This window comes from Streptomyces sp. NPDC110618, assembly GCF_055657065.1.
On record NZ_JBVKBN010000018.1, the window covers coordinates 1 to 109130 of the forward strand.

Below are 109130 nucleotides of genomic sequence, written 5' to 3' on the forward strand. Positions count from 1 at the left end.
GAGACGACACTCGGGCCCCCGGCCTGCCCAACTTCACCCCTCCGAACGAAAACGGTCCACCGACTCCGTCGGCGGACCGTCACGCAAGATCGAGGCTAATGGTCTTCGGGCGGGTGACAAGACGTCCCGGGTTGTTCCCTCGCGCAGGGAACTACCCTGGTCCGGTGCGTGACAAAACCCAAACGAATTCCGCCGCGCCCGGTGACCGACTGATCCGAGTCGGAGGGGTCGTGTTCATCGTCGGCGCCGTGGCCACTGTGGTCACGGTGGCCCCGCTGCTGCTCGGAACGAACCCGTTCCCGACCTACATGTTCGGGCTGAGCATGCTGATGGGCGTCGGTTTCCTGATCGCGGGCGCCGGGGTGTTCCAGTCGGTCTCGGCCGGGCGCCGTCAGGCGCGGGCGGGCGCGGGCCGGTAGGACGCCAGCCACTCGGGGAAGCGCGTGAGATCGGCGAGCACCACGTCGGCGCCGGCCGCGCGCAGGGCGTCGGCGTCGTACGGGCCGGTGGCCACGGCGACCGAGAGGGCACCGGCGGCACGGGCGCCGCGTATGTCGCCGAGGTGGTCGCCGACGTAGACCGAGGCGGCGTGCTCGCGCAGCGCCTCCGCCTTCCGCTCCGCCCACAGGTCGCCGATGATCGCGTCGGGCTCGATGCCGAGGTGGGCGAGGTGCAGCTCGGCGTTGGGCTCGTACTTCGCGGTGACCACGATCGCGCGGCCGCCGGCGGCCTGTACCGACTTGATCGCCTCGGCGGCGCCGGGCAGCGCGGGGGTGGCCGCGATGGCGAACTCCGGGTACATCGCCCGGTACTGCTCGGCGACCTCGGTGACCCGCTCCGCCGGGAACCAGTTGGCGAGCTCCTCCGCCAGCGGCGGCCCGAGCCGGGTGACCGCGAGGTCGGCGTCGATGTACGTCCCGGTGCGCTCGGCGAGCGCGGTGTAGGTGGCGTGGATGCCGGGGCGGGAGTCGATCAGGGTCATGTCGAGATCGAAGCCGACGGTCGGGGCGGACGCGGGCACGGGGTTCTCGGAGGAGGCCATATGGGCCATTGTGCCCGGTGGCGGGGCCCGGCCCCCCGTGACCTACTTCTGCCGCTGCGACCGCCAGACCAGGTAGAGCGCCGACGCGACGGCGGCGCCGCGCACCACCCAGGGCCAGGTCTCCCCGATGGCGTCGCTCATGTGCCCCTCGGCGATGGGCTCGCCCCAGCGGCCCTCGGTACGGCCCCACAGCCACACGATCCCGGCGGTGACCGCGAGCCCCGGGAGCACCATGACGGCGCCCTTCTTCTCGGCCTCGGTGAGCCTGCGCGAGCCGTAGGCGAGCAGCCAGCCGACGGCAAGGACGACGAGGTTGCCGAGCACGGCACCGGCGACCAACGCGGCGGCGGCGAGCAGGAGAAGGGGGTTCTGCCAGCTCTTGCGCACGGGGAGGGCGAGCCCGAGGAGGCGACGCCGGGGGGCCTCCTCCTCCGCCGGTTCCTCCGCCTGCTCGACGACGGCCGGTGCCTTGTCCTCCTCGGGCTTGGCTGTGGGCGGCGGCCTGAGCAGCTCGGGAATCTCCACCCCCCCGACGAACCCCGGTACTTCATCGCCCACCCCGAAGGGCCCGGAATCCACCCGCCACCAGTCGGGCTGGAGGGAACTGTCACCCAGCTCGTGGGTACTGGCCAGATGGGGCGGCGAGGGAGCGTCGGCGGGGGCCTCCTCCGCGGGCCGGGGCCGGGGCACCATCCGCCGGGGCCGCTTCTCCACCCGGTCCGGCTGCGCGGGCACGGCGGCGGCCGGCGCCTGCGGCGCACCCGGGGTGCCCCCGGCGGCGGCGACGACCTCGTCCGGGCTGCCGAGCCGGTCGATGATCCGGCGTACGGCGGCGGGACTGTCGACGGGAACCTTCGCGCGGCGCCGGTCGATCTCGTTGCGCAGCTCCGACACCAGCCGCATCCGGGTCGCCGACGGCAACTGCCGCTGCTGCGCCACGTCTCCGACGCGGCTCAGATACTCAAAGACGACCTGGTCACTCTCAATACCCACCGAAGTCCCCTCCGGGGTGGCCCCAATTGAACCCCCGCGCCACGAAAATACCGCGCCCCGCCCCAAATCCACGTAGCCGCGGGCAGTCGTACCGCAGAGGCGGCGCCCTCCCAGACAGCGCCACCGCCGTATCCACCTAGCTGCGGGCAGTCGTGCCTCCCCCAGAGGGGGGACCCCCAGGCGGCACGGGTGGGCGCAGCGGCACCCCGTCGGCGCCGGGCTGCGCTTCCCACCCCCCGCCCAAGCCCGCACGGCGCCGCGCGGTGTGACCCACAGCAACCCCAGACCCCCACCCACCCGCTACCGTGGACCGGATGAGCGATCCGGCACCCTCGCCCAGGTCCCTCGCGGAAGCGCTCCGCGGGCGGGACGACGCCTCCCTGGCCGTACTCCTGCGCAGCCGCCCCGACCTCATCACCCCGGTGCCGACGGACCTCACGCAGCTCGCGACAAGGGCCGGCACCAGGGCCTCCGTCGTCCGCGCCCTGGAACGCCTCGACCGCTTCGCCCTCCAGACCGCCGAGGCCCTGGCCGTAGCCGCCGATCCCGCGTCGTACGACGAACTGCTCGCCCTCATGGCGGGCGACGAGGGCGACCCGGCCGTTGCGGGTGCCCTCCCCCGCGCCGTCGCCCTCCTGCGCGAGCAGGCCCTGGTCTGGGGCGCCGACGACCGCCTCCGCCTGGTCCGCACGGCACGCGAGCTGCTGACCCCCAGCCCCCAGCACCCCTCCCCCACCGGCCTGGGCCCGTCCGTACGGGAGGCGACGGCGGGCATGTCCCCGGGCCGTATCCAGGAGATCGTCACCACGGCGGGGCTGCCGTCCACCCATGACTCGGTCTCCGCCGTGGCCGCGCTCACCGGCCTGTTCACCGACCGCACCCGCATGGCCGCCCTGCTCGCCCAGGCCCCGCAGCCGTCGCTGGACGTCCTCACCCGCCTGGTCTGGGGCCCGCCCTACGGCCAGGTCACCGCCGACCCGGCCCCCCACCTGCGCTGGCTCCTCGACCGCGGCCTGCTGCTGCCGACGTCGCCGGGGACGGTCGTACTCCCCCGCGAAGTCGCCCTGCACCTGCGCGGCGGTCGCGCGCACCGCGTGACCGAGCCGCTGCCGCCCGCCGTGGAGGCCGCGGCGACGTACCGTCCACAGGTTGTGGACAGCACCGCGGCCGGGCAGGCGTTCACGGCGCTCGCGACCGTGGAGGAGCTGCTGAAGGACTGGGACGAGGGCGGCCCGGCGGTGCTGCGCGCGGGCGGGCTCAGCGTCCGTGACCTCAAGCGCACCGCCGTCGCCCTGGACGTGTCCGAGCCGGAGGCGGCGTTCTGGGTGGAACTCGCCTACACCGCCGGACTGCTCGCCTCCGACGGCGAGGCCGACGAGCGGTACGCCGCCACCCCCGCCTACGACGAGTGGCTGGAGGAGCCCCCGGCGCAGCGCTGGGCCCGGCTGGCGGAGGCGTGGCTTGCCGCCACCCGGGTCGCGGGCGTGGTCGGCGGCCGGGACGCCAAGGACCGCGCGCTGAACGCGCTCGGCCCCGGCCTGGACCGCTCCGCCGCGCCCGAGGTGCGGCACCGGGTGCTGGCGCTGCTCGCGGGCCTGCCGGAGGGCGCCGCCGCGAGTCCGGAGTCGGTGCTGGCCCGGCTGAGCTGGGAGCGTCCGCTGCGCGGGCAGAACAAGGACGAGGACCCGCGCAGGCAGCTCGCCGAGTGGACGCTGGCGGAGGCGGAACGGCTCGGTGTCACCGGACGCGGCGCCCTCTCCGCGCACGGCCGCGCCCTGCTCGGCCTGCCGGAGGCACCGGCCCACACCCCCGCCGCGGAGCCCACCGGCCCCGGCGACAAGCTCCCCGTCCACCACCACCGCCCCGCCCCCGTGGCCCCGCTCTCCGCGCCCGAGCAGGCCAGCGCGACGGCCGCGGCGGCCCGCCTGCTGACCCCGCTCCTCCCCGAGCCCCTGGACCACGTCCTGCTCCAGGCCGACCTCACCGCCGTCGCCCCCGGCCCGCTCCGGCGCCCCCTCGCCGAGATGCTCGGCATCCTCGCGGACGTGGAGTCGAAGGGCGGCGCGACGGTGTACCGGTTCACGCCGGGGTCGGTGCGCCGGGCCCTGGACGCCGGGCAGTCCGCCTCCGACGTGCACGCCTTCCTCGCCGCGCACTCCCGCACGCCGGTGCCGCAGCCGTTGGCGTACCTGATCGACGACGTGGCCCGTAAGCACGGGCATCTGCGGGTGGGCGCGGCCTCGGCGTACGTGCGCTGCGACGACGACGCGATGCTCAACGAGATCCTCGCCGACAAGCGCTCCGCCGGTCTGCGGCTGCGCCGCCTCGCGCCGACCGTGCTCGCCGCGCAGGCCGACCCGTCGACCCTGCTGGAGGGGCTGCGCGCGATGGGGTTCGCCCCGGCCGCCGAGTCCGCCGAGGGCGATGTGCTGATCACCCGCGCCCTCGCCCACCGCACCCCGCCGCGCACCGCGCCGGAGCCGGTCCCGGACGGCCCGCCGGTGCCGGACGCCACGCTCCTCTCGGCGGCGATCCGGGCGATCCGGGCGGGCGACATGGCCTCCACGACCCCGCGCAAGCAGGCCCCGCTCGCGGGCGGCGAGCTGCCCCGCACCGGTTCCGCCGAGACCCTCGCCACGATGCAGGCCGCCGTGCTGACCGGCGAGGCCCTGTGGATCGGCTACGTCAACGCCGAGGGCGCCGCCAGCCAGCGCGTCATCGCCCCGATCCGCGTCGAGGGCGGCTTCGTGACGGCGTACGACCACACCGCCGACGAGGTGCGTACGTACCCCCTGCACCGGATCACCGGGGTGGCGGAGCTGGCGGACGACTGAGCCCGTTCGTTCGCGAGTGCGGCACACTGGACGTTTGGACCAGTCCGGAGGGATGCGTACGTGAACGGACCGCTGATCGTCCAGTCCGACAAGACCCTGCTGTTGGAAGTCGACCACGAGCAGGCCGACGCGTGCCGTCGCGCCATCGCGCCGTTCGCCGAGCTGGAGCGGGCGCCGGAGCACATCCACACCTACCGGGTGACCCCGCTCGGACTGTGGAACGCGCGCGCCGCCGGTCATGACGCCGAGCAGGTCGTGGACGCGCTCGTGCAGTTCAGCAGGTACCCGGTGCCGCACGCGCTGCTCGTCGACGTCGCCGAGACCATGGACCGCTACGGCAGGCTGACGCTGAGCAAGCACCCCGCGCACGGGCTGGTGCTGACCACCACCGACCGTCCGGTGCTGGAGGAGGTGCTGCGCTCCAAGCGCATCGCGCCGCTGGTCGGCGCCCGGATCGACCCGGACACCGTGGTCGTCCACCCCTCCGAGCGCGGGCAGATCAAGCAGACGCTGCTGAAGCTGGGCTGGCCGGCCGAGGACCTCGCCGGGTACGTGGACGGCGAGGCGCATCCGATCGAGCTGGCGGAGGACGGCTGGGCGCTGCGGCCGTACCAGAAGCAGGCCGTGGAGAACTTCTGGCACGGTGGCAGCGGGGTCGTGGTGCTGCCCTGCGGCGCGGGCAAGACGCTGGTCGGGGCGGGGTCGATGGCGCAGGCCAAGTCGACGACACTGATCCTGGTCACGAACACGGTCTCGGCCCGGCAGTGGAAGCACGAACTGGTGAAGCGGACCTCGCTGACCGAGGACGAGATCGGCGAGTACAGCGGGACGAAGAAGGAGATCCGGCCCGTCACCATCGCCACGTACCAGGTGCTGACGACCCGGCGGAAGGGCGTCTACCCGCACCTGGAGCTGTTCGACTCCCGGGACTGGGGCCTGATCGTCTACGACGAGGTGCACCTGCTGCCCGCCCCGGTGTTCAAGTTCACCGCCGACCTCCAGGCACGGCGGCGGCTCGGCCTGACCGCGACGCTGGTGCGCGAGGACGGCCGCGAGTCGGACGTGTTCTCGCTGATCGGGCCGAAGCGGTTCGACGCGCCGTGGAAGGAGATCGAGGCGCAGGGGTACATCGCGCCCGCCGACTGCGTCGAGGTCCGGGTGAACCTCACCGACTCGGAGCGGCTCGCCTACGCGACCGCCGAGCAGGAGGAGAAGTACCGCTTCTGTGCCACGACCGCGACCAAGAGGAAGGTGACGGAGGCGCTGGTCCGGCGGTTCGCGGGGCAGCAGATCCTGGTGATCGGGCAGTACATCGACCAGCTCGACGAGCTGGGGGAGCATCTGAACGCCCCCGTGATCAAGGGCGAGACGTCCAACGCGCAGCGCGAGAAGCTCTTCGACGCCTTCCGGGAGGGCGAGATCAGCGTGCTGGTCGTCTCGAAGGTGGCCAACTTCTCCATCGACCTGCCGGAGGCGACGGTCGCCATCCAGGTCTCGGGTACCTTCGGCTCCCGCCAGGAGGAGGCCCAGCGCCTCGGCCGCGTCCTGCGCCCCAAGTCCGACGGCCACCAGGCGCACTTCTACTCGGTGGTCGCCCGCGACACCATCGACCAGGACTTCGCCGCCCACCGCCAGCGCTTCCTGGCGGAACAGGGCTACGCGTACCGGATCGTGGACGCGGACGAGATCCTGTCGGAGAGCTGATCCACAGGGGGATCCGTGCCTCACCAGCGTGTCTTCGAGGTGCTGTACACCGGATCATCGCGGAGTACATGGTCTCCCGCGGCCGACTGCTGCTGGTCATGCTGCGGATCTTCGACGACGCGGACATCCTGCTGCCGGAGGCCGACTGAGGCGCGCCCGCGGGAGCGGGCGTCACTTGCGGTGGACGCCTGCCTGTTCGGCGTATTCGCCGAGGACGATCACGTCGAGGGCGGCGCGGGCGAAGACCTTCACGGCTCGCAGGGCGTCGCCGAGGCGGTGGTGGTGGCTGCCGAGGACCGGCGTGGCACCGGTGGCCGGATGGGGGCCGTGGGCTGGGTTGATGGTTGCTGCGCTCATGTCTCCATGGTTGCTCGCCAGGGGTAAGGAGAGCATCGGTCCACCGGGCGAATCGGCGCGGGCCCGCCGTACATCTGTGGGGCGAGGGGTACCCCTCGGGGAGGAGGGGGGCGTCCCCTAGGGGATGACCCACGAGGGGGGCGGCGCCCGGGGCGGGCGCGGTGGCGACCGGGGCGCGTAATTCGTTGGCATCCGTCCTGCCCGCTCCCCTAGAATCTCCGCTCTTGCCCGCCTCCCTCCATGGAGTGCCGCCGTCCGGCCGGTACCGGACGGCATCTCGCCGCGCCCGTGTGCGCGCCCGTTCCCGTAGGTCCGACCGGAGGCACCCCCTTGTCCACGTCCGCCGACGACCCCCTTTCCCGTGAGCGCTCCCACCTCGCCGCCTCGCGCGCCGCACTGCGTGCCATGCGCGAGGACGTGGAGGCGCTGGACATCACCGACGTCACCGCGAACTGGGTCAACGCCGCCGTGCTGGCCCACCAGATCGACGAGCGGATCAAGGCGCTCGCCGATCTGAGCGACACCCCGCTGTTCTTCGGCCGCCTCGACTATCTGCACGCGCCGGGCGTGGAGCGGGCCGAGGGCGCGGAGGGCGAGCGCTTCTACATCGGCCGGCGCCATGTGCACGACGCGGACGGTGATCCGATGGTGATCGACTGGCGTGCGCCGGTGTCGCAGCCGTTCTACCGGGCGTCCAAGAAGGACCCGATGGACATCGGGCTGCGCCGCCGGTTCGGGTACACGGGCGGTGAGCTGACCGCGTACGAGGACGAGCATCTGTCCGACCCGGCGGAGACCGCGCGCACCAGCAAGCTGCTCCAGCAGGAGATCGAACGGCCGCGTGTGGGCCCGATGCGGGACATCGTCGCGACCATCCAACCCGAGCAGGACGAGATCGTACGGTCCGGGCTGGGCGGCACGGTGTGTGTGCAGGGCGGTCCGGGCACCGGGAAGACGGCGGTCGGTCTGCACCGGGTGGCGTATCTGCTGTACGCGCACCGCGAGCGGCTGGCCCGGACCGGGACGCTGGTGATCGGCCCGAACCGGTCCTTCCTGCACTACATCGAGCAAGTGCTGCCGGCGCTGGGCGAGTTGTCGGTGCGGCAGGCGACGGTGGACGACCTGGTGGCGCACGTGGAGGTGCGCGGCACCGACGACGCGGCGGCGGCGCTCGTGAAGGGCGACGCGCGGCTGGCGCAGGTGCTGCGGCGGGCGCTGTACGCGCACGTGACCATGCCGACGGAGGCCGTCGTGGTGGTGCGCGGGTCGCGCCGGTGGCGTGTTCCGTCGTACGAAGTGGAAGGCATCGTGCGGGAGTTGCTGGACCGGGACATCCGGTACGGCGCCGCCCGGGAGGCGCTGCCGCAGCGGATCGCGCACGCGGTGCTGGTGCAGATGGAGCGGTCGGGCGAGGCGCCGGACGACCGGGTGCAGGACGCGGTGGCGCGCAACGCGGCGGTGAAGGCGGCCGTGAAGACGATCTGGCCGGCCGTGGACCCGGCGAAGCTGGTGCTGCGGCTGCTGACGGACGCGGAGTTCCTGGCGGAGCACGCGGAGGGCGTGCTGAGCGAGGACGAGCGGAAGACGATCCTGTGGGCGCGGCCGGTGCGGTCGGTGAAGTCGGCGAAGTGGTCGGCGGCGGACGCGGTGCTGATCGACGAGGCGGCGGACCTGATCCAGCGCACGCACTCGCTCGGGCACGTGGTGCTGGACGAGGCGCAGGACCTGTCGCCGATGCAGTACCGGGCGGTGGGGCGGCGCTGTACGACGGGGTCGGCGACGGTGCTGGGCGATCTGGCGCAGGGCACCACGCCGTGGGCGACGCGGAGCTGGGCGGAGGCGCTGGCCCACCTCGGCAAGCCGGACGGGGCGGTGGAGGAGCTGACGGCGGGTTTCCGCGTCCCGACGGATGTGATCACGTATGCCTCGCGCCTGCTCCCGTACATCGCGCCGGGACTGACCCCGGTGGCCTCGGTCCGGGAGAACCCCGGGATGTTCGAGGTACGGCGGGTGTCGGGCCCGGCGGACGTGGTGCGCGCCTGCGAGGAGCTGCTGCGCAACGAGGGCTCGACGGGCCTGATCGCGGCGGACGCCAGGATTCCCGAGCTGGCGGCGGCCCTGGCCGAGGCGGGCCTCGGCCACCTCTCCCCCGGCGAGGAGACCACCGTCGGCACCCGCCTCACCCTGGTCCCGGCCTCGCTGGCCAAGGGCCTGGAGTACGACTACGTGGTCCTGGACGAACCCCGGGCGGTCGTCGACGGCGAACCCGACGAACGCACGGGCCTGCGGCGCCTGTACGTGACTCTGACCCGAGCGGTCTCGGGCCTGATCGTGACGCACAGCGCGCCGCTGCCGCGGCAACTGACGCAGTAGCGCCCCGCGCGGGGCCTGTTCGGCGGTTCCGGGTCACCGGTGTGCCGCTGATCGGCCCGGCCGCCGACCCGAATCCGCCGCACACCGGCCCGGCCGGCGCGTCGCGTGCGGGTCAGGCCGCGTCCACCGCCCGGCGCCACTCGGCCACCGCCGCCTCGGACACCGGCTCGGTCCAGCCGCCGGGGCGGGCGGCACCGCCGATGTGGAAGGCGGTGATACCGGCGGCGAGGAGATGGGGGACGTGGTCGAGGCGGAGGCCGCCACCCACCAAAACCTGCTGGTCGTAGCCGGGCTCGCCGTCGCGCGCGGCCTCGGCGAGGAGGGTGGCCAGGCCCTCGTCGACGCCGGTCGAGGCGCCCGCCGTGAGGTAGGTGTCGAGGCCGGGGAGCCCGTCGAGGGCCTTGCGCAGGGCATCGCGGTCGGCCGCGTTGTCGATGGCCCGGTGGAAGGTCCAGCGGCAGCCGCCGAGCTCCGCCACCACCCGCTCCACCGCGTCCAGGTCCACCGTGCCGTCCGCGTCGAGGAACCCGAGCACGAACTCCCGCGCACCGGTCTCCCGCATCTCCCGGGCGACCGCCACCAGCCGGTCGACGTCCCCCGCGGCGAACCCGTCCGCCAGGCGCAGCATCACGCGCACCGGGATGTCCACCGCCTCCAGGATCGCGGCGACGGTCGCGGGCGACGGGGTCAGTCCGTCGGCCGCCATCTCGGTGACCAGTTCGAGGCGGTCCGCGCCTCCGGCCTGGGCGGCGATCGCGTCCTCGGCGTCGAGGGCGATCACCTCCAGGACTGCACGCTTGCTCATGGGGCCCCTTCGTCGGCGACCAGAGGTCGACTACAGCTCGGCGGGTGTACAGGTCTAGTCCAATTCTGCTCCAAGACTACGCCTGCTACACCGCCCGATTCCGGCAGGTGCCCCGCACGCGACTTCCGCCGCCTGCTCAGCGGCCCAGGCCGGACAGCCCGTCACCCAGGACGCTCGCGCCCAGGAGAAGCAGCACGAGCACCGTGATCACCGTGCTGTTGGCGACCATGAACCGCCTGACGCCGTCCAGGAACGCCGCGGCGCGCCGCCCTCCGGCGAGATGCATACCGACGGCTCCCAGCACGGTGCAGGAGGCGATGAGTACGAATACGGCGATCGCCACGGCGAGGCCGCCGTCGTGGACGCCCGCCTCGACGATCGAGGCTGTGGCCGACGCCGTCAGGACGAGGTTCTTGGGGTTGGCGCCCGACAGCAGCGCGCCGAGGAGCAACGCCCGTCCGGCCGTGGCGTTGTCCAGCGACGCCATCCAGCGCGGTGGCTCCGCCTGCTCACCGGCGCGCGGGCGCTTCCACCACTTCCGCACCCCCAGGACGACGAGAGCTCCTCCCGCCAGCACCCGCCCCCAGTCCGCGATCGCCGACGAGGTGCTCTCGGGGGCGTCGGCCCCGCCGAAGAGCACCGCGACAAGCGTCGCCGCGGCCGCCAGCCCGGCGATCCACCCGGCCGCGAACAGCAGACCGTTACGGCGGCCCTGAGCGCCGGACAGGATCAGAACAATTCCAATGAGAGGGAAGGGGCTGAGCGCGACCGCCAACGCCGCCGGCAGCACGGCCCCTACCGCCTGGATGAGCACCCGATCTCCTCGGTTTCGACCGGAACATGGATCGACGCACGGCCGCACCGGGCTGCGCACGAGCCGTGCGTGATCAGGAATCGAACCCGATGTCCAGCCCGGACGAGTAGCCCGGACCGTCGCCTCCATCCGAAGGACGGCGCACTCCGGCGTCGGGCCGGACGCAAATGGCACGCCAGCGGTATCCGTCCTGCTCGGCCCCCTCGGCCGAGAAGGAGACGAGCTGACCCGCGGTCAGCTCCCGGAAGCCCTCGGCCTGGACGGCCGAGAAGTGCGCCCATACCGGGTCGGGCAGGGCATCGGAAGAGAGGACGCCCCACCCCTCTTCGCTGTGCCACGCGAGCACACGGCCGACAAACACGTCTTCAGGCCCGACGTCAGGCACGCTCCTGGCCCCCCTCCGCGCCATCGGCGCATCGCCGCTCAGCACGCAGTGCGATCAGCGGCACTTCGCCGAATTCCTGGCAAATCCAACAAAACACCCTGAAACACTACCTGCCCCGACCGATGGCCCGCCCAGCGGCGACAATGGCCCCATGGCCGACCTCGACGCCCTGCGCTCCCGTTTCGTCCACGCTCTCGACGCCGCCCGCGGGCCCGGGGATGGGCCCGATGCGGGGGTGTATGCCGAGCGGTTGCTGGAGCGGTGGCGGGAGCCGCAGCGGAAGTACCACACGGTGACGCATCTGGCCGACGTGCTGGACCGGGTCGACGTGCTGGAGGAATACGCCGACGATCCGGACGTGGTGCGGCTCGCCGCCTGGTTCCACGACGCGGTCTACCTGCCGGACCGGTCCGAGAACGAGGAGCGGTCCGCGCGGCTCGCCGAGCGGGCGCTGGCCGAGGCGGGACTGTCGGCGGAGAAGACCGCCGAGGTGGCCCGGCTGGTGCGGCTGACCGTGACGCACGACCCGGCCGACGACGACCGCGACGGCCAGGTGCTGTGCGACGCCGACCTCGCCGTGCTCGCGGCGCCGCCCACCGCGTACGCCGCGTACACGGCCGCCGTCCGCGAGGAGTACCACTTCGTGCCGAGCGACGCCTTCCGCGCCGGGCGGGCGGCGATTCTGCGTCAACTCCTGGAGCTGCCCCGGCTGTTCCGGACGCCGTACGGGGCCGAGAAGTGGGAGGCCACGGCCCGGTACAACCTGCGGGCGGAGCTGGAAATGCTGTCGCTGCCCTCCGCGCCGTCCGCTTAGTGTGCCCGTATGGGACACAGGGGCGGGGAACACGTGCGGCAGGCGGTGGCGGGCTCGGTGGCGCTGCTGGGGACGGCGGTGGACCGGGACTGGGCGGCGGTGCGCGCCGGGCGACTGGAGTGGAGCTGCCGGCGCACGGCCGAGCACATCGCCGACGACCTGATCGCGTACGCGGGGCGGCTGGCCGCGCGGGCGGACAGTTCCGTCCCCTTCGACCTCACCCTCGACGGCGACGCCGACAACGAGGACGTCCTGCGGGTCATCGAGGCCATGGGCGCCCTGCTGGTCGCCGCCGTGCGCACCGCCCCGCGCGCGGTGCGCGCCTACCACCCCTACCCGTTCCGCTCCGCCAACCGCGAGGGCTTCGCCGCGATGGGCGTCGCCGAGGTGCTGCTGCACACGCGGGACATCGCCGAGGGACTGGAACTGCCGTACGAACCGCCCGCCGCGCTGGCCGAGTACGTGCTCACCACGATCTTTCCGCAGGTCCAGCCGGGCCCCGCCCCGTGGCCCACCCTGCTGTGGGCCACCGGGCGCGGCGAGCTGCCCGGCCGGGCGCCGGTCACCGAGTGGCGCTGGCAGAACAACCTCGTCCTGCCCGCCGACCGGCTCACCCTCGAAGGCATCACGCCGGCGGCGGCCGCGGACCTCGCCGCGGGCGGCGACGGCGGTTTCGACTGGGTCGAGGGCGGCCCGTACGAGGGCACCCGGGAGGCCTCCGGGATGCTGGTCAAGGCGTACAAAGCGGGTGTGCACCGGCCGGAGTTCGGGGTGTTCGTGCTGGTCCGCCGGGAGGACGACCGCGCCGTGGGCGGCCTCGGCTTCCACGGCGCCCCGGACGAGGAGGGCCGGGTGGAGATCGGCTACGACCTCGCGGCACCGGCGCGCGGCAACGGCTACGCCACCGAGGCGCTCCAGGCGCTGTCCGCGTGGGCGCTGGCCAGGGACGACGTACGCACCCTGATGGCGACCGTGGAGCACGTCAACTGGCCCTCGCAGGCGGTCGTCAAGCGGGCCGGGTTCGTACGGGCCACGCTGGAGGAGGAGCGGGCGACGAGCGAGAGCCGGGAGTCGGACGAACCGCTCCATGTGTATCTGCGGTCCGCTTAGGCGCTGTTACCCGCTCTACGCGCTGTACTTGCGGCGCCTGAGTCCCGCCCCGCGCAACAGCCGGACGACCTCCCGGCTGCTGACCTCCACGGCGCCCGCGGCCACCGCGTCGGCGTAGCGGTGGGAGGGCAGGTCGTAGTGGTCCCGTTCGAAGGCGCGCCGGGGGACGCCCAGAGCGGCGGCGAAGGCGTGGAGTTCGGCGTAGGAGACGTCCGAGACCAGGTGGGACCACATGCGGCCGTGGCCGGGCCAGGTGGGAGGGTCGATGTACACCGTCACGAGGCCCGCCCCACGCGGCTCACGAGGAACCCGCCCCGCCCGTCGTGCTGCCCAGGTTGCCCACCGACGCCACCTTCACGCCCGCCTTGTGGCACACCCAGTGCGGATCGGGGCCCAGTTCCGGCTCCACGTCCAGCGCGTGCGGGTCGCCGGAGCCGCACACCGGGCACAGCGGCCAGCGGCCGTACCGCTCCAGCAGGGCGTCCTGCACGTCCTGGGCGATCAGACCGGCGACGAACCCGGCGCCCTCCGGCCACTGCTGCACCCACCAGCGCCGCTCCGTGACGGACTCCTCCACCAGCGACACCACGTCCGCCTCGGCGACCCGGCCCGCGACCAGATCGGCGAGGACCAGCGCACGCGCCGCGTGCAACGCCTGTTCCAAGTGGCTGACGAGGCGGCCGGAGGGGTTGCCGGAGGGGTTGCCGGAGGGATCCATGCCCCTATTGTGCGCACTCTTGACCGCGACACTGAAGCGAAAATATCTTTCAACAGTGACCCAGCGCGTGAAGGAAACTTTCGAGAAGCCCAGCGGTCCCCCGCCCGCGCCCGCCGCCCTCGCGGCGAAGGTGCGGACCCTGGCGCCGTCCATGACCCGCTCCATGCAGCGGGTCGCCGAGGCCGTCGCCGGTGACCCCGCGGGCTGCGCCGCGCTCACCGTCACCGGACTCGCGGAGCTGACCGGCACCAGCGAGGCCACCGTCGTACGCACCGCCCGGCTGCTCGGCTACCCCGGCTACCGCGATCTGCGCCTGGCCCTCGCCGGACTCGCCGCCCAGCAGCAGTCCGGCCGGGCGCCCGCCCTCACCACCGACATCGCGGTGGACGACCCCATCGCCGACGTCGTCGCCAAACTCGCCTACGACGAGCAGCAGACCCTCGCCGACACCGCCGCAGGGCTGGACACCGCCCAGCTCGGCGCCGCCGTCACCGCGCTCGCCAACGCCCGCCGGATCGATGTGTACGGCGTCGGCGCCTCCGCCCTGGTCGCCCAGGACCTCATGCAGAAGCTGCTGCGCATAGGCCTGATAGCCCACGCGCACAGCGACCCGCACCTCGCCGTCACCAACGCCGTGCAGTTGCGCGGCGGCGACGTGGCCGTGGCGTTCACCCACTCCGGCTCCACCGGGGACGTGATCGAACCGCTGCGGGTCGCCTTCGAGCACGGCGCGACCACGGTCGCCGTCACCGGACGGCCGGACGGTCCCATCGCCCAGTACGCCGACCACGTGCTGACCACCTCCACCGCCCGCGAGAGCGAGCTGCGCCCCGCGGCCATGTCCTCCCGCACCAGTCAACTACTCGTCGTGGACTGCCTGTTCATCGGTGTCGCGCAGCGGACCTACGAGGCCGCCGCGCCCGCCCTGTCGGCGTCCTACGAGGCCCTGGCCCACCGGCACCGCCGGTAGTTCCGACCGCCAGGACGCACCCGCACCCGGAAAGAGCCCATGACCTCCACGTCCGACCCCCGTCGGCTGCGCGCCGAGCTGGAGACGCTGACCACCGAGGCGTTCCGCCCCGACCGCGCCGACATCGACCGGCTGCCCACCCTCGAACTGGCCCGCCTGATGAACGGCGAGGACGCCTCCGTACCGGCCGCCGTCGCCGAGCGGCTGCCCGAGATCGCCGCCGCCATCGACGCCGTCGCCGCCCGCATGGCCCGCGGCGGACGCCTGATCTACGCCGGGGCCGGCACCGCCGGACGGCTCGGGGTGCTCGACGCCTCCGAGTGCCCGCCCACCTTCAACACCGAGCCCGGCCAGGTCGTCGGCCTGATCGCGGGCGGCCCGACGGCCATGGTGAGCCCGGTCGAGGGCGCCGAGGACTCCGAGGAGCTGGCCCGCGCCGACCTCGACGCGCTCACGCTCACCCCCCAGGACACGGTGGTCGGCGTCTCCGCCTCCGGCCGCACGCCCTACGCCATCGGCGCCGTCGAACACGCCCGCGCGCTGGGCGCACTGACGATCGGCCTGTCCTGCAACGCGGGCAGCGCGCTGGCGGCCGCCGCCGAGCACGGCATCGAGATCGTGGTGGGCCCCGAGTTCCTCACCGGCTCCACCCGGCTGAAGTCCGGCACGGCGCAGAAGCTGGTGCTCAACATGATCTCGACGATCACGATGATCCGGCTGGGCAAGACCTACGGGAACCTGATGGTCGACGTGCGCGCCTCCAACGACAAGCTGCGGGCCCGCTCCCGGCGGATCGTGGCGCTGGCCACCGGCGCGGACGACGAGGAGATCGAGCGGGCGCTGGCCGCCACGGACGGCGAGGTGAAGAACGCCATCCTGGCGATCGTCACCGGCCTGGACGGCCCTACGGCCGCCCGCCTTCTGGAGGAGTCCGGCGGCCATCTGCGCGCCGCGCTGGCGGCGGCGGGCGGCTGAACCGCACGCTCGGGGGGTGACCACCTCGTACAACACCGCCGCCGCCCTCCTCCCTCTGGTCGGCGGCCCCGCGAACATCACCTCCGTCGCCCACTGCATGACCCGGCTGCGGCTGGGCCTGGCCGACCGCTCCCTGGTGGACGAGGAGGCGCTGCGGGCGGTGCCCGGGGTGCTGGGGGTGGTCGAGGACGACACGTACCAGATCGTGCTGGGGCCGGGGGTGGTGGCGCGGGTGACGGCGGAGTTCGAGGCGCTGCTCACCTCCGCCGGTCAACTGGCCGCGAAGGGCGAGGCGTTGAAGGCGGAGGCCAAGTCCCGCAACGCGACCCCTGGCAAACTCCTGCTGCGCCGCCTGGCGAACATCTTCGTCCCGCTGATCCCGGCGCTGATCGGCTGCGGCATCCTCGCCGGGGTCAACGGCCTGCTGGTGAACCTGGGATGGCTGCCCGGCGTGACAGCGGCACTGTCCGTGCTCCCCGCCGCCTTCATGTCCCTGATCGCGGTGTTCGTCGGCCACAACACGGCCAAGGAGTTCGGCGGCACCCCCGTCCTGGGCGGCGCGGTCGCGGCGGTCGTGGTGTATCCCGGGGTCGCGAAGGTGACCGCGTTCGGGGTGACCCTCGCTCCCGGCCAGGGCGGAGTCCTGGGCGCCCTGGCGGCGGCGCTGCTCGGCACGTACGTGGAGAAGTGGTGCCGGGGCCGAGTACCGGGCGCGCTGGACGTCCTGCTCACCCCCACAGTGACGGTCCTCGTCGCGGGCCTCGGCACGCTCTACGGCCTCATGTACACGGCCGGCGAGATCTCCACCGCCATCGGCACGGCGGCGAACTGGCTGCTGTCCACCACGGGCGCCTTCGCGGGCCTGGTCCTCGGCGGCCTCTTCCTCCCCCTGGTCATGCTGGGCCTGCACCAGGCCCTGATCCCCATCCACACCACACTGATCGAACAACAGGGCCACACCGTCCTGCTGCCCATCCTGGCCATGGCAGGCGCAGGCCAGGTCGGCGCGGCCCTCGCGGTCTACGTCCGTCTCCACCACGACACCTCCCTGCGCACAACCATCAAGTCCGCCCTCCCGGCAGGCCTGTTGGGCGTCGGCGAACCCCTGATCTACGGCGTCTCCCTCCCCCTCGGCCGCCCCTTCCTCACGGCCTGCGTCGGCGGCGCCGCGGGCGGCGCCTTCATCGGCACCTTCGCCATGCTCGGCAACCACGTGGGCTCCACCGCCATCGGCCCCTCGGGCTGGGCCCTGTTCCCCCTGCTCTCCGGCGACGGCAACTGGACAACAACGGTCACGGTGTACGCGGGCGGCCTGATCACGGGGTACGTGGTGGGGTTCGGGGCGACGTATCTGTTCGGGGGGCTGCAGCGGGCGGCCGGGGAGCGCGGCTGACTGTCAGTGGTGCCTGCGAGGGTGTCGGTATGACTGCGGACACCCACGGCTGGACGGACGTGCCCTACCCCGACTGGGAGGACATCGAGGAGATACGGCGGCTCCTGGACGCCGGGGCCGATCCGGAGCGGTTGGCGTACGGGGGCGCGCGGCCCCTGCATCTGGCGGCGCTGTTCGGTTCGCCGGAGGTCGTCGCCGAGCTGGCGCGGCGGGTGTCCGACGTGGACGCGCTGGAGAACGGGACGACCGCGCTGTGGGAGGCGGTCGTGGGCGGGCGCACGGAGAACGCGCGTGTGCTGGTGGCCGCGGGCGCGGACCCCGAGTGGGCCGGGTTCGGCGGCTGGACCCCGGCCCGGCTGAGCCTCGCGGGGCCCGAACCGGACCTGTTCCCGGGGGCCGGGCCCGCTCTGACGGACGCCGAGCGTGCCGTCGCGGAGGAGGGCAGACGGCTCACCTCGGCTCTGGGGTCACCCTGCATCGAAGGCTACGGCCTGGCCTGCGTCGCCGGGATCGACGCCGAGGAGGCGATACGCCGCCTGGCGGTGACCCCGGCGGATCCGGAGTTCATCGCCGAACTGCTGGAGTGCTCCTGGGAGTTCGAGCTGGACGAGGTCCTGCCTTTCGTCGGCGTGACCGACGTGCCCGGCGGCTGCGTGGTCGCCCAGCCCTGGGGCTTCGCACCCCAGCGGCCGGTCGCCATGCGGCTGCTGTCCGAGGGCACGCTGGCCTACGGGCTGTACGCCAACCCGGCGAGCGGCAACCAGGGATGCGTCTACCGCAACGGCACTTGCGAGGGCTGGGACCTGCATCCGGGCGGTGGCCCCGACGCGGACGAAGCCCCGGAGCAGGTCCTCTTCTCGTACGTGTACACCCTCAAGGCCGTGCACTACTGCTTCGCCTACACCGGCCTGTGTCCGGTGGACGCCCGCTCGGTCACCGGTCGGCCGGACCACTGGGTGGAGCTGCCCGAGCGGGACTATTACGCGAGCTGAGGCTCAGGACTTGGCCGCTGTCCCGACCGGGGGCTCCGGGGCCGTGACCGGGGTCGGGGGGACGCCCTGGCGGGGGATGAAGGACGCGACCGCGAAGGCGAGCAGGGCGGCTCCGGCGCCGACGGCGAGGACGACCTTGAAGCCGTTCTCCGAGGGGAGGGCGTAGCCGCCGAAGTTCGTGGTCATCTGGGCCAGGATGACGCCCGCGATGGCGCTGGCCGTGGAGGTGCCGATGGAGCGCATCAGGGTGTTGAGGCTGTTCGCGGCGGCCGTCTCGGAGGCGGGCACCGCGCCCATGATGAGCGCGGGCATCGAGCCGTAGGTGAAGCCGATACCGGCTCCGATGACGCAGGACACCAGCACGAAGTGCCAGACCTCGGACATCAGCAGGATGTTCAGGCCGTACCCGGCGGCCACGATCAGGGCGCCGATCATGAGGGTGACCTTCGGGCCGCGGGCCCGGGAGACGGCGGCCGAGACCGGGGCCGTGGCCATCATGACCAGGCCGGAGGGGGCCATGACCAGGCCCGCGACCAGCATGGAGCGGCCGAGGCCGTAGCCGGTCTGCTCGGGGAGCTGGAGGAGCTGGGGCAGCACCAGGGACATCGCGAACATGGCGAAGCCGACGGCTATCGAGGCCAGGTTGGTGACCAGCACCTGGCGGCGGGCCGTGGTGCGCAGGTCGACCAGCGGCTGGGCCACCCGCAGCTCCCACCAGCCCCAGGCGGGGAGGATCAGCACCGTCGCGGCGAACAGGCCGAGCGTGGTGGCGCTGGTCCAGCCCCAGTCGGCGCCCTTGGAGATGGCCAGCAGCAGGCAGATCAGGCCGGCGGCCATGCCTACGGCTCCGAGCAGGTCGAAGCGGCTGCCCGTGCGCACCTTCGACTCCGGGACGAACAGCACCACCAGCACGGTGGCGGCGGCGCCGAGGACGGCCGAGGTCCAGAACAGGGTGTGCCAGTCGAAGTTGTCGGCGATCAGCGCGGCGGCCGGGAGGCCGAGGGCACCGCCGATACCGAGGGAGGCGCTCATCAGCGCGGTGGCCGAGGCCAGCCGCTCGGCGGGCAGGACGTCCCGCATGATGCTGATGCCGAGCGGGATCACACCGGAGGCCAGGCCCTGCAGCACGCGGCCGACGATCATCAAGACCAGTGACTCGCTGAGCGCGCACACCAGTGAGCCCGCGACCAGCAGCACGGCGCTGACCAGCAGCATCCGCCGCTTGCCGACCATGTCGCCGAGCCGCCCGACGACCGGCGTGGCCACGGCGGCGGCGAGCAGGGTGGCGGTCACCGCCCAGGCGGTGTCCGAGGCCGGGGCGTCGAGCAGCCTCGGCAGCTCGGGGACGATCGGAATGACCAGGGTCTGCATCAGCGAGACGACGATGCCTGCGAGGGCGAGCACCGCCACCACGGCATTCGACCGCGGCGGCGCGGGCGTGTCGGACATGAGAGGGCCTCCGTCGGCCGAGAAGGGGATGCACGGAAGAGCTTGACTCGGGCAACTTTAAGTCAGGTGACTGACTTACTCAAAAGCCAAAAGCAGGGGCCCGGGTCAGGACCGGGCCCCTGGTCGGTGTGGTGCGCCGCGGTCAGGTCAGCTTGGTCAGCGACGACGGGTCGTACGGGGCCAGCTCGGAGAGCCGGCCGGAGAGGACCTTCCGCGCCCAGTTCGGGTCCTGGAGCAGCGCCCTGCCGACCGCGACCAGGTCGAACTCGTCGCGCTCCAGCCGGTCCAGCAGGTTGTCGAGGGAGCCCACCTCGGCGCCCTCGCCCTGGAACGCCTTGAGGAAGTCGCCGTTCAGCCCGACCGAGCCGACGGTGATGGCGGGCCTGCCGGTCAGCTTCTTCGTCCAGCCCGCGAGGTTGAGGTCGGAGCCGTCGAACTCGGGGTGCCAGTAGCGGCGGGTGGAGGCGTGGAAGGCGTCCACCCCGGCCTCGGCGAGCGGCGTGAGGACGGCCTCCAGCTCCTCGGGGGTCTCGGCGAGCCGGGCGTCGTAGACCTCCTGCTTCCACTGGGAGTAGCGGAAGAGCACCGGGAAGTCGGGCGAGACGGAGGCGCGTACGGCGGCCACGATCTCGGCGGCGAACCTGGTGCGGGCGACCGGGTCGCCGCCGTAGGCGTCGGTGCGGCGGTTGGTACCCGCCCACAGGAACTGGTCGATCAGATAACCGTGCGCGCCGTGCAGCTCCACGCCGTCGAAGCCGATGCGCTCCGCGGCGGCGGCCGCCTCGGCGAACGCGGCGATGACGTCGTCCAGGTCCTGCCGGGTCATCGCCTTCCCGGTGGGCTCGTCGGCGCCGATGCGCAGCCCGGACGGGCCGACGGCGGGGGCCTCGGGGAACGGCGGCTGGCCCTGCTCGCGCACCATGCCGATGTGCCACAGCTGCGGGACGATCGTGCCGCCCGCCGCGTGCACCGCGTCGGCGACCTTCGTCCACCCGGCGAGCTGCTCCGCTCCGTGGAACCGGGGCACCCGGTCGCTCTGCCCGGCGGAGTCGTGTCCGACGTACGTGCCCTCGGTGACGATCAGGCCGACCCCGGCCGCGGCCCGGCGGGCGTAGTACGACACGACGTCCTCACCGGGGATGCCGCCCGGGGAGAACATGCGGGTCATCGGCGCCATCACGATGCGGTTGGGGACGGTCAGGCCGTTGATCGAGGTCGGGCGGGAGAGGATCTCGGCGGCGCGAGTGGCGGCCTCGGATGCGGTGACGGTCACGTGGGGGCTCCTTGGGGGGTACCGGAAGGTATGTGCGCGTGCATCAAATGCTCTTCAGCGTCAACCCGCCGGGCCCCGCGGCCCATTCCCCCTCTCCCCGGTCCCGGATGTGACCCCGGACACGCCCGAGGGCGGCACCCCCTGCGAACAGGGAGTGCCGCCCTCGGCAAGGACGTGGATCAACCAGGGGTTGGTCAGAAGTCCATGTCACCGCCCGGCATGCCGCCCGGAGCGGCCGCGGCGGCCTTCTCCGGCTTGTCGGCGATGACGGCCTCGGTGGTGAGGAACAGCGCGGCGATGGAGGCGGCGTTCTGCAGCGCGGAACGGGTCACCTTCGCCGGGTCGATGATGCCCTCGGCGATCATGTCGACGTACTCGCCGGTCGCGGCGTTCAGACCGTGGCCGACCTGCAGACCGCGGACCTTCTCCACGACGACGCCGCCCTCAAGACCACCGTTGACGGCGATCTGCTTCAGCGGGGCCTCCAGCGCGAGCTTCACGGCGTTGGCGCCGGTCGCCTCGTCACCCTCAAGCTCCAGCTTCTCGAAGACCTGCGAGGCCTGCAGCAGGGCCACGCCACCACCGGCGACGATGCCCTCCTCGACGGCGGCCTTGGCGTTGCGCACCGCGTCCTCGATGCGGTGCTTGCGCTCCTTGAGCTCCACCTCGGTGGCGGCACCGGCCTTGATGACGGCCACGCCGCCCGCGAGCTTGGCCAGGCGCTCCTGGAGCTTCTCGCGGTCGTAGTCGGAGTCGCTGTTCTCGATCTCGGCGCGGATCTGGTTGACCCGGCCCTGGACCTGCTCGGAGGAGCCGGCACCGTCGACGATGGTGGTCTCGTCCTTGGTGATGACGACCTTGCGGGCCTTGCCCAGGAGGTCGAGGGTCGTGTTCTCCAGCTTGAGACCGACCTCCTCGGAGATGACCTCGCCGCCGGTGAGGATGGCGATGTCGTTCAGCATCGCCTTGCGGCGGTCACCGAAGCCCGGGGCCTTGACGGCGACGGACTTGAAGGTGCCGCGGATCTTGTTGACGACCAGGGTCGACAGGGCCTCGCCCTCGACGTCCTCGGCGATGATCAGCAGCGGCTTGCCCGACTGCATGACCTTCTCCAGCAGCGGGAGCAGGTCCTTGACCGCGGAGATCTTGGAGTTGGCGATCAGGATGTACGGGTCGTCGAGGACGGCCTCCATACGCTCCATGTCGGTGGCGAAGTACGCCGAGATGTAGCCCTTGTCGAAGCGCATACCCTCGGTGAGCTCCAGCTCCAGACCGAAGGTCTGGGACTCCTCGACGGTGATGACGCCTTCCTTGCCGACCTTGTCCATGGCCTCGGCGATCAGCTCGCCGATCTGGGTGTCAGCGGCGGAGATGGAGGCCGTGGAAGCGATCTGCTCCTTGGTCTCGACATCCTTGGCCTGCTCCAGCAGGGCGGCGGAGACGGCCTCGACGGCCTTCTCGATACCGCGCTTCAGGGCCATGGGGTTGGCACCGGCGGCGACGTTGCGCAGACCCTCGCGGACCAGTGCCTGGGCGAGAACGGTCGCGGTGGTCGTACCGTCACCGGCGACGTCGTCCGTCTTCTTGGCGACTTCCTTGACCAGCTCGGCGCCGATCTTCTCGTACGGGTCCTCGAGCTCGATCTCCTTGGCGATGGAGACACCATCGTTGGTGATCGTGGGGGCGCCCCACTTCTTCTCGAGGACGACGTTGCGGCCCTTGGGGCCGAGCGTCACCTTCACGGCGTCCGCGAGCTGGTTCATGCCGCGCTCGAGGCCGCGCCGCGCCTCCTCGTCGAACGCGATGATCTTGGCCATGTGAAGTGGTCCCTCCAGGACTGGGGGTGATTCCTTCGGACCGCGCCCGCGCCCGCGACGGACGGCCTGCCTGCCTCGTGGTTCCTTGCCCCACCCGGCCTGCGGCCTCACCGACCCGGTCCTTCTTTGTCACTCTCACCTTCAGAGTGCTAACGCCAATGATTAGCACTCGACCCCTGCGAGTGCAAGCGGCTCCCAGGGATCGGGCGGGGTGCGCCGAGGGTGTTCCGGCAGCCCGGAGGGCACGCGGAAGGGCCCGCACCCAGGGGGTTGGGTCCCCTGGGCACGGGCCCTTCTGCAGAAGACTCGCTTGCGGTTCGTTGGTCGCGCGTTCAGGCAGTGACGCGAACCATGTCGGCCTGCGGGCCCTTCTGGCCCTGCGAGATCTCGAACTCGACCCGCTGGCCCTCTTCCAGGGTGCGGTAACCGTCCATCTGGATCGCGCTGTAGTGGACGAAAACATCCGCACCACCGTCGACCGCGATGAAGCCGTACCCCTTCTCCGCGTTGAACCACTTGACGGTGCCCTGAGCCATGCCTAACTCCCCTATTACTGGCCCTTGCACAGATCCACACTTCGCGGACCCGGGTCAGACCTCACCCCCCAGTCGTTGGGGGCGTGCGCCGGAACGCGTCGACCGCGGCTGAATGTATCTGTCCAACTGCCGTCTGCAACAGGTCAATCGGACGAGAATTCTGGACGCACCCGGTCCGGAATGTAGTAAGAATTCGCCCGAATTCAGGGCAAGTCGGGCCCCATAGAAGGCGCGAAAGGCGCAAAAGACACGCATACTTTGGCTACTTCTTGTCGCATGCCGAGTGCGCGTTCATATGCGTCCGGCATGCAAAGAGGAGCGCGTTCCCCAACTCTACCGCGCCTAACCATGCAGAATTGCCCCCTCCGTTTCTCTTACGGAGAGGGCAATTCGGTGAACTCTCTGTGACGCACCTTACCGACGGTAATGATCAGCCGCCGGCGACGGCCGGAATGATGGAGACCCCGGCGCCGTCGGGGGTCGCCGTCTCCAGGCCCTGCTCGAAGCGGACGTCGTCGTCGTTGACGTACACGTTGACGAAGCGGCGCAGCTTGCCCTGGTCGTCCAGGACGCGCGCGGCGATGCCGGTGTGGTTCTTCTCCAGGTCGGCGATGACCTCGGCGAGGGTCGCGCCCTCGGCCGTCACCTCGGCGGCGCCACCGGTGTAGGTGCGCAGGATCGTGGGGATGCGGACGTTGACGCTCATGATGCGAGGCCAGCCTCTCGGAAGGAGTCGAGGTTCGGGCGGATGGTCGCGGTCAGGCCGGTGCCGGCCACCGCGTCCAGGGTCTTCAGGCCGTCGCCGGTGTTGAGCACGACGGTCGTCTTGGTGGGGTCGAGGACGCCGTTCTCGATGAGCTTCTTGGTGACGCCGACCGTCACGCCGCCCGCGGTCTCGGCGAAGATGCCCTCGGTCCGGGCCAGGATCTTGATGGCGTCGACGACCTGCTCGTCGGTCACGTCCTCCACCGCGCCACCGGTGCGGCGGGCGATGTCCAGCACGTACGGGCCGTCCGCCGGGTTACCGATGGCCAGCGACTTGGCGATGGTGTTCGGCTTCTGCGGGCGGACCACGTCGTGGCCCGCCTTGAAGGCCACCGACACCGGCGAGCAGCCCTCGGCCTGCGCGCCGAAGATCTTGTACGGCCTGTCCTCGACCAGCCCGAGCTTGATCAGCTCCTGCAGACCCTTGTCGATCTTGGTCAGCTGGGAGCCGGAGGCGATCGGCACCACGATCTGGTCGGGCAGCCGCCAGCCGAGCTGCTCGCAGATCTCGTACGCGAGGGTCTTGGACCCTTCCGCGTAGTACGGCCGCAGGTTGACGTTGACGAAGCCCCAGCCCTCGCCGGCCGGGTCGCCGATCAGCTCGGAGCAGAAGCGGTTCACATCGTCGTAGTTGCCCTCGATGCCGACCAGCTCACCGCCGTAGACGGCGGCCATGACGACCTTGCCCTGCTCCAGGTCGTGCGGGATGAACACGCAGGAGCGGAGGCCGGCCCGGGCCGCGGCGGCGCCGACGGCGCCGGCCAGGTTGCCGGTGGAGGAGCAGGACAGGGTGGTGAAGCCGAAGGCGCGGGCGGCCTCCAGGGCCTGGGCGACGACGCGGTCCTTGAAGGAGTGCGTCGGGTTACCGGAGTCGTCCTTCACATACAAACCGCCGGTCACGCCGAGGGTACGGGCCAGGTTGTCGGCCTTGACGAGCTTGGTCCAGCCGGGGTTGAGGTTCGGCTTGTCGGCCACGTCCGCGGGGACGGGCAGCAGCGGCGCGTAGCGCCAGATGTTCGCGGGTCCCGCCTCGATGCGCTTGCGGAGCTCCTCGGTGTCGTAGGACGAGAAGTCGTAGGCGATCTCCAGCGGGCCGAAACACTCCTCGCACGCGAAGACCGGGCCGAGGGGGACGCGGTGACCGCATTCGCGGCAGCTCAGGGCGGCGGCGGGTCCGAGGTCGACGGGGGTAGTACCGGTGCTTGCGGCAGTCTGCACAGCCATGTGAGGCGAGGCCCTTTCTCCTCATCTTCCTCACGACGCATCTCGCCGTGAGACGGATTTGGCACCTTCCCTAGCCGGGAGCCTCGCGTGAACGAGAGCCGACTGGAGGGTTGCCGGGGCTTCATCGGGCCGTATCCCTCTGCCCCTCTGGATGAGCGGTATGAAGTTGTGAACGTCGGGCCATCCCGGACATGCGATGGTCATCCGCGTTGTTCAAGACTGTAACCGACGACCTGGACAGTTGAGATAGTCGTCCGAACCGCGAGACGAGCCCATCCACAAGCCGCATCCGCGGCCGGCCCGAAGGAGCCGCGCACTGTGCTGAACGAAGTCGAGCGCTGGCTGACCGAGCGCTCCTGGTCGGTGACCGATCGACCGCTCCATCAGATTCTGGCGGCCAAGCAGCGCACCGGCCAGACGGTCAGTGTCGTCCTGCCCGCGCTCAACGAGGAGGAGACGGTCGGCGACATCGTCGCCGTGATCCGGCACGACCTGATGCAGCAGGTGCCGCTGGTCGACGAGATCGTGGTCGTCGACTCCGGTTCGACCGACCGCACCTCCGAGGTCGCGGCGGCGGCCGGCGCGACGGTGGTGCACCGGGACGAGATCCTGCCGCGCATCCCGACCGTGCCCGGCAAGGGCGAGGTGCTGTGGCGGTCGCTGCTGGTCACCCGCGGTGACATCGTCTGCTTCATCGACGCGGACCTGAAGGAGTTCTCCTCGGACTTCGTCTCCGGCATCGTCGGCCCGCTGCTCACCGACCCCGGCGTCGACCTGGTCAAGGCGATGTACGACCGTCCGCTGGGCGGCGCCGCCGGGCAGGGCGGCCGGGTCACCGAGCTGATGGCACGCCCGCTGCTGAACATGCACTGGCCGCAGCTCGCGGGGTTCGTGCAGCCGCTGGGCGGGGAGTACGCGGCCCGGCGCACCCTGCTGGAGCAGCTGCCGTTCCCGGTCGGCTACGGCGTGGAGCTGGGCATGCTGGTGGACGCGCTGCACCTGGTGGGCCTGGACGCGCTGGCCCAGGTGGACGTCGGAGTGCGCAAGCACCGGCACCAGGACGGGCAGGCGCTCGGCCGGATGTCGGCGGCGATCTACCGCACGGCGCAGCTCCGGCTGGCGCGCGGGCATCTGGTGCGGCCCTCGCTGATCCAGTTCGAGCGCGGTGAGGACGGGTTCGAGCCGCGGACGTACTCGGTGGACACCGAGGAGCGGCCGCCGATGGTGGAGATCGCGGAGTACGCCTCGCGGAAGGTGGCGTGAACGCAGCGCGCCCGCCGCGCGGTGGCGGCGTGATACTCGTCCCGTCCGGCGGCTCGTACGTTTGAGCGTTTACGGCACGGGCTAGGTTGGAGCACATGGCTTCCACGCATGTGTCCCCCGCCCGAGGAGCCGCCCAGGTGCTGGTCGCGTCGAACCGCGGGCCGGTCTCCTACGCCGTCCAGGAGGACGGTTCGCTGCGCGCCAAACGGGGCGGCGGCGGGCTGGTCTCGGGTCTGTCGGCCATCGGGCCGGACGCGGGCGCGCTGTGGGTGTGCTCGGCGCTGTCCGACGGCGACCGGGAGGCGGTGGCCCGCGGTGTCGGCGAGGACGGCGTGCGGATGCTGCCGATCCCGGCTCAGGTGCACGCGGACGCGTACAACGGGGTCGCGAACTCGGTGCTGTGGTTCGTGCACCACATGCTGTACCAGACCCCGCTGGAGCCGGTCTTCGACGCCGATTTCTGGCGGCAGTGGGAGAACTACGGCCGCTACAACCGCGCCTTCGCCGAGGCGCTGGCCGACGAGGCGGCCGAGGGGGCGGCGGTCCTGGTGCAGGACTACCACCTGACGCTGGTGCCGGGCCTGCTCCGCAAGCTCCGGCCCGACCTGCGCATCGGCCACTTCTCGCACACGCCGTGGGCGCCGGTGGACTACTTCCGGCTGCTGCCCGACCGGGTGGCGACGGAGGTCCTGGAGGGCATGCTCGGCGCGGACCGGCTCGGCTTCCTCACCCAGCGCTGGGCGGACGCGTTCACGGCCTGCGCCACACAGCTGGCGGGCGGCCTCGGCGACACGGAGGTCGGCGTGCACGGCCTGGGCGCGGACGCGGAGTTCCTGCGGGCGCGGTCCCACGAGCCGGACGTCGAGGAGCGGATCGTGGCCCTGCGCGCGGAGATCGGCCCGGCGCCGTCCGGCGAACCGCGCCGCACGATCGTCCGGGTGGACCGCACGGAACTGTCGAAGAACATCGTCCGGGGCCTCCTGGCCTACCGCCAACTGCTCGCCGACCACCCCGAGTGGCACGAGCGCGTGGCGCACGTGGCCTTCGCCTACCCCTCCCGCCAGGACCTCGCGGTCTACCGCGACTACACGGCGGAGGTCCAGCGGGTGGCCGACGCGATCAACGCCGAGTACGGCACCCCGACCTGGACCCCGGTGGTCCTCCATGTGAAGGACGACTTCGCCCGCTCCCTGGCGGCCTACCGCATCGCCGACGTGGCCCTGGTCAACCCGGTCCGCGACGGCATGAACCTGGTCGCCAAGGAGGTCCCGATCGTCTCGGACGAGGGCAGCGCCCTGGTCCTGTCCCGCGAGGCGGGCGCGTACGAGGAGCTCGGCGAGGACGCCCTGGTGGTCAACCCGTACGACATCCTGGACACGGCGGAAGCCCTCCACACGGCCCTGGTCATGCCCCAGCACGAGCGCGTGGAACGCAGCAAGCGCCTGTCGGCGGCAGCCACGGCCCTGCCCCCAAAGCAGTGGTTCCTGGACCAGCTGCACGCACTGACGAACTGAGCCACCCGAGCCCTCGCCGGGCCGCGCATACGGCCCGAAGCCCCGCACGGGCCCTGGGCCCCGCCACGCCCACCGCGCCACGACGAGCACCCGTCCGCGGCCGGGGTCCCCCCTCCCGGGCCAGGGCCGGCAGTCCTACGCGCGCGGCGCCCACCCAGACAGGCGGCGCTACCCAACCCACATAGCTGCGGGCAGTCGTGCCGCTGGGGCGGCACGGGTGGGCTGCGGGTCCCCCCTCCTGGGGGAGGCACCCTGCGCGCGCGGGCAAGCGCACCCACCCCCACGGCGCCCCCGCACAGCCGTCGGCCCATGCCGCCGGTCGGCGCCGACGCCGCGGGGCGGTGTTGGCCCAAGGCACGGCGCCCTCAGGCCCCGCCCGCCAGACCGCGGCCCGGCGCGACGCCACCGCGTTGCCCGGTGAGGTCGTCGGCCCCGAAGCCTCCTGGGGCGGTAGCCGCTCGCCCCTACAGCGCCTCCGCCAGCGTCCGCAGCAACCCCGCCACCGCCTCCGGCCCCGGCACCACCAGGTCCGCCTTCTTCGCCAGGTCCGGGACCTCGTCGCTGCCGCTGCAGACCAGCAGGCCGGGGGTGCCCTCCGCGCGGAGTTCCTCCACCGCGGCGTAGGCCGGGAGGTCGCCCAGGTCGTCCCCGGCGTAGAGGACCGAACCGGCACCGGCCTCGCGGACGTAGTCGCGCAGGGCCACACCCTTGTCCATGCCCGGCGGGCGGAGTTCCAGGACCAGGCGGCCCGGTTCGACGATCAGGCCGTGGCGGGCGGCGAGGTCGCCCAGGGGCCCGCGCAGGGCTTCGAACGCGGCCTGCGGATCGGCGGCGCGCCGGGTGTGCACGGCGACCGCGCGGCCCTTCTCCTCGATCCAGGTGCCCTGCCAGGCGCCGACGCCGTCGAGGACCCCGGGCAGTTCGGCGCGGGCGGCGGCCACGCCGGGGTCGGGCGCGGGGGCGGTGACCGTACCGGTGACGGCGTCCCAGCGCTCGGCGCCGTAATGGCCGAGGACCACGAGGTGCGACAGGCCGGGAACGCCCGCGAACCCGCCGTAGCGGACCGCGACGCCCGCCGGGCGGCCGGTGACCACCACGACGGAGGCCACCTTCGGCGCGAGCGCGGCGAGCGCGGGCACCGCGTCGGGGTGGGCCCGGGCCTGTTCGGGGTCCGGCACGATCGGCGCGAGCGTCCCGTCGAAGTCGAGCGCGATCACCGCCCGCCCCGGATCGGCGAGAATCGCGTCGAGCCCGGCCCGCCCGGCGGGCGTCGCGGGCTCCGGCAAGGCGGTCGAATCCGTGTGGCTGCCCATACGGGGGACCCTATCCACCCAGCGCCGCGCGAATCATCGCTCGGCCCGCCGCGCCTCCCGCACCCGGCGCAGCCGGTTCACCGTCACCGGGTCGTGGGCCAGCGCGCGCGGGTCGTCCAGCAGCGCGTTGAGGAGCTGGTAGTAGCGCACCGGTGACAGGTCCAGTTCCTCGCGTATCGCTCGTTCCTTCGCGCCGGGGGTCGGGAAACCGCGGCGCTCCAGGGCCAGGACGGACTGTTCCCTCGGGTTCAGTGGTTCCTGGTTCATGAAGATGAACCGTATCCGGCGCCACTGACACCCGGGAGCGGCCCTACTCCGCCGTCTCCTCCTTCGACGCCTTCGCCTGGAGTTCACCCAGGACGGTGGCCGGGTCACCGCCGTAGGCGACCGCGCCGCCTATCTTCTTCTTGATCTCCGCGTTCACCGCCGCCCAGGACGTACGGCCCACCGGGTACAGCTCGGAGGTCGGCAGCGCCTCCAGGAACGGCTTGAGGTGCGCGTCCTCCTTCGCCTCGCTCATGACGTCCCAGACCGGTGTCGTCACCGGCAGCAGGTCGTACTGGCGGGAGAACTCCAGCACGTTCTCGTCCTCGTAGACGAAGTCCAGGAAGTCCCCGGCCTCCTCCGCGTGCCCGTTCTGCTTGAAGGCCATCATCCAGTCGGCGACGCCCATGGAGATCCGGGTCGGTCCGTCCTCGCCGGGCATCGGCACCATGCCGAACTTCACGCCCTTGGCCTGGGCGGCCTTCATCAGCGTGGGATGCCCGTTGAGCATGCCGACGTCGCCCTGGGTGAACGCCTCGAAGGCGTCCGCGCGGTTGAGCGACCGGGGCGCGACCGGCCCGACCAGGTCCTCGCCGACCAGCTCGGACTTCAGCCAGTCGAAGGTCTTGACGTTCTCCGGGTCGTCGATGCTGTAGATGCCCGCGTTGGTGTCGGTGTAGCCGCCCCCGCCGCTGAGCAGCCACTGCATGGTCTCGGCCTGCGCCTCCTCGGGCCCGAGCGGCAGCGCGTAGGGGAACTTCACCCCGTCCGCCTTCAGCGCCGCGGCGGCCGCCTTCAGCTCCGCCCAGGTCCTCGGCGGCTGGAGGCCGGCCTTGGCGAACAGGTCCTTGTTGTAGAAGAGCAGCCGGGTGGAGGAGGCGAACGGCATCCCGTACTGCTCCCCCTTCACCGCCCCGGCGGAGGCGAGCTGCGGCAGGAAGTTGGCCTGGGTGGTGATGGAGAGCAGTTCGCTGGCGGTGTACAGCTTGTCCGCCTTGGCGAAGTCGGCGTACGCGCCGATCTGCGCGAGGTCGGGCGCCTTGTCGGCGTCGACCATCTCCTTGACCTTGCGGTCGACGTCCGTCCAGGAGTACACGCTGACCTCGACCCGGACATCGGGGTGGTCCTTCTCGTACGCCTCGGCCAGCGACTGCCAGTACTTCTTCGAACTGTTCGCCGCGCTGTCGCCGTAGTCCGCGGCGACCAGCCTCAGCGTGACCGGGTCCGAGCCGCCGGTCACCCCGCAGCCGCCCAGGACCGCCGTCACGCCCAGCGCGGACAGCACCGCGACCATCCCTGTGCTACGACGCCGCATGTTCTACCTCAGCCCCAAACCAGCCCGTCGCGAAAAATTTCGAAGCAAACCATAAGGTCTACACCACGTAGTGGACTAGACCTCTCACAGGTACAAGGGTCACACTGTCCCCCGTGAGACATGTCATCGCCCTCGACGTGGGCGGCACCGGGATGAAAGCCGCCCTGGTCGGGGCGGACGGCGCGCTGCTGTACGAGGCGCGCCGCCCGACCGGGCGCGAGCGCGGCCCCGACGCGGTCGTCGCGAACATCCTCGACTTCGCCGCCGAACTGCGCGCCCACGGCGCCGAGACCCTCGGCGAGCCCCCCGCCGCGGCCGGCGTCGCCGTTCCCGGCATCGTCGACGAGGCGGCCGGTGTCGCCGCCTACGCCGCCAACCTGGGCTGGCGTGACGTCCCCCTGCGCCACCTGCTGACCTCCGTGCTCGGCGTCCCGGTCGCCCTCGGCCACGACGTGCGCACCGGCGGCCTCGCCGAGGGCCGGATCGGCGCGGGCAAGGGCGCGGACCGGTTCCTGTTCGTGGCGCTGGGCACCGGCATCGCGGGCGCGATCGGCGTGGACGGGCGGGTGGAGGCCGGGGCGCACGGCTTCGCGGGCGAGATCGGGCACATCGTCGTACGCCCCGGCGGCCCCGACTGCCCCTGCGGCCAGCGCGGCTGCCTGGAGCGGCTGGCCTCCGCCTCGGCGGTCTCCGAGGCGTGGGCGGCGGCCAGCGGCGACCCTGACGCGGACGCCGCGGACTGCGCGAAGGCCGTCGCGTCCGGCGACCCGAACGCCGTACGGGTCTGGCAGGAGGCCGTGGACGCGCTCGCCGACGGACTGGTCACGGCGCTCACCCTGCTGGACCCGCGCACACTGATCATCGGTGGCGGCCTCGCCGAGGCGGGGGAAACCTTGTTCACACCGCTGCGGGACGCCGTCCGGCGGCGGGTCACGTTCCAGAAGCTTCCGACGATCGTCCCGGCGGCCTTGGGGGACGCGGCGGGATGCCTCGGCGCCGGGCTACTGGCCTGGGATCTCCTCGACACTACCGACGGCACGGAGGTAACGACCTGATGGCAACTCCCCCAGGGGCGCGGAGCGGCGCCGAGACGCAACTCCGCACCGGAGCGCAGACGATCCTCAAGGGTGCCCGGGTGGCACTGCCCGGCGGGGTCGTCGACCACGGCGAGGTGGTCGTCGAGGGCGACCGGATCGCCTCGACCGCTCAGGAGAACGCCCAGGTCATCGATGTCACCGGCCACTATGTGGTGCCCGGCTTCGTCGACCTTCACAACCACGGCGGCGGCGGCGCGAGCTTCACCTCCGGCACCGTCGAGGACGTGCTGACGGGCATCGACACCCACCGCAGGCACGGCACGACCACCCTGGTCGCCTCCACCGTCACCGGCGACATGGACTTCCTCGCCCAGCGCGCCGGGCTGCTGTCGGAGCTGGCCGAGCAGGGCGACATCGCCGGCATCCACTTCGAGGGGCCGTTCATCTCCCCGTGCCGCAAGGGCGCGCACTCGGAGGAACTGCTGCGCGACCCCGACCCGGCGGAGGTGCGCAAGCTGATCGACGCCGCCCGCGGCCAGGCCCGTATGGTCACCCTCGCCACCGAACTCCCCGGCGGCGTGGACTCGGTACGGCTGCTCGCCGAGCACGGGGTCATCGCGGCGATCGGGCACACGGACGCGACGTACGAGCAGACCGTGGAGGCGATCGACGCGGGCGCGACCGTGGCGACGCACCTGTTCAACGCCATGCCCGCCCTCGGCCACCGGTCCCCCGGGCCGATCGCGGCGCTGCTGGAGGACGAGCGGATCACCGTCGAGCTGATCAACGACGGCACGCATCTGCACCCGGCCTCGCTCCAACTGGCGTTCCATCACGCGGGCGCCGACCGGGTCGCGTTCATCACCGACGCCATGGACGCGGCCGGCTTCGGCGACGGCCGCTACATGCTCGGCCCGCTGGAGGTCGAGGTCGCCGACGGCGTGGCCCGGCTGGTGGAGGGCGGCTCGATCGCGGGCTCCACCCTCACCCTGGACCGCGCCTTCAAGCGCGCGGTGACCCTGGACGGGCTCTCCGTCGAGGACGCGGTCACCGCCCTGTCCACCACCCCCGCCCGGCTGCTCGGCATGTCCGACTCGATCGGCACCCTGGAGCCCGGCAAGTACGCCGACCTGGTGGTCCTGGACGCCTCCTTCGACGTCAAGGGCGTACTGCGGCGGGGCGAGTGGGTGATCGCTCCCCAACTGGTCTGATCCGTCCGGCAGCAGACGTACGGCGGCCGTCCCGGGGCTGGGACGGCCGCCGTCTGTTTGGCATGATCAGGATCGGAAGAGTCAGCACCGCTTTTCGGGGGGAGGTCGGTCCGGGGTGATCCTCACGGTCACGCTGAACACCGCTCTCGACATCACCTATCGCGTACGGGCCCTCAAGCCGCACACCTCCCACCGGGTCACCGAGGTCCTCGAACGCCCCGGCGGCAAGGGCCTGAACGTGGCCCGGGTCCTGGCGGCCCTCGGCCACGAGGTGACGGCGACCGGATTCGCCGGCGGGTCCACGGGCGAGGTGGTCCGCGAACTGCTCGCCGCCACCGAGGGGTTGCACGACGCTCTCGTCCCGCTCGGCACCGGCGCCACGCGCCGCACCATAGCCGTGGTGGACGACGTGACCGGCGACACCACCCAGCTGAACGAACCGGGCCCGGCCGTCACCCCCGCCGAGTGGGCCGCCTTCCAGCGCCGCTACGACGACCTGCTGCCGTCCGCCGACGCGGTCGCCCTGTGCGGCAGCCTCCCACCGGGCGTCCCGGTGAACGCGTACGCGGGCCTGATCCGCACCGCCCGCGCTGCGGGTGTCCCGGTCCTGCTGGACACCAGCGGCGAACCCCTGCGCCGCGCGATCGCCGCCCGCCCCGACATCGTCAAGCCCAACGCCGACGAACTGGCCGAACTCACCGGCTCCCACGAGCCGTTGCGCGCCGTCCAGGACGCCCGCCGCCGGGGCGCCCACGCGGTGGTCGCCTCCCTGGGCGCCGAGGGCCTGCTGGCCCACACCCCGGAGGGCCGCTGGCGCGCCACTCCCCCGGCCTCCCTGCCCGGCAACCCGACGGGCGCGGGCGACGCGGCGGTGGCGGGCCTGCTGTCGGCCCTGGCCGAGAACCTGCCGTGGCCGGACCGCCTGTCCCGCGCGGCAGCCCTGTCGGCGGCGAGCGTCCTGTCCCCGGTGGCCGGGGAGTTCGACCGGGGGACGTACGAGGAACTGCGGGGGCGGGTGCGGGTGACGGGGGAGGTCAGCGCGGCCTGAGTCCGCGGCCTACTCCTTGACGTTGCCCGCCTTGATCCACATCTGGTCCAGCAGGACGTCGCACTTGTCGCCGTCCGCGCAGGACACGGTAAGCGTGTTGGTGCCCTTGTTGAGCGTCGGCCAGACGTAGGTGTCGGCCCAGCTCTTCTCGTAGTCGCCCTCGGGGGCGTGCGCGAAGTTGCCGAAGTTGACCTTGGATCCGAAGACCTTGCCGTTGACGGTGAGCGTCATCGACTGGTCCTTGCCGGGCACGCTGAAGCGCGTGAACAGCGTGTAGGGGCCGTCCTCGGGGATGTCGTCGACCGTCCAGGTGACCGAGGCGCCGGGCTGGTTGAGGCCCGTGACATACGTGCCCGCGTTGGCACCCTGCACGTCCGACGCCGTGGTCACACCGGGCGAAAGCCGCAGCGCCTTGGCGTCGATCTCCGGCAGGTCCTTCGGCTTCTCCTCCTTGCCCTCCTTGGAGGGAGCCGACTCCTTGGTCTCCTGCTGGGTCGGGGTGGAGCCGCCGCCGGCCTGGTTGTTGTCGTCGGGCTCGTCGTCGCCGCCCGCCATGGCCACCGCGATGCCGATGACGACCGCCGCGACGACCGCGATGGCGCCGATCAGCAGGCCCTTGGTGTTGGGGCCGCCGCCCCGGCCGCTGCCGCCGCTGTACGCCGGGGCCTGCTGGGTGGTCGGAGCGCCGCCGGGCAGGGTCTCCGGGGCCGCGTAGTGGGCGTTCGGCTGGCCGTAGGCGCCCTGCTGCTGCGGGACCTGACCGTACGCGGCCGTCGGCGCCGCCTGCTGGCCCTGCTGGCCGTACTGCCGCTGGCCGACCGAGCGCACCCGGTTGACCGAGTTCGGGTAGCCGTAGCCCCCGGACGGCGGCTGGGCCCCGTTGGCCTGCCCGTCGGCGTAGAGGTAGCCGAACGGGTCGTCGTCCTCGGGCGTATTGGCGCCGTTGTTGCCGGACGTCATCCCTAGGTCTCCTCACCAGGTGCGGGCGGATTCGGTACGTGTGACGAAGGGCGAGCCTACCCGCTCCAGCTGACCCAAACGGGTGACTCGGACCGCATCAGCTCGCTGACCTGGGGATCAACCCGCGCGTCTGTGCTGTTTGGGACGAGATCGTTTCTCTACGTACATGCGTTCGTCGGCGGACTTCAACACTTCGTCCGCCGTCATCCCGCAGTGCGCCCACCCGATGCCGAAGCTGGCGCCCACCCGCACGGCCCGGCCCTCGGCCCGGATCGGCTGGATGATCTCGTTGCGCAGCCGTACGGCGAGGTCCTGGGCGTCGGCCTTGCCGAGGCCGTCGGCGAGGATCACGAACTCGTCGCCGCCGAGCCGGGCCACGGTGTCGCCGTCGCGCACGCCCCGCGACAGCCGCCGGGCGACCTCGATGAGAACCGCGTCACCCGCGTTGTGCCCGAACCTGTCGTTGATCGACTTGAAGCCGTCGAGGTCGCAGAAGAGCACCGCGAGCCCCTTGGTGCCGTCGTCGCGGCCGCTCTCGGGGGCGACGGTGTGCACGTGGTGGTCGTAGCCGTCGAGGACGTCCGGGCCGGGGAAGTCGAAGCCGTGGGCGTTGACGTCGTAGCCGGGGTGGCCGTAGGCGGCGTCCAGGGATTCCAGCGCGCCGGCGTGCGCGGGGCGCTGGCAGAGCCGGGAGGAGAGCCGGGCGCGCAGCTCGGCGGAGTTCGGCAGGCCGGTCAGGGAGTCGTGGGAGGCGCGGTGGGCGAGCTGGAGCTCGCGGCGCTTGCGCTCCTCTATGTCCTCGACGTGGGTGAGCAGGAAGCGCGGCCCGTCGGCGGCGTCGGCGACCACGCTGTTGCGCAGGGACACCCAGACGTAGGTGCCGTCCCGGCGGGCGAGCCGCAGTTCCGCCCGGCCGCCCTCGGCGGAGGTCCGCAGCAGGGTGCCTATGTCCTCGGGGTGGACCAGGTCGGAGAAGGAGTAGCGGCGCATCGCGGAGGCCGGGCGGCCGAGCAGACGGCACAGGGCGTCGTTGGTACGCAGGATGCGGCCGTGCTGGTCGCCGCCCATCTCGGCGATGGCCATGCCCGAGGGGGCGTACTCGAAGGCCTGCCGGAAGCTCTCCTCGCTGGCCCGCAGGGCCTGCTGCTCGCGCTCAAGCCTGACCAGTGCCCGCTGCATATTCGCACGTAGACGCGCGTTGCTGATGGCGATGGCGGCCTGGAACGCGTACATCTGCAGGGCCTCTCGCCCCCAGGCGCCGGGCAGCCGGCCGTTGCGCGGGCGGTCCACGGAGAGCACGCCGATCAGCTCGCCGCTGCCGCCGCCGTGCACGCCGGGGGTGTACATCGGCGCGAAAAGGCGGTCGGAGGGGTGCCACTCGTCCTCGAAGCGGGGCGCGGGGCCGTCCGTGTACCACTGCGGGACGTCGTCGTCGTCGAGGACCCATCCCTCGGTGTGCGGGATGAAGACCAGGTCGCCCCAGCGCTCGCCCATGTTCAGCCGCCGCTCCCAGGACTCGCGGGAGCCGGTGCGGCCGGTGATCAGCGCCTCGGCCGCGGGGTTGCCGGCGAGGGCGGCCACGACCAGGTCGCCGTCCTGCCGGACCAGATTGACGCAGGCCAGCTCGTAGCCGAGGCCGGTGACCACGCCGTCGGCAACGGTCTGCAGTGTGTCCGCCAGGCTGCGCGCGGTGTTCATGTCGGCCATGACCTGGTGAAGTTGTCGCAGGGTCGCAAGACGGACGTACGGCTCCGACTCGGTCTCCATGCTCGCCCTCCCCCCGAGACCTCGCAGCGAATCAAGGGTTCTCATCGGCGTATCGTTGTGGCAGCTTCCCAGCCACTGAATCACAGCGCGCTGCCCACTCGGTACACAGGGTCAACAATTAATGGCTCTTGTGACTCAAGTCACAGCGAAAGATGAACAATTGAGTGGGATTTCTGTGTTTTCCCGGTGCGTTTACTGAACACAAAGTGTCCGTCCGGACCGAAGAGACCGTTGCCGTCGATGAGATCCTCCGCTGGTCCTAGGTCCCGTCTCGGCCCCCCGCCCGATGCGACGCCCGCGGAGCGCAGACTAGCGTCTCCAGCGTGCCGAAGACTCCCCCAGCCGCACTTCCCCCGATCACCGCGCCCGCCCTCGCCGGGCATGCTGAGGGGGTGAGCAACGACGAGTTCCGCGCCGCCATGTCCCGGCTGGCCGCGGGCGTGGTCCTGGTGACCGCGTTCGAACCCCCGCTGGCCCCGGACGGCCCCAAGGGCGAGGACGTGGGGATGACGGCGACGGCCTTTCTGTCGGTCTCCCTGGACCCGCCCCTGGTGCTGGTCAGCCTGCGTACGGGGGCCCGGATGGACGACCTGCTCGACGAGCAGCCGCTGTGGGCGGTCTCGGTGCTGTCCGAGAGCCAGCGGCACATCGCCGGCCGCTTCGCGATGAAGGGCCGGATCAGTGACCGGCTGCTGTTCGAGGACATTCCCTACGTCCGCGGCGAGGTGACCGGCGCGCCGCTGGTCGGCGGCGCGCTGGCGCAGCTTGAGTGCCGGACCGAGCAGCGGGTGGAGGCGGGCGACCACACGCTCGTCATCGGCCGCGTCCTGACCGCGCGCGTACCGAGCGCGGAAGGTGGTCCGCTCCTGTATTTCCGCGGTCGCTATCGCCAATTGGGCTGAGCGGAATTCAGGCGACGACTCGGCGGGGCCGCCATAAGGTGCGCCCATGACGACCGCCGTACAACCGCGCCTCGACGTCCTCACCCCGGCGAATATCGAGACCGCCCTCGCCATCCGGGTCCGCCCTGAACAGGAGTTCGCCGCGGATCCGGTGGCCACGTCCCTGGCCGAGGCCTACGTCTGGCCCGGCGTCGCCTGGCCCCGGCTGATCGTCGACGGCGACCGCGCGGTCGGCTTCGTGATGGCCTTCTTCGACATCGACTGGCACGGCGACGGCAGCGTGATCCGCTCCGGTCTGTGGCGCCTGAACATAGCCGCCGGGGAACAGCGCCGCGGCTACGGCCGCTTCGCGGTCGAATCGGTGGCGAACGAAATCCGCGAACGGGGTGGCGAGGACATGTACGTCACCTGGCACGAGGGCCCGAACGGCCCCGCGGAGTTCTACCTGGGCCTCGGCTTCGAACCGAACGGGGAGAAGAGCGAAGGGGAGACGGTGGGGGTGCTGAGGCTCCGTTAGCCGTCGGCTCGAAGGCCTCGCCGGCGCTCCTGGCTCCAAGAGCCCCTACGTCCAGTCCCGCCCCGACCGGCCCCGCTTGGTGTCCGAGCGCTGCTTCTTCTCCCGCAGGCGGCGTTCGTTGATGCCGCGGGGGATGCGGGTCGGCTTGCGGGGCTTGGGGGGCGGGGCGGTGGCCTCCGCCAGCAGGGACGCCAGGCGTACGGCGGCTGTCTCGCGGTTGCGCCACTGGGAGCGGTGTTCGGAGGAGCGGACGGTGAGGACGCCGTCCACGAGGCGGCCCGCGAGGCGTTCCAGGGCGCGCCGCTTCCACACCTCGGGCAGCGCCTCGGTGCGGGCGAGGTCGAAGCGGAGTTCGACCTGGGAGTCACTGGTGTTGACGTGCTGACCGCCGGGCCCCGAGGAACGCGAGAAACGCCACATGAGCTCGGCCTCGGGCAGCGAGACGGAGCCGCGGATGACGTGAGGACCGGACATGGGCTCCATGTTCCCCGCTCTGTCCGGTCCACGTCACCCCAATATCGGCGCGGGCGCCGCGCGGTGCCGCCGTTCGCATGGCGGTCGGTAAAGAAAGTAAAGACACCTGGAACCTTCGCCGCCCCTCTCCGCGTTCATAGGGGTAGCTGTAGCTTCAAGGCCGTACTGCCGTACGCAAACGAGGGAAGGGACTCCCAACAATGGCTGTAAGCCTGTCCAAGGGTGGCAACGTCTCGCTCACCAAGGAGGCTCCGGGCCTGACCGCCGTCACCGTGGGCCTCGGCTGGGACGTCCGCACCACCACCGGCACGGACTTCGACCTCGACGCCTCCGCCATCGCGGTCAACACGCAGGGCAAGGTCTACTCCGACGCCCACTTCGTCTTCTTCAACAACAAGCAGACGCCGGACCAGACCATCGTCCACACCGGTGACAACCGCACCGGTGAGGGCGCGGGCGACGACGAGGCCATCAACGTCAACCTCGCCGGCCTTCCCGCCGACGTCGACAAGATCGTCTTCCCGGTCTCGATCTACGACGCCGAGAACCGCTCGCAGAACTTCGGCCAGGTCCGCAACGCCTACATCCGCATCGTCAACCAGGCCGGCGGCGCCGAGATCGCCCGCTACGACCTGTCCGAGGACGCGGCCACCGAGACGGCCATGGTCTTCGGCGAGCTGTACCGCAACGGCGCCGAGTGGAAGTTCCGCGCGGTCGGCCAGGGCTACGCCTCGGGCCTGGTGGGCATCGCCCAGGACTTCGGCGTCAACGTCTGATCCAGGACACCGACGCGCCCCGGACCCCCGGCTCCGGCCGGGGGTTCGCCCGGCGCACCCGCGGCACGGCGCAGTAGCGTCCCCCGCATGCTGCTCGAACCTCTCCCGCACTCCCCCGACCACGCCCTCCCGGGCCCTCTCCTCACCGAACTCACCGCGCTCTACGCCTCCAACCGCGCGTACCTCGCCCTGAGCGGGGACCTCCCCGACCCGGACGACGTCCGGCCGGAACAGGTGGCGGCGGCACTGGCCGAGGAGTTGGCGCAGCCGAGCGCCGAGGTGCTGCTCGCCCGCAGCGAGGGACGGCTCGTCGGCGTGGCCGTCACCCTGGCCCGGCACCCCGATCCGGCCGACCCCGACCCGTGGATCGGCCTGCTGATGGTGGACGCGGGCCTGCACGGCAAGGGCCATGGACGCCGGCTCGCCTCCCTCGTGGAGGACCGCTTCCGCGCCGACGGCCACACCGCTGTACGCCTCGCCGTCCTCGACAACAACCCCGGCGCCCTCGCCTTCTGGACCGCCCTCGGCTACGAGGTCGTCGACCGCCGCGCGGACCGGGAGCAGGCCCGCCCCTGCGCAGTGCTGCGCAAACAGCTGACCCCGCCCGCCGCCGGCCCCGACGTGGTCTGACCCCGCCATGGACTGGACTCCCTTGGCCGCCACCGTCCTCGGCGCCCTCGTCGGCGTGGGCTCGACCCGTACGGGAGCAGGGCGTACGGGAGGCGTTCCGGGACAGGAGCGGCGGCTCAGGCACGCCGAGGCGGTGTGGGCGGCGCGTGCGGCGATGCGCCGGGATCTCGGTACGCCCGCCTGACGAGCGCCCCTGCCTGACCAACCGTCACGGAGCTTCCGGCGCGCCCGCCTGACCGGCCGTCACAGACGTTCCGGCGCGCCCGCCTGACCGGCCCTCACGGGTGTTCCGGCTTGCCCTCCCCGTACAGCCAGTCCGCCCACACGTGCCCGAAGTCCTTCTCCGGCGCCTGCTGTTCGACGTACGCCGTGAAGTCCTCCGTGTCCGCGTTGCCGTGCCGGTGTGCGGCGGTCCAGCCCCGTACCAGCTCGCCGAAGGCCGCGTCGCCGACGGTCTCGCGGATCTTGTGGACGACCATGGCGCCCCGTTCGTAGACCGGCCGGTCGGAGATGTGCCCGGCGCCGGGCGGCTCGGCGGGCGGGAAGGCCCACAGGTCGGCGTCGTCGCTCTCGTACAGCGCCCGGAACATCGTCTCCGCGCTGTCGCCGCCGTGCTCCTCCTCCCACAGCCACTCCGCGTACGTGGCGAAGCCCTCGTTGAGCCACATGTCCTGCCAGGTCTTCGGCGTCACCGAGTTGCCGAACCACTGGTGGGCCAGCTCATGGACGAGCAGCAAGGTGTCGGGTGCGCCGGGGAAGACGGGGCGGTTCTGGGTCTCCAGGGCGTAGTCGGTGGCGCCGGCCGGGGCGATGATCACGCCGGTGGAGGAGAAGGGGTAGGGGCCGAAGCTCTCCTCCGCCCACTCCAGCACGCCGGGCAGTTCGGACATGGCCTGCCGCCCCGACTCCCCGCGCGCGACGGCCGAGTGCGCGGGCACGTCCCCGGCGGTGGAGCGGCGGACGTCATAGGCGCCGATGGCGAGCGTGGCCAGATAGCTCGCCGTGGGTTCGGCGGTGCGCCAGTGGTACGTCGTACGGCCGTGGCCGGTCCGTTCGCCGGTCAACTCCCCGTTGGAGACCGCCGCGACGCCCTTCGGGACGGTGATCGAGACGGTGTAGGTCGCCTTGTCGGAGGGGTGGTGGTTGCCGGGGAACCAGGTCATCGAGCCGTTCGGCTCGCCGAGGGCGAGGGCGCCCGCGCCGCCGTGGGTGCGCAGCCAGCCCTCCTCGGAGCCGTCCGGATCGGTGATCGTCCTCGGCGTGCCGGAGTAGCGGACCCGCACGGCGAAGGCCTCCCCGTCGTCGAGGCCGCCGGAAGGGCGGACGATCAGCTCCTGGCCCTCCCGCTCCCACTCCGCCTCCTCGTCCTCGACGGTGACGTCCTCGACGCCGAGCCCCTTGAGGTCCAGGTGGAAGGAGGACAGGTCCTGGGTGGCGCGGGCGGTGAGGGTGGCCGTACCGGTGAGGCGGCGGGTGTCCGGGGTGTAGCGCAGGTCCAGGGTGTAGTGGCGCACGTCGTAGCCGCCGTTCCCGGCCTTCGGGAAGTACGGGTCGCCCACGCCGGGCGCACCGGGGGAGCCGTCGCCGCCGGCTCCGCAGGACGCCAGCGCGAACAGGGCGGGAACCAGGCACAGCCGTACGAACCGGGACACGTCCGCGATCCTACGGGGCCGTGACACCATCACCTACGTGCTCGACATCGGCTACGCCCTCTCCAACCGCTTCCCGGACCCGCCGCAGACCGACTACCGCCGCGCGGACGTCCACGCCCTGCGCCACGACCTGTTCTGCGGTGACGTCTATCTCGCGGACACCAAGGAGGACCGGGAGCTGTCCACAGCCTGGGGATGGGTGCCGGTGCTGGACTTCGCCTGGGCGCTGTGCGACATCGTGGAGCGCATCGACCAGGACCCGGCGGGCTCCCGCGCGTCCCGCCCGCAGCGCGCGGAACTGGACTTCACCGAGTCCACCGACCGGATGCTCTTCGAGCGCCGCTTCGGCTGGGTCGACGTCGAGGCGGACTGGATGCCGGCCGAGGAGCCCCCGCTGACCTTCTCCCACTCCGAACTCCGCCGCGAGGCCCGGGACTTCCTGCACGACCTGATCGCGGACCTGTGCGACCTGCACGAGGACCTGGCGGAGAACCCGGCGATCTGGACCCTCCAGGCCCGGTTCCCCCGAGTGCCCTGACGTCCCGTACGGCCCTCAGCCCGCCGCCCGTGTCCCGCCCTAGCCCGCCGCCCGTGTCCCTCCCTAGTCCTCCACCCGTATCCCCAGCGCCCCCGCCAGCACAGGCGCCAGGTCCAGCAGTTGTCCCGTGCCGATCACCGCCCCCGCGAGCCGGTCCACGCCCCGGGCGATGTCCAGGGTCGCCGCCTCCCTCAGGTCGACGTCGGTAAGCGTGGCCCCGGTCAGGTCGGCCCCCTTGAGGGCACACCCGGGGAAGGCGACGCGCTCCAGCGTGGCGCCGCCGAAGTCCGGTTCCACCAGGACGCAGTTCTCGAAGACGACGTCCCTGAGCCGGGCCCCGCGCAGATTCAGGTAGTCGATCTTGCCGCCGCGGATCAAAACCCGCTCCAGCGCGGCGCCGTGCAGTTGCACCCCGCCGAGGCGGGCGTCGCGCAGCTCCACGTCTCTCAACGTCGCCTCGGACAGATCCGTACCGACACCGCGCGGAGCGCTGAGCACCGAGTCCAGGAAGCGGGCGTGCCCGAGCCCGGTCCCGTCCAGCACGCACCCGCTCAGCGCGCAGTCCATGAAGCGCGCTCCGCTCCCGTCCTGCCCGGCGAGATCCACCTCCCGGAACTCAAGCCCGTCGTAGTCGCCGTCCGGCTCCAGCTCCCCGCCCCCGAACGCCTCCAGCTCCGGCAACCGCACCTCCGGCCGCCGCGCCGCCTTCACCCGCGTACCGCCACCGCCACCACTGCCGTCACCACTGCCCGCACGCACCATGCCCCCATGCTGCACCCGACCACTGACAGCGCGCCTGACCTGCGATGTCTCTGCCGATGTCACATTCGGAGGGGGCTGCTGCGTCGTACTTGCAGAACGGCCGCCGAACAGGCCGTCACAGAGAACGCCCCCGAGCAGAGGGAGACCCCCTATGCACCGCATCACCGTCGTAGGCGGCGGCTTCGCCGGACTCGCCGCGGCCATCACCGCCGCCGAGGCGGGCGCCCACGTCACCGTGTACGAGGCCCACCACACGCTGGGCGGACGGGCGCGGACCGCCGAGGGGCCGTACCGGACCAACGAGGGACCGCACGCCCTCTACAACGGCGGACCGCACTGGGCCTGGCTCAAGCAGCGGGGTCTCATCGGCCCGCTCGCCCAGCTCCCGCCCCTGGAGGCGGCCCGGCTGCGGCTGCGCCACAAGGGCGCCCTGCGCCGCACCCCGCCCTTCGGGATGCTCAAGCTGCTGCGCCGCGGCCTGCCGCAGGCGCCGGTCGACGTGGACTTCCTGACCTGGGCGACCGGAATCGCGGGCGAGGAGGGCGCGCGGGCCGCGGCCCACTACTCCGCCGTGGCTCTCTTCCACCACGACCCGGGCGCGCTGTCCGCCGCGTTCGTGCAGGAGCGGCTGCGCCGCGCCACGAAGCTGCCCCCGGAGGCGCACTACCCGCGCGGCGGCTGGGGCAGTGTGATCGGGCGGATGGCCGACCACGCCTGGAACCTCGGGGTGCGGATGGAGACCCTGTCCCGCGTCGACACCCTGCCGACCGACACCCCGGTCGTCGTCGCCACCTCGCTGGACTCCGCGCGGCGGCTGCTGAAGGACGAAAGCCTGACCTGGACGAGCGGCCGTACGGCACTGATCGACCTGGCGGTACGCACCCGGCGCGGCGACGCCTTCGCGGTGTCCGACCTGGACCGTACGGGGTGGATCGAACGGTTCACGGCACAGGACAGGACCCTCGCCCCGGCCGGTGAGTCCCTCATCCAGGGGCAGATCCCGATCGGCCCCGGCGAGTCGAAGGCGGACGGCATCGCCCGCGCCGAGGAACTGCTCGACCTCGCCTTCGAGGGCTGGCGGGACCGGGTCACCTGGCGGCGGGAGGCGCTCGCGGGCGGCCGTACCGGCGCGGTGGACCTGCCCGGCACGAGCTGGCGGGACCGCCCGGCGATCGACCGCGGGGACGGCGTGTACCTGGCGGGCGACCAGGTGGCGGCGCCGGGGGTGCTGTCGGAGGTGTCCTTCAACAGCGCCCTGACCGCGGTGTCGCTGGCGCTGGGCAAGAAGGCGCTTGACCTCAAGCATGCTTGAGGTTGAAAAGTAGCCCCCGGAAGCGAGAACAACCACCGCGGACCACTCCTCTGGGGGACCTCATGCACGCCATCCGCCTGCACGCGTTCGGCCCGGCCGAGAACCTCACGTACGAGGAGGTGGAGGACCCCGTGCCCGGCCCCGGCCAGGTCCGGGTCGCCGTGCAGGCGGCCGGGGTCCACCTCCTGGACACCGCCCTGCGCGAGGGCCGGCAGGGCCCCGCCCCGACCCCGACGCGACTGCCCACCATCCCCGGCCGGGAGATCGCGGGCGTCGTCGAGTCCCTCGGCGAGGGCGTCGCCGCCCTCTGGCTCGGCAAGCGCGTCGTGGCCCACATCGGCTTCGCACCCGGCGGGTACGCCGAACTCACCGTCACCGAGGTCGAACGGCTGCACGAAATCCCGGAGAACCTGGACTTCGCCGAGGCGGTCGCCATGATCGGCACGGGGCGTACGGCGATGGGGATCCTCCAGTTCGCCGACCTGGGCCCCGACTCCGTGGCCGTGATCCCCGCGGCGGCGGGCGGCATCGGCACCCTGCTCGTCCAGTACGCCAAGAACGCCGGCGCCACCGTCATCGGACTGGCCGGCGGTCCCGAGAAGGTGGCCCGCGTCCAGGCGAACGGCGCGGACCTCGCCGTCGACTACAAGGACCCCGACTGGCCGGAGAAGGTCCGCGCCTGGCTCGGCGGCCGCACGGCCACGGTCGTCTTCGACGGCGTCGGCGGCGACGCGGCCCGCCACTCCGTCTCCCTCCTCGGCCCGAACGGCAAGCACGTCGTCTTCGGCTGGTCGGCGGAGGGCATCCAGGGAGGCGAGCCGTACGTGGTGGAGGGCATCTCGGAACAGGTCCTGGGCCCGGTGATGATGCAGAAGGCCGGCGGCCCCAACCCCGTCCGCACCCTCGAACTCCGAGCCCTGACACAAGCCGCCTCAGGCCACCTGAGGCCCACGGTCCAGCGCTACCCCCTGGCAGAGGCAGCCAAGGCCCACCGAGCTTTGGAGACGAGGGGGACGGTGGGCAAGGTGGTACTGGAACCGTAGAAGCCAGGGACGCAGCTACGGACAGGCGGCACCGCTGTACGCACCCCGCTGCGGGCAGTCGTGCCTCCACCCCCACGGCAACCCCCGCGCACGATGCGCCTACGTCACCGCCCTGCCACCCAATCCGCCACCCGAGCCAGCCGCGAAGACGACGCCGCCCCCGACACCGCCTCCCTCCGATCCGCCGCCCGGTACACCGCGTACATCCCCCGCACCCCGATCCACCGCAACGGCTCCGGCTCCCACTTCCGCACCGCATGCCCCACCCAAGGCAACTCCGTCAGCTCGGTCCGCCCACCCTGCCCCGAGTCCACCTGCACCAGGTCCCGCAAAGTACGCGCCGCCAGATTCGCCGTAGCCACCCCGGACCCCACATACCCCCCGGCCCACCCCAGCCCGGTCGACCGATCCAGCGTCACCGTCGCGCACCAGTCCCGGGGCACCCCCAGCACCCCCGACCACGCATGCGCGACCCCCACCCCCGCCAACTGCGGGAAGAACGCGAGCAGAATCGACCGCAGCGCCGCGATCGTCGCCTCCTGCGTCCGCCCGTCGTTGTCGGTCGCCGACCCGAAGCGATACGGCACCCCACGCCCACCCAGCGCGATCCGCCCGTCCGCGGTCCGCTGGGCGTACATATAGGCGTGCGCCATGTCCCCGAGCGTCTCCCGCCCGCCCCACCCCACGGACTCCCACTGCTCGTCGCTCAACGGCTCGGTGACGATCATCGAGGAGTTCATCGGCAGCCACGTCCGCCGCTCGCCCTTCAGCACGGCCGTGAACCCCTCGGTGCACCGCAGGACATAGGGCGCCCGCACGGTCCCGTACGGCGTCACCGCGTGCTTGGGCCGGATCTCGGTGACCGGCGTCTGCTCGTGGATGACCACGCCCAGCGCCTCGACCGCCGCCGCGAGCCCCTTCACCAGCTTCACCGGATGCACCCGCGCCCCGTGCGGCGTCCAGGACGCCCCCACCGCGTCCGCGATCCGGATCCGCTCGGCGGTCTCCCGGACCCCGTACAGTTCCCGGTCCTTCTCCCCGAACGCGGCCTCGGCCTCGTGGAAGGCCTTCAGCCGCGCCAACTGCGCGGGCGTACGCGCGACTTCGAGCACCCCGCCCTTGTGCACGTCCGCCTCGATGCCCTCCGCCGCCGCGACGGCGACGACCTCGTCGACGGTGTCGTTCATGGCCCGCTGCAGCCGGACCGCGGCCTCCTGGCCGTGCAGCTTCGCGTACCGGTCGCGGCCCGCGATGCCGTTGTACAGCCAGCCGCCGTTGCGCCCGGAGGCGCCGTAGCCGCAGAACTTCTGCTCAAGGACGGTGATATGGAGGAAGGGCGCCGCCTTCTTCAGGTAGTACGCCGTCCACAGTCCCGTGTATCCGCCGCCGACGATCACCACGTCCGCCGAGGCGTCCCCGGGCAGCGGCTCCCGCACCGCGGGGAGGCCGTCGTCCGCGTACCAGTAGGAGATGCCACCGTTCACGACATCACTGACCGAGCTGCTCATGGCCGGGACGTTAACCCGTCCCGCCGACCGCTGTCTCCTTCGGATTCCGTCGATATCGCGTGGTGGGAGCCCCGCCAGCCCGGCTACGGTCGCCCGGTGACCGACCTCCCGGACAGGCTGCCCGAACGCGCCGCGCACTTCCTCCAAAAGTGGGACCTGCGCCAAGAAGGACCCCCCATGCGCGGCCGATGCGCACTCGTCCTCCCCGTCCGCCGCACCGACAACACCCCCGCCGCCCTCAAGGTCCAGGACGTCGACGACGAAACGGTCGGCGAGCCGCTCGCCCTGCGCACCTGGAACGGCGACGGCGCCGTACGCCTCCTGGCCGAGGCCGAGGACGGCACCCTCCTCCTCGAACGCCTCGACGCCACCCGCACCCCGCACCACCTCCCCGACACCCGGGAGGCCACCCTCGTCGTGGCCGGCCTGCTGGCCCGCCTCACCGCCACCCCCGCCCCACCGGCCTTGCGCCGCCTGGCCGACCTCGCCCGCCGCCTCCTCGACCAGGCCGCGACCGTCCTTCCCCGGCTCGACGACCCCACCCTCCTGAAGGACTGCGCCGCGGCCGTCCGTGAGGTCGCGGACGACCCCGGCGACCGCCTCCTCCACTGGGACCTGCACTTCGAGAACGTCCTGGCCGCCGACCGCGCCCCCTGGCTGGCCATCGACCCCAAACCCCTGGCGGGCGACCCCGGGTTCGAGCTGTTCCCCGCCCTGTGGAACCGTTTCGACGCCGACGAGATCCTGTGGCGCTTCGACGCGATGACGGAAGTGATGGGCCTCGACCGGGACCGGGCCCGCGCCTGGACCCTGGCCCGGGTCCTGCAGAACTCGCAGTGGCGGATCGAGGACGGCGACCCGCCCCTGCCGGAGCACCTGGAAATCGCGGCGCGGCTGCTCGCCCGCACCGGTTAGCCTCCGCACATGATCCGCACCGCGACCCCCGCCGACATCCCCGTCATCCACGCCCTCGTCCGTGAACTGGCCGAATACGAGAAGGCCCTGGACGAGGTGAAGGCCACCGAGGAGCAGTTGCTTGAGGCGCTCTTCGGTGAGCGTCCCGCCGCCTACGCCCATCTCGCCGTCGACGACACCACCGGCGAACCGGTCGGCTTCGCCCTGTGGTTCCTGAACTTCTCCACCTGGCGCGGCGTCCACGGCATCTACCTGGAGGACCTGTACGTCCGCCCCACAGCCCGCGGTGCCGGCCACGGCAAGGCGCTGCTCGCCGAGCTGGCCCGGATCTGTGTGGAGCGCGGCTACCAGCGCCTGGAGTGGTCCGTCCTGAACTGGAACACCCCGTCCATCGCGTTCTACGAGTCGCTGGGCGCCCGCCCGCAGGACGAGTGGACGGTGTACCGGCTCACCGACGAGGCGCTGGTCACGCTCGGCAGCTGAGCAGGGTCCGGGTCAGGTCCAACGGGTCCGCGGCGCCGCCGAGTTCGGTGTGTACGGCCATGGCCAGCTCGGGCCGGGCCAGCAGCGCCCCGCCCGCCGGGTCCCCGGCCGCACGCGCGGCGAGCCCGAGCCCGACCCAGCTCTCCGGGTCGCCGTCCCCGCGCACGATCCGCTCCCGGCACAGCCGCAGCGCGGTCTCCGCGTCCCCGGTCACCAGGGCGACGTCCTCGGGCCGGGCCCCCTCCACGGTGGCGCCGGGGTCCGCGCGCAGGGCGTCGAAACCGGCGGGGTCGGCGAGCAGCCAGCGCAGCAGGACCGCGCGGGTGTCGAAGCCGCGCGCCGGGGCGCCGGGGACGAGTTCCGGTTCGCCGGCGTCCCCCGGCCGCCCCTCCGCGTGTGCGCGTACCACCCGTGGGTCGGGGCGCAGGTGATACGCGCGCCAGGTCGCCCGGTGATCCGCCACCGCCAGCTCCGCGGCGGTCCGGGCGGGTCCCTCCACCGGTTCCGCCAGCCACGGCGCGAGCCGCCCCTGGAGTTCGGCCACGAGTCGCCGCCCCAGATCCGTCAGCCCCTCGGCGTCACCGATCCCGCGCAGGGCGTACGCCGTCTGCTCCCGCCACAGCGCGAACTCGAAGCGCCCGAGCGGGTGTTGGCGCCGCCGCCAGAACCCGGTGACGCCGAGGAAGGCGTACACGCCCTGCAACAGCCCGCCGAGCGGCCGGGGGTCGTCGCGCCAGGGCGCGTAGTGGAGACGCCCGCCGCCCTGGTCGTCGTAGAGCGTGAACAGGTGCATGAAGGCGCTGAGTTTGTTGTGCTGGAACTCGTGCACCAGCGTGGACGCGAGCTGTTCGCCGTCGTCGGGGAGGGAGGCGAGGGCGGCGCCGAAGGCGTCCCCGGAGGAGGCGCTGTGCGGCCGGAACCGCTCGGCGCGCGGCCGGGGTACGAGGGTGACCAGGCCGCCGGCGAGTGCGCGGGCCGCCTCCTCGTCGAGGCCGCGCAGGATGTCCCAGGCCTCGGTGAACAGTTCCTGCCAGGCAGCCGCGGGCACGGGCTCGGTGCGGGTGGGGGTGCGCAGCGTGCGGTAGGGGTCGGCGTCGTCCAGGACCAGCCCGCAGCCGTCGGCGCGCAGCCGGGTCAGCGGATGCCAGTCGGGCCCGTCGAGCGCCCGCCCGCCGACCTCGGCCCGGCCACCGGAGGCGGACACCTCCACGGCGTCCTGCCCGGCGTCGACCCGCATGGCCCCGAGCGCGGGCAGCACCGCCCACCCCTCGTGCACGGGGACGCCGATCCGGAAGTCCAGCCCGGCGCGGATCGCCGCGCTCGCCGCGACGGCGTGCAGATAGCCGGTGTCGGGAGGGGTGTCCCCGGCGGCCGAACCGCGCAGCCGCCGCAGGGTGTGCGCCGCCCACACACCGACGGACGGGTAGGCGAGCAGTTCCTCGAAGGCGGCCCCGTCCGCGGCACGGGCCCGCATCAGCAGCCGCCAGGCTTCCTCGGGGACCTCGTCGGAGGCGTCCAGCAGGGCCCGTACGACCAGCAGCCGCCAGCTGCGTTCGCTGGCCCGGAGTCCGGCGACGGCGGCGGGATCGCCCCCGCCGCCGAGCAGTTGGTCGAAGGCCTCGGCCGGAAGTACGTGTGCCCCGCTCACGCTTCGTCGCGCTGGGGGTTGTAGCCGCCGAGGCTGCCGGCCGGGTCGTCGATACGGCTGAGCAGCCGCCGCATGGAGCCGTCCCCGGGAGGAAGCGGATGGGAGGGCCAGGCGTCCAGCGGAACACCGCTGAGGTCAATCAGCTCGGACTCGACTCCGGACTTGTCCATGACCCCGTCCATTTCTGCTATTTGAGGTGTTTTACGGGTTTTCCAGCGGCGACCCTAGTGCATCGCCGCACCTCTTACAGGCAGCTCACAGATTCATGCTCGGAATTGAGCCCGGTCGAGTGAAAAGTGGGCGTACGGGTAGAGACCGGGCGTGAGAGAACTCGGGGAATCGGTCGAGGAGTTGCACGGCGGACCGGACCCCGCCCGGGTGACGGAGGTGTGGGCACCGTCGGACTCCGGCGAGCGCCGGGGCTCGGGGTACCGGGTGGGCGAGCGGTACGTCCTCACGGCCGCGCATCCGGTGCGCGGTGTTCTCCACGCGGGCGTACGGGACGGCGGTACGCGCCGGACGGCACGGGTCCTGTTCTGCTCCGAGGCCGCCGGTGCCGCCCTGCTGGAGCTGCTGGAGCCGTCCGTGGACGCGCCGCCGCCGCTCTACGGGACCGTCCCGGAGACGGACGCCGGTGTGCCGTTCACGACGGCGGGGTTCCCCCTGGCCGCCCCCGGCACGGTCTTCCGCACATCGGGACGGCTCCGCCCGCGCCGCACCGCCCTCGAACTCATCGTCCCCCCACCCCCTGCGGCCCGCTCCCCCTGGGAGGGCATGTCCGGCGCGCCGGTGTGGTGCGAGGGCGCGCTGGTCGGCCTGGTCGGCGGCCAGGAGCGCGCCTCGGACCCGTCCCGCCTGACCGCGACCCGCACCGACCGCTGGCACGACCTGCTGACCGGACCCGAACTGGCCCTGCTGCACGAGCACGCCGGATTCCCGGCCACCCCCGCCGGCCTGACCCGCCCGGCCCCGACCCCACCGACGGCCTCAGGCCCGGCCGTCCTGGCCCACCTCCCCGCCAACCTCCCGCCCCGCGAACTCGACGGCCTGGTCACCGCCCTGACCGCCATCCCCTCCGTCAGCGACCGCAACGGCCTGACCCTGATCCTCGACGGCGTCGACCCGGTGATCGCGGCCATGAGCCCACGCTCCCCCGCGCTGCGCCCGGACATCTTCGGAATCGTGCGCACCTGCCTGCGATATCCGGGGACCTTGGACCAACTCCTGGACGCGATACGGTTGGTGGAGGGCGAATCCGTCGGGGTCGCCCGAATGGACCAGGAGGCGGTGGAGTTGTCCCGGCGCCATTGCTGACCTGATATCGCGGCGCGGCACGGCTGCGGTGTTTCATCCCCCGAAGGGCGGGCCATCTATCAGGGGGATGTGAGCAACCCGCCTTGCAACGACAGCCGGGGGGAAGGGGTTTGGGCGTCATGGAGCCGTCTGTGGCCGCCGTCGAGTCCAACCTAGTCGATCTCGCGGGGGTGTCTCTTGAAACGCTGCGCTCCATGGACAGTCGGATTCTCGCCGGTTCCCTGGAAGAGCTGCGCCAGCGCATCGATCTGGCGCAGGCGAGCGTCAGCGACTTCAACCCCAGCGCGGAGCGGTTCGACTGAGGGGGCCGGGGCCGCCGATGCGTGCTGAGCACACGCTCCCCCATCACCGTCTGCCCTCCTCCGGCCTGGAGGAACTGAGCTGCGGCGAGGGCAGTCCGGCAACCATCGACCTGCTGCTCGCGGCCGAACGCAGCAGACGCCTGCTGCTGTTACGGATGCTCGACGACGCCACCGATCTCGGGCCCGCCTGGGACCTGCTGAGCGCGGCACAGCGCCGGGCGCCGGACGTCGTCGACGAACTGCTGATGTATCCGCAGGCCGGGATGTGGCTGGCCACGGCGCTGCGCCGACTGCGCGGCAGCCTCCCGCAGGACGAGCCGCCCCTGTCAGTGGTCCTGGGCCACATCTCCTGTCTGGCCGCCGTCGCCGCGCTGCACGCCGGCCTGGACTTCGCCATCGAGGTCCCGGTACGGCACGGCCGGGTGACCCTGCCGACCCTGGGCTGCGCCGAACTCCCCACGACCGAACGGTGGTCCACGGCGACGCTACGCGCGAAGGCGGGCCGCACGGTCGTCACGGCACCGGGTGCCACGGTCACCGTGCCGAGCCCACCGGACACCCCGGCACCGGGCTGGCGCCCCCTGCGCCGACTGTCGCTGGGCCCCGCGACCCACCGTCTCACCCTGGCCCTGGACGACATCGACCCGTACCGGACCTACCCCACGCCCACCGAGCCGGACCCGCTCTCCGAGGAGGCGGCCGAGCAGTGGCGGCGGGTGCTGGAGCGGGCCTGGACGGTCCTGCTGGACGAACAGCCGCGCGCGGCGGAGGCGATGCGCCGGGGGCTGTTGTCACTGACCCCGGGCCCGCCGAGGGAAAGGTTTCGGCCACGCAGTGTGACCGCCGGGGACGCTTTCGGCGGCATCGAGTCCTCGGAGCCGGACGACGCGGTGCAACTGGCGGTGACCCTGGTGCACGAGTTCCAGCACACCAAACTGGGCGGCCTGCTGCACCTGACGCCGCTGCTGACCGAGGAAACCTCCGAGACACCCGAACTCTGGTACGCCCCCTGGCGGGACGACCCCCGCCCACTCGACGGACTCCTCCAGGGCATCTACGCCTTCATCGGCATCGCCCGCTTCTGGCGCACCCACCGCCTGGCATCCGGTGCCGCGACGCCCACGGCGCACTTCGAGTTCGCCCTGTGGCGGGCCCATGTGGCCACGGCCCTGCGCCAGGTGCACCGCCACGAACGCCTCACCCCCGTCGGCGCACAGCTCCTGGACCGCCTGTACGCCCTGTGCACCCGCTGGCTGGACGAACCGGTGCCCGAGACCCCGCTGGCCCTGGCCCGTATCTGCGCCGCGGACCACACCACCCGCTGGCGCGCCCACCATCTGCGCCCGCCGCGCGCGGCCGTCGAGGAGGCGGCCGCGGCCTGGCTGGCGAACACGCCGGCCCCGCCCCGCTCCCTCGCGGCACCGCCCGACGTGGTCACCGACGACTCCGCCCGCTGGCTGGACACCCTGGCGGTCCTGACCCGCCACCGTCTCTCGGGCGAGGACCCGGAGAAGGCGGCGGTGACCGGGGCGACACCGGCGGACGTCCTCCTGGCGTCCGGCGAGGCGGAGGCGGCGCGGGCGGCCTACCTCACCCACCTGTCGACCACACCGGACCACCCCACGGCCTGGTCGGGCCTCTCCCACGCCCTCACCCAAACCCAAACGGCCCCCGCGGCAGCCCACTTCCTACGCCACCACCCGGAACAGGCCCGAGCGGTCCACAGCGCGATAGCCGAGGCAACGGGAACCCCACCGGACCCCATAGCCCTGGCAACGTGGCTGGCGAACTGAAGTGACTGCGTAGCTGCGGGCAGTCGTGCCGCAGGGCGGCACGGGTGGGCTGGGGGTCCCCCCTCTGGGGGGAGGCACCCCGCAAGCGCGGGCGAGCGAAAACCCCGCCCACCCGCACCCCAGCGGACCCGCGCCCAAGGACCCGCCCGTCACCTCACAACGGCATCGGGTCGATGTCACAGTTCGCCCGCTCCCGGGCCCGCGCCTGCACCGTCGCCGGGTGCGGCGCAGCCTCCGCCGCCCGCAGCCGAGGCGCGTCCAGCACCTGCTCCATCCGAGCCAGCGCGTCCTCCCGCAGCGCCTCCGACTCCTCCTCCGCCCCCAGCGCGGCCATGTCCAGCGAGAGATTCACCGCGCACACGAGCGTGGTCGGGTGGTTCTCCCCCAACCGCTCCCGGCTCAACTCCAGCGACCGCTGCCCGAGTTCACGCGCCTCGCTCACCTGCCCCAGCGCACTCAGATCGCTCGCGAGATTGATGGCGCAGGCCAGGGCGATCGGATGGTTCTCCCCCAGCCGCTCGGTCAGCGACGCCAGCGCCTCCTCGTCCAGCGCCCGCGCCTCCTCGACCTGCCCCAGCAGCCGGAGCGTCACCGCGAGGTCGACGTCCGCGGCAAGGACGTGCGGGTGGTCGGCCCGGAAGACCCGGCGGAACCGCTCACTGGTCTTGGCGCCCCGGTCCCGGGCCGCCTCCAGTTCGCCGTTGTGCCGCAGCGCCACCGACAGCGCCAGTGCCGCCGTGAGGGACTCGGGGTGGGTGTCGCCGTAGCGGCGGGTGAACTGGTTGAACGCCTCGCGGGCCAGTTCCAGCGCCGTCGCGTGGTCGCCCTCCTTCCGGCAGGCCTCACCGAGCTGCCGGAGCGTCTGGAGGGTGGAGGGGTTGCCGGCGCCGAAGACGGGCCGGAAGCCGTCGACGACCGCCTCCTGGAGGGCGCGCGCGCCGACGTAGTCGCCGGTCTCACGGACGTCGATGGCGATGGAGCCCTGGGTGATCAGCGACTGGTGGTGGTCGATGCCGTAGAGCCGGGTCTTCAACGCGTGCGTGTGCTGGTCCAGTTCCAGCGCCCGCTGGAAGTCACCCACCAGGCGCAGGCTCACGCCCAGGTTGTGGGCGGTGCCCAGGGTCGTCGGGTCGTCCTCGCCGAAGGCGCGGCGGGCCCGGTCGTAGGCCATCCGGTCGAGGTCGGCACCGGCCGCGAAGTCGCCCTCGACGCGGCGGACGGCCGCCTCCAGCATCATCGCCTCCAGCGCGTCCTCGCGGGTGTCCTCCCGGTCGCCGGGCGCGGTGCGGGCGTAGATCTCCTTGAGCTGCGCGACCAGGCGGGAGGCGTCGTCGTAGCGGCCGACCTTCAGGTACAGGAAGCCGAGCCACCAGCCCATCAGCCGGGTCTGCTGGTCCTCCTCGCCGAACAGCGCCTGCCAGGTCTGCCACGCCTGCTCGGTGAACTCCCGCGCCACCTTGTGGTCGCCCCAGTACCAGAGGTACCTGGCGACGTTCATCACCAGTTCGCGCACCCACGGCTGGTCGGACTCGATCGCGTTGGAGGCGATGACATGGCCGTACAGCTCGGCGTAGCGCGGCCAGTTGGACGCCTGGTTGGGGCCCTTGGGGTCGGCGGCGGCCAGGAGGGTGTGAGCCCCGTTGCGCATGCGTTTCTGTTCCTCGGGGGTCATGCGGTGGATCAGCACGGCCTGCACGAGGCGATGCATTTCGATCGAGTTGGTGCGGTGGTCGATACGGGCGAGGGAGTACCGGTTGATCTCACGGATGGCGCGGGCCAGCCGCATCGGGTCGTTCAGCGCCCGGTCCAGCTCGGGGTCGATGGTGGAGCCGCCGAGGCCGGAGAAGATGGAGCGGGAGATCGGGTCGGGCGCGAAGTAGGAGCACAGCTGGAGCAGCCTGAGCGCGGTGAGGCTGCGGGTCTCCAGGTGGTCGAGGGAGACGTTCCACGCGGCGGCGACGGGGAGCTGGTAGTCCGGCGGCGGCGAGACGTCCAGCAGCTCGGCCCGCTTGTGCTCGAACAGCCGCAGGTACTCCGAGACCGGCATCCCCGTCTCGGCCCGCCAGGCGGCCGCCTGCTCCAGGGCCAGCGGCAGGTCGCCGAGGGCCTCGGCGAGCCGGTCCGCCTCGGCGTCGTCGAGGTCGTCGGGCCCGGAGCGGCGCAGCAGCTCCTTGCTCTCCTCGCGGGTGAAGACATCGACTTCGAGGGAGGGTCCGACCACGCTCCAGCGCCGGTTGCGGGAGGTGACGAGGATGGTGCCGCTGCCCCCGGTGGGGAAGTAGTCGCGCACCCGCTCGGGATTGTCCGCGTTGTCGAAGATCAGCAGCCAGCGGGCGTACGGGCGGCCCTCGCGCAGCGCCTCGCGCACCGCGGGACCGGCGATGTTCGCCTCGGAACTGGTGACCAGCCCGAGCCGCTGGGCCAGCTCCACCAGGGCCTGGCCGATCTGTCCGGGACGCTCGGCGGGGATCCACCAGACGATGTCGTACTCGGACTGGTGCCTGTACGCGTATTCGATTGCCAGCTGGGTCTTGCCCACACCGCCCATGCCGTGAATCGCCTCGGGCAGCACCGTGGTGGTGCCCTCGCGCAGCCGCTCACTCAAACGTTCGAGAAGGTCCACGCGCCCGGTGAAGTTGGGATTGCGCGGCGGAATGTTGCCCCAGATACGCGGCGTCGAACGCCCGCTTTCCACCGCGGGCTGCGTATGTGTGGCGGTCATATCCGTGGCTCCTTCTGAAGTTGTCCCGGCCCCCGTCGGGGCAGGCTCGTCGACGTGGCGGTCACTCGGGCGGGAAGTCGTGCGGGAGCCCCCGCCCTTGCGCAGGCTGACGGAGTTCAGCCGGTCGTAGTCGCGCAGGGCACGGGCCAGGCGCTCGGCTCTGGGGAGGAACTTCCCGGACAGCGCCCGCAGCGCGGCCAGTTCGACGCGCAGGAAGGCGACGTTGGCGCGGGTCACCGCGGGCAGGTCGTCGGCCTCGGCGGGTTCCTCGGTCGCGGGGGCCTCGGGCCCGGCGCCCGGTGTCGCGGGCCCGGTCAGCTGTTCCTCCGCGACCAGCAGCCCGCGGACGTCGTGCAGCACCCGGGCGGTGTCGCGGCGCCGGGACAGTGCCAATAACTCCTGGCGGATGTTGGGCCCGAAGACGAACGCCACATCGGCGACGCGCTCGGCCTCCGCCCCGGCGGGCCGCACCAGACCGCTCATCAGCAGCTCCGCCAGATGGGCGGGCCCGGCCCCCGGTACGGAGGCGGTCACCGCGTTCATCACCGGCAGGGTCAGCGGGGCCGCGGCCAGCCGGGTGGCGAGGGCGAACGCGGTCGGCGAGGCGGCGGCCCGGAAGTCCGAGACCCGCTCCCAGGGCGGTACGCCACTGGCGGGGTCCGGCACGTCCTCGACCCAGGGCAGCGCCCGCGCCGCGTCCGTCCGGCGCTTCCAGTCCCGGGCCCGGACCCCCGGCATCTCCACCCAGCCGGCGGTGCCTCCGGTGACCAGCTGGACCCAGCCGGACAGGGAGCGCCCGGTGGGTTCCAGGACCGGGACCGGGACCACGCCGGTACGGGCGTCCGGGTCGTCGACGACCTCCAGCGGGGAGGTACGCAGCTCCCAGCGCAGGGTGTCGTTGGGCGCCCAGGGACGTACGCAGCTGAACCGCATCCGGTGCACATCGAGTCCGGCGCGGGACCACAGGTGCTGCGGCAGCAGATGCAGCACGGCGAGCGGTTCGGTCCGGCCCAGTTCCCGTAGCAGCGGCAGCACCGCGTCCGAGCGCCAGCCCGCGGCCAGACCGTCCGTCAGCACCAGCACCACCCGCCGCTCGGAGGCCGAGGGCGGCAGATGCTCCAGCCGGATCCGGGCCGGCTCGGTGTCGTCGGAACTGAGCAGGCGTACGGTGCTGACCTCGCCCAGGCGCTCCTCGCGGGACAGATCCTCGGTCAGCTTCTCGACCGTCTCCCGCCACACCCGCATCGTCGCGTGATCGTCCACCACCAGCAGTACGGACGGCGGGTCCGCGGCGGACGAGCGCGCCAGTTCGCTCAGGGCGTGCGGTACGGCGTCCAGTGACGCTTCGTCAGCCGCCGCTTCCGCCGCTGTTCGTGGGACATCGTCACACTGCATATGAAGCGCTCTCGGAGCGTCCGGCAAGGGCATGCGTGACATCCACGTGCCAAGCCTGGCAGTGGTCTCCATAAGGTGCAAGACGGCAGGCCACAGGGGGTGAGAGGACAAACTGGACAGTCGATCGAGGGTCGAAGGAACAGCGGATAAAACACGGCCCCCTGCGGTGTCGGGCACGCGGGCTCTTCTCGCGTCCAGCGTGGCACCGCCCCCTGCCGGGCACAAGGCCGTCTGCCACTCTCTTGCGCGTATCGACAAGAAGCCGCCGTTCGGGAACAGGCGCCCGGCCGTGCGCAGCGCCGCGCTCTGCGAAGTCATGGCCACTACACCGGTCCTGTGGGGCCTGGTTTGCGCTCCGGGTCGTCCAGAAGGATGGCCAGATGACGCCCGACGTGGCCGTCCCATTCCTCGGGTCCGAGGGCGAGCGCGTCACTGCGCCATCTGCCGACCCGCTCCGTGAGCGAGCCGAGCCCGCGGTCCTGGAGGATCTCGCTGATGGCGTCCTGGAAGGCGGGGTCGGAGCAGTCCGAGCGGTGCCAGATCATCGCGGGCACCCCGGCCCGCAGCCCGGCCAGCACCTCACGGCGCCCGGTGCCCGAGTCGTCGCCCGGCGGCTCGCTGAGCACCAGGCAGACGGCGTGCGCGTCCTCCTTCAGCTCCCGCTCCAGATGGAAGAAGTACGCCTTGTCCGGCTCGGGCCGGCTCCAGTGGGAGTGGCTGTCGCCCGGCCGGTCCTTCAGCTGGCGCCACTTGGCGTGCCAGGGCCGGTGCCAGGCGGCCCGCTGCAGCCGCTCCAGCGAGCGGATCAGCACGGGGTAGTCCATCGCCAGGGGCGTCGGATCCGGGTGCCCGGACTCCTTCGACCACCACTCGACCGGCTCGTTGAGGAGTTCCCAGGGCAGGATGAACTCCAGGATGACCGGCGCGCGCAGCTCGGCCCAGCGTGCCTCGGACTCCTCGATCAGCCGCTCCACGGCGGCCTCCAGCTCCTCCCGGCACAGCCGGACGGTCTCCCCCCGTACGGGGTGCCAGCCGGTGGAGTCGGACTGCCGCCAGTGCGTGAGGTAGAAGCAGCCGTCCTCATTGCGGTCGGGCTCGAACTGGATCATCAGATAGGCGGGCACCACCGAGGGCGCGGGCTGGGGCAGTTCGGCGTGCTGCCACTCGGCGAGCAGGTTCTCGACCCCCAGCCGCTGGGCCTGGCTCCGGTTGAAGCGGCGCAGCCCGGCGGCGGCGTCGACGAACCCCTCCTCCACCAGCCGGTCGGCGGCCAGGGCGACGAAGGCCATGCTGGGCGGCAGTTCGTCGGGCGGGGTGTTCTGCCCCGCCAGCCTCAGGAAGACCTGCCACCCGGTCTGACACCACCGGGGCAGCTCCTGCACCCGGGACCGGCTGGCCCGGCGCGCCAGCGAGGCCAGCTCGGCCGGGCGCAAGGACTCCAGCACGGGCCGCAGATGACCGAGGTCGGCGCTGTCGAAGAAGTCGATGGCCTCCCACTCGTCCACCAGGGGCCATAACGCGGCGACGCTCGCCGACTCCTGCTCCACGTACTCCAGCGACCGCGCCAGACAGGCCGCGCCGTAGTCGACGTCCGTGCACGTCCGGACCAGCTTGAGCAGCCAGGGCCGCACCCCCTCACCGGCGTACGGCTCCAGCGGCGCCTGCAACTCGTCGGCGAGCATGTCCCGCCATAACTCCCGGCTGGTGGCCTGCTTCACCGTCGCCGACTCCTGAAGCGCGTCCACGATGGCCACCCGCAGCTCATTGCGAACCCGTTCCGGACTGCGCCCTCTCACCCCGTGACCTCCCCAGCCGGCGCGGTTCCGTTGTGCCGACCAGGGTACGGCGCAGGGGGGTGTCGGGGCAGGGGCCTCGGGAAAGCGGCGGAGAGCCGCCGTCGGGTTGCCGTCGGGCAATGCAGCCGGAATGCAGTCGAACGCCCCCGTGACGGTCGTCACGGGGGCGTTCGCGCAGGCAGTCAAAGAGCCCCCTGTCGGATTCGAACCGACGACCTTCGCTTTACAAGAGCGGCGCTCTGACCAGCTGAGCTAAGGAGGCGCGCACGTGCGTGCCCGTGCAGTGTACCCACGTCCCGGCGTGCCCCTGTCGAAAATTTCCGCGAAGTTCACAGGGGTCCAGGTGCTGACAGACCAGGTGAACGCCAGGTACCGTCCGAGGTCAGTCCACTCGCATGGACTACACCACCACCTTCCTACAACGGATCGTCCGGCACGTTCCTGCCGGTAGAAGGGGGCCCATTCACCATGGCCACTGTTTCGTTCGACAAGGCGACCCGGATCTACCCGGGTGGCGACAAGCCCGCCGTAGACGCGCTCGACATCGAGATCGCGGACGGGGAATTCCTCGTCCTGGTCGGCCCGTCCGGCTGCGGCAAGTCCACCTCGCTCCGCATGCTGGCGGGGCTTGAGGACGTCAACTCCGGCGCCATCCGCATCGGCGACCGCGACGTGACCCACCTGCCGCCGAAGGACCGGGACATCGCCATGGTGTTCCAGAACTACGCGCTCTACCCGCACATGACGGTCGCCGACAACATGGGCTTCGCGCTCAAGATCGCCGGCGTCCCGAAGGCCGAGATCCGCCAGAAGGTCGAGGACGCCGCGAAGATCCTCGACCTCACCGAGTACCTCGGCCGCAAGCCGAAGGCCCTCTCCGGTGGTCAGCGCCAGCGTGTCGCGATGGGCCGCGCCATCGTGCGTGAGCCGCAGGTCTTCCTCATGGACGAGCCGCTGTCGAACCTCGACGCCAAGCTCCGTGTCTCCACCCGTACGCAGATCGCCTCGCTGCAGCGCCGCCTCGGCATCACCACGGTCTACGTCACCCACGACCAGGTCGAGGCCATGACGATGGGCGACCGCGTGGCCGTCCTCAAGGACGGTCTGCTCCAGCAGGTCGACTCGCCGCGCAACATGTACGACCGCCCGGCCAACCTCTTCGTCGCCGGCTTCATCGGCTCCCCCGCCATGAACCTGGTCGAGGTGCCGATCACCGACGGCGGTGTGAAGTTCGGCAACAGCGTCGTCCCGGTCAACCGTGACGCCCTGAAGGCCGCCGCCGACAAGGGCGACCGCACGGTCACCGTCGGTGTCCGCCCCGAGCACTTCGACATCGTCGAGCAGAACGGCGGCGCCGCCTCCGCGCTGTCCAAGGACTCCGCCGACGCCCCGGCCGGTCTCGCCGTCTCCGTCAACGTCGTCGAGGAGCTCGGCGCCGACGGCTACGTCTACGGCACCGCCGAGGTGAGCGGCGAGAAGAAGGACCTCGTCGTCCGCGTCAACGGCCGCCAGGTCCCGGAGAAGGGCGCCCAGCTGCACGTCGTGCCGCGGCCGGGCGAGACCCACGTGTTCTCCACCTCCACGGGTGAGCGTCTCTCCGACTGAGTCACGAACCGGGTGAATCACCCAGGTTGACGAGAAGGGCCCCGCAGACCGCTGCGGGGCCCTTCTCGTTGTCGACAAATACCCCGGCAATCCGGGCGTTTCGAGCAGTGCGCGTCAACCCCTTACCCAAAAAGAGGCATCACTTCATCCCCCGAACCGGTGACTAAATGTCGCCAAATCATTACCGGGCGCTACCCTCACTCGCGTGAAGCACTCCACTAACCAACAGACGCGACGCGGCCGGGGCCCCGCCCGCCGGATCGGCCGCTCACTCGCCCTCGTCCTGCCCGTCGTCCTGGTGCTCTCCGGGACCCTCGCGGTCACCCGGGTCGACTGGTCGGGGACCTCCGACTCGGTGCTCACGGCATCGGACGCGTCGGTCTCGGACGCCAAGCCCGGCTCCGTCTCCCGCGCCCCGCAGCACGTGCTGCGCGATCAGCTCATCGCCGAGCTGACCCGGAAGAACCCGGGCGTCGCGCTCACCCACCTCCAGCAGGCCGTCAACGAGCGCCCGTCGCTCGCCCGCCACTGCGCCTCCATCGCCCGCGCCCTGGGCCGTGCGGCGGTCCGCGTCTACGGCCCGACCCGCGCCCAGTCCTACGCCCGCCCGGTCTGCGACACGGCCTTCGCCACGGGAGTCGCCAACGCCGCCCACTGACCCTGATCCGGCGCCCCCGACCCCGGCCCCTGCCCAGCCCGGCAGGACCGGGGCGCCGGGGTGCAACGCCGCAACAGGGGCCGGCCACAGCATGCCCCCAGGGGCGCGGGGCTGTGCCCGATATGCGGCTCCCCCGCGCGGGCGCGACCAGCCCGCCGCGCGGTCCGGCTTGCCCGGTTGCCACTCGGCTCCCCCGCGCGGGCGCGACCAGCCCCCACCGGCCCGCATCCGGCGTAGCTGCGGGCAGCCGTGCCGCTGGGGCGGCACCGGTGGGCTGGGGGTCCCCCCTCTGGGGGAGGCACCCCGCAAGCGCGGGCGCGAGGCCGTGCCCGACATGCGGCTCCCACACGCGGGCGCAACCAGCCCCCACCGGTCCCGCAGCCCGCGACGCACCCCGGACACCCCCTGACACCCCCTGCAACCCGCGGCGCATAGGGTTCCGCACATGACCGATCCCCGTGCCGCCACCCGCCCCACCCAAGCCGTCATCCTGGCCGGCGGCCAAGGCTCACGACTGCGCCCCTACACCGACGACCGTCCCAAGCCGATGGTCGAGATCCCCGGCACAGGCACGCCGATCATCGGCCACCAGCTCGCCTGGCTCGCGGAAGAGGGCGTCACCGATGTCGTCGTCAGCTGCGGCCACCTCGCCGACGTACTGAAGGACTGGCTGGACCGGGCGGACCTCCCCCTGCGGGTCACCACCGTCGTGGAGACCGAGCCCCTCGGCCGCGGCGGAGGCCTCAAGTACGCCGCCGCGCACCTGCCGCACCCCGACCGCCCCTGGTACGCCACCAACGGCGACATCTGGACCCGCTTCTCGCTGCGCGACATGGCCGACTTCCACACCGAGCGGGACGCCGTGGCGACCCTCGCGCTGGCCCGGCCCCGCATCCCCTGGGGCGCCGTGCAGACGGACGGCTTCGGACACGTCACCGACTTCATCGAGGCCCCGCCCACGACGTACGAGATCAACGCGGGCGTCTACGTCTTCTCCGCCGAGTTCGCCGCCATGCTCCCGGAGCGCGGGGACCACGAGCGGACCACGTTCCCGAGGCTCGCCCGTGAGCTCAAGCTCGCCGGGTTCCCGATCCCCCAGGGCGCCTACTGGCGTGCCATCGACACCGCCAAGGACCTGACCGAGGCGGCCAAGGAGCTGTCCGCCCTGCGATAGGGCGACAAGAACCGATGGGGCAAGAAGAACCCCGCGCCCCTGAGAGGGGTGCGGGGTTCCATGGGTTCGAGAACTTCCGCCGGTGGGCTAACCCAGGATCCCGCCCACCGGCCCGTCTACCCCAACAGGCCACCCACGAGGCCCGGCTCACCGGAGGTGGATCCTCCGCCGCCTCCCGTGCCGCCCGGCGTGCTGTCGCCGCCGGTGGTGCCGCCCGAGGTCGGGCCCGCGCTGGTGGCGGGCGCCTGCTGTGCCGGGGCCGTCTGCTGCGGCGGGGCCTGGCCGCCGCCCGTGGCGCCCTGGGTCTGGCTGGGCGTGCCCGCCGTGGTCGTGCCCTGGGTGGCGCCCGGCGTCGCCGCCGCGCCGGGCGTCGGGGATGCCGAGGTGGCGCCCTGCGTCGGCGAACCGGAGGCCGACGGGGTGCGCTTCTCGCGCTTGCCGGGCTCCGAGGGAAGCGGGGAGCCGGGGAGCTGGTTGCGCGGGGCCTCGCCGGGGCCGGGGACGACCACCCGGTCGGCGTCGCGGACGGCGCCGCCGAGGAGCGAGCCGATCAGCAGGGTCAGGCCGGTGACGATCACGGTGATCAGCGCGCCGCGGCGCAGCACGTAGCGGCGCAGGTCCCAGATGTCGGCGCGCGGTCCCAGGCGCCGCCAGGCGCTGCCCGCGAGCCGCCCGTCGACGGAGTAGACGGGGGCGCCCGCGATGATCAGCGGGGACCAGGCGGCGAGGTAGATGATGTCGGGCGCGTCGTAGACGGGGACGCTCTTCCAGCTGACGGTGACCAGCAGCGCCGCCGAGAGCAGCGCGCCGAACACGGCGGCGACCCGCTGCCAGCAGCCCAGCACCGTCAGAACGCCCACCAGCACCTGGAGGAAGGCGATCACCAGGCCGGAGCCGACCGGGTGCGCCAGGGCGAACTGGCGCAACGGCTCGGCGACTTCCCACGGATGCAGGGTGTTGAGCCACTTGACCATCGAGCCGCGCTTGCCGCCGTCGAAGTAGACGGGGTCGCACAGCTTGCCCATGCCGGCGTAGATGGAGATGAAGCCGAGGAAGATGCGCAGCGGCAGCAGGACGACGCCGAGGTTCATCCGGCGGCCGGGGTAGTAGGCGTGCCGCGCCGGGTCGTCGGAGTGCCGCCTGCTCCGCGGCTCCTCCTCCGGCTCTGCGTACCGGTCCTCGCCGTAGCGGTCCGCGTACCGGTCCTCGCCGTACTGCTCGTAGCCGAGGTCCTCGTCGTAGGCGCTGCCGACCTGGCGCATGTCGGGCAGCAGCCGGGTGCCGGTGTCGTCCGGCGCGGTGCGCTGGGCGCCGACGACGGGCGTCTCGACGGTCTGGGCGAGGTCGTCGTAGCCGTCCCCGCCGAAGCCGCCGCCCACGTCGACGCGCGGGATGACCTGGGTGGCGCCCGCGTCGGCCGCCGGTTCCTCCGGATGGCCGACCCCGGCGCCCCGCACGGCCTGGAGCAGCCGGTGCGCGCCGGTGTCGTCCGGCGCGGACCGGCCGCTCCAGACGACGGGCCTGCGGCGGCCGGCCGACGCGCCGGCCACGGGGACGCGGCCGGTGTCCTGGGCGGCGCTCAAGTGCCGTGCGATCCGCGGCGATTGGCTGCGCCTCGTCGACGCGCCCAACTGCACGCGGAAGCTGGCGTGATTGACGATGATCTGCGCCGGATCGCTCGGCACCTTCACCATGCTCAGCGCGGGAGCGTCGTCGAATCCCGACGAGCGGTCCCCCGTGGGTGTGCGGGGTGTTCTGGTGTCCACACTCATCTAACCGAGTGACGTGACGTTAGGACACTGGCTCTGACGTGCCGGAACTGTCCGGACCGCGTCAAGCTCGGCCTCGACGACCGGATTACCCCGTACAGGTGACGGTGCGCACGCGCGTTCAGGCGCGCCGGCGGGCCGCCTCGTACAGCACGATGCCCGCCGCCACACCGGCGTTGAGCGACTCGGCGCCGCCCGGCATCGGGATCCGCACCCGGAAGTCACAGGTCTCGCCGACCAGCCGGGACAGGCCCTTGCCCTCGCTGCCGACCACCACGACGACCGGACCGTCCAGGGCCTCCAGCTCGCCCAGTTCGACCTCGCCGTCGGCGGCCAGACCCACGACCACGATCCCGGCCTTCTGGTACTGCTCCAGCGCCCGGGTGAGATTGGTGGCCCGGGCCACCGGCGTACGGGCGGCCGTACCGGCGGAGGTCTTCCAGGCGCCCGCGGTCATGCCCGCCGCGCGCCGCTCGGGAACGACCACGCCGTGCCCGCCGAAGGCGGAGACGGAGCGGACGACCGCGCCGAGGTTGCGCGGGTCGGTGACCCCGTCGAGCGCCACGATCAGCGGGTCCTCGCCCGCGTCGGCGGCGGCGTCGGCCAGGTCCTCGGGGTGGGCGTACTCGTACGGCGGGACCTGGAGCACCAGGCCCTGGTGGTTCAGGCCGTTGGTCATCCGGTCCAGCTCGGGGCGGGGCGCCTCCATGAGGTTGATGCCACCGCGGTCCGCGGCGAGCTGGAGCGCCTCGCGGACCCGCTCGTCGTTGTCGATGAACTGCTGGACGTAGAGCGTGGACGCGGGCACGCCCTCGCGCAGCGCCTCCACCACCGGGTTGCGGCCGACGACCAGCTCGGACGTCGAACGCCCGCCGCCGCGCCGCTGCGGTGTACGGCCCTGGGCGCGGCGCGCCTTGGCCTGCGCGGCGCGCTGCTTGGCGTGTCCCTTGCGCATCTCGGCGGGCGGGGTCGGGCCCTTGCCCTCCAGGCCCCGGCGCCGCTGGCCGCCACTGCCGACCTGCGCGCCCTTCTTGCCGGACATGCGGCGGTTGTTCGCGGCCATGACCTACCTGTCTGTGTGTAGCGGTGGAATACGTACGTCTATGCAGTGTGCCGCCCGGACGGCCGGGCGGCACAATCGATCACTGCGCTCAGCGCGCGCCGAGGCTCCAGCGCGGCCCGTGCGGGCTGTCCTCGATGACCAGTCCGGACTGCTTGAGCTGGTCCCGGATGGCGTCCGCGGTGGCCCAGTCCTTGCGCGCCCGCGCCGCCTCGCGCTGGTCCAGGACCAGGCGTACGAGGCTGTCGACCACGCCGTTCAGGTCCTCGCCGCGGTCGCTCTCGCCCGCCCACTGCGGGGCCAGCGGGTCCAGGCCGAGGACGCCGAGCATGGCGCGCACCTCGGCGAGGCGGGCCACGGCCGCTTCCTTGTCGTCGGCGGCGAGGGCGGAGTTGCCCTGCCGGACGGTGGTGTGCACGACGGCGAGCGCCTGCGGGACGCCCAGGTCGTCGTCCATCGCCTCGGCGAACGCGGCCGGTACCTCGGCGGCCGGCTCCACGGCGTGCCCGGCGAGTTCCACCACGCGCTGCACGAAGCCCTCGATCCGCGCGAACGCCGACTCGGCCTCGCGCAGGGCCTCCTCGCTGTACTCGATCATCGAGCGGTAGTGCGGGGTGCCGAGGTAGTAGCGCAGCACGATCGGGCGCCAGGTCTTGACCATCTCGCTGACCAGCACCGAGTTGCCGAGCGACTTGGACATCTTCTCGCCGCTCATGGTGACCCAGGCGTTGTGCACCCAGTACCGGGCGAACTCGTCGCCGAAGGCCTTGGCCTGGGCGATCTCGTTCTCGTGGTGCGGGAAGATCAGGTCCAGGCCGCCGCCGTGGATGTCGAAGGCGGAGCCCAGGTATTTGTGGGCCATCGCCGAGCACTCCAGGTGCCAGCCGGGCCGGCCCCGGCCCCACGGCGTCTCCCAGCTCGGCTCGCCCGGCTTGGCCGCCTTCCACATCGCGAAGTCCCGCGAGTCCCGCTTGCCGGTCTCGCCCTCGCCGGAGGGCTGGAGCAGGTTGTCCAGCTCCTGGTTGGACAGGCGCAGGTACTCGGGGAAGGACTTGACGTCGAAGTAGACGTTGCCGTCGGCCTCGTAGGCGTGGCCGCGCTCGATCAGGCCGCGCATCATCTCGACCATCTCGGTGACATGGCCGGTGGCCCGCGGCTCGTACGAGGGCGGCAGGCAGCCGAGGACGGTGTAGCCGTCGTTGAACGCGCGCTCGTTCTCGTAGCCGATGGACCACCACGGGCGGCCCTGGTCCGCGGACTTGGCGATGATCTTGTCGTCGATGTCCGTGACGTTGCGGATGAACGTGACCTCGTAGCCGCGGTACTCGAACCAGCGGCGCATGATGTCGAAGTTCAGCCCGGACCGGATGTGGCCGATGTGCGGTGCCGCCTGCACGGTGGCACCACACAGGTAGATCGAGACACAACCCGGCTTGAGCGGGGTGAAGTCACGGATCTGCCGGGCGCTGGTGTCGTACAGGCGAATAGTCACGAGTCCAAGGGTAGTGGGCGCGGGCCAGTGCCCGAGACGCTTGTGGACAACCTTGTGGACAGCGGTCAGCCCGCGCTGCGGGCAACCAGGGCGGTGGCGACGGCCATCAGGCCTTCACCCCTTCCGGGGAAGCCGAGTCCGTCGGTCGTCGCCCCGGAGACCGACACCGGTGCCCCGGCCGCCTCCGACAGCACCTTCTGGGCCTCCTCGCGGCGCTTGCCGATCTTCGGCCGGGGGCCGACGACCTGCACCGCGATGTTGCCGATGACGAAGCCCGCCGCGCGGACGATCCGGGCCGCCTCGGTCAGCAGGACCACCCCGGAGGCGCCCGACCACTCGGGCCGTCCGGTGCCGAAGTGCTGCCCCAGGTCACCGAGGCCGGCCGCGGAGAAGAGGGCGTTGCAGGCGGCGTGCGCGACCACGTCCGCGTCGGAGTGACCGGCCAGCCCGCTGCCCTCGCCCTCCCACTTCAGGCCCGCGCACCACAGCTCGCGGCCCTCCTCGAAGGCGTGGATGTCGGTGCCGATGCCGACCTGGGGAAGGAGGGGCTGCGCGGGGGTCGCGGGGACCCGAGGCGCCTCAGAAGCCATCGTTGAGCCTCCGGCGGGCCAGGACCGCCTCGGCGAGGACCAGGTCGAGGGGGCGGGTGACCTTGAAGGCCTCCTCGTGGCCGGGCACCACCATGACGGTGAGCCCGAGCTGCTCGACCATGCTCGCGTCGTCGGTGACGTTGTCGGTGACCGTCTCGTGGGCGCGGACCAGGGTCGCCCGGTCGAAGCCCTGCGGGGTCTGCACGGCGCGCAGCCGGGCCCGCTCCGGGGTGGCCACCACCGGCTCGGGCGCGCCCTCGGCGGCGGCCGGTTCGACCTCCTTGACGGTGTCCGCGAGCGGCAGCGCGGGCACCACGGCGGGGGCGCCGTCGCGTACCGCCTCGATGACGGCGTCGACGGTGTCGACCGGGACGAGCGGGCGGGCCGCGTCGTGCACCAGGACGATGTCGTACTCGGGCGGCAGCGCCTCCAGGCCGAGCCGGACCGAGTCCTGGCGTTCGGCGCCGCCGGGCACCACCAGGAAGTCGGTGCGCTCGGGCAGGGCGTGCGCGTCGAGCAGGGACTTCACCTCGGTCGTGCCGTCGGGCGGGGCCACGACGACGACCAGGGAGACGGCGCGGGAGGCGGCCATCGCGCGCACCGCGTGGACGAGCATGGGGGTTCCGCCCAGGGCGCGCAGCGCCTTGGGGGCGCCAGGACCGAGGCGTACGCCCCGGCCGGCGGCCGGAATCACGGCAGCCGTGCGAGCGGTCGGACTGGCCTGCGCGGGCGCAGGGCGCGATTCGTCAGACATCGGTTCCTGTCAGGTTTGTGTGTCGGCCTGGCATGGGTATGGCCTGGGAAGTGCCGGGCGCGACGCCTTGACCGGACCCTTCCGTGACACTGGTCGAGCCAGCAGCCCGAGCCCGGCACCACACAAGTATCGGGGGAAGTCCCCGAGAGACGCCGACAGACGCAGGGCGTGTGACGGTGCGCACAGCGAACATGCCGCAGCGCCCGGCGACAGTGGGAATGTCATCGGGCACCGCGGCACTTCTGTGAGCTGACGCAGCGATGTGGGCTGAGCGTGAGCTGAGCCTGCGCCGGCCGACCGGCGTCAGGAGGCGAGAACCTCGTCGAGGAGAGCCTCCGCCTTGTCCTCGTTGGTGTTCTCCGCGAGGGCGAGCTCGCTCACCAGGATCTGCCGAGCCTTGGCGAGCATGCGCTTCTCACCTGCGGAGAGTCCGCGCTCGCGCTCACGACGCCACAGGTCACGGACGACTTCCGCAACCTTGATGACATCGCCGGAGGCGAGCTTCTCCAGATTTGCCTTGTAACGACGCGACCAGTTCGTGGGCTCCTCGGCGTACGGCGCGCGCAGCACCTCGAAGACCCGGTCCAGCCCGTCCTGACCGACCACATCACGCACGCCGACGAACTCCGCATTGTCCGCTGGCACACGCACCGTCAGGTCACCCTGGGCGACCTTCAGCACCAAGTAGGTCTTGTCCACGCCTTTGATCTGGCGAGTTTCGATGGCCTCGATCAGCGCGGCCCCGTGATGGGGATAGACCACGGTGTCGCCAACCTTGAACGTCATGTGACAGGTACCCCTTCCGTGGCTATCCAGGGTAACACGGATACGGCGTCTTCTGAATGGCGTTTTCGCAGGTCAGGGCATATCTCGGGGCTTGACAACAGCAACCGGAACGTGCTGCGCGGGCCGACCGGAAGAAGGTATTCGCAGGTCGGAGCGGCTCTCCGGGGGAGGTGAAACATGCACGTCACACACTCCTGAAGCCTTCAAAGGAAGGGCGAACATCCCGATATGTCCGGTTCCAAGTGTGCGACTTCCGCTACTCCGTTCGGTGTCATCAGTCGGGTACCGGACGATTCCCGAATTGATCACCAGGGGCGGTCGAGGCACAGTCGTTGATCAATTTCCCGCGGCTCGCACATTCCTTCACGGAAATTTCGCGCATCGGTGTCCTGGGTATGCCCACGGGACTTATGTGAATGCCGGAGGACGGTGGCGGCAAAGTGACCGGTGGGTCACTTGTGGGGGACGGGACGGGTGAAGCGCGGGCCTCTTACCGCGCTCTGGGGAGGGTCGGGTGCGGCGGCGCGGGAACGGCTCGGTAACCTAAGGCCGCTGACAGACACTTAGGGCGGCTTTATGGCGCCCGCCCCGTTCGAGTCAAGGAGTTGCCGCCGCCGTGAGCAGCAGCCTTCGACGCGGCGTACGCGCCGCCGCCGCCATCACGTTCTCCCTCCTCCCGCTCGCCGCGTGCGCCGCAGGCAACGACGCCCAGACCCTGCAGATCAAGCCGGACAACGCCGCGACGACCGTCGGCGACATCAAGATCCAGAACGCTCTCGTCATCACGCAGCCCGACCAGGACGCCGCCGGCCCGGCCGTCGTCTCGGCGACCCTGTTCAACAACAGCACCAAGGCCCAGAAGCTGGAGTCGGTGACCGTCGAGGGCGCCTCCGGCCCCGCCGAGCTGAAGGCCGCCAAGGGCAAGAGCCTGACCATCCCGGCGGGCGGCTCGCTGATCCTCGGCGGCGCCGACAACGCCGCCGCGGTGCTCACCACCGCCCCGCAGGAGGTGGCGGACGGCAACGCCCAGAAGGTGACCTTCACCTTCAGCGAGACCGGCGAGGTGTCCCTGCGCGCCTTCGTCGTCCCGGCCGAGGGCTACTTCACCGGCTGGGGCCCGAGCGAGGTCCCGACCGCGCCCGAGAAGACCGCCTCCCCGACGGACGAGCCCACCGGCGAGGCCTCGGGCGAGGCCACCGGCGAGCCGGGCGACGAGGAGACCACCGAGGGCGCCGAGGGCTCGACCGGCACCCCGACCGACGCCGCCTCGGCCTCGAACTCCGCGGCCGGCAACTGAGCCGACGCACACACGAAGGGCGGGTCCTCTTGATGAGGGCCCGCCCTTCGTCGTACCGCCGTCGCTCTAGGTCAGACCTAGGGCTCGAACTTGTAGCCCAGGCCGCGCACCGTCACCAGGTATCGAGGGGCGCCCGGGTCCGGCTCGATCTTGGCTCGCAGGCGCTTGACATGGACGTCCAGGGTCTTGGTGTCGCCCACGTAGTCGGCGCCCCACACCCGGTCGATGAGCTGCATACGGGTCAGGACGCGGCCCGCGTTGCGCAGCAGCATCTCCAGCAGGTCGAACTCCTTGAGCGGGAGGTCGACCTTGCTGCCGGAGACGGTGACCACATGGCGGTCGACGTCCATCCGGACCGGGCCCGCCTCCAGCGCGGCCGGGGTGGTCTCCTCGGGCTCGCCGCGGCGGCGCAGGACGGCCCGGATACGGGCGACCAGCTCGCGCGAGGAGAACGGCTTGGTGACGTAGTCATCGGCTCCTATCTCCAGTCCGACGACCTTGTCGATCTCGCTGTCCTTGGCGGTCACCATGATCACCGGCACGTTGGAGCGGCCGCGCAGCTGGCGGCAGACCTCGGTGCCGGGCAGGCCGGGCAGCATCAGGTCCAGCAGGACGAGGTCGGCGCCGTTGCGCTCGAACTCGTCCAGCCCGTCGGGCCCGGTGGCCGCGACGGCGACCTCGAAGCCCTCCTTTCGGAGCATGTACGACAACGCGTCTGAGAAGGATTCCTCGTCCTCGACGACGAGCACTCGGGTCACGGATGGGCCTCCGGGGCGGAAAGCGTTTGGTACGCGGCTGACTCGGGGGTTGTGTCGTGGGACGGATCGGCGGGGTGACCGGCCTCGTCGTCGAGGACGGAGTGCTGCTGGGCCTGGTTGCGGGACGCGCCCGCCTCCGGCAGCCGCAGGGTGAAGGTGGAGCCCTGTCCCTCGTGGCTCCAGACCGTGACCTCCCCGCCGTGCGAGGCGGCCACGTGCTTGACGATCGCCAGCCCGAGCCCCGTACCTCCCGTGGCACGGGAGCGGGCCGGGTCGACGCGGTAGAAGCGCTCGAAGATACGCTCCTTGTCCTTGTCGGAGATACCGATGCCCTGGTCGGTCACGGCTATCTCTATGAGATCCCCGCCCGGCGCGTTCACCCGGCGGGCGGAGACACCGACGCGGGTGCGGGCGGGAGAGTAGTTCACGGCGTTCTCGACGAGGTTGCCGAGCGCCGCGGCGAGCTGGCCGCGGTGGCCCCAGATCCGCAGGTCGGCGGTGCCGCCGGTGGCCATGGTGATCTGCTTGGTGCCCGCGGCGTGCCGACAGCGGTCGATGGCCTCGGCCACCAGCTCGTCCACCCGGACCGGCTCGGCGTCGTCCAGCGGGTCGTCGTTCTGCACCCGGGAGAGATCGATCAGCTCCTGGACCAGACTGGTGAGCCGGGTGGCCTCGATCTGCATGCGCCCCGCGAAGTGCTCCACGGCCTCCGGATCGTCCGAGGCGTCCATGACGGCCTCGGAGAGAAGGGAGAGGGCACCCACGGGCGTCTTCAGCTCATGGCTGACATTGGCGACGAAGTCCCGCCGCACCGCCTCGATCCGCCGGGCCTCGGTGAGGTCCTCGACCAGCAGCAGCACCAGCCGGGAGCCCAGCGGCGCCACCCGGGCGGAGACCGCGAGGGCCTCGCCGCGTCCGGTGCCGCGCCGGGGCAGGTCCAGCTCGACCTGCCGTATCTCGCCGTCACGCCGGGTGTCGCGGGCCATCTGGAGCATCGGCTCCACCGAGAGGCGGCCACCGCGCACCAGCCCGAGGGCGTACGCGGCCGAGCTGGCCTTCACCACGGCGTCGGCCTCGTCCAGTACGACCGCGGAGGACCGCAGGACGGACAGGACCGTGTCCACGCCCGGGGGCAGGACGGGGTCGGTGTGCAGGGAGGTGCGGGTGGGCCGTGCCTGGTCGCGTTCGCTCCAGCGGAACGCCAGCATCGCGATGACGCCGGTGAGCACTCCGGCGATCGCTGCCGCTGCGGCGACCGCCGCGTTCACGTCCATGCCTCCAGGTTAGGCACGCCCCCGCTCATCACCCCAGCGGCCGGGGGGCGACCTCGGACACTCGTCGCCCAGAGTTCACCCGGGGGCCGACGTCGGTTCATTTGGGATGCCGGAAACGGACGCGTGCAGGTCACAGGCTGTGGACGTGGGAGCGTTGGCGCCGGTTCGGCGCGGACGTGCACACTGGCCCCGGCCCCCGGAACCCCAACGATCACGTACGAGAGGGACCCCATGCGGGACGCGTACCACGAGGAACTTGACTCGATCGGCGACAGCCTGGTGGAGATGGCCCGCCTGGTCGGGTCGGCGATCGGACGCGCCACCACCGCCATCCTGGACTCCGACCTGAAACTGGCCGAGAGCGTGATCGAGGCGGACCAGAAGGTCGACGACATCCAGCACGACCTGGAGGCCCGTGCCATCGCGCTGCTCGCCCGGCAGCAGCCGGTCGCGACGGATCTGCGGATCGTGGTGACCTCGCTGCGGATGTCCGCGGACCTGGAGCGCTCGGGTGACCTGGCCCAGCACGTGGCCAAGCTCACCCGGCTGCGGTACCCGGAGCGGGCGGTACCGCACGACCTGCACGCCACCATCCTGGAGATGGGCCAGCTCGCCCAGCGGCTGATGGCGAAGGCGGCCGAGGTGATCGTGACCAAGGACGTCGACCTGGCGCTCCAGCTGGAGACCGACGACGACGAGATGGACCTGCTGCACCGCACGCTCTTCCAGCACCTGATGGACGAGCGCTGGAAGCACGGCATCGAGACGGCGGTGGACGTGACCCTGCTGGGCCGCTACTACGAGCGGTTCGCGGACCACGCGGTGGCGGTGGCGAAGCGGGTGGTGTTCCTGGTGACGGGGGAGCACGCGGACGAGCTCCAGCAGGACATCCAGCCGGTGGCGGGGATCGAGGGGGCCTGAGCCCAGGGCGGGCCTGATCCCTGGGCGCGCCTGCTCGGGGCGTGCGTGCCCGGAGGTGTGCGTGCTCCGCGTACTCGGGGCGTGCGGGAGCGCCTCCGTGCGCCGTTGATGCGCCCAGTGGAGCGGGCATGCAATGGGCAAGAGGCACCGGCCTCTCGACGAGGAGGGACCATGACCGACTCCCCCGGAACCACCCCCGACCCCGCGCAGGAGCGGCAGACCGAGCAGCCGGCCGAGATCAGGAACCTGACCCTGATCGCCGCGTGCGGCTGCGGCTCGGGGTGCGGCTGCGGGTGCCAGTCCGGCAACCCGTGCCAGTGCGGCTGATTCCGCAGAATCCACTGCATTTGCTGAATCCGCTGAATCCGCTACGGCGGTGAAGGGCCCCGGCGCGGCTGCCGGGGCCCTTCACCGTGCCGTGGCCGCCGACCGGGCGCAGCATGGAAGGAGAACCGTCGAGGGAGGCACGTCATGGGCAAGTACATGGACGTACACCGCGGAATGCAGGGCATCACGGCGGACCAGCTGATGGAGGCCCATCAGGCGGACCTGGCCATCGAGAAGGAAGAGAACGTCCACTTCGAACGCGCCTGGGCGGACCCGGAGTCGGGCATCGTCTACTGCCTGTCCGAGGCGCCGTCGGCGGAGGCCGTCCAGCGCATCCACGAACGGACCGGGCACAAGGCGGACGAGATCCACTCGGTGCCGCTGTCGGTCTGAAGTCCGCCGTCAGAACTTGTGGTTGGTGATCATGGCGTTGCCGAAGACGTCGTAGACCGACACATACCCCTGGTCGGAGTCCTTCCACTCGGCGAAGGCCTCGGCGATGGTATTGGCTGCGCCCTGAGGATCCTTCACCTCGCTCTTCCCGCCGTTGATGTCGGTGGAGACATAGGCGTTCCCCGTCTTGGAATCCCATTCACCGAGAATCCGCTGAACCCTCCCGACGGCGTCCTTCTCCTCCGCGTTGCCGTTCTTCTCGGCCCAGGCCCGGAATTCCGCGGCATTCTTCTCGGACTGCGCCGAGTCGGTGTCCTCGGGGAGCTTCTCCACGACACCGACCGCGTCGGCTTCCGGGGCGCTGTCGGTACAGGCGGCGGTTCCGAAGAGGAGAACGGCACCGAGGGCGAGAAAGGCGGCGGTGTGGGGGGTGCGCTTCACTGGGGTCTCCGTCGCATGCTTGGCGGTATGCGAGAGGTCAGGGTACCGACGCCCCCGAGCAGGGGGCGTCGGCACTTGTCGGTTGGGCAGTTACTTCGTTTGCGGGCTCAGAACTTGATGGCGTCGACCCGGTCGTTCCAGGAGCCGCCGTAGACGTAGTCGATGTTCTTGAAGTTCGAGTACCGGCTGTACCCGGCGCCCAGGAACATGTGCGGGTCCGGCATGCCGGTGCGGAAGTCGTACATCTCCACACCGCGCTGCGGACGGTTCACGTACGCGGAGCTGGCCTTGTCGCGGAAGGAGGGGCTGTACTGGTCCAGGTGACGCGTCTTGGCGGTGTCGTACGTGGGCCACTGCAGCCGGCGACCGGTGAAGTTCGAGTCCTGCCACAGGCAGACCCAACCGCTCGGGCAGTCCTGGTACTTACGGGAGTTCAGCGCCTTCTTGGCACCGGCGCGGGCCTCCGCGGTGGGCGCGTTGACGGCGAGGTGCTTGTTGGCGGCGGCGCTGTCGTCGAAGCACTGCATGGTGCCGTCCTCCGACACCTCGGCGCAGACCTCGGCGCCGTTCCAGTCGGAGGCGGGGTCGATCTTCTTGCCCTCGTAGTACATGTCCACCTTGACGGTGGGGTCCACCTCGGCGTGGACCTTCTCCTCTTCCTCCGGCGTGAGCACGCCCGTCACAACGCCGGTCACCTCGCCCTGCTCCTCAGCGGCGACGGACGGAGCCACGGTGATGCCGGTCAGTACCACGGAGCCGACGGCGGCAGCGGTCAGCATGGCGCGTATACGCACGAATTCCCCCTACATTCACTGAGTGCCCAAACAGGATCGGGGCGCGACGAGAAAGCCCGCGACGGCACGAATCAACGCCGACGAGCCGGAGATACGTCACGAAACGGCCCTAGCCGCGCGACGTCACATGTACCCCCACAGCGAACTCCCCCGTTCTCCCCTCCGATTCAACTCTCGGGCCCGCCTGGGTCAGGGCGAACTGTTCCCAATACCGCCCTGGTCAGGGGCCACAAGGGATGTCGAACCGGAATCGAACAAAAACCTAGCACATGCTCCGAGGACCACAAGGACTTATCGTCCCGTCAGAAACCTTGTATCTGGGGCGAGTTGGGGCAGAAGCGGATTCTCTCCGGTAAGCCGCCGGTACGCAGATGCGCTCCCTCTTACCCTGCGCATTGCCAGGGATCTGCCCGTTCGGCTGGTGGTCACAGTCGGTCACTGTCGAGCGTCCTCGGAGGGCCCGGAGACGGCTCGACCCCGCCGATTCGATGGACGGCCGACACCCCGGATACGCCTCGCCTGCACCTCAGCCGACGCCGACGCCGTCGTTGACGAGATGCGGAGGACCAGCGGCAAGCGCAATCTGAGGACATGAAGGGCGGCAATCCATCAGGGCCTCCCGAGGGTCCGCTGCAAGGGCAAGGGCGGCAAGACAGCCCCTCTCGTCCATCGTGGCGATGGAGACGGAGCAAAAGCTTCCTGACACACGCGTCGGCCGCTGTCGTGGGTTTCATCATCGGTGGCCTGGCCGGCTATGTCGGAGCGGGCGACAGCGCGAACCAGACGTCGTCACCGAGCGCCACCGTGACACTGACATCCCCCCACACGCGCAACTCCCCCGTGAGCGATCAGAGTCCAGCTCAAAGCCGGGGAACCGCCGATATCCCGGGCGACGGTACGTACGTGGTCGGCAAGGAAGTCAAGCCAGGCACATACCGCACCGAGGGACCGCAGGGCGGGCTCATCACGGACTGCTACTGGGCCAGGTTGAGTAGTACCTCCGGCGAATTCGCAGACATCATCGCCAACGAGTCCACCAAGGGCGGCACCACTGTCACCATCGCGGCCGGCGACAAGGCCTTCACGACGACCGGCTGCAAGCCCTGGGAGAAGGTCGGTTGAACGGGGGGCCGGGCAGCGGGATCTGGACGTCGCATGATCTGCCCGATGATGCCGAGGCAGCGAAAAGCCCCCTGTCGGCGGAAGAACCGCAGGCAGGGGGCTTACGCGTGGGCGGTTACTTCTTCTTGCCCTGGTTCTTCACGGCCTCGATCGCCGCTGCCGCCGCCTCGGGGTCGAGGTACGTGCCGCCGGGGTTGGTCGGCTTGAACGTGGCGTCCAGTTCGTAGGACAGGGGGATGCCCGTCGGGATGTTCAGGCCCGCGATGTCGGCGTCGGAGATGCCGTCCAGGTGCTTGACCAGGGCGCGGAGGCTGTTGCCGTGGGCGGCCACCAGGACCGTGCGGCCGGCCAGGAGGTCGGGGACGATGCCGTCGTACCAGTACGGGAGCATGCGGGCGACGACGTCCTTCAGGCACTCCGTGCGGGGGCGCAGCTCCGGGGGGATGGAGGAGTAGCGCGGGTCGTCGGACTGGGAGAACTCCGTGCCGTCCTCAAGCGGCGGCGGCGGGGTGTCGTAGGAGCGGCGCCACAGCATGAACTGCTCCTCGCCGAACTCGGCCAGGGTCTGCGCCTTGTCCTTGCCCTGCAGGGCGCCGTAGTGGCGCTCGTTCAGGCGCCAGCTGCGGTGGACCGGGATCCAGTGGCGGTCGGCGGCCTCCAGTGCGAGCTGCGCGGTGCGGATCGCGCGCTTCTGCAGGGAGGTGTGCACGACATCGGGGAGCAGGCCGGCGTCCTTGAGCAGCTCACCGCCGCGGACCGCCTCCTTCTCGCCCTTCTCGTTCAGGTTGACGTCCACCCAGCCGGTGAACAGGTTCTTCGCGTTCCACTCGCTCTCGCCGTGGCGGAGGAGGATCAGCTTGTACGGTGCGTCGGCCATGGGAAGGAGCGTAATCGAACCCTTTGATCCATCGCGCGCCCGACCAGTGGGCGGACGGTTGGTGGGCGGTTCGCGGACGGTCGGCTGACTGTTGACTGGATCTGTTAATTGGGTGGAGGTTCGGCTCCCCGGCTTCGTAAGTTGTCTTTGCCCTTCCCGCCTCTTACGTCCGGGGGTTCCCCATGTCCGTCGCCGATCTGCGGCGTGCCGCCCGTGAGTCCGTCTCCGGGCTGCCCCGTGAGTTCTGGTGGCTGTGGACCAGCACCCTCGTCAACCGGCTCGGCGGGTTCGTCGCCACCTTCATGGCGCTGTACCTGACCATGGAGCGCGGCTACTCCGCCTCCTACGCCGGTCTCGTCGCCGCCCTCCACGGGCTCGGCGGGGTCATCTCCTCCGTCGGGGGCGGGGTCATGACCGACCGGCTCGGGCGGCGGCCCACGCTGCTCATCTCGCAGAGCGCCACCGCCGCCTCCGTGGTCGGACTCGGGTTCGTGCACCACCCCGTCGCCATCGCCGCGGTCGCCTTCCTGGTCGGCATGGCCTCCAACGCCTCCCGGCCGGCCGTGCAGGCGATGATGGCCGACATCGTCCGGCCCGAGGACCGGGTCCGGGCCTTCTCCCTCAACTACTGGGCCATCAACCTCGGGTTCGCCGTCTCCTCCATGGCCGCCGGGTTCATCGCCGAGTACAGCTACCTCGCCGGCTTCCTCATCGAGGGCGCCATGACCCTCGCCTGCGCGGTCGTCGTCTTCCTCAAGGTCCCCGAGTCACGGCCCGAGCGCACCACGGCCGCGAAGGGCGAGGAGTCCGCCGTGGGGCTGGGGACCGTGCTGCGGGACGGGCGGTTCATGGGGCTCGTGGGGCTGTCGTTCCTGGTGGCCCTTGTCTTTCAGCAGGGCTATCTCGGGCTGCCCGTCGCGATGGGCGACGCCGGGTTCTCCGCCGCCGACTACGGTCTGGTCATCGCCGCCAACGGTTTCCTGATCGTCGCCCTGCAGATTCCCCTCACCCGGTTCATCGAGCACCGGGACACGCGGCGGCTGCTGGTGATCTCCTCCGTTCTCGCCGGGTACGGGTTCGGGCTCACCGCCTTCGCCGGGTCCGTCGGGGTGTTCGCGCTCACCGTCTGCGTCTGGACCCTCGGGGAGATGATCAACGCCCCGACCCAGTCCAGCCTGGTCGTCCGCCTCTCCCCCGCCCACGGCCGGGGGCGTTACCAGGGCATGTACACCATGTCCTGGGCCGTCGCCTCGCTCGTCGCCCCGCTGATGTCCGGCTATGTCATCGACCAGTACGGCGCCGACTGGCTGTGGGGGGCGTGTGCCGTGATCGGGACCGTGGCCGGGGTCGGGTACGGGCTGCTCATGCGGCGGCTGCCCGACGAGGAGGATGAGGAAACCGTGGCGGAAGCGCCGCCTGCCCGGACCGCCGCGGCATCCGCCTGACCGGCCTCGCGCCCGGCTCGCTCCTCACGGGTGCATCCTCGCCCCCTTCACCACCTTGTCCACCGCGTTCCTCGGGCCGTACACGGCCAGTCCGACCAGGTCCAGGTCAGCCGTGGACACGGCCTTCACCGCCGCCCGGTTGTCGCGGTCGTTGCCGGTGGTGAACAGGTCGGAGGTGAAGACCGCGCGGGGCAGCGCGCGGGACAGCACGCGCGCGTGGGCCTGCGTCAGGGTCTCCTTCGTCGCCTCGAAGACCAGCACCGGCTGCCGGAACATCGGCAGGTAGACCACCGCGTCGGCGTCCTCGTACGGCTCCCCGATCACCTCGGGGACCTGGGTGCCGAGGCCGCTGACCAGGAAGGCGGTGACGTTCAGGCGCTGCCAGGGCTCCAGGTCCTCGCGCAGGATCACGGCGATCTTCGTGTCGAATCGGAAGGGCTGCTCGCTCATGCTCCGAGACTGCCGGGAGGCCCGCGCCCGCGTCTTGTACGTTCTTTGCATGGCCGCGCAGCCCGAGGTGACCGCCTGGCGTCCCCGTGTCCCGGGGGTCGTCGAGGTCTTCCACGCGCACTTCACCGAGTACGCCTATCCGATGCACGTCCACGACGTGTGGACCCTGCTGATCGTCGACGACGGCGCCGTCCGCTACGACCTCGACCGGCACGAGCACGGCACCCCGCACGACACGGTGACCCTGCTGCCGCCGCACGTCCCGCACAACGGCTCCGCCGCCACCCCGCACGGCTTCCGCAAACGCGTGGTCTACCTCGACACCACCCGGCTCGACGACCGCCTCATCGGCGCCGCCGTGGACACCCCGGACCTGCGTGATCCCCTGCTCCGGCACCGGGTCGGGCAGCTGCACGCCGCGCTCGCCCGCCCGGGGGACGAACTGGAGGCCGAGAGCAGGCTCACCCTCGTCGGGGAGCGGCTGCGGGAGCATCTGCGGGCCCGGCCGGAGGACGCGCTCCGTGCCGACCCCGACCTCGCCCGTCGCCTGCGCGAACTCCTCGACTCACGGGTGGTGGAGGGCGTCTCACTGCGGGAGGCCGCGGGGCTCCTCGACGCCCATCCCACCCATCTCGTACGGGCGTTCAGCGGCGCCTACGGCATCGCCCCGCACCAGTACCTCACCTCCCGCCGCGTCGAGCGCGCCCGGCGTCTGCTGCTCACCGGTGCCCGGCCCGCCGACGTGGCGCTCGGCGCCGGTTTCTACGACCAGGCCCATCTCACCCGCCACTTCCGGAAGTTGGTCGGGGTGAGTCCGGGACGCTACCGGGACAGCGCGACGGCGTAGGCCGTTGCGGTTTCGGCGTAGGCCTTTACGGCTTCGGCGTCCGCTCCGGCGTCCGCTCGGTCAGGTGTTTGAACGCGTCGAGGTTGCGGGTCGACTCACCGCGCGAGACCCGCCACTCGTACTCCTTGCGGATGGCGCTCGCGAACCCCAGCTCCAGCAGGGTGTTGAAGGCGCCGTCGGCGGCCTCCAGGGTCTGGCCGAGCAGGCGGTCCAGTTCCTCGGCGGTGACCGCGGAGAGGGGGAGCTTGGCGGTGACGTAGACGTCGCCGAGCTGGTCGACGGCGTAACTGACGCCGTACAGCTTGAGGTTGCGCTCCAGGAGCCAGCGGTGCACGCCGGACTCGTTCTCGTCGGGGTGGCGGATGACGAAGGCGTTGAGCGAGAGGGAGTGGCGGCCGAGGCGGAGGGAGACCGTCGTGGACAGCTTGCGGGTGCCGGGGAGTTTGAGCACGTACGTGCCGGGCTCGGGGCTCTCCCACTCCAGTTCGGCGTCCTGGAGGAAATCCGCTACGACCTGCTGTGCGTCACCCATGGTGGGAGCGTACGCGACGGCGGTGCGCCTGGGCCGCGGCCATGTACACGTCCGCCGTGGCGGCCGCCGCGGTGTCCCAGCCGAAGGACTGGGCGTGCCGAGCCGCGGCGGCGCCCATACGGGCCGACAGCTCGGGGTTGTCGGCGAAATCGCGCAGCACGCGCGCGTACGCGGCCGGCTGGTGCCCCTGTACGAGGAACCCGGTCCGCCCGTCCCGCACCGCCACCGGCAGCCCGCCGACCGCCGCCGCCAGTACCGGGGTGCCCGCGGCCTGCGCCTCTATGGCGACCAGTCCGAAGGACTCGCTGTAGGAGGGCATGACGAGGACGGACGCGGCCCGGAACCAGTCCGCGAGCTGCTCCTGGCCGACCGGCGGGCGGAACCGTACGACGTCGGCGATGCCCAGGCGGGCCGCCAGCTTCTGCAGTCCCTCGGGCTTGGCGAGGCCGCTGCCGCTGGGGCCGCCGACGACCGGGACGAGCAGGCGGGAGCGCAGCTCGGGGCGCTCGTCGAGCAGGACGGCGACCGCGCGCAGCAGGATGTCCGGTGCCTTCAGGGGCTGGATGCGGCCCGCGAAGAGCGGGATCAGCGCGTCCTGGGGCAGGCCGAGGCGGGCGCGGGCGGCGGCGCGGCCGTCAGCGGGCGAGAAGCGGTCGAGGTTGACGCCGGGGTGGACGACGGCGACCTTCTCGGGGTCGGCGTGGTAGTGCCGGACGAGTTCCTCGGCCTCCTCGGCGGTGTTGGCGATGAGCCGGTCGGCGGCGGCGACGATCTGGGTCTCGCCGATGACACGGGCGGCGGGTTCGGGGGTGTCGCCCGCGGCGAGGTTGGCGTTCTTGACCTTGGCCATGGTGTGCATGGCGTGCACGAGGGGGGCGCCCCAGCGCTGGGCGGCGAGCCAGCCGACGTGGCCGGAGAGCCAGTAGTGCGAGTGGACCAGGTCGTAGTGGCCGGGGCGGTTGCCGGCCCAGGCCTGCATCACTCCGTGGGTGAAGGCGCAGAGCTGGGCGGGGAGCTCTTCCTTGGCGAGGCCCTCGTAGGGGCCCGCGTCGACGTGGCGGACGGTGACGCCGGGGGCCATCTCGACGGTCGGGGGGAGGGCGGCGGTGGTCGCGCGCGTGAAGATCTCGACCTCGATGTTGATCGCGGCGAGGCGCTGCGCGAGCTCCACGATGTAGACGTTCATGCCGCCGGCGTCGCCGGTGCCGGGCTGGTGCAGCGGGGAGGTGTGCACGGAGAGCATCGCGACCCGGCGGGGGCGCCGGTGCAGCCGGAGCCGGGAGGGTGCCGCGGAACGACGCCCGAGCCTGCTGACGTAGTGGCTCACGTGGCGTTCCTCCTTGCTACGGGCATGCCTCAGGGAGGACGTGCGGGGCCCTCCACGGGGGTCCAACACCGGAGGGGGCGGCTCCATTTCCGGCTCGGGTTTCTTTGCCGAATCATTACCGCATGTCGCTCAACCGTTCGAGTGCGGTCAAGGTCGGGCAGGGCGACGGCCGGGTGCGTCATACCCTCGTACACATGACAGCCCGCGCCCCCTCCCGCCCCGTGGGAACCGTGACGCGCGGGACGACCAATCCGAACCGCCTGCGGCGCATGGACCGGTGGATCGCGGCGACGCACGGGGCCGAGCTGCGGCGGGCCGCACAGCCCGTGGCCGTCGACCTCGGGTACGGGGCCGCGCCCTGGACCGCCGTGGAACTGCTCGGGCGGCTGCGTACCGTCGCGCCGCACGCGCGCGTGGTCGGCGTGGAGATCGAACCGGCCCGGGTCGCGGCGGCCCGGCCGTACGAACGCGAGGGGCTGGTCTTCCGGCACGGCGGGTTCGAGATCCCCATCGCCGAGCGGCCGATGCTCGTCCGGGCCGCCAATGTGCTGCGGCAGTACGAGGAGGGCGAGGTCGCCGCGGTGTGGGAACGGCTGTGCGCACGGCTCGCCCCGGCCGGGGGCGGTTCGCGGGGCGGACTGCTGGTCGAGGGGACCTGCGACGAGATCGGGCGACGGCACGTCTGGGTCGCCCTCGGGCCGGAGGGGCCGCGCACGGTGACCTTCGCGACCCGGCTCGGGTCGCTGGAGCGCCCCTCGGACCTCGCCGAGCGGCTGCCCAAGGCGCTCATCCACCGCAACGTGCCCGGCGAACCGGTCCACGCCTTCCTACGGGACTTCGACCGCGCCTGGGCGGCCGCCGCACCGTACACCTCCTACGGCGCCCGCCAGCGCTGGATGCGGGCGGTGCGGGACCTGACGTCCGACTGGCCGGTGACAGACGGGCCGGTGCGGTGGCGGCAGGGGGAAGTGACGGTGGGGTGGGAGGCGTTGGCGCCGGTGGGGTGACCGGCACCGACGCGTGGCCCGCGACCGGGCGCCGTCGCAGCGAGAGCTGCGAGAGCTGCGAGAGCTGCGAGAACCGTGACCGCGCGCCGTCGACGCGGAGGCCGCGAACAAGCGCCGTCACCCCAAGGCCCGTGGCCAAGCGCCGTCCACACAAGCCCGGTCGCCGAGCGCCAGCTGCTCGAAGCCCGTCGCCGAGGCGCCAACGGCCGACAGCCAACGACCGACCGCCAACGACCGGTACACGGACGCGAAATGCCCACCCGGACCTGACCCGTCGGGAACGATCTCTCTGAGTCGTTCGTCACACAGGCGGGGAGATCGTCATGCCGGGGCGGGAAAGGGGGGAAGCAGCAGGGTGCACGACCTCTGTCGTTTTACGCGGCGACATGGCACGATCCCCCAGGCATCCGTATGTTACTGACGGTAAATCAGGTTTGGGGGAAGAGGTATGGGTACGGGCAGGCGCAGCCTCATCACCGTCGCCGTCACCGTGGTCTGCGCGGTGACCGTGCTGGCGGCACCGGGCACCGCGTTCGCGAGTCCGACCCCGTCGCCCACCCCCAGCAGCACGGCGGCAGCCCCCGTCACCAACAAGGACCTTGAGGCCGTACGCAAGAAGCTGGACCGGCTCTATCACGACGCCGCCGTGGCCACCGACGCGTACAACCTGGCCGAGGAGAAGGCCGAGGAGCAGTCGGCCGAACTCGTCTCGCTGGCCAAGAAAATCGTCAAGGGCCAGAAGAAGCTGGACGACCTCAAGGAGCGGGCCGGCGCCGCGGCCGCGGCGCAGTACCGCAGCGGCGGACTGCCCGACGAGGCCCGCCTGATGCTCAGCGACGACCCGGAGGAGTTCCTCGACGGCGCGGGCCGGGTGATCCAGGGCGAGCGCGCCACCAAGGGACTGCTCGGCGAAATGACCCGCACCCAGGAGGACTTGGAGCTCTACGCCAAGGACGCCTCCGACCGGTGGGAGAAGCTGGAGAGCAACCGCAAGGCCAAGGCCAAGGCGAAGAAGAAGATCAAGAAGCAGATCGCCGCCGCCGAGAAGCTGGAGTCGGAGCTGGAGGCGGAGGAGAAGGAGCGCCTCGCCGAACTGGAGCGCAAGGCCGCCCAGCAGGCCCAGACCCAGTGGCTGGACTCCGGGATACTCGACGAGATCAACGGCAAGGCCTCCGCCCAGGGCAAGGAGGCCGTGGCGTACGCCACCGCACAGTTGGGCAAGCCGTACGAATGGGGCGCCGAGGGGCCGGACACCTTCGACTGCTCCGGGCTGACCTCACAGGCGTGGGCCTCGGCGGGGCGGGCGATCCCGCGTACCTCGCAGGAGCAGTGGAAGCAGCTCAAGCGCATCGACATCAAGGACATGCGCCCCGGTGACCTCGTCATCTACAACAACGACGCCAGCCATGTCGGCATGTACGTCGGTGACGGCTCCATCGTCCACGCCCCGCGCCCGGGGCGGGTGGTGACCCTCGCGGGCGCCGGGTCCATGCCGATCCTGGCGGTGGTACGGCCGGACGCCTGAGCCCGACGTCTGCCGCGCAGGACGCCTGAGCCCGACGTCTGCCGCGCAGGACGCCTGAGCCCACCGTCTGCCGCGCAGGACACCTGAGCCCGACGCCGTCCGAGCAGGACGCCTGAGCCCGACGCCGTCCGAGCAGGACGCCTGAACCGGACACCCGAGCGCGTACCGCACTCCGGACACCCGAACGCGTACCGCACCAGCCCACTTGAGACCGAAGTCACCCGAATTGCCCGGGTGGTGACGGGGGCCACGTGACCCACCGCACCCCAATCCCCGTACCGAATCCGGGGTGGACGTGACGTTCGTCATCCCCCGTCGCCGACCGCCCTGCCCAACTGCGGTACGGAACGCGGCATATGACAGTGGCCGGTGGGCGAACCACGTGGCCTGCACCATTCCTTTGCGGTGCCGACTACCGCTATGGTCCCCGTCGGTGGGTCGAGGTCCCTCGTCCCCACCACCCTCGGGGGGAGGGAAGGAACCCAAGACAATGCCCGTACCCGTACCGCGGCAGAGAGCGATCCCGGCCGTGGAAAGTGGTCAGGCGCTTGCGGCCCAGCCGATGTCCGGCGGCCCCTCGGCCGAAGCGGACCCGCGTCCGAACACCCCGGTCGAGCTCATCCCGAACAAGAACCACACCGGCGCCGGCGGTCCCGGCACCACGAACACGCACCTGACACTGCTGCTGATCGAGGACGACCCCGGCGGCTCCACGGTCCTGCCCGAACTGCTCGACCGTTCCGGCCGCCCGATCCGCGTCCGCACCGCCCGCAACCTCACCGAGGCCGAGCGGCTGCTGACCGACGACGTCCACTGCATCCTGCTGGACCTGGCGCTGCCCGCGCCCGGCCGCGGCGGCGACGACAGCGACGAGCTCGCCGTGCTCAAGCACGTGCTGCAGCTCGCGCCCCGGCACGCCGTCCTGGCCCTCACCGCGTCCAGCGACGCCGAGCGCGGCGAGGAGGCCGTGCGGGTGGGCGCCCAGGACTACCTCCTCCGCGACGAGCTGGACGGCCGGCTGCTGAGCCGCGCGATCCGGTACGCGGTGGAGCGCAAGCGCTCCGACTCGGCCGAGCGGCGCCTCGCCGAGGGCCGGGTCCGGGCGCAGGAGAACCGCCGCCTGGAGCGCGGCCTGCTGCCGACGCCGCTGCTGGAGGGCTCCTCGCTGCGGTTCGCGGCGCGCTACCGGCCGGGCCGGTCGCGGGCGCTGCTCGGCGGTGACTTCTACGACGTCGTGCGGACGTCGGACGGCACCGTGCACGCGATGATCGGTGATGTGTGCGGCCACGGGCCGGACGAGGCCGCGCTCGGGGTCGAGCTGCGGATCGCCTGGCGGGCGCTGACACTGGCCGGGCTGTGCGGGGACGAGCTGCTCGGGACGCTGCAGCAGGTGCTGGAGCACGAGCGGGCGGACGACGAGATCTTCGCGACGCTGTGCACGGTGGACATAGCGCCGGACGGACGCCGCGCGGGGCTCTGCCTGGCGGGGCACCCCTCACCGCTGCTGGCCCGTCCCGGCCGGGCGGCGCAACTGCTGCCGTACGACCTGAACGGGCCGGCGCTCGGTCTGCTGCCCGGGGCCCGGTGGCCGCGGATGCAGGTGGAGCTGGGTCCCGAGTGGAGCCTGATGCTCTACACCGACGGCCTGATCGAGGGCCGGGTCGGTGAGGGCCGGGAGCGGCTGGGACAGGACGGGATGGTGTCCATGGTCCGGCGCCAGCTCGCGGAGGGGCTGCGCGGGGAGGCGCTGCTCAGGGAAGCGGTGAACGAGGTCCGCGCCCTCAACGGCGGCGAGCTGACGGACGACGTGGCGGTACTGCTGCTGGACCGGGTGGCGGAGCGGGTCTGACCCGGGTCTGACCCCTGCGCCGGGGCGGACGGGGCTTACCGTCCGCCGTTCCACGGCCCGTAGGGGCCGTCGCTGCTGGAGCCGCGCCCTCGTCCCCGTCCGCCGGAGACCTGGCGGAGCGCGGGGCGTACGTCGACCATGAAGACGATCGAGGCGATCAGGCCCGCGATCTGCAGGAACAGCATCGGGACCAGGAAGTTCACCAGGACGGCGACGCCCAGGATGATCAGCCAGAAGCCCTTGTTCTGCTTGTCGGCGGCGCGGTAGGCGTCCTCGCGGAAGAGGGCCGCCATGACGAAGGCCGCCACGGCGAACACCAGCATCGCCAAGTAGAGCAGCCCCAGGAAACTGTTGAAGCCCTGCATCAGCACAACGTCCACCACCCGACTCGGCTCGTCCCTACGCGGTCACCGTACCCGCAACGGCAGGCCCGCTACCCGGTCAACGGGCCGGGCACACGGTAAGTGCCCGGCCCGTCCGGATATCGTCCGCTCCGCTTACTTCGCGGGCGGGGTCGTCTTCTTCGCCGCGGTCTTGCGCGCGGCGGGCTTCTTGGCGGCGGCCTTCTTGGCCGGGGCGGCGGGCTTGGCCTGCGCGGCCGCGTCCTTGCTCTCGGCCTTCTCCTCGGCCTTGGCCTCGCCCTTGCTCTCTTCCTTGACCTCGACGGGCTCGGCCTTCGGCTCGACGGCCACGGCCAGGTCCTCGATGCCCTCGGCGGCCTCGCCGCGCCAGGTCTTCACGGCCTGCTCGCCGTGCTCGGCGACCTTCTCGTAGGTCTCGCGGGCCTTGACGGCGTACTCGGCGGCCACGCCGACACCGCGCAGGGCGAGGTCCTGGGCGGACTCGCCGATCTTCTTCAGGTCGGCGTCGAGGGTGGAGCCGAGCTTCTTCAGGTCGCCGTCGAGGGTGCTGATGAACTCGGCGACCCGGGCCTGGACGGCCTCCTGCGTCTCCTTGACGCGGGCACCGGCCTCCTTGGCACGGGCGGCGGCCTTCTCCTGGACGGCCTTGGGGTCGGTGCTGCGGACGGCCTCGATCCTGGCCGGGGCCTCGGCGCGCAACTGCTCCACCAGGCCGGGGACCTTCTTGGCCTGCTGGAAGGCCAGGTCGGCGGTGCCGGCGGCGAAGTACAGCGGGGTCGGGTCGCTGAGGGTCTTACGGAGGTCATCGGTGATGGCCATGGTGCTGGTCCTCCCGGGTTCGCTTGTGGCTGAGGGTTTTTTGGTGAGGTCCCACCTGGGCGGTGCGGCGGCGGCCGGTTGCCCGGCTCAGCCGGCCGACTGCCGCGGCTCCCGTGGTTCCTCGGTGTCGTCCTGGGGCACGTCCTGTGCGTGCTGGGCATCCGCCGCGTCGGTGACGTCCGTGACGTCGGCCGCCGCGACCGAGAAGCCGTTCTCCTTGCGGAACGACTCGTAGATCTGGAGCAGCGCCTGCTTCTGCGCCTCGGTCAGCGTGGGATCGGCGAGGATGACGGCGCGCGTCTCCACCTCGTCCCGGTCCCGCTCGGCGTCCAGGATCCCGGCCCGCACGTACAGCGTCTCGGCGGAGATCCGCAGCGCCTTGGCGACCTGCTGCAGCACCTCCGCGCTCGGCTTGCGCAGCCCGCGCTCGATCTGGCTCAGATACGGATTGGACACCCCGGCGGCGTCAGCGAGCTGCCGCAACGAGAGCTGGGCGTTCCGCCGCTGCTCGCGCAGGTACTCACCGAGATTGCCGACGTTGAGCGATGCCATACCCCCACCTTGCCCCACCCCTGCTAACTATTGCAAGCACCCGCTTGCAAAAGTGCGCTAGGTCATGCCGGGCTACGCCTGCACCGCCGGCCCCAGGCCCCGTCGGCCACACGTCCGCACCCCCGGCGCCGAGCCCCGACCCCAGAACCGTTCCCCCGCCCCCCCGCGTCCCTCCAGAACATGGAAGCGAAAGCCACGCGTTACCTCTATCTCGCCCGGCACGGGGAAGCCACGGAGGATGAGTCGGGCTTGTCGGAGCGGGGGCGGCGGCAGGCCTCACTGCTCGGGAAGCGACTTCGGGGGGTGCCGCTCTCGGCTGTGCACCATGGGCCCTTGCCCCGGGCGCGGCAGACCGCCGAGCTGATCGCCGCCGAGCTGGACGGCGTGCCGTTGCGGGAGTCCGATGTCGCCGGGGACTACGTGCCGTACTGGCCCACCAAGGAGGAGCTGCCCGTCGACGCGGCGGACCGGCTGCTCGGGTTCCTGGCGCAGTTCCCGGAGGAGGAGTGCGAGCGGGGGGCCGCGCTCGCCGCGGAGGCGCTCGTGGAGTTCACCGGGCCCGTCGACGGAGAACAGGACCGGCACGAACTCGTCGTCACCCACAACTTCCTCGTCGCCTGGCTGGTGCGCGACGCCCTCGACGCCCCCGAGTGGCGTTGGCTCGGGCTCAATCACTGCAACGCCGCGCTGACCGTCATCCGGTACGCGCCCGGCAGGCCCGCCACCGTGCTGTTCTGCAACGACATGCGGCACCTGCCGGACGAGCTGCGCTGGACCGGGTTTCCGGGCGAGTTGGCGCATCTGTGATCGTCTGGATCAACGGCGCGCACGGCGTCGGCAAGACCACCACCGGCGCGCTCGTGCAGCGGCTGATCCCCGACTCCCGCGTGCTCGACGCCGAGAAGGTCGGGGAGACCCTGATGGACATCTCCCCCGGCCTGCCCTGGACCGGCAACTTCCAGCACTGGCCGCCCTGGCGGCCCCTCGTCGTCGAGACCGCCCGCCAGGTGCTCGGCTACACCGGCGGCACGCTGGTGATGCCCATGACGGTGCTGGTCGAGGAGTACTGGCGGGAGATCGGCGACGGACTGCGCCGGCACGGCATCCCCGTACGGCATTTTGTCCTGCACTCCGACCGGGACACCCTGCGACGGCGCATCGAGGGCGACCCGGTCATGGGGCCGTCCGACTTCCGGCTGGCGCACCTGGACGCCTACGACCGGGCCGCCCGTACCTGGCTGCACGCCGAGGCCGAGGTCGTCGACACCACCCGCCTCCCGCCCGCCGACGCCGCCGGGCGCATCGCGGCCCGCGTACGGGACTGAGCCCTCACCACTCAGCCCTCACCACTGCCCCCTCACCGCAGGGTCAACGGCGTCTCCTCCTCGATGTGCGTCAGCTTCTCCGGGTTGCGGACGTAGTACAGCCCGCAGATGCGGTCGTCCTCGATGCGCAGGGCCATGACGCCGTCGGTGACGCCGTTGACGCGCAGGATCAGGGCGGGGTGGCCGTTCATCACGGTGGGCACGTAGTCGACGTCGACCCGCGCCTTTTGGATGCCGCCGACGATGTACCGGCTGACCCGGTCGGCGCCGAGGATCGGGCGTACCGCCCCCTTCAGGCCGCCGGCGTCGGTCATGAGGACCACGTCGGGGGCGAGGACGTCGAGCAGGCCCCGGACGTCGCCGGTCTCCAGGGTGCGGCGGAAGGAGTCCAGGGCCGCGCGGGTCCGCTCGGCGGAGACCGTGGCGCGGGGGCGGCGGGACTCGACGTGCCGCCGGGCGCGGTGGGCGATCTGCCGTACCGCCGCGGGGGTCTTGTCGAGGGCGGCGGCGATCTCGTCGTAGCCGATGTCGAAGACCTCGCGCAGGACGAACACCGCGCGTTCGGTCGGCGCGAGGGTCTCCAGGACGAGCATCAGCGCCATCGAGACGCTCTCGGCGAGTTCCACGTCCTCGGCCACGTCCGGCGAGGTCAGCAGGGGCTCGGGCAGCCACGGCCCGACGTACGCCTCCTTGCGGCGCTGCAGGGTGCGCAGCCGGTTAAGGGCCTGGCGCGTGGTGATGCGGACCAGGTAGGCGCGCCGGTCGCGGACCTGCTCCAGGTCGACCGTCACCCAGCGCAGCCACACCTCCTGGAGCACGTCCTCCGCGTCGGCGGCCGATCCGAGCATCTCGTAGGCGACCGTGAAGAGCAGATTGCGGTGCGCGACGAACACCTCGGTCGCCGCTTCGGTTGTCTGTCCGCTCATCATCGGTGCCTCTCGTCTCGACGTCTGCCGCTCATGAGACACCGGAGGCCAGGCGTGTGTGACAACCGGCGGAAGTACCCACAAAAAAGTGGGTACTTGGCGGCGGGCCCGCCACCGGTCAGGCTGGGGGCATCAGGACGCCGCCAGCCGCTCCAGCCGGCGGTGACCCCAGTCCGAGAGGGGGCCGAGGAGTTCGGAGAGTTCACGGCCGAAGCCGGTCAGCGAGTAGACCGTCTTCAGCGGGAGCACGTCATGCACCTCCCGGTGCACCAGACCGTCCTCCACCATCTCGCGCAACGCCTGCGTCAGCACCTTCTCGCTGAGCCCGGGCAGCTTGCGCCGCAGTTCACCGGGGCGCTGCGGGCCTGATTCCAGCAGCCACAGCAGGCTCGTCTTCCACTTGCCGTCGATCACCGCGATGGCGGCGGTCACTCCACAGACGTTCATGTCCTGGGCACGGCTGCGCGTCATAATCACCCCTTTTGTCATGTGTATGCACTTACCAACACTTATGGGAGTTGAAGAAGCATGTCCACGTACGACCAGTCTGCCGTCACCGTCCTCGGTCTCGGACCGATGGGCCGCGCGCTGGCCGGGGCCTTCGTCGCGGCGGGGGTGCGGACCACGGTGTGGAACCGCACGCCGGGCCGCGACCGCGACCTGGTCGCCCGGGGCGCGGCCGGCGCGGACACGGCGGCGGAGGCGGTCGCGGCGAGCCCCCTGACCGTGGTCTGCGTCGTGAACTACGACGCCGCCGACGCCGTACTGCGCCAGGAGGAGGTCGCCGACGCCCTCAAGGGCCGCACGGTCGTCAACCTCACCGCCGACACCCCGGACCGCGCCCGGTCCACCGCCGAGTGGGCGCGGGCGCACGGCGTCGGCTACCTCGACGGCGCGATCATGACCCCGACGCCGAGCATCGGAACGCCGGACGCGGTGTTCCTGCTGAGCGGCCCGGAGGAGCTGTACGAGCGGTACGAGCCGGTGCTGGCGGCGCTCGGCGGCAGCCGTACCCACCTCGGTGCGGACATCGGCCGGACCGCCGCGTACGACATCGCCCTGCTCGACATCTTCTGGACCGCGATGGCCGGCTACGCGCACGCCCTCGCCGTGGCCCGCGCCGAAGGCGTCACCGCGCAGGAGCTGGCGCCGTTCGCGGGCGGTATCGCGCAGATCCTGCCCGCGCTGTTCACCGAGTTCGCGGCGGACATCGACGCCGGTACCTACTCCGGCGAGCTGAACCCCATCACCTCGGCGGTCTCCAGCATGTCCCACATCGTCCACGCCTCGGAGTCGCACGGCATCGACGCGAGCCTGATGCGCGTCATCGAGGGCCTCGCCCGCCGGGTGATCGCCGGCGGCCACGGCGCGGACGGCTTCAGCCGCGTCACCGACCTGCTGTCCCGCCCAGCCCACTGATCCAGCCCTCCAGCACCCCGAAGTCCGCGTCGGTCAGCCCGGTCCGGTGGTCGACGCGGTGGAGCAGAGCGGGGCCGGGGTAGTGGGCGGCGACCCAGGCGCGGTCGGCGTCGCCGATCTCGTCGTCGACCCAGACGAAGGGCCGTCCGGCCGCCCAGGCGGTGAGCGGCGCCGTCTTCCAGTGCAGTCGCTCCGCGCGGATCGCGTCGTCGTCCGGCCAGTCCACCGACGGCAGCTGCGGCAGTCCGAGCCAGGGCGCCAGGCTGGTGTTGGCCTCGTCCATCCAGGTCGTGGCCCACACCAGCTCGCAGCCCAGCCCGGCGAGGCGCGGGCCGAGCGCCGGGTCCACGCGGGTCAGCAGGGGGTGCAGGGCCGAGGCGTCCGCCAGCGGGCCGTCGTACTCCGGGTACGGCCCCGGTCCGCCGAAGGGCAGCAAGGTCCCGTCCACGTCGAGGAAGAGAAGCATCGGCTCCAGCATCCCCCACTTCCCGGGCCCTGCTCCGCCTCAGAACGGCAATTCCCGGCTGTGCACGATCTCCAGCCGGGACACCGCCCGGGTCAGTGCCACATACAGCCGGTGCGGGCCCCGCGGCTCGGTCTCCGCGACGGCGGCCGGTTCCACGAGGATCGCGTGGTCGTACTCCAGGCCCTTGGCCAGGCTCGCCGGGACGAGGGCGACGCGGGGGTCGGCGGGCAGGGGAAGTGCCGCCGCAGCGCCTCCACGGGCGCGGTCTCGGCCTCCCGGACCACGCGCGCCGCCTCGTCCTCGTGGTCGGAGATCCGGTACAGCACCAGATCCTCCTTGGCCGGGAAGTACCGGAAGAGCGTCGGCTTGGAGATCTCCGCGGCGGCCGCCACCTCGGCGACCGACACGTCGTCGAACCCCTTCTCCAGGAAGAGCCGGATCGCGACCTCCGACACGGCCTCGTACATCCGCCGCTTCTTGCGCTCCCGCAGGCCGATCTCGCTCATGGGTCGAGCGTACGCAAGCCTCAGGCCGGGGCCCGGACCAGCCGCGGGCTCCCGGCGCGGCGGGTCGGCAGGCCCAGGGAGGCGATCGCCTCGGCCAGGGTCATGTCGTACGAGTCCACCGCGCGCCGCACGTTGGGCGCGTCCAGGCTGGCCCCGGTGACCAGGCGGTCGAGGTCGATGTAGGCCGAGCGGACGAGCTCGATCCAGCGGTACACCCGCCAGTCCCGCTCCCAGCCGACCGTGTACGCGGGGTCCAGCCCCTTCGACCAGCGGGCGAACATCCGGTCGCGGATCTCCGGCCGGGTCGGGGTGAGGTGCATGTGCCGGACCAGGTCGTAGAGCGGATCGCCGACGACCGCCATCTCCCAGTCGATGAGGGTCAGCGCCAGCCCGTCGGAGCGGCGGACCAGGTTCCAGGGGTTGAGGTCGCCGTGCAGCAGCGCGGGCCGGCGCTCGCTGACCCGGTGCCGGGCGAGGATCTGGCGCAGCCGCGGGGCGTCGGGCAGGCCGAGCTGCCGGGCGCGCCGCCGGGACACCTCCGGCAGCTCCGCCACCAGCTGGACGAGCTGCTCGCTCAGCCAGGTGTAGAAGCGGCCCTCACCGGCGGCCGGGTCGACCTCCCGGAAGTTCACCGCGGTCAGCGCGCGGAGCTGGTCGACGAGCCGGTCCGCCTCGTGCGGCAGCAGCCCGTGCACGGGGTGGCCGGGGGGCCGGTCGCTCTCCTGCGGGCCCTCGTAGGTGTGGATGGCGAAAGGTTCATCCCGGTAACTCGTGCCCAGGGCGAGGAACCTGGGCGCGGCGATGGGCAGGCCCGAGCGCTCGATGGCCTGGAGCACGGTGTGCTCGCTGAGGAAGCCGCGCTCACGGCGGCAGGCGTCGGGCAGCTTGCGCCGCACCACCACCGGGAAGTCCACGCCGGGCACCCGGACCACCGTGTTCAGGTGCGCGGTGCCCTTGAAGACCCGCCCGGCCTGGGCGGCGCCCTCCAGGCGCAGGGCCTCGCGCACCGCCGCGTCGGTGAACCGCGGGTGCTCCGGGATCCGGCGCACCGGGTCCCAGTACCGGGTCCGGGCGTGCGGTCCGGGGCCCCCGGTCCGGGCCTCCCGCCAGCGGAACAGGATCCCCTCGATCTCCCTCTCGCCCGGCAGCCGGTGCAGGTCCAGCGGTCGCGCCGCCCGCTCCAGCGCCCGGCGCACCGCGTGCGTGGCCGTGTGCAGGCTCTCCTCGTCGGTGGCGTCGCGCAGCGCGTCCACCGCGCGCATGACGTCCGGGAACACCGACTGGGCCCGCTCGAAGTCGCGGTAGTGACCGAGGTCCTTGTCGTGACGGCTGGTGGCGGCCGGCCGGACCCGGCCCACCGCCTCGGCCCACGCCGCGACGAGCTCCTTCTCCTGGTCCTCGGGGTAGCGCATGCGCTCCAGGTGCGTGGCGAGGTCGTGCAGGGGGTCGCCGTAGGAGGCCAGTTCCCAGTCCACGCAGTACAGCGGGGGCTCGGCCGTGTACGGCAGGATCAGGTTCTCGCGGTGCAGATCGGTGTGGAGCAGTCCGTACGGCCGTCTCGCCAGCGCCGGGACCCGGTCGGCGAAGTCGGCCATGGCGGTCTCGGGGATACCGAGCGCCGCGAACAGACCGCCGAATTCACGCCGGTTGGGCTGCCGGATCTGCCGGTCCGCCAGATGCGCCAGCGTGCGCAGGAAGCCCTGGCTGTCCTTGTCGTTGCGGGGCCAGCAGGCGGGCAGCGGGGGCAGCGCGTCCCGCCGCACCTGCGCCATCCTGGCGAACAGCCCGGCCAGCTCCCGCACCAGCAGGGTGTCCAGGGGCTTGCCGTTCTCGCAGACGGTGCCGAGCGAGACGCCCTCCACATAGCTGTGGACGGCGAAGCCCGTGCCCCGTTCGAGACACCGCGGCACGTGCGGCAACTGCCGCCGTACGGCCGCGAGGATCGACGGTTCGTCCTGCCAGGTCCGGATGACCACGGGAAGAGCCAGGGGCCTCGGCAACCGCACTGTCACCAGGGTGCCGGGCTCCATGCCGAGTCTTCCGGCCATGTCCTCGGTCAGCGGCAGGACGTGGTTGCGGTGGTGCTGGCCGGTGCTGGCGCGGCCCCGCTTGGCGGCCTGCGCCAGGAAGGCCCGGACGGCGGCGGGCACTGCGCGCTCCCCGGGGAAGGGACCGGGAAGGGGTCGATCTGCGCCCACGGGCCGCTCCGGAATTTCACGCAGGACACGGAAGGTATGGCAAACGGTAAGTGCGGGTTGTACCAGGCGCGACCGGAGTGGGGCTTGAGCGGCCACTCCGGGTGTCCCCCATGACTGCTCGACGCTCACCGGCCGGTCGGCCGGGCCCATGGAGACTGGCTTGTTTTCGCCTGGCCCCATGGCCCTCTAGTACGAGCGAAACAGACGGTTCGCTCACGCGGTGCGCGAAGCGTAGCGCAAGCGGGGTCAGCCGAGGCCCCGTACCGCCAGCAACACAGGTTCCAATGAGGAAACCAGGTCCGTCGCCCCCGCATCCCTCAGCAGCCGCTCCTTGTACTCGTTGCGCGCGTACCCCAGGAACGGCACCCCGGCGGCCCGCGCGGCGAGGTAGTCCGAGGGGGTGTCGCCGATCATCAGCGCCGCCTCGGGGGCCGAGCCCATCGCGTTCAGGGCCCGGATCAGGCAGTGCGGATGGGGTTTGAGATGGTTCAACTGCTGGGTGCGGCCGTAGATGTGCGGGGCGAAGCAGGTGGTGAGCCCACGGCTCGCGAGGTAAGTGCGCACCACTTTCGGGGAGTTGTTGGTGGCGACGGCCAGCCGGGAGCCGACCGCCGTCCAGGTGCGGATCAGCGGATCGGCGTACGGGGTGGGCATGGCGGAGGCGCTGGCCCGCAGCTCCTCCTTGGTCAAACGTTCCTCCAGCTCGGCCACCAGGTCACTGCCGGGATGCCGCCGGTCCACGGCCCGCAGCACCACATGGGGGTCGGGGGACTTGCGTTCGTCCGGGGTGAGCAGCCCGCGCAGACCGCGCCCTTCCAGCCACTCCACGAGGTCCGTCGCGATGTCCCGGGCCCTGCGCCCGGCGAACAGGCGGCAGACAGGGCCGTCGAAGTCCCAGAGCACCACGCGGGCGGGCTTGATCAGGTTCCGGATCTGCTTGTCGGTCCGCTCGGTCACTGCTTCAGCCTGCGTCTCAGAGGTCACTAGGAGAGTGTCAACTCCGTGCTGATTGTTTCCCAGAGGGCGTCGAACCACTTCTGGGATTCCTCCACGAAGGCCCCGTCCCGTTCGGTCTGCCGGTCGAAGTGGAACAGCAGTGACTCCGAGCCGAGCACGTCGTACATCTCCAGGGTCCGGCTCTCGTACTCCTCCGCCCGCTCGGTGACCACGTAGTACCCGACCAGCACCTCCTGGCCGTTGAGGAGATACAGCTTCATCGGGGGCGTGAACGGCAGGGCGCGGAAGCTGACCCGGACGTCGATGCCCTGGTTGTTGCGGACCGACTGGAGGTTGTGGCGCAGGACCTGGGCCTGGGCGTTGCGCATGGACAGCCACCGGCGGTGCACGGCGTCGTCGTCGGCCTCGCCCTCGACCAGGACCGGGAAGGCGAGGGTGATCTCCCGGGACGGCATCAGGATGCGCACGTCGATGGACTCCGGGTGCACGGAGCCCTCGTAGATGCGGCGCAGCGGCTCGCCGAGGGCCACCATCAGGGTCTCGGAGGTGTGGCAGACCACGTCCACCCGTACCTGCCGGGCGCCGAACGCCTCCACCAGGCGCGGGGCCAGGCCGACCATCGTCGGTTTGGGCTCGCCCAGCGCGGGCGAGGGTGCGGCGATCCTCGGCGGGCTCCCCTTGCTCACATTGCTGAGCAGGCCGTCCTCCTGGAGGGCGCGCAGGGCCTGGCGGACAGTGCCCCGCTCGACGCCGAACTCCTCGGCCAGTTCGGCCTGGGTGGGCAGGCGGTCACCCGCCTTGAGTTCGCCGGCGCGGATGCGTTCCCGCAGGATGTCGGCGATCTCCTGCGGGGAGCGTCTGCTGCTGCCGTTCACTGCCACGTTCTCCTGGGTCACGACCAAAACGCTACAACTCCACTCCATCTACAGGGAGTTGTTCGGGACTTGTTTATGAGTAGTAACCAAGTGGGGACAACCTAATCAGAGTTGGTAACCAACTTGGCTGAGTTGGCGGAAGCTTTACCTCAGGTTGGAACGCCAGAAGGGGGAAACACCGTGCCTGCCCTCGCCCTGCTCGCCGCCATCATCGTGGTCGGCATCGAACAGACTATCGAAATCAAGTACGGAACCACCGGCATCATCGGGCTGTTGTTGCTCACCATCGGCATCAAGGCCAAGAGTCCCGCGGTCAGCTCCGCCGGAGCCGTGGTGCTCGCCCTGCTGGTCTCGGGGCCCGCTCTATGACCGCACCGCACCCGGATCACCCGCCGCGGGGGACGATCAGCTCGTCAGCTCCAGGTCCGAACTGATCGTCTCCCACAGCGAGTCGAACCATAAATGCGACTGCTCCACGAAGGTCGTGTCGCGCAGCGCCGCGCCCTGCTCGAAGGCGAAGAGCATGGACTGGGTCCCCTCGGCGTCGTACAGCTCCACCGACTCGTGGTCGACCTGCTCCTCGCGGCGCTGCACACGGTAGTAGGCGAAGAGCGCCTCCGCGCCGTTGAGCAGGTACAGCTTCACCGGCGGGGTGAAGGGCAGGGCACGGAAGGTGACCCGCACATCGATGCCGTGGGTCGCCCGCAGGGCCAGCAGGTTGTGCTGGAGCACCTTGCCCTGGGCGTTGCGCTGGGCCAGCCAGTGGCGACGCAGCAGCCCCGCGGTGGCCGAGGCGTCCACCGGGGCCGGGAAGGCGAGGTCGATACGGCGGCTGGGCAGCAGGACACGGACGTCGACCTTGGCCGGATTCAGCCGTCCGGCGTGGATCTGCCGCAGCGGCTCCCCGATGGCGAGGGTGAGGGATACGGCGGTCAGGCACAGGGCGTCGATCTCGACGTGGGGAGCGGCGAAGGCGGCGGCGATCCGGGGGGCGAGGGCCACCGTGGTGGGCAGCGGCGGGGCGGTCGGCCCGGTCAGGACCCTGCCGAGGTCGGGGGCGACGGTGGCCGGGGCGCCCTTGGAGACATTGGTGAGCAGATGCTCGGACTGCAGGATGCGCAGGGCCTGCCGTACGGTTCCCCGCTCCACGCCGAACTCGTCGGCCAGCTTGGCCTGGGTGGGCATGCGCTGGCCGGGCTGGAGGGCACCGGACCGGATCCGGGCGCGCAGCTCGTCGGCCACTTCGCGATGTGACCTGTGTGGCCGCGGTGACCTCTTCCGCCCATTGACGGAGGCGTGTTTCGGGTCCACATCCAAACGGTACAACTTCCCGCCATCTTTGGGCAGTTCATGGAAAGGTGGTTATGAGCCGCCTTTCAGCGGTCATAAGTAGAGTGAAGTTGGTCGCCAACTTGCCCAACATGGTCAAACTTTCAGAGGGTTGGCGGTCCAGTGATCAGGATCGACCGGTCGGGCTCCCTTCCGGAGGGGAGCCGGGAGCCCGTCCGGCCGGCACCACCGCACAACAACCACAACCGAAGAGCGCGCTACGGATGAGCAGTACGGAGGACAAGGCCCGTCATCGCAGGAAGGGAGCTCAGAACAGGTCCGGGCACCAAGGCCGCCTGGACGTACGCAGCAGGGCGTCGGCCACACGGGCGGCGCCCGCTCGTTCTTCCCGGACCCGGCCGAGCGCGGCGAGCCGTACGGCGGACTCGTCGCCGAGCCACAGGGTGGCCAGGTCGGAGAGGGTGAGGCTCAGATCGGCGTCGGCGGTGGTGGCCGCACAGGTCCCGGCGCCGCCGGCGTCCGCCTCCAGCCGGTAGCGCCCGCCGCCGTCCACCACGTCGAGCACCAGCGAGCCCGCGCTCTCGTACGTCCGCGCCTGAAGGGCCCGTACGACATCGAGGATCCGCACCCACATCCAGTCCGCCTGCGAGGTGAGCCGGGCGGCACGCGGGTCGGGCAGGAGGTGCGGGAGCAGGTCGTCGGGGGCGCGCGGGCCGGACTTGACCTTGACCACCCAGTCGATCGAGCACAGGTAGTGCCACAGCGCGCGTTCCGCGGCCGGGGTCACCCCGATCAGCCACTTCACGGTCACGGTGTTCTGCGGCTGGCTGGTGCCGCCCCAGTTGTCGTCGGCCGTGTACGCGACCAGGCCCTCGACCTCGCCGGACGGCGAGCGGTACGCGGCGTAGTGGGGTTCGGCGAAGGTGGAGAAGTAGCGGATCGCGCCGGTCGTGGCCTGCCAGAACCGGTCGTCCCGGCTGACCGCGCCGGGCTGCGCAACGCGCAGGCGATCGTGCAGCTCGGGGCCGAACTTGCGGACGTCCGGGGCGTCGACCAGGTCGATCCGGCCCCCGTCCTCGGGCCCCGACCAGCGCGGGTCGAGGCCGGTGCGGGGCACGTCGATCGTCCACTCGGCCATGCTGGTGGCGGGGCCGAAGCCGTAGCGGCCGTAGATCGGGTACTCGGCGGCGATGAGCGTGGCGACGACGTCGCCGCGCTCCTTCGCGGCCGCCAGATCGTGGCTCATCATGCGGCTGAGCAGGCCGCGGCGGCGGTGGGTGGGCGAGACGGTGACGTTGGTGACGGCGTCGGCCGGGACCGCCGCGCCGCCGACGGCGGTGACCTGCTGGTCGAAGGAGCGGAAGGTCGCGACGCACCGGCCCCCGTCGAAGGCGCCGAGCACCCTGCCGGGCACGAACCAGGGCTCCCGGGCGGCCAGTTGCTCCTCGGTGAGCGTCGGCTCGCGCAGGAATCCGATGTTCATGGCGCGGTGCCAGTCGGCGAATTCGGGCTCGGTGATGGGGCGTACGTCGATGTCAGGGGCGCTGGTCATGACCTCACGTTAGGTGCGGCCCGACGGGGGTGTCGCGCCGTTTTCCGCGCCCCCGCCGGTCCCCCGGCCCCGCCCGCTCACAGCAGCAGGTCGTCCACCTGGGCCTCGCCCTCCCGGTAGCGGCGGGCGATCTCCGCGCTGCAGTCGTCCGCCGTGCGCTGCAGGCTCTGCCTGCGCACGGAGACCCGCTGCTCGTAGCGGACCAGGCGGGCCATCGCCTCGGCCAGTTCCGCGTCCGTGCGGGCGCCGAGGTCGGAGAGCTCCACCTCCGCCAGCATCTCCGCGGCCAGCCGCCGGGACTCCTCGCTGTGCGGGGTGCCCAGCGTGACGTGGCGGGCCGAGGAGCGGTGCCGGGCCGGGGCGTCCCGCAGGATCTCCGGGAGCCGCTCCACCACGGACGCCGCGCCCACCGGCGAGCGCCGGGCCTGCTCGGCCCGCAGGATGTCGATCCGCCCCTGGAGCAGCCGCCGCACATAGCTCAGATCCGCCTCGTCGCGCTGCGCGTCCCGGCGCAGCGTGCGCAGTTCGGGCAGGCTCAGTACGGTCAGGTCGTGCGCGGGCACCTCTGTGGCGGTGCGTTGTGCGGGCGGTCTCGGTTGGCCCCGTTCTCCCGCGTGGGCCAACGAGACAGCCCCGGGCTGCCGCCCGGTACTCGGTGTGCTCATCTACCTCTACCGTCCCCTCGACCGGCGTGTGGAAGCATCGTGCCACCCCAAGTGGCCGCTATGTGACCGAGTGCCCCCGATCGGCCCCAGATGGGGGGTTAAGGAGGATAATGAATCTTCCCGTCTGCCAGGGAATCCGCCTGCGGACAGCCCTCGGGCGCACGGCATGATGGTCGGCATGCGTGCAGTGGTGCAGAGAGTGGACGGCGCGAGCGTCGTCGTGGACGGCGAGACGGTCGGGGAGATCACCGGGGAGGGGCTGTGCGTCCTGGTGGGCGTCACCCATGACGACACCAAGGAGAAGGCCGCCCAGCTCGCCCGCAAGCTCTGGACGATCCGCATGCTGAACGACGAGAAGTCGTGCAGCGACATCGACGCCCCGCTGCTCGTCATCAGCCAGTTCACCCTCTACGGCGACGCCCGCAAGGGCCGCCGCCCCACCTGGAACGCCGCGGCCCCCGGCGATGTGGCCGAGCCCCTGGTCGACGAGGTGGTCGCCCAGCTCCGGGCGCTCGGCGCGACGGTGGCCACGGGCCGCTTCGGCGCGAAGATGCGGGTGTCGCTGACGAACGACGGCCCGTTCACGGTGCAGTTGGAGATGTGACCTCTACGGGTTCTGGGCTCAGGGCTCCACGACGACTTCCTGGGCCGCCGCCGTCTCCCCCGCCACCAGCGGCGCGTCCGTCGGTACGTTCCGCTTGACCAGGGCGAGGGCGACCGGGCCCAGTTCGTGGTGGCGTACCGACGTGGTGATGAATCCGACCTTGCGCCCGTCGGGCCCCTCCTCCGCGAGCCGGAGTTCCGTGCCCGGGGCCGGGAGGTGGACCTCGCTGCCGTCGAGGTGCAGGAAGACCAGCCGGCGCGGCGGCTTGCCGAGGTTCTGCACGCGGGCGACGGTCTCCTGACCCCGATAGCAGCCCTTCTGCAGGTGCACGGCGGTGCCGATCCAGCCCAGCTCGTGCGGGATGGTGCGGTGGTCGGTCTCGAAACCGAGCCGCGGCCGGTGGTGCTCCACGCGCAGCGCCTCGTACGCCAGCAGCCCGGCCGGGGGACCGGCCTTCTCGGCGTAGGACTCCAGGTCGGCGCGCGGCAGGAAGAGATCACGGCCGTACGCGGTCTCCCGTACGACGACGCCTTCCGGGACCTCGGCGATGGAACCGGCGGGCAGGTGCACGACGGCGTAGTCGGCGGTCCGGTCGGCGACCTCGACCCGGTAGAAGAACTTCATCGACTCCAGGTAGGCGATCAGCGCCTCCTGGGTGCCGGGCTCGACATGGGCCCAGGCCGTGGTGCCGTCGTCCACCAGGTACAGGGCGTGCTCGATGTGGCCGTGCGCCGAGAGGATCAGGGCCTCGGTGGCCTCGCCCGCCGGCAGCTCGCTGACGTGCTGGGTGAGCAGCAGGTGCAGCCAGCTCAGCCGGTCCGGGCCGGTCACGGTGACGACCCCGCGGTGGGAGAGGTCGACGAAACCGGCGCCGTCGGCGAGTGCGCGCTGCTCGCGGAACAGGTCGCCGTAGTGGGCGGCGACGCCTTCGTCCACGCCCTCGGCGGGGACGGCGCCGGGCAGGGTCAGCAGAGGGCTCTTCATGGAGGCAAGCCTACGACTCGGTAGTTGAAGACTTCAGCGAGCTCTTGGCGATGCAGTCCTTGCACCGGCCGAAGATCGCGAAGTGCTTCATATCGGTCTCGAACCCGAAGGTGTCCCGGAGCTTGGCGGTGAACTCGGCGGCCACCGACACATCGGCCTCGATCACATTGGTGCAGTCCCGGCAGACGAGGTGGAGGTGGTGGTGCCGGTCGGCGAGGTGGTACGTCGGCGCGCCGTGCCCGAGGTGGGCGTGGCTGACCAGGCCCAGCTCCTCCAAGAGCTCCAGGGTCCGATAGACGGTGGAAATGTTGACCCCCGACGCCGTCTTCCTCACTTCCACGAGGATGTCGTCGGGGGTCGCGTGCTCAAGGGTGTCCACGGCTTCGAGCACGAGTTGCCGCTGCGGCGTCAGCCGGTAGCCGCGCTGCCTGAGGTCGCTCTTCCAGTCGGTGCTCACCACACCGTCGAGTCTAGAGCTACTTCATGAAAGGCCTACGGGAAGACGGCCTACTTGAAGAAGGCGATGCCGTCGTCGGGCATGTCGTCCGGGAGGGCCTTGGCCCAGCGCTCGACTTCCTCGGGGGTGACGACCTTCTTCAGGTGCGCGGACATGTAGGGGCGCAGCTCGACCTCGGGGGTCTGCTTCTCGCCGACCCACATCAGGTCGCTCTTGACGTAGCCGTACAGGCGCTTGCCGCCACTGTAGGCGTCGGAGGCGGCGGTACGGGCGACGGCGTCGGTGACCAGGTCGATCTGCGGCTTCTTGTCGGCCAGCTCGCCGTACCAGATCTCGATGACCCCGTTGTCCCGGGTCATGGTCACCTCGACCTTGCGGTCGGCGTCGATCCGCCAGAAGCCGTGCTCGGACTCCAGGGGCCTGACCTTGTTCCCGTCGTTGTCCAGCACCCAGGTGAGGGAGTGGTACTCCAGGAAGTCCCGGCCGTCGTGGGTGAAGGAGACCTCCTGGCCGAAGTTGCACTTCTCGGCGCCGGGGAAGTCGTGCACGCCCGCACCGGCCCAGTTGCCGAGCAGGAAGGCGAGCGGGACGAGGTCCTTGTGGAGGTCGGACGGGATCTCGATCATGAGAGGCAGTTCCTAGACGTGGGTCAGCGCTGGCCCTGGTACAGCTTCTTCACGGTCAGGCCGGCGAACGCGAGGACGCCGACGGCGACCAGAACCAGCAGGATCTCGAAGAAGAGGATCACGGGTTGCTCCTTGCTGAGCGGTGAGGGCGATGGCACAAGGGCCGGCCCCCAGCTTACGCGGCCGGGACAGGGGCCGGACGGGCGAGGTCCGCCACTGACTACCATTCCGGCATGGCGAAGAAGCTCGTGATCAAGGTGACTGCCGGGGTGGACGCACCCGAGCGGTGTTCTCAGGCGTTCACGGTGGCGGCGGTGGCCGTGGCCAGCGGGGTCGAGGTGTCGCTGTGGCTGACCGGGGAGTCCGCGTGGTTCGCGCTTCCGGGGAAGGCGGCCGAGTTCGAGCTGCCGCACGCCGCTCCGCTGCCCGACCTGCTGGAGTCGATCCTCGCGGGCGGGCAGGTCACCCTGTGCACGCAGTGCGCCGCACGCCGGGACATCACCGAGAAAGACGTCATCGAAGGCGTACGGATCGCGGGCGCGCAGGTGTTCGTACAGGAGGCACTCGGCGACGAGACGCAGGCGCTCGTCTACTGATCGACCGGGACTACGGGCGGCGCTTCTTGCCGTCCAGCTCGTCCCACCACTCGTCGGACTTGGGGTCCCCGGACGGATCGTCCCACCAGCGGTCGTCCGGCCCCCGCCGATTGGCGACCATCGCCGCCAGCGGCGGGATCACCATGGCCACGAGACACATCCCGACGGCCACCGGCACCGACCACAGGCGCACGACACCCCAGGCCAGGACGAACAGCGCGATGCAGGTGCCCATCATGGCGAAGTACTGGTGACGCCGCCGCGCGTACATAAGTCCAGCGTAGGTCCGGACAGCCGGAAGGACCCCGCCACAGCCGGAAGGCCGTCACCACAGCAGGAAGAGCCGCACCACAGCCGGAAGGGCCGCACCCAGGCGTCCAACCCAGGGGTGCGGCCCTTCGGCCGTTCTACGGGTGAAACCGTTACCGGTGCCTCAGACCGCGATCGCGACCTCGGCCAGGCCGCCCTGCTGGGCGACGACGGTACGGTCGGCCGTGCCGCCGGGGATCAGCGCACGGACGGTCCAGGTGCCCTCGGCCGCGTAGAAGCGGAACTGGCCCGTGGCGGAGGTGGGGACCTCCGCGGTGAACTCACCGGTCGAGTCGAGCAGGCGCACATAGCCCTGCACCGGCTCGCCGTCCTTGGTCACCTGGCCCTGGATGGTGGTCTCACCGGGCTTGATCGTCGAGGCGTCGGGGCCGCCGGCCTTCGCTCCGCACATGTTGAACTCCTTGGGGGGTAAAGGTCGGGCGGTCTTACTTGTTGGCGCCGAGCTCGATCGGCACACCGACGAGGGAGCCGTACTCGGTCCAGGAGCCGTCGTAGTTCTTGACGTTCTCCACGCCGAGCAGCTCGTGCAGCACGAACCAGGTCAGCGCGGAGCGCTCACCGATACGGCAGTAGGCGATGGTGTCCTTGGCGAGGTCCACCTGCTCCTCGGCGTAGAGGGCCTTGAGCTCCTCGTCCGACTTGAAGGTGCCGTCGTCGTTGGCGTTCTTCGACCACGGGATGTTGCGGGCGGTCGGGACGTGGCCCGGACGCTGCGACTGCTCCTGCGGCAGGTGGGCCGGGGCGAGGAGCTTGCCGGAGAACTCGTCGGGCGAACGGACGTCGACCAGGTTCTGCGCGCCGATGGCCGCCACCACGTCGTCGCGGAAGGCGCGGATGGAGGTGTCCTGCGGCTTGGCCTTGTACTCGGTGGCCGGGCGCTCGGGCACGTCGGAGCCGTCGACCAGCTCGCGGGCGTCCAGCTCCCACTTCTTGCGGCCGCCGTCGAGGAGCTTGACGTTCTCGTGGCCGTAGAGCTTGAAGTACCAGTAGGCGTAGGACGCGAACCAGTTGTTGTTGCCGCCGTACAGGATCACCAGGGTGTCGTTGGCGATGCCCTTCTTCGACAGGAGCTTCTCGAAGCCTTCCTGGTCGATGAAGTCACGCCGGACCGGGTCCTGCAGGTCCTTGGTCCAGTCGATGCGGATCGCGTTCTTGATGTGGTTCTTCTCGTAGGCGGACGTGTCCTCGTCCACCTCCACGATCGCGATGTTGTCGTCGTCCAGGTGCTCCTGGAGCCAGTCGGCGTCGACCAGGACGTCGCTGCGGCTCATGCTTTCTCCTCCGGGGCAGTTGCGGGGGCGTGCAGGTGAGAGGGGTGCGCGCGGTGCGTCGGCGCACGGCGGCACGGTGCCCAGGGCAGGGCGGCGGGGAAATGCGAGGAGTCGGTGCTCTTCGCTCAGAAGGGGCGACAGAGCATGGCGGCGACGCGGCACAGGTCTACTGCCCGCCGCTTCGTGAGATCCGCCTGTCGCTTCATAGCTGCGATCGTAGGGAGGTCCGGGCGCGCATGTCACCGGTGTGTCGTATTTTGAGACGCGATCGTCCGGGATGTGGGATGCGCGCGCCCTCCGGGCCCGCCCCGCAAGGGATTCGAGGGTCTGTTTCCGCCACCGCAGCTACGGTACGGACGAAGGCGTCTCGCCTTTCGGACAGCCGCTGTTCACCAGGGATTCCGCGCCGGCCGATCGGCCGACTCCCTACCTACCCCGCGAGCCGGACATCGGAACCCTTCACCGTGATGACCACACCGTCCTTGGCCGCCTCGACCTTGTCCAGCTCGATGCCGCCGGGGAGGCGGTCGATGGCCTGCTGGAAGTCGGTGATGCTGCGCACGCGGTCCTCGGCGAGCGAGAGGCCCTTGATCGCGGGCAGGGCGTCGGCGTCGACCCGGACCTTGTTGTTCTCGACGGTCACCGTGCTGAGCACCGACAGCGTGCGGTCGACGGGGAGGACGCCGGCGGCCTTGCCCTGGACGCGTACGGCCACCTTGATCTTGCCGTTGCCGCCGTCGGAGAGACCGACGACGTTGGCCTGTACGCCGGGGACGACCTCGGTGGGCTCCGACTTGGTGGCCTTGAGCAGCTCGTCGTAGGAGATGGTCGCGGTGCCGGTGGCGGAGGCGGCGGTGGCGGAGCTGTAGTCGCCGGAGAAGTGGACGCCCCTCATGTTGGCCTTCAGCCCGTCAATACGGATGGTCTTGCCGCCGTCGCCGGTGCTGGCCTCGTAGTCGTCGATGCCGACCTCGACGTCGTCCAGCTCGCCGCCGGCCACCTGGGTGAGGAAGGGGAAGCCGTTGATCGACACGTCCGGGGTCGCCGCGAGGTTCTCCGTGGCCTTCAGCTTCTCCGCGGCCTCGTCCTCGGCGAAGCCGACGGCGAGACGGTCGGCGAGTACGAACAGGCCGCCGAGGATGACGACGATGATCAGCGTTATTCGCAGTGCGCGCATGTTCCGGAGTCCCCCACCTGGCGGTCACGACGACCGAGCAGCCGCCTTCGGCGAGGGTAACCGGGCGTTGTGCGGGGGCCGGTGATTTGTCGATCACTTGTGACAGGGGGGTGGGTGCGGTGTCCGTCCGTTGCGGCGGGGGTGCGGGTGCGGTGTCCGTCCGTTGGGGCGGGCGTCGGGGTGGGTTTCGCTTGCCCGCGCTTGCGGGGTGCCGCTGCGCCCACCCGTGCCGCCCCAGCGGCACGACTGCCCGCAGCTCCGGAGGTTTGGCGGCGCCGTCTGCCCGCAGCTACGGAGGTTCGGCGGTGCAAGAAGCGGGCGGCCCTAGCCCAGCCCCCGCCCCAGTACGTACACCAGCGGTGCCGCCGCAGCCAGGGGCAGGGCCACGCCCGCTGTGAAGTGGACGAACCTCGACGGGTAGTCGTAGCTCGCGACCCGGTGGCCGATGAGGGCGCAGGCCGCTGCCGCGGCGCCCAGGAGGGCGCCCTCGGTGCCCGCGTCGGTCATGCCGCCCACGGCGATACCGGCGCCGGTCGCGGCGAGGAGGGAGACCACCACGGACGCCGGGGTCGGGAGGGGCAGCGCCCGGGCCAGGACGGCCACCGCCACCGCTACCGCGCCCACCGTCACCGCGTCCGGCTTCGCCGCCAGGTAGCCCGACGCCATGATCGCCAGCGCCGCCGACGCGACCGTCGCCATCAGGCCGTACATGCGCTCGTCCGGGTCGGCGTGGGAGCGGAGCTGGAGGACCAGGGCGAGCAGGACCCAGACGCCGAGGGTGCCGAGGATCGCCGCGGGCGCCCGGTCGGCGGCGAGCAGGGCGACGTCCGCGGTGAGCGCGCCCGCGAAGGCGAGCGCGATGCCCTGGCGGGCGGGCCACATGCCGTTCAGCCGGAACCAGCCGGCAGCGGTGACGGCCTGGAGGATCACCAGCGGGACGAGCAGCGCCCAGGTGCCGATCGCCGCCGTGCCCGCCAACAGCAGGCCGAGCAGGGCCGTCAGCGCCGCCGGCTGCATGCCGGGCTCGATGATCGGGGAGCGGCCCTCGGCGCGGGCCCGCTGTGCGTCCGTGACGCGGGTGTTGCCGCCGAGCGTGGGCGGACCGTAGTCGGAGGGGTCAGGCGCGTCCGGGGCCGGGGCCGGGGCCGCCGCGGGTGACTCCGGCGGCAGCGGCGCCGCCTGCTGCTGGTACCCGTCGTACCCCTGCGGCCCTTCGTACCCCTGCGGCCCGTCGTACCCCTGCTGCGGCAGGTACGCCGTCTCCGCCGCCGACACCGGCGCCTGAACCTGGGTCTCCCAGGTCTGCCCCGCCCACTGCTGGGTGTGCTGCGGATCCTCGTAGCCCTGCTGCTGCCACCCCTGCTGCGGTTGCTGCCCGTACGGGTCGTAGCCGTCGTTGCCGTCGTAGCCGTCGAAGCCGCCCTGATACGGCTGGTTGGTCATCGCTCACCCTCCTGCGAACGGCGGGAGCACCTCGACCGTGCCGCCGTCGGCCAGCCGTACCGTCTCATGCCCGCGGGTGCCCACGGGGTCACCGTCGATGAGGAAGGAGCATCGCTGCAGGACCCGCACCAGTTCCCCGGGGTGTCGCTCGCGCACCGCGGTGAGCGCGTCGGCGAGCGTGGCCGCGTCGTACGCCTCCTCGGCGACCCCGGCCGCGGCCTTCGCGGCGGCCCAGTAGCGCACCGTGACCTTTGCCATCCCGTTCCTCAGTCCTCGACGTCGTCGACCCTCAGCCGCTGCGGGCTGTCGACAGGGCCAGGCTAGCCCGCCCGGCGGACACCCCAGCGACCGATACGGGCCAGCAGCTCCTCGTCGGCCGCGTTCTCGGCGTGGCCCATGCCCGGCTCCAGCCAGAGTTCGCCGTGCTCGCCCGCGGCCTCGGCGAGCATGCGCGGGTGGTCGAGGGGGAAGTAGCCGTCCCGGTCGCCGTGGACGATCAGCAGCGGGGTGGGGGCGATGAGCGGCACCGACTCCACCGGGGAGAGCGGGACCGGGTCCCACTCGCGGTGGTGGATACGGGTCCTGAGTCCGTACCGGCTCAGCAGGCGGCCCCCCGGCCGGGTTACCAGCCAGTGGAGGCGCCGCATAGGAGCCGTACCCCGGTAGTACCACCGGGCGGGTGCACTGACCGAAACCACGGCGTCCGTACGCGCCTCCGTGCGCCCCTCGTGCCGCGACCCGTACAGCGCCGCGTGCCGCAGCACCACGGAGCCGCCCATGGAGAAGCCGACGGTCACCACGCGCGCGTGCCCGAGCCCCCGCGCCCACTGCACCGCGGCCGCCAGATCGAGCACCTCCTTGTCCCCCACCGTCGACCGTCCGCCGGAGCGTCCGTGGCCGCGGAAGGAGAACGTGACCACGGCCCCGTACTGCGCGAATGCCCTCGCCACCCGACGCACATGCGGTCGATCCACATCGCCGGTGAATCCATGGGCGATCACGAACACAAGGCCACGCGAAGGTGCGCTTTCGGTTTTGTATACGACCTCTCCCGGGTCGTATACGGAATCGATCGACACCCCGTCTTTCGTGCGCAGAAACGTCCGTATAGCTGCCTGTCTGCTCGTCTCAGAATTCGG

General features: G+C 71.7%; 110 protein-coding genes, 1 tRNA gene, 2 pseudogenes and 1 riboswitch (1 of these 114 running past the window's edge). Of the genes and pseudogenes, 46 read left to right on the forward strand and 67 right to left on the reverse strand.

The window, feature by feature from the left end:
* Nucleotides 1–164 precede the first annotated feature (164 nt).
* Entirely contained in the window at nt 165–419 is a 255-nt protein-coding gene (locus ACZ7L7_RS27055; RefSeq protein ID WP_285514804.1) for a hypothetical protein, read from the forward strand.
* Here the strand turns inward: ACZ7L7_RS27055 and ACZ7L7_RS27060 are convergent.
* Both ACZ7L7_RS27060 and ACZ7L7_RS27065 read right to left on the reverse strand, forming a co-directional pair.
* Complete coding sequence (locus ACZ7L7_RS27060) at nt 392–1051, reverse strand: HAD family hydrolase (RefSeq protein ID WP_453604464.1); 660 nt, start codon at nt 1049–1051, stop codon at nt 392–394. The two genes, ACZ7L7_RS27055 and ACZ7L7_RS27060, sit on opposite strands and share 28 nt — an antisense overlap.
* Nucleotides 1052–1084: 33 nt before the next feature.
* Nucleotides 1085–2035, reverse strand: a complete 951-nt coding sequence (locus tag ACZ7L7_RS27065) for a hypothetical protein (protein WP_285514806.1) — start codon at nt 2033–2035, stop codon at nt 1085–1087.
* 314 nt (nt 2036–2349) lie between these two features.
* Between ACZ7L7_RS27065 and ACZ7L7_RS27070 the strand changes: the two genes are divergently transcribed.
* The gene (locus tag ACZ7L7_RS27070; protein ID WP_472077543.1) at nt 2350–4869 is read left to right on the forward strand and encodes a helicase-associated domain-containing protein; all 2520 of its coding nucleotides are present in this window, start codon (nt 2350–2352) and stop codon (nt 4867–4869) included.
* A gap of 60 nt (nt 4870–4929) precedes the next feature.
* Complete coding sequence (locus tag ACZ7L7_RS27075; RefSeq protein WP_285514808.1) at nt 4930–6573, forward strand: DNA repair helicase XPB; 1644 nt, start codon at nt 4930–4932, stop codon at nt 6571–6573.
* A 171-nt stretch (nt 6574–6744) separates the two neighbouring features.
* Here the strand turns inward: ACZ7L7_RS27075 and ACZ7L7_RS27080 are convergent, their stop codons facing one another.
* Complete coding sequence (locus tag ACZ7L7_RS27080; RefSeq protein ID WP_285514809.1) at nt 6745–6930, reverse strand: hypothetical protein; 186 nt, start codon at nt 6928–6930, stop codon at nt 6745–6747.
* A 330-nt stretch (nt 6931–7260) separates the two neighbouring features.
* On the opposite strand from ACZ7L7_RS27080, the gene ACZ7L7_RS27085 reads away from it, so the two are divergent.
* A complete protein-coding gene (locus ACZ7L7_RS27085; RefSeq protein ID WP_472077545.1) occupies nt 7261–9303 on the forward strand; it encodes a HelD family protein in 2043 nt (680 codons plus the stop codon).
* Nucleotides 9304–9415: 112 nt separating this feature from the next.
* Here ACZ7L7_RS27085 and ACZ7L7_RS27090 read toward each other — a convergent pair whose 3' ends face one another.
* The 3 genes from ACZ7L7_RS27090 to ACZ7L7_RS27100 all read right to left on the reverse strand — a co-directional run bounded on the left by ACZ7L7_RS27090 (nt 9416) and on the right by ACZ7L7_RS27100 (nt 11307).
* On the reverse strand, nt 9416–10108 hold the full coding sequence (locus ACZ7L7_RS27090; protein WP_285514811.1) for a copper homeostasis protein CutC: 693 nt from the start codon (nt 10106–10108) through the stop codon (nt 9416–9418).
* Nucleotides 10109–10244: 136 nt separating this feature from the next.
* A complete protein-coding gene (locus ACZ7L7_RS27095; protein ID WP_285514812.1) occupies nt 10245–10922 on the reverse strand; it encodes a GAP family protein in 678 nt (225 codons plus the stop codon).
* A gap of 73 nt (nt 10923–10995) precedes the next feature.
* Nucleotides 10996–11307, reverse strand: coding sequence for a cold-shock protein (locus ACZ7L7_RS27100; RefSeq protein ID WP_285514813.1), 312 nt, complete (start codon nt 11305–11307; stop codon nt 10996–10998).
* 151 nt (nt 11308–11458) lie between these two features.
* On the opposite strand from ACZ7L7_RS27100, the gene ACZ7L7_RS27105 reads away from it, so the two are divergent.
* The gene (locus ACZ7L7_RS27105) at nt 11459–12121 is read left to right on the forward strand and encodes an HD domain-containing protein (protein WP_285514814.1); all 663 of its coding nucleotides are present in this window, start codon (nt 11459–11461) and stop codon (nt 12119–12121) included.
* Nucleotides 12122–12130: 9 nt separating this feature from the next.
* Nucleotides 12131–13231 (forward strand): GNAT family N-acetyltransferase, encoded by a 1101-nt coding sequence (locus ACZ7L7_RS27110; protein ID WP_472077546.1) that lies wholly within the window; start codon nt 12131–12133, stop codon nt 13229–13231.
* A gap of 15 nt (nt 13232–13246) precedes the next feature.
* Here ACZ7L7_RS27110 and ACZ7L7_RS27115 read toward each other — a convergent pair whose 3' ends face one another.
* Nucleotides 13247–13510 carry a DUF4031 domain-containing protein gene (locus ACZ7L7_RS27115; RefSeq protein WP_285514816.1) on the reverse strand — a complete coding sequence of 88 codons (264 nt, stop codon included), beginning with the start codon at nt 13508–13510 and terminating at the stop codon, nt 13247–13249.
* Between the two features lie 19 nt (nt 13511–13529).
* The gene (locus ACZ7L7_RS27120) at nt 13530–13949 is read right to left on the reverse strand and encodes a hypothetical protein (RefSeq protein ID WP_472077547.1); all 420 of its coding nucleotides are present in this window, start codon (nt 13947–13949) and stop codon (nt 13530–13532) included.
* A 55-nt stretch (nt 13950–14004) separates the two neighbouring features.
* Here ACZ7L7_RS27120 and ACZ7L7_RS27125 point away from each other — a divergent pair, with 55 nt between their 5' ends.
* Genes ACZ7L7_RS27125 through ACZ7L7_RS27140 form a run of 4 tightly spaced genes read left to right on the forward strand, consistent with a single transcriptional unit; the run spans nt 14005 to nt 18279 of the window.
* The gene (locus ACZ7L7_RS27125) at nt 14005–14919 is read left to right on the forward strand and encodes a MurR/RpiR family transcriptional regulator (protein ID WP_453604521.1); all 915 of its coding nucleotides are present in this window, start codon (nt 14005–14007) and stop codon (nt 14917–14919) included.
* Between the two features lie 39 nt (nt 14920–14958).
* On the forward strand, nt 14959–15894 hold the full coding sequence (murQ, locus tag ACZ7L7_RS27130) for an N-acetylmuramic acid 6-phosphate etherase (protein WP_285514818.1): 936 nt from the start codon (nt 14959–14961) through the stop codon (nt 15892–15894).
* 16 nt (nt 15895–15910) lie between these two features.
* Nucleotides 15911–17287, forward strand: a complete 1377-nt coding sequence (locus ACZ7L7_RS27135; protein ID WP_472077548.1) for a PTS transporter subunit EIIC — start codon at nt 15911–15913, stop codon at nt 17285–17287.
* 29 nt (nt 17288–17316) lie between these two features.
* Entirely contained in the window at nt 17317–18279 is a 963-nt protein-coding gene (locus tag ACZ7L7_RS27140) for an ankyrin repeat domain-containing protein (RefSeq protein ID WP_285514820.1), read from the forward strand.
* A 3-nt stretch (nt 18280–18282) separates the two neighbouring features.
* Here ACZ7L7_RS27140 and ACZ7L7_RS27145 read toward each other — a convergent pair whose 3' ends face one another.
* The 6 genes from ACZ7L7_RS27145 to thrC form a co-directional block, all read right to left on the reverse strand.
* Nucleotides 18283–19728 carry an MFS transporter gene (locus tag ACZ7L7_RS27145; RefSeq protein WP_472077549.1) on the reverse strand — a complete coding sequence of 482 codons (1446 nt, stop codon included), beginning with the start codon at nt 19726–19728 and terminating at the stop codon, nt 18283–18285.
* 142 nt (nt 19729–19870) lie between these two features.
* Nucleotides 19871–21001, reverse strand: a complete 1131-nt coding sequence (locus tag ACZ7L7_RS27150) for an NADH:flavin oxidoreductase (protein WP_471592800.1) — start codon at nt 20999–21001, stop codon at nt 19871–19873.
* Between the two features lie 194 nt (nt 21002–21195).
* On the reverse strand, nt 21196–22818 hold the full coding sequence (gene groL, locus ACZ7L7_RS27155; protein WP_093721576.1) for a chaperonin GroEL: 1623 nt from the start codon (nt 22816–22818) through the stop codon (nt 21196–21198).
* A 332-nt stretch (nt 22819–23150) separates the two neighbouring features.
* Nucleotides 23151–23354 (reverse strand): cold-shock protein, encoded by a 204-nt coding sequence (locus tag ACZ7L7_RS27160; RefSeq protein ID WP_004986573.1) that lies wholly within the window; start codon nt 23352–23354, stop codon nt 23151–23153.
* Between the two features lie 430 nt (nt 23355–23784).
* Nucleotides 23785–24060 (reverse strand): MoaD/ThiS family protein, encoded by a 276-nt coding sequence (locus tag ACZ7L7_RS27165; protein ID WP_285514823.1) that lies wholly within the window; start codon nt 24058–24060, stop codon nt 23785–23787.
* The gene (gene thrC, locus ACZ7L7_RS27170; RefSeq protein ID WP_453604482.1) at nt 24057–25343 is read right to left on the reverse strand and encodes a threonine synthase; all 1287 of its coding nucleotides are present in this window, start codon (nt 25341–25343) and stop codon (nt 24057–24059) included. The genes ACZ7L7_RS27165 and thrC overlap by 4 nt, the downstream gene beginning before the upstream one ends.
* Nucleotides 25344–25361: 18 nt before the next feature.
* Nucleotides 25362–25501: riboswitch (SAM riboswitch) on the reverse strand.
* Between the two features lie 160 nt (nt 25502–25661).
* Here thrC and ACZ7L7_RS27175 point away from each other — a divergent pair.
* Both ACZ7L7_RS27175 and ACZ7L7_RS27180 read left to right on the forward strand, forming a co-directional pair.
* A complete protein-coding gene (locus ACZ7L7_RS27175; RefSeq protein ID WP_453604484.1) occupies nt 25662–26606 on the forward strand; it encodes a glucosyl-3-phosphoglycerate synthase in 945 nt (314 codons plus the stop codon).
* A 95-nt stretch (nt 26607–26701) separates the two neighbouring features.
* A complete protein-coding gene (locus ACZ7L7_RS27180) occupies nt 26702–28120 on the forward strand; it encodes an alpha,alpha-trehalose-phosphate synthase (UDP-forming) (RefSeq protein ID WP_472077550.1) in 1419 nt (472 codons plus the stop codon).
* Nucleotides 28121–28584: 464 nt separating this feature from the next.
* Here the strand turns inward: ACZ7L7_RS27180 and otsB are convergent, their stop codons facing one another.
* The 3 genes from otsB to ACZ7L7_RS27195 are packed head-to-tail and all read right to left on the reverse strand — an operon-like array spanning nt 28585 to nt 31012.
* Nucleotides 28585–29433, reverse strand: a complete 849-nt coding sequence (otsB, locus tag ACZ7L7_RS27185) for a trehalose-phosphatase (protein ID WP_453604488.1) — start codon at nt 29431–29433, stop codon at nt 28585–28587.
* 33 nt (nt 29434–29466) lie between these two features.
* Complete coding sequence (locus ACZ7L7_RS27190) at nt 29467–29700, reverse strand: DUF3263 domain-containing protein (protein WP_093721570.1); 234 nt, start codon at nt 29698–29700, stop codon at nt 29467–29469.
* Between the two features lie 43 nt (nt 29701–29743).
* Nucleotides 29744–31012 (reverse strand): extracellular solute-binding protein, encoded by a 1269-nt coding sequence (locus ACZ7L7_RS27195; RefSeq protein WP_285514825.1) that lies wholly within the window; start codon nt 31010–31012, stop codon nt 29744–29746.
* A gap of 113 nt (nt 31013–31125) precedes the next feature.
* Between ACZ7L7_RS27195 and ACZ7L7_RS27200 the strand changes: the two genes are divergently transcribed.
* The 3 genes from ACZ7L7_RS27200 (at nt 31126) to ACZ7L7_RS27210 (ending at nt 34308) form a co-directional block, all read left to right on the forward strand.
* A complete protein-coding gene (locus tag ACZ7L7_RS27200; protein WP_285514826.1) occupies nt 31126–32067 on the forward strand; it encodes an ROK family protein in 942 nt (313 codons plus the stop codon).
* A gap of 62 nt (nt 32068–32129) precedes the next feature.
* Nucleotides 32130–33260 carry an N-acetylglucosamine-6-phosphate deacetylase gene (gene nagA, locus ACZ7L7_RS27205; RefSeq protein ID WP_472077571.1) on the forward strand — a complete coding sequence of 377 codons (1131 nt, stop codon included), beginning with the start codon at nt 32130–32132 and terminating at the stop codon, nt 33258–33260.
* A 115-nt stretch (nt 33261–33375) separates the two neighbouring features.
* The gene (locus ACZ7L7_RS27210; protein WP_471592796.1) at nt 33376–34308 is read left to right on the forward strand and encodes a 1-phosphofructokinase family hexose kinase; all 933 of its coding nucleotides are present in this window, start codon (nt 33376–33378) and stop codon (nt 34306–34308) included.
* 9 nt (nt 34309–34317) lie between these two features.
* On the opposite strand, the gene ACZ7L7_RS27215 is transcribed toward ACZ7L7_RS27210, so the two are convergent.
* Entirely contained in the window at nt 34318–35268 is a 951-nt protein-coding gene (locus tag ACZ7L7_RS27215) for a carbohydrate-binding protein (RefSeq protein ID WP_472077551.1), read from the reverse strand.
* A gap of 117 nt (nt 35269–35385) precedes the next feature.
* Nucleotides 35386–37035, reverse strand: coding sequence for a diguanylate cyclase CdgB (cdgB, locus tag ACZ7L7_RS27220; protein WP_285514829.1), 1650 nt, complete (start codon nt 37033–37035; stop codon nt 35386–35388).
* A gap of 323 nt (nt 37036–37358) precedes the next feature.
* Between cdgB and ACZ7L7_RS27225 the strand changes: the two genes are divergently transcribed.
* Both ACZ7L7_RS27225 and ACZ7L7_RS27230 read left to right on the forward strand, forming a co-directional pair.
* Nucleotides 37359–37937: a flavin reductase family protein gene (locus tag ACZ7L7_RS27225; RefSeq protein ID WP_285514830.1), complete on the forward strand. Its 579-nt coding sequence runs from the start codon at nt 37359–37361 to the stop codon at nt 37935–37937.
* 46 nt (nt 37938–37983) lie between these two features.
* Complete coding sequence (locus ACZ7L7_RS27230; protein WP_472077552.1) at nt 37984–38454, forward strand: GNAT family N-acetyltransferase; 471 nt, start codon at nt 37984–37986, stop codon at nt 38452–38454.
* Nucleotides 38455–38499: 45 nt separating this feature from the next.
* Here the strand turns inward: ACZ7L7_RS27230 and arfB are convergent, their stop codons facing one another.
* Nucleotides 38500–38937: an alternative ribosome rescue aminoacyl-tRNA hydrolase ArfB gene (arfB, locus tag ACZ7L7_RS27235; protein ID WP_285514832.1), complete on the reverse strand. Its 438-nt coding sequence runs from the start codon at nt 38935–38937 to the stop codon at nt 38500–38502.
* Nucleotides 38938–39128: 191 nt separating this feature from the next.
* On the opposite strand from arfB, the gene ACZ7L7_RS27240 reads away from it, so the two are divergent.
* From ACZ7L7_RS27240 to ACZ7L7_RS27250, 3 genes are all read left to right on the forward strand, one after another.
* The gene (locus tag ACZ7L7_RS27240; RefSeq protein WP_093721561.1) at nt 39129–39704 is read left to right on the forward strand and encodes a TerD family protein; all 576 of its coding nucleotides are present in this window, start codon (nt 39129–39131) and stop codon (nt 39702–39704) included.
* Between the two features lie 87 nt (nt 39705–39791).
* Nucleotides 39792–40334 carry a GNAT family N-acetyltransferase gene (locus ACZ7L7_RS27245; protein ID WP_285514833.1) on the forward strand — a complete coding sequence of 181 codons (543 nt, stop codon included), beginning with the start codon at nt 39792–39794 and terminating at the stop codon, nt 40332–40334.
* A gap of 7 nt (nt 40335–40341) precedes the next feature.
* Nucleotides 40342–40518 carry a hypothetical protein gene (locus ACZ7L7_RS27250; RefSeq protein ID WP_285514834.1) on the forward strand — a complete coding sequence of 59 codons (177 nt, stop codon included), beginning with the start codon at nt 40342–40344 and terminating at the stop codon, nt 40516–40518.
* Nucleotides 40519–40612: 94 nt separating this feature from the next.
* Here ACZ7L7_RS27250 and ACZ7L7_RS27255 read toward each other — a convergent pair whose 3' ends face one another.
* The gene (locus ACZ7L7_RS27255; protein WP_453604503.1) at nt 40613–42016 is read right to left on the reverse strand and encodes a M1 family metallopeptidase; all 1404 of its coding nucleotides are present in this window, start codon (nt 42014–42016) and stop codon (nt 40613–40615) included.
* A 7-nt stretch (nt 42017–42023) separates the two neighbouring features.
* Here ACZ7L7_RS27255 and ACZ7L7_RS27260 point away from each other — a divergent pair, with 7 nt between their 5' ends.
* The gene (locus ACZ7L7_RS27260) at nt 42024–42524 is read left to right on the forward strand and encodes a hypothetical protein (protein WP_285514836.1); all 501 of its coding nucleotides are present in this window, start codon (nt 42024–42026) and stop codon (nt 42522–42524) included.
* Nucleotides 42525–42587: 63 nt separating this feature from the next.
* Here ACZ7L7_RS27260 and ACZ7L7_RS27265 read toward each other — a convergent pair whose 3' ends face one another.
* Nucleotides 42588–43286, reverse strand: coding sequence for a pentapeptide repeat-containing protein (locus tag ACZ7L7_RS27265; RefSeq protein ID WP_285514837.1), 699 nt, complete (start codon nt 43284–43286; stop codon nt 42588–42590).
* A gap of 151 nt (nt 43287–43437) precedes the next feature.
* On the opposite strand from ACZ7L7_RS27265, the gene ACZ7L7_RS27270 reads away from it, so the two are divergent.
* Together ACZ7L7_RS27270 and ACZ7L7_RS27275 are read left to right on the forward strand one after the other, a co-directional pair.
* Nucleotides 43438–44598: an NAD(P)-binding protein gene (locus ACZ7L7_RS27270; protein ID WP_285514838.1), complete on the forward strand. Its 1161-nt coding sequence runs from the start codon at nt 43438–43440 to the stop codon at nt 44596–44598.
* Between the two features lie 62 nt (nt 44599–44660).
* Entirely contained in the window at nt 44661–45641 is a 981-nt protein-coding gene (locus tag ACZ7L7_RS27275; protein ID WP_285514839.1) for a zinc-binding dehydrogenase, read from the forward strand.
* 104 nt (nt 45642–45745) lie between these two features.
* Here ACZ7L7_RS27275 and ACZ7L7_RS27280 read toward each other — a convergent pair whose 3' ends face one another.
* Entirely contained in the window at nt 45746–47149 is a 1404-nt protein-coding gene (locus ACZ7L7_RS27280; RefSeq protein WP_472077553.1) for an NAD(P)/FAD-dependent oxidoreductase, read from the reverse strand.
* 96 nt (nt 47150–47245) lie between these two features.
* Between ACZ7L7_RS27280 and ACZ7L7_RS27285 the strand changes: the two genes are divergently transcribed.
* Both ACZ7L7_RS27285 and ACZ7L7_RS27290 read left to right on the forward strand, forming a co-directional pair.
* Nucleotides 47246–48064, forward strand: coding sequence for an aminoglycoside phosphotransferase family protein (locus ACZ7L7_RS27285; protein WP_471431538.1), 819 nt, complete (start codon nt 47246–47248; stop codon nt 48062–48064).
* Between the two features lie 9 nt (nt 48065–48073).
* Nucleotides 48074–48547 carry a GNAT family N-acetyltransferase gene (locus ACZ7L7_RS27290; RefSeq protein WP_285514842.1) on the forward strand — a complete coding sequence of 158 codons (474 nt, stop codon included), beginning with the start codon at nt 48074–48076 and terminating at the stop codon, nt 48545–48547.
* On the opposite strand, the gene ACZ7L7_RS27295 is transcribed toward ACZ7L7_RS27290, so the two are convergent.
* Complete coding sequence (locus ACZ7L7_RS27295) at nt 48531–50195, reverse strand: HEXXH motif domain-containing protein (RefSeq protein ID WP_471431536.1); 1665 nt, start codon at nt 50193–50195, stop codon at nt 48531–48533. The two genes, ACZ7L7_RS27290 and ACZ7L7_RS27295, sit on opposite strands and share 17 nt — an antisense overlap.
* Nucleotides 50192–50365 (reverse strand): hypothetical protein, encoded by a 174-nt coding sequence (locus ACZ7L7_RS27300; protein ID WP_285514844.1) that lies wholly within the window; start codon nt 50363–50365, stop codon nt 50192–50194. The genes ACZ7L7_RS27295 and ACZ7L7_RS27300 overlap by 4 nt, the downstream gene beginning before the upstream one ends.
* 151 nt (nt 50366–50516) lie before the next feature.
* Here ACZ7L7_RS27300 and ACZ7L7_RS27305 point away from each other — a divergent pair, with 151 nt between their 5' ends.
* Both ACZ7L7_RS27305 and ACZ7L7_RS27310 read left to right on the forward strand, forming a co-directional pair.
* Nucleotides 50517–51509: an effector-associated domain 2-containing protein gene (locus ACZ7L7_RS27305; protein WP_472077554.1), complete on the forward strand. Its 993-nt coding sequence runs from the start codon at nt 50517–50519 to the stop codon at nt 51507–51509.
* 319 nt (nt 51510–51828) lie between these two features.
* Complete coding sequence (locus ACZ7L7_RS27310; RefSeq protein ID WP_285514846.1) at nt 51829–53604, forward strand: HEXXH motif domain-containing protein; 1776 nt, start codon at nt 51829–51831, stop codon at nt 53602–53604.
* A gap of 154 nt (nt 53605–53758) precedes the next feature.
* Here the strand turns inward: ACZ7L7_RS27310 and fxsT are convergent, their stop codons facing one another.
* The 3 genes from fxsT to ACZ7L7_RS27325 form a co-directional block, all read right to left on the reverse strand.
* The gene (gene fxsT, locus ACZ7L7_RS27315; protein WP_472077555.1) at nt 53759–57721 is read right to left on the reverse strand and encodes an FxSxx-COOH system tetratricopeptide repeat protein; all 3963 of its coding nucleotides are present in this window, start codon (nt 57719–57721) and stop codon (nt 53759–53761) included.
* Between the two features lie 323 nt (nt 57722–58044).
* A complete protein-coding gene (locus tag ACZ7L7_RS27320) occupies nt 58045–59475 on the reverse strand; it encodes a VMAP-C domain-containing protein (RefSeq protein WP_472077556.1) in 1431 nt (476 codons plus the stop codon).
* 230 nt (nt 59476–59705) lie between these two features.
* A tRNA-Thr gene (locus ACZ7L7_RS27325) sits at nt 59706–59779 on the reverse strand.
* 206 nt (nt 59780–59985) lie between these two features.
* Between ACZ7L7_RS27325 and ACZ7L7_RS27330 the strand changes: the two genes are divergently transcribed.
* The 3 genes from ACZ7L7_RS27330 (at nt 59986) to ACZ7L7_RS27340 (ending at nt 62954) form a co-directional block, all read left to right on the forward strand.
* Nucleotides 59986–61122: an ABC transporter ATP-binding protein gene (locus ACZ7L7_RS27330; RefSeq protein WP_285514849.1), complete on the forward strand. Its 1137-nt coding sequence runs from the start codon at nt 59986–59988 to the stop codon at nt 61120–61122.
* Nucleotides 61123–61327: 205 nt separating this feature from the next.
* Nucleotides 61328–61780, forward strand: a complete 453-nt coding sequence (locus tag ACZ7L7_RS27335) for a hypothetical protein (protein ID WP_285514850.1) — start codon at nt 61328–61330, stop codon at nt 61778–61780.
* Between the two features lie 445 nt (nt 61781–62225).
* Nucleotides 62226–62954 (forward strand): nucleotidyltransferase family protein, encoded by a 729-nt coding sequence (locus tag ACZ7L7_RS27340; protein ID WP_285514851.1) that lies wholly within the window; start codon nt 62226–62228, stop codon nt 62952–62954.
* Nucleotides 62955–63070: 116 nt separating this feature from the next.
* On the opposite strand, the gene ACZ7L7_RS27345 is transcribed toward ACZ7L7_RS27340, so the two are convergent.
* The 6 genes from ACZ7L7_RS27345 to ACZ7L7_RS27370 all read right to left on the reverse strand — a co-directional run bounded on the left by ACZ7L7_RS27345 (nt 63071) and on the right by ACZ7L7_RS27370 (nt 69405).
* Nucleotides 63071–64726 (reverse strand): DoxX family protein, encoded by a 1656-nt coding sequence (locus ACZ7L7_RS27345; protein ID WP_285514852.1) that lies wholly within the window; start codon nt 64724–64726, stop codon nt 63071–63073.
* Nucleotides 64727–64844: 118 nt separating this feature from the next.
* Nucleotides 64845–65786, reverse strand: a complete 942-nt coding sequence (gene rlmB / locus ACZ7L7_RS27350; protein WP_093723854.1) for a 23S rRNA (guanosine(2251)-2'-O)-methyltransferase RlmB — start codon at nt 65784–65786, stop codon at nt 64845–64847.
* Between the two features lie 88 nt (nt 65787–65874).
* The gene (gene cysS, locus ACZ7L7_RS27355) at nt 65875–67275 is read right to left on the reverse strand and encodes a cysteine--tRNA ligase (protein WP_093723853.1); all 1401 of its coding nucleotides are present in this window, start codon (nt 67273–67275) and stop codon (nt 65875–65877) included.
* A gap of 65 nt (nt 67276–67340) precedes the next feature.
* Nucleotides 67341–67865 (reverse strand): 2-C-methyl-D-erythritol 2,4-cyclodiphosphate synthase, encoded by a 525-nt coding sequence (ispF, locus tag ACZ7L7_RS27360; RefSeq protein ID WP_093723852.1) that lies wholly within the window; start codon nt 67863–67865, stop codon nt 67341–67343.
* On the reverse strand, nt 67855–68619 hold the full coding sequence (gene ispD / locus ACZ7L7_RS27365; protein ID WP_093723851.1) for a 2-C-methyl-D-erythritol 4-phosphate cytidylyltransferase: 765 nt from the start codon (nt 68617–68619) through the stop codon (nt 67855–67857). Before ispD ends, ispF begins: the two co-directional genes overlap by 11 nt.
* Nucleotides 68620–68922: 303 nt before the next feature.
* Entirely contained in the window at nt 68923–69405 is a 483-nt protein-coding gene (locus tag ACZ7L7_RS27370; protein WP_003953493.1) for a CarD family transcriptional regulator, read from the reverse strand.
* Nucleotides 69406–70021: 616 nt separating this feature from the next.
* On the opposite strand from ACZ7L7_RS27370, the gene ACZ7L7_RS27375 reads away from it, so the two are divergent.
* A complete protein-coding gene (locus ACZ7L7_RS27375; RefSeq protein WP_285514857.1) occupies nt 70022–70702 on the forward strand; it encodes a copper chaperone PCu(A)C domain-containing protein in 681 nt (226 codons plus the stop codon).
* A 77-nt stretch (nt 70703–70779) separates the two neighbouring features.
* Here the strand turns inward: ACZ7L7_RS27375 and phoP are convergent, their stop codons facing one another.
* Entirely contained in the window at nt 70780–71451 is a 672-nt protein-coding gene (phoP, locus tag ACZ7L7_RS27380) for a two-component system response regulator PhoP (RefSeq protein ID WP_471431569.1), read from the reverse strand.
* A gap of 5 nt (nt 71452–71456) precedes the next feature.
* The gene (phoR, locus tag ACZ7L7_RS27385; protein ID WP_285514858.1) at nt 71457–72734 is read right to left on the reverse strand and encodes a two-component system sensor histidine kinase PhoR; all 1278 of its coding nucleotides are present in this window, start codon (nt 72732–72734) and stop codon (nt 71457–71459) included.
* Nucleotides 72735–72965: 231 nt separating this feature from the next.
* On the opposite strand from phoR, the gene phoU reads away from it, so the two are divergent.
* The 3 genes from phoU (at nt 72966) to ACZ7L7_RS27400 (ending at nt 74375) form a co-directional block, all read left to right on the forward strand.
* Entirely contained in the window at nt 72966–73655 is a 690-nt protein-coding gene (phoU, locus tag ACZ7L7_RS27390) for a phosphate signaling complex protein PhoU (protein ID WP_093723847.1), read from the forward strand.
* A gap of 171 nt (nt 73656–73826) precedes the next feature.
* Entirely contained in the window at nt 73827–73982 is a 156-nt protein-coding gene (locus ACZ7L7_RS27395) for a hypothetical protein (RefSeq protein ID WP_176712018.1), read from the forward strand.
* 144 nt (nt 73983–74126) lie between these two features.
* Nucleotides 74127–74375: an SCO4226 family nickel-binding protein gene (locus ACZ7L7_RS27400; RefSeq protein WP_093723846.1), complete on the forward strand. Its 249-nt coding sequence runs from the start codon at nt 74127–74129 to the stop codon at nt 74373–74375.
* 9 nt (nt 74376–74384) lie between these two features.
* Here ACZ7L7_RS27400 and ACZ7L7_RS27405 read toward each other — a convergent pair whose 3' ends face one another.
* Both ACZ7L7_RS27405 and ACZ7L7_RS27410 read right to left on the reverse strand, forming a co-directional pair.
* Entirely contained in the window at nt 74385–74816 is a 432-nt protein-coding gene (locus ACZ7L7_RS27405) for a hypothetical protein (protein WP_093723845.1), read from the reverse strand.
* Between the two features lie 107 nt (nt 74817–74923).
* On the reverse strand, nt 74924–75610 hold the full coding sequence (locus ACZ7L7_RS27410; RefSeq protein ID WP_141689595.1) for a peptidase inhibitor family I36 protein: 687 nt from the start codon (nt 75608–75610) through the stop codon (nt 74924–74926).
* A gap of 903 nt (nt 75611–76513) precedes the next feature.
* On the opposite strand from ACZ7L7_RS27410, the gene ACZ7L7_RS27415 reads away from it, so the two are divergent.
* Complete coding sequence (locus tag ACZ7L7_RS27415; RefSeq protein WP_285514859.1) at nt 76514–76732, forward strand: hypothetical protein; 219 nt, start codon at nt 76514–76516, stop codon at nt 76730–76732.
* A 115-nt stretch (nt 76733–76847) separates the two neighbouring features.
* On the opposite strand, the gene ACZ7L7_RS27420 is transcribed toward ACZ7L7_RS27415, so the two are convergent.
* The gene (locus ACZ7L7_RS27420; protein ID WP_250742406.1) at nt 76848–77609 is read right to left on the reverse strand and encodes a phosphoglyceromutase; all 762 of its coding nucleotides are present in this window, start codon (nt 77607–77609) and stop codon (nt 76848–76850) included.
* Nucleotides 77610–77791: 182 nt separating this feature from the next.
* Between ACZ7L7_RS27420 and ACZ7L7_RS27425 the strand changes: the two genes are divergently transcribed.
* Complete coding sequence (locus tag ACZ7L7_RS27425; RefSeq protein ID WP_472077557.1) at nt 77792–79054, forward strand: MDR family MFS transporter; 1263 nt, start codon at nt 77792–77794, stop codon at nt 79052–79054.
* A 24-nt stretch (nt 79055–79078) separates the two neighbouring features.
* On the opposite strand, the gene ACZ7L7_RS27430 is transcribed toward ACZ7L7_RS27425, so the two are convergent.
* Complete coding sequence (locus ACZ7L7_RS27430; protein ID WP_093723840.1) at nt 79079–79504, reverse strand: DUF2000 domain-containing protein; 426 nt, start codon at nt 79502–79504, stop codon at nt 79079–79081.
* A 49-nt stretch (nt 79505–79553) separates the two neighbouring features.
* Here ACZ7L7_RS27430 and ACZ7L7_RS27435 point away from each other — a divergent pair, with 49 nt between their 5' ends.
* A complete protein-coding gene (locus ACZ7L7_RS27435; protein ID WP_471431522.1) occupies nt 79554–80351 on the forward strand; it encodes a helix-turn-helix domain-containing protein in 798 nt (265 codons plus the stop codon).
* Nucleotides 80352–80376: 25 nt separating this feature from the next.
* Here ACZ7L7_RS27435 and ACZ7L7_RS27440 read toward each other — a convergent pair whose 3' ends face one another.
* Together ACZ7L7_RS27440 and mshA are read right to left on the reverse strand one after the other, a co-directional pair.
* Nucleotides 80377–80883 carry a type III secretion system chaperone family protein gene (locus tag ACZ7L7_RS27440; protein ID WP_285514863.1) on the reverse strand — a complete coding sequence of 169 codons (507 nt, stop codon included), beginning with the start codon at nt 80881–80883 and terminating at the stop codon, nt 80377–80379.
* Nucleotides 80876–82210, reverse strand: a complete 1335-nt coding sequence (mshA, locus tag ACZ7L7_RS27445) for a D-inositol-3-phosphate glycosyltransferase (protein WP_285514864.1) — start codon at nt 82208–82210, stop codon at nt 80876–80878. The genes ACZ7L7_RS27440 and mshA overlap by 8 nt, the downstream gene beginning before the upstream one ends.
* A gap of 194 nt (nt 82211–82404) precedes the next feature.
* Here mshA and ACZ7L7_RS27450 point away from each other — a divergent pair, with 194 nt between their 5' ends.
* The 3 genes from ACZ7L7_RS27450 (at nt 82405) to ACZ7L7_RS27460 (ending at nt 86591) form a co-directional block, all read left to right on the forward strand.
* Nucleotides 82405–83217 carry a class I SAM-dependent methyltransferase gene (locus ACZ7L7_RS27450; protein ID WP_453606247.1) on the forward strand — a complete coding sequence of 271 codons (813 nt, stop codon included), beginning with the start codon at nt 82405–82407 and terminating at the stop codon, nt 83215–83217.
* A 448-nt stretch (nt 83218–83665) separates the two neighbouring features.
* Nucleotides 83666–84742: a C40 family peptidase gene (locus ACZ7L7_RS27455; protein ID WP_285514866.1), complete on the forward strand. Its 1077-nt coding sequence runs from the start codon at nt 83666–83668 to the stop codon at nt 84740–84742.
* A 490-nt stretch (nt 84743–85232) separates the two neighbouring features.
* Nucleotides 85233–86591 carry a PP2C family protein-serine/threonine phosphatase gene (locus ACZ7L7_RS27460; RefSeq protein WP_285514867.1) on the forward strand — a complete coding sequence of 453 codons (1359 nt, stop codon included), beginning with the start codon at nt 85233–85235 and terminating at the stop codon, nt 86589–86591.
* 35 nt (nt 86592–86626) lie between these two features.
* On the opposite strand, the gene ACZ7L7_RS27465 is transcribed toward ACZ7L7_RS27460, so the two are convergent.
* From ACZ7L7_RS27465 to ACZ7L7_RS27475, 3 genes are all read right to left on the reverse strand, one after another.
* Nucleotides 86627–86956, reverse strand: coding sequence for a DUF2516 family protein (locus ACZ7L7_RS27465; RefSeq protein ID WP_453606280.1), 330 nt, complete (start codon nt 86954–86956; stop codon nt 86627–86629).
* A gap of 132 nt (nt 86957–87088) precedes the next feature.
* On the reverse strand, nt 87089–87772 hold the full coding sequence (locus tag ACZ7L7_RS27470; RefSeq protein ID WP_285514868.1) for a hypothetical protein: 684 nt from the start codon (nt 87770–87772) through the stop codon (nt 87089–87091).
* 87 nt (nt 87773–87859) lie between these two features.
* Nucleotides 87860–88324 carry a helix-turn-helix domain-containing protein gene (locus tag ACZ7L7_RS27475; protein WP_285514869.1) on the reverse strand — a complete coding sequence of 155 codons (465 nt, stop codon included), beginning with the start codon at nt 88322–88324 and terminating at the stop codon, nt 87860–87862.
* A gap of 180 nt (nt 88325–88504) precedes the next feature.
* On the opposite strand from ACZ7L7_RS27475, the gene ACZ7L7_RS27480 reads away from it, so the two are divergent.
* Both ACZ7L7_RS27480 and ACZ7L7_RS27485 read left to right on the forward strand, forming a co-directional pair.
* Nucleotides 88505–89131 carry a histidine phosphatase family protein gene (locus ACZ7L7_RS27480; protein ID WP_285514870.1) on the forward strand — a complete coding sequence of 209 codons (627 nt, stop codon included), beginning with the start codon at nt 88505–88507 and terminating at the stop codon, nt 89129–89131.
* Nucleotides 89128–89649: an AAA family ATPase gene (locus ACZ7L7_RS27485; protein ID WP_285514871.1), complete on the forward strand. Its 522-nt coding sequence runs from the start codon at nt 89128–89130 to the stop codon at nt 89647–89649. The genes ACZ7L7_RS27480 and ACZ7L7_RS27485 overlap by 4 nt, the downstream gene beginning before the upstream one ends.
* Before the next feature lie 32 nt (nt 89650–89681).
* Here the strand turns inward: ACZ7L7_RS27485 and ACZ7L7_RS27490 are convergent, their stop codons facing one another.
* Together ACZ7L7_RS27490 and ACZ7L7_RS27495 are read right to left on the reverse strand one after the other, a co-directional pair.
* Nucleotides 89682–90575, reverse strand: coding sequence for an RNA polymerase sigma-70 factor (locus ACZ7L7_RS27490; protein WP_285514872.1), 894 nt, complete (start codon nt 90573–90575; stop codon nt 89682–89684).
* A gap of 132 nt (nt 90576–90707) precedes the next feature.
* Nucleotides 90708–91046, reverse strand: a complete 339-nt coding sequence (locus ACZ7L7_RS27495; RefSeq protein WP_285514873.1) for a winged helix-turn-helix transcriptional regulator — start codon at nt 91044–91046, stop codon at nt 90708–90710.
* Nucleotides 91047–91103: 57 nt separating this feature from the next.
* On the opposite strand from ACZ7L7_RS27495, the gene ACZ7L7_RS27500 reads away from it, so the two are divergent.
* On the forward strand, nt 91104–91994 hold the full coding sequence (locus tag ACZ7L7_RS27500) for an NAD(P)-dependent oxidoreductase (protein WP_285514874.1): 891 nt from the start codon (nt 91104–91106) through the stop codon (nt 91992–91994).
* Here ACZ7L7_RS27500 and ACZ7L7_RS27505 read toward each other — a convergent pair.
* The 6 genes and pseudogenes from ACZ7L7_RS27505 to ACZ7L7_RS27530 form a co-directional block, all read right to left on the reverse strand.
* Nucleotides 91963–92460, reverse strand: a complete 498-nt coding sequence (locus ACZ7L7_RS27505; protein WP_285514941.1) for an HAD domain-containing protein — start codon at nt 92458–92460, stop codon at nt 91963–91965. The two genes, ACZ7L7_RS27500 and ACZ7L7_RS27505, sit on opposite strands and share 32 nt — an antisense overlap.
* A gap of 39 nt (nt 92461–92499) precedes the next feature.
* Nucleotides 92500–92685, reverse strand: a pseudogene (locus tag ACZ7L7_RS27510) (ATP-binding domain-containing protein); the annotation flags it as partial.
* Between the two features lie 8 nt (nt 92686–92693).
* A pseudogene (locus tag ACZ7L7_RS27515) lies at nt 92694–92966 on the reverse strand (TetR/AcrR family transcriptional regulator); the annotation flags it as partial.
* A gap of 20 nt (nt 92967–92986) precedes the next feature.
* A complete protein-coding gene (locus tag ACZ7L7_RS27520; RefSeq protein ID WP_471592782.1) occupies nt 92987–95164 on the reverse strand; it encodes a phosphotransferase in 2178 nt (725 codons plus the stop codon).
* Between the two features lie 246 nt (nt 95165–95410).
* Nucleotides 95411–96148 carry an HAD family hydrolase gene (locus ACZ7L7_RS27525; protein ID WP_285514876.1) on the reverse strand — a complete coding sequence of 246 codons (738 nt, stop codon included), beginning with the start codon at nt 96146–96148 and terminating at the stop codon, nt 95411–95413.
* Nucleotides 96148–97023, reverse strand: a complete 876-nt coding sequence (locus tag ACZ7L7_RS27530; protein WP_285514877.1) for a FadR/GntR family transcriptional regulator — start codon at nt 97021–97023, stop codon at nt 96148–96150. The genes ACZ7L7_RS27525 and ACZ7L7_RS27530 overlap by 1 nt, the downstream gene beginning before the upstream one ends.
* A gap of 153 nt (nt 97024–97176) precedes the next feature.
* Between ACZ7L7_RS27530 and ACZ7L7_RS27535 the strand changes: the two genes are divergently transcribed.
* Entirely contained in the window at nt 97177–97365 is a 189-nt protein-coding gene (locus ACZ7L7_RS27535) for a hypothetical protein (protein WP_285514878.1), read from the forward strand.
* 36 nt (nt 97366–97401) lie between these two features.
* Here the strand turns inward: ACZ7L7_RS27535 and ACZ7L7_RS27540 are convergent, their stop codons facing one another.
* The 3 genes from ACZ7L7_RS27540 to ACZ7L7_RS27550 all read right to left on the reverse strand — a co-directional run bounded on the left by ACZ7L7_RS27540 (nt 97402) and on the right by ACZ7L7_RS27550 (nt 100503).
* Nucleotides 97402–98313, reverse strand: a complete 912-nt coding sequence (locus ACZ7L7_RS27540) for a winged helix-turn-helix domain-containing protein (RefSeq protein ID WP_285514942.1) — start codon at nt 98311–98313, stop codon at nt 97402–97404.
* Nucleotides 98314–98593: 280 nt separating this feature from the next.
* On the reverse strand, nt 98594–99838 hold the full coding sequence (locus ACZ7L7_RS27545; RefSeq protein ID WP_453606378.1) for a GNAT family N-acetyltransferase: 1245 nt from the start codon (nt 99836–99838) through the stop codon (nt 98594–98596).
* 77 nt (nt 99839–99915) lie between these two features.
* Nucleotides 99916–100503 carry an RsiG family protein gene (locus tag ACZ7L7_RS27550; protein WP_285514880.1) on the reverse strand — a complete coding sequence of 196 codons (588 nt, stop codon included), beginning with the start codon at nt 100501–100503 and terminating at the stop codon, nt 99916–99918.
* Between the two features lie 178 nt (nt 100504–100681).
* Here ACZ7L7_RS27550 and dtd point away from each other — a divergent pair, with 178 nt between their 5' ends.
* Nucleotides 100682–101107 (forward strand): D-aminoacyl-tRNA deacylase, encoded by a 426-nt coding sequence (gene dtd, locus ACZ7L7_RS27555; protein ID WP_093722955.1) that lies wholly within the window; start codon nt 100682–100684, stop codon nt 101105–101107.
* A gap of 18 nt (nt 101108–101125) precedes the next feature.
* Here the strand turns inward: dtd and ygfZ are convergent, their stop codons facing one another.
* The 3 genes from ygfZ to ACZ7L7_RS27570 are packed head-to-tail and all read right to left on the reverse strand — an operon-like array spanning nt 101126 to nt 103174.
* On the reverse strand, nt 101126–102091 hold the full coding sequence (ygfZ, locus tag ACZ7L7_RS27560) for a CAF17-like 4Fe-4S cluster assembly/insertion protein YgfZ (RefSeq protein WP_472077558.1): 966 nt from the start codon (nt 102089–102091) through the stop codon (nt 101126–101128).
* Nucleotides 102092–102101: 10 nt separating this feature from the next.
* Complete coding sequence (locus ACZ7L7_RS27565) at nt 102102–102551, reverse strand: Fur family transcriptional regulator (RefSeq protein ID WP_285514882.1); 450 nt, start codon at nt 102549–102551, stop codon at nt 102102–102104.
* Nucleotides 102552–102598: 47 nt separating this feature from the next.
* On the reverse strand, nt 102599–103174 hold the full coding sequence (locus ACZ7L7_RS27570; RefSeq protein WP_285514883.1) for a heme-binding beta-barrel domain-containing protein: 576 nt from the start codon (nt 103172–103174) through the stop codon (nt 102599–102601).
* 233 nt (nt 103175–103407) lie between these two features.
* On the opposite strand from ACZ7L7_RS27570, the gene ACZ7L7_RS27575 reads away from it, so the two are divergent.
* Nucleotides 103408–103770, forward strand: a complete 363-nt coding sequence (locus ACZ7L7_RS27575; protein WP_285514884.1) for a DsrE family protein — start codon at nt 103408–103410, stop codon at nt 103768–103770.
* Nucleotides 103771–103780: 10 nt separating this feature from the next.
* On the opposite strand, the gene ACZ7L7_RS27580 is transcribed toward ACZ7L7_RS27575, so the two are convergent.
* The 8 genes from ACZ7L7_RS27580 to ACZ7L7_RS27615 all read right to left on the reverse strand — a co-directional run.
* A complete protein-coding gene (locus tag ACZ7L7_RS27580; protein WP_285514885.1) occupies nt 103781–104041 on the reverse strand; it encodes a DUF3099 domain-containing protein in 261 nt (86 codons plus the stop codon).
* Nucleotides 104042–104203: 162 nt separating this feature from the next.
* Nucleotides 104204–104491: a DUF1416 domain-containing protein gene (locus ACZ7L7_RS27585; RefSeq protein WP_093722966.1), complete on the reverse strand. Its 288-nt coding sequence runs from the start codon at nt 104489–104491 to the stop codon at nt 104204–104206.
* Nucleotides 104492–104525: 34 nt separating this feature from the next.
* A complete protein-coding gene (locus tag ACZ7L7_RS27590; protein ID WP_285514886.1) occupies nt 104526–105371 on the reverse strand; it encodes a sulfurtransferase in 846 nt (281 codons plus the stop codon).
* A gap of 125 nt (nt 105372–105496) precedes the next feature.
* Entirely contained in the window at nt 105497–105577 is an 81-nt protein-coding gene (locus tag ACZ7L7_RS27595; RefSeq protein ID WP_350751515.1) for an Ms5788A family Cys-rich leader peptide, read from the reverse strand.
* Nucleotides 105578–105801: 224 nt separating this feature from the next.
* Nucleotides 105802–106548, reverse strand: a complete 747-nt coding sequence (locus ACZ7L7_RS27600) for an LmeA family phospholipid-binding protein (protein ID WP_285514887.1) — start codon at nt 106546–106548, stop codon at nt 105802–105804.
* Nucleotides 106549–106872: 324 nt separating this feature from the next.
* Nucleotides 106873–107991: a hypothetical protein gene (locus ACZ7L7_RS27605; protein ID WP_472077559.1), complete on the reverse strand. Its 1119-nt coding sequence runs from the start codon at nt 107989–107991 to the stop codon at nt 106873–106875.
* Nucleotides 107992–107994: 3 nt separating this feature from the next.
* Nucleotides 107995–108249 (reverse strand): MoaD/ThiS family protein, encoded by a 255-nt coding sequence (locus ACZ7L7_RS27610; RefSeq protein ID WP_093722973.1) that lies wholly within the window; start codon nt 108247–108249, stop codon nt 107995–107997.
* Nucleotides 108250–108311: 62 nt separating this feature from the next.
* A protein-coding gene (locus tag ACZ7L7_RS27615; protein WP_472077560.1) for an alpha/beta hydrolase crosses the window boundary here: on the reverse strand, nt 108312–109130 show its 3' portion. Its footprint extends 45 nt past the window's final position; 819 of the gene's 864 nt are visible here — the last part of the coding sequence; its start codon lies beyond the right edge, outside the window; it ends in the stop codon at nt 108312–108314.

Excerpts from the sequence above, each read along its gene's own strand:
- ACZ7L7_RS27290 (WP_285514842.1), top strand. The coding sequence starts at position 48,074 with ATGATCCGCACCGCGACCCCCGCCGACATCCCCGTCATCCACGCCCTC.
- otsB (WP_453604488.1), bottom strand. The coding sequence starts at position 29,433 with ATGGGCAGCCACACGGATTCGACCGCCTTGCCGGAGCCCGCGACGCCC.
- ACZ7L7_RS27495 (WP_285514873.1), bottom strand. The coding sequence starts at position 91,046 with ATGACGCGCAGCCGTGCCCAGGACATGAACGTCTGTGGAGTGACCGCC.
- ACZ7L7_RS27420 (WP_250742406.1), bottom strand. The coding sequence starts at position 77,609 with ATGGCCGACGCACCGTACAAGCTGATCCTCCTCCGCCACGGCGAGAGC.
- ACZ7L7_RS27585 (WP_093722966.1), bottom strand. The coding sequence starts at position 104,491 with ATGTGCGGAGCGAAGGCCGGCGGCCCCGACGCCTCGACGATCAAGCCC.
- ACZ7L7_RS27245 (WP_285514833.1), top strand. The coding sequence starts at position 39,792 with ATGCTGCTCGAACCTCTCCCGCACTCCCCCGACCACGCCCTCCCGGGC.
- ACZ7L7_RS27590 (WP_285514886.1), bottom strand. The coding sequence starts at position 105,371 with ATGAGCCGCAGCGACGTCCTGGTCGACGCCGACTGGCTCCAGGAGCAC.
- ACZ7L7_RS27300 (WP_285514844.1), bottom strand. The coding sequence starts at position 50,365 with ATGGACAAGTCCGGAGTCGAGTCCGAGCTGATTGACCTCAGCGGTGTT.
- ACZ7L7_RS27110 (WP_472077546.1), top strand. The coding sequence starts at position 12,131 with ATGGGACACAGGGGCGGGGAACACGTGCGGCAGGCGGTGGCGGGCTCG.
- ACZ7L7_RS27505 (WP_285514941.1), bottom strand. The coding sequence starts at position 92,460 with ATGCTTCTCTTCCTCGACGTGGACGGGACCTTGCTGCCCTTCGGCGGA.
- ACZ7L7_RS27570 (WP_285514883.1), bottom strand. The coding sequence starts at position 103,174 with ATGATCGAGATCCCGTCCGACCTCCACAAGGACCTCGTCCCGCTCGCC.
- ACZ7L7_RS27105 (WP_285514814.1), top strand. The coding sequence starts at position 11,459 with ATGGCCGACCTCGACGCCCTGCGCTCCCGTTTCGTCCACGCTCTCGAC.
- groL (WP_093721576.1), bottom strand. The coding sequence starts at position 22,818 with ATGGCCAAGATCATCGCGTTCGACGAGGAGGCGCGGCGCGGCCTCGAG.
- ispF (WP_093723852.1), bottom strand. The coding sequence starts at position 67,865 with ATGGCTTCTGAGGCGCCTCGGGTCCCCGCGACCCCCGCGCAGCCCCTC.
- ACZ7L7_RS27250 (WP_285514834.1), top strand. The coding sequence starts at position 40,342 with ATGGACTGGACTCCCTTGGCCGCCACCGTCCTCGGCGCCCTCGTCGGC.
- ACZ7L7_RS27435 (WP_471431522.1), top strand. The coding sequence starts at position 79,554 with ATGGCCGCGCAGCCCGAGGTGACCGCCTGGCGTCCCCGTGTCCCGGGG.
- ygfZ (WP_472077558.1), bottom strand. The coding sequence starts at position 102,091 with ATGAAGAGCCCTCTGCTGACCCTGCCCGGCGCCGTCCCCGCCGAGGGC.
- ACZ7L7_RS27120 (WP_472077547.1), bottom strand. The coding sequence starts at position 13,949 with ATGGATCCCTCCGGCAACCCCTCCGGCAACCCCTCCGGCCGCCTCGTC.
- murQ (WP_285514818.1), top strand. The coding sequence starts at position 14,959 with ATGACCTCCACGTCCGACCCCCGTCGGCTGCGCGCCGAGCTGGAGACG.
- ACZ7L7_RS27145 (WP_472077549.1), bottom strand. The coding sequence starts at position 19,728 with ATGTCCGACACGCCCGCGCCGCCGCGGTCGAATGCCGTGGTGGCGGTG.
- ACZ7L7_RS27600 (WP_285514887.1), bottom strand. The coding sequence starts at position 106,548 with ATGCGCGCACTGCGAATAACGCTGATCATCGTCGTCATCCTCGGCGGC.
- ACZ7L7_RS27140 (WP_285514820.1), top strand. The coding sequence starts at position 17,317 with ATGACTGCGGACACCCACGGCTGGACGGACGTGCCCTACCCCGACTGG.
- thrC (WP_453604482.1), bottom strand. The coding sequence starts at position 25,343 with ATGGCTGTGCAGACTGCCGCAAGCACCGGTACTACCCCCGTCGACCTC.
- ACZ7L7_RS27340 (WP_285514851.1), top strand. The coding sequence starts at position 62,226 with ATGACCGATCCCCGTGCCGCCACCCGCCCCACCCAAGCCGTCATCCTG.
- ACZ7L7_RS27550 (WP_285514880.1), bottom strand. The coding sequence starts at position 100,503 with ATGAGCACACCGAGTACCGGGCGGCAGCCCGGGGCTGTCTCGTTGGCC.
- ACZ7L7_RS27500 (WP_285514874.1), top strand. The coding sequence starts at position 91,104 with ATGTCCACGTACGACCAGTCTGCCGTCACCGTCCTCGGTCTCGGACCG.
- ACZ7L7_RS27455 (WP_285514866.1), top strand. The coding sequence starts at position 83,666 with ATGGGTACGGGCAGGCGCAGCCTCATCACCGTCGCCGTCACCGTGGTC.
- ACZ7L7_RS27275 (WP_285514839.1), top strand. The coding sequence starts at position 44,661 with ATGCACGCCATCCGCCTGCACGCGTTCGGCCCGGCCGAGAACCTCACG.
- ACZ7L7_RS27270 (WP_285514838.1), top strand. The coding sequence starts at position 43,438 with ATGCACCGCATCACCGTCGTAGGCGGCGGCTTCGCCGGACTCGCCGCG.
- ACZ7L7_RS27595 (WP_350751515.1), bottom strand. The coding sequence starts at position 105,577 with ATGAAGCGACAGGCGGATCTCACGAAGCGGCGGGCAGTAGACCTGTGC.
- ACZ7L7_RS27580 (WP_285514885.1), bottom strand. The coding sequence starts at position 104,041 with ATGTACGCGCGGCGGCGTCACCAGTACTTCGCCATGATGGGCACCTGC.
- cdgB (WP_285514829.1), bottom strand. The coding sequence starts at position 37,035 with ATGGAGACCGAGTCGGAGCCGTACGTCCGTCTTGCGACCCTGCGACAA.
- ACZ7L7_RS27180 (WP_472077550.1), top strand. The coding sequence starts at position 26,702 with ATGGCTTCCACGCATGTGTCCCCCGCCCGAGGAGCCGCCCAGGTGCTG.
- ACZ7L7_RS27330 (WP_285514849.1), top strand. The coding sequence starts at position 59,986 with ATGGCCACTGTTTCGTTCGACAAGGCGACCCGGATCTACCCGGGTGGC.
- ACZ7L7_RS27190 (WP_093721570.1), bottom strand. The coding sequence starts at position 29,700 with ATGAACCAGGAACCACTGAACCCGAGGGAACAGTCCGTCCTGGCCCTG.
- ACZ7L7_RS27240 (WP_093721561.1), top strand. The coding sequence starts at position 39,129 with ATGGCTGTAAGCCTGTCCAAGGGTGGCAACGTCTCGCTCACCAAGGAG.
- ACZ7L7_RS27060 (WP_453604464.1), bottom strand. The coding sequence starts at position 1,051 with ATGGCCCATATGGCCTCCTCCGAGAACCCCGTGCCCGCGTCCGCCCCG.
- ACZ7L7_RS27195 (WP_285514825.1), bottom strand. The coding sequence starts at position 31,012 with ATGCGGCGTCGTAGCACAGGGATGGTCGCGGTGCTGTCCGCGCTGGGC.
- ACZ7L7_RS27430 (WP_093723840.1), bottom strand. The coding sequence starts at position 79,504 with ATGAGCGAGCAGCCCTTCCGATTCGACACGAAGATCGCCGTGATCCTG.
- ACZ7L7_RS27070 (WP_472077543.1), top strand. The coding sequence starts at position 2,350 with ATGAGCGATCCGGCACCCTCGCCCAGGTCCCTCGCGGAAGCGCTCCGC.
- ACZ7L7_RS27440 (WP_285514863.1), bottom strand. The coding sequence starts at position 80,883 with ATGGGTGACGCACAGCAGGTCGTAGCGGATTTCCTCCAGGACGCCGAA.
- ACZ7L7_RS27545 (WP_453606378.1), bottom strand. The coding sequence starts at position 99,838 with ATGACCAGCGCCCCTGACATCGACGTACGCCCCATCACCGAGCCCGAA.
- ACZ7L7_RS27395 (WP_176712018.1), top strand. The coding sequence starts at position 73,827 with ATGACCGACTCCCCCGGAACCACCCCCGACCCCGCGCAGGAGCGGCAG.
- ACZ7L7_RS27230 (WP_472077552.1), top strand. The coding sequence starts at position 37,984 with ATGACGACCGCCGTACAACCGCGCCTCGACGTCCTCACCCCGGCGAAT.
- fxsT (WP_472077555.1), bottom strand. The coding sequence starts at position 57,721 with ATGCAGTGTGACGATGTCCCACGAACAGCGGCGGAAGCGGCGGCTGAC.
- ACZ7L7_RS27475 (WP_285514869.1), bottom strand. The coding sequence starts at position 88,324 with ATGGCATCGCTCAACGTCGGCAATCTCGGTGAGTACCTGCGCGAGCAG.
- ACZ7L7_RS27090 (WP_285514811.1), bottom strand. The coding sequence starts at position 10,108 with ATGAGCAAGCGTGCAGTCCTGGAGGTGATCGCCCTCGACGCCGAGGAC.
- ACZ7L7_RS27460 (WP_285514867.1), top strand. The coding sequence starts at position 85,233 with ATGCCCGTACCCGTACCGCGGCAGAGAGCGATCCCGGCCGTGGAAAGT.
- ACZ7L7_RS27160 (WP_004986573.1), bottom strand. The coding sequence starts at position 23,354 with ATGGCTCAGGGCACCGTCAAGTGGTTCAACGCGGAGAAGGGGTACGGC.
- ACZ7L7_RS27425 (WP_472077557.1), top strand. The coding sequence starts at position 77,792 with ATGTCCGTCGCCGATCTGCGGCGTGCCGCCCGTGAGTCCGTCTCCGGG.
- rlmB (WP_093723854.1), bottom strand. The coding sequence starts at position 65,786 with ATGGCCGCGAACAACCGCCGCATGTCCGGCAAGAAGGGCGCGCAGGTC.
- ACZ7L7_RS27610 (WP_093722973.1), bottom strand. The coding sequence starts at position 108,249 with ATGGCAAAGGTCACGGTGCGCTACTGGGCCGCCGCGAAGGCCGCGGCC.
- ACZ7L7_RS27165 (WP_285514823.1), bottom strand. The coding sequence starts at position 24,060 with ATGAGCGTCAACGTCCGCATCCCCACGATCCTGCGCACCTACACCGGT.
- ACZ7L7_RS27080 (WP_285514809.1), bottom strand. The coding sequence starts at position 6,930 with ATGAGCGCAGCAACCATCAACCCAGCCCACGGCCCCCATCCGGCCACC.
- dtd (WP_093722955.1), top strand. The coding sequence starts at position 100,682 with ATGCGTGCAGTGGTGCAGAGAGTGGACGGCGCGAGCGTCGTCGTGGAC.
- ACZ7L7_RS27470 (WP_285514868.1), bottom strand. The coding sequence starts at position 87,772 with ATGGCCATCACCGATGACCTCCGTAAGACCCTCAGCGACCCGACCCCG.
- ACZ7L7_RS27465 (WP_453606280.1), bottom strand. The coding sequence starts at position 86,956 with ATGCAGGGCTTCAACAGTTTCCTGGGGCTGCTCTACTTGGCGATGCTG.
- ACZ7L7_RS27605 (WP_472077559.1), bottom strand. The coding sequence starts at position 107,991 with ATGACCAACCAGCCGTATCAGGGCGGCTTCGACGGCTACGACGGCAAC.
- ispD (WP_093723851.1), bottom strand. The coding sequence starts at position 68,619 with ATGTCTGACGAATCGCGCCCTGCGCCCGCGCAGGCCAGTCCGACCGCT.
- ACZ7L7_RS27370 (WP_003953493.1), bottom strand. The coding sequence starts at position 69,405 with ATGACGTTCAAGGTTGGCGACACCGTGGTCTATCCCCATCACGGGGCC.
- phoR (WP_285514858.1), bottom strand. The coding sequence starts at position 72,734 with ATGGACGTGAACGCGGCGGTCGCCGCAGCGGCAGCGATCGCCGGAGTG.
- ACZ7L7_RS27345 (WP_285514852.1), bottom strand. The coding sequence starts at position 64,726 with ATGAGTGTGGACACCAGAACACCCCGCACACCCACGGGGGACCGCTCG.
- ACZ7L7_RS27450 (WP_453606247.1), top strand. The coding sequence starts at position 82,405 with ATGACAGCCCGCGCCCCCTCCCGCCCCGTGGGAACCGTGACGCGCGGG.
- ACZ7L7_RS27400 (WP_093723846.1), top strand. The coding sequence starts at position 74,127 with ATGGGCAAGTACATGGACGTACACCGCGGAATGCAGGGCATCACGGCG.
- ACZ7L7_RS27490 (WP_285514872.1), bottom strand. The coding sequence starts at position 90,575 with ATGAGCGGACAGACAACCGAAGCGGCGACCGAGGTGTTCGTCGCGCAC.
- ACZ7L7_RS27280 (WP_472077553.1), bottom strand. The coding sequence starts at position 47,149 with ATGAGCAGCTCGGTCAGTGATGTCGTGAACGGTGGCATCTCCTACTGG.
- ACZ7L7_RS27255 (WP_453604503.1), bottom strand. The coding sequence starts at position 42,016 with ATGGTGTCACGGCCCCGTAGGATCGCGGACGTGTCCCGGTTCGTACGG.
- ACZ7L7_RS27265 (WP_285514837.1), bottom strand. The coding sequence starts at position 43,286 with ATGGTGCGTGCGGGCAGTGGTGACGGCAGTGGTGGCGGTGGCGGTACG.
- phoU (WP_093723847.1), top strand. The coding sequence starts at position 72,966 with ATGCGGGACGCGTACCACGAGGAACTTGACTCGATCGGCGACAGCCTG.
- ACZ7L7_RS27310 (WP_285514846.1), top strand. The coding sequence starts at position 51,829 with ATGCGTGCTGAGCACACGCTCCCCCATCACCGTCTGCCCTCCTCCGGC.
- ACZ7L7_RS27215 (WP_472077551.1), bottom strand. The coding sequence starts at position 35,268 with ATGACGTCCGGCAACAACGGCGCCAATACGCCCGAGGACGACGACCCG.
- ACZ7L7_RS27480 (WP_285514870.1), top strand. The coding sequence starts at position 88,505 with ATGGAAGCGAAAGCCACGCGTTACCTCTATCTCGCCCGGCACGGGGAA.
- ACZ7L7_RS27575 (WP_285514884.1), top strand. The coding sequence starts at position 103,408 with ATGGCGAAGAAGCTCGTGATCAAGGTGACTGCCGGGGTGGACGCACCC.
- arfB (WP_285514832.1), bottom strand. The coding sequence starts at position 38,937 with ATGGAGCCCATGTCCGGTCCTCACGTCATCCGCGGCTCCGTCTCGCTG.